General features: G+C 55.0%; 110 protein-coding genes and 3 pseudogenes (2 of these 113 cut by a window edge). 70 read left to right on the forward strand and 43 right to left on the reverse strand.

The features are described 5' to 3' along the window. Nucleotides 1-98: the 5' portion of a hypothetical protein gene (locus OXR04_RS13220; RefSeq protein ID WP_009092851.1), read on the reverse strand. Its footprint begins 127 nt before the window's first position; the window shows 98 of its 225 coding nt (coding positions 1-98); the start codon lies at nucleotides 96-98; the stop codon falls past the left edge of the window. A gap of 214 nt (nucleotides 99-312) precedes the next feature. Between OXR04_RS13220 and OXR04_RS13225 the strand changes: the two genes are divergently transcribed. Beyond that, nucleotides 313-618: a hypothetical protein gene (locus OXR04_RS13225; protein WP_009092853.1), complete on the forward strand. Its 306-nt coding sequence runs from the start codon at nucleotides 313-315 to the stop codon at nucleotides 616-618. 174 nt (nucleotides 619-792) lie between these two features. Beyond that, nucleotides 793-1,884, forward strand: a complete 1,092-nt coding sequence (locus OXR04_RS13230) for a sensor domain-containing diguanylate cyclase (protein ID WP_267370752.1) — start codon at nucleotides 793-795, stop codon at nucleotides 1,882-1,884. Between the two features lie 37 nt (nucleotides 1,885-1,921). On the opposite strand, the gene map is transcribed toward OXR04_RS13230, so the two are convergent. The 3 genes from map to OXR04_RS13245 form a co-directional block, all read right to left on the reverse strand. Then, nucleotides 1,922-2,707, reverse strand: a complete 786-nt coding sequence (map, locus tag OXR04_RS13235) for a type I methionyl aminopeptidase (protein WP_009092855.1) — start codon at nucleotides 2,705-2,707, stop codon at nucleotides 1,922-1,924. Further along, entirely contained in the window at nucleotides 2,704-2,949 is a 246-nt protein-coding gene (locus OXR04_RS13240; RefSeq protein ID WP_009092856.1) for a ParD-like family protein, read from the reverse strand. Before OXR04_RS13240 ends, map begins: the two co-directional genes overlap by 4 nt. 119 nt (nucleotides 2,950-3,068) lie before the next feature. Continuing rightward, nucleotides 3,069-3,383, reverse strand: a complete 315-nt coding sequence (locus OXR04_RS13245) for a tyrosine-type recombinase/integrase (protein ID WP_346274706.1) — start codon at nucleotides 3,381-3,383, stop codon at nucleotides 3,069-3,071. On the opposite strand from OXR04_RS13245, the gene OXR04_RS13250 reads away from it, so the two are divergent. Continuing rightward, a complete protein-coding gene (locus OXR04_RS13250) occupies nucleotides 3,382-3,807 on the forward strand; it encodes a tail fiber assembly protein (RefSeq protein WP_267370754.1) in 426 nt (141 codons plus the stop codon). The two genes, OXR04_RS13245 and OXR04_RS13250, sit on opposite strands and share 2 nt — an antisense overlap. Before the next feature lie 35 nt (nucleotides 3,808-3,842). Here the strand turns inward: OXR04_RS13250 and OXR04_RS13255 are convergent, their stop codons facing one another. After that, the gene (locus tag OXR04_RS13255; RefSeq protein WP_150029129.1) at nucleotides 3,843-4,490 is read right to left on the reverse strand and encodes an Ail/Lom family outer membrane beta-barrel protein; all 648 of its coding nucleotides are present in this window, start codon (nucleotides 4,488-4,490) and stop codon (nucleotides 3,843-3,845) included. Nucleotides 4,491-4,555: 65 nt separating this feature from the next. Between OXR04_RS13255 and OXR04_RS13260 the strand changes: the two are divergent. After that, nucleotides 4,556-4,707: pseudogene (locus tag OXR04_RS13260) on the forward strand (ASCH domain-containing protein); the annotation flags it as partial. Between the two features lie 343 nt (nucleotides 4,708-5,050). Here the strand turns inward: OXR04_RS13260 and OXR04_RS13265 are convergent. Then, nucleotides 5,051-6,229, reverse strand: coding sequence for an aminotransferase class I/II-fold pyridoxal phosphate-dependent enzyme (locus OXR04_RS13265; protein ID WP_267370760.1), 1,179 nt, complete (start codon nucleotides 6,227-6,229; stop codon nucleotides 5,051-5,053). 240 nt (nucleotides 6,230-6,469) lie between these two features. Between OXR04_RS13265 and OXR04_RS13270 the strand changes: the two genes are divergently transcribed. From OXR04_RS13270 to OXR04_RS13305, 8 genes are all read left to right on the forward strand, one after another. Beyond that, nucleotides 6,470-7,282, forward strand: coding sequence for a MetQ/NlpA family ABC transporter substrate-binding protein (locus OXR04_RS13270; protein WP_140923686.1), 813 nt, complete (start codon nucleotides 6,470-6,472; stop codon nucleotides 7,280-7,282). Beyond that, a complete protein-coding gene (locus tag OXR04_RS13275) occupies nucleotides 7,279-8,304 on the forward strand; it encodes an ATP-binding cassette domain-containing protein (protein WP_267370763.1) in 1,026 nt (341 codons plus the stop codon). The genes OXR04_RS13270 and OXR04_RS13275 overlap by 4 nt, the downstream gene beginning before the upstream one ends. After that, a complete protein-coding gene (locus OXR04_RS13280; protein ID WP_267370765.1) occupies nucleotides 8,297-8,965 on the forward strand; it encodes a methionine ABC transporter permease in 669 nt (222 codons plus the stop codon). Before OXR04_RS13275 ends, OXR04_RS13280 begins: the two co-directional genes overlap by 8 nt. Before the next feature lie 17 nt (nucleotides 8,966-8,982). Continuing rightward, nucleotides 8,983-9,447 (forward strand): S-ribosylhomocysteine lyase, encoded by a 465-nt coding sequence (locus tag OXR04_RS13285; protein ID WP_267370768.1) that lies wholly within the window; start codon nucleotides 8,983-8,985, stop codon nucleotides 9,445-9,447. Then, nucleotides 9,447-9,725 carry an SDR family NAD(P)-dependent oxidoreductase gene (locus OXR04_RS13290; RefSeq protein WP_267370770.1) on the forward strand — a complete coding sequence of 93 codons (279 nt, stop codon included), beginning with the start codon at nucleotides 9,447-9,449 and terminating at the stop codon, nucleotides 9,723-9,725. The genes OXR04_RS13285 and OXR04_RS13290 overlap by 1 nt, the downstream gene beginning before the upstream one ends. A gap of 71 nt (nucleotides 9,726-9,796) precedes the next feature. After that, nucleotides 9,797-9,895 carry an SDR family oxidoreductase gene (locus OXR04_RS13295; protein WP_267370773.1) on the forward strand — a complete coding sequence of 33 codons (99 nt, stop codon included), beginning with the start codon at nucleotides 9,797-9,799 and terminating at the stop codon, nucleotides 9,893-9,895. Nucleotides 9,896-9,939: 44 nt separating this feature from the next. Further along, nucleotides 9,940-12,285: a molybdopterin-dependent oxidoreductase gene (locus OXR04_RS13300; protein WP_267370775.1), complete on the forward strand. Its 2,346-nt coding sequence runs from the start codon at nucleotides 9,940-9,942 to the stop codon at nucleotides 12,283-12,285. A gap of 42 nt (nucleotides 12,286-12,327) precedes the next feature. Then, nucleotides 12,328-13,437, forward strand: a complete 1,110-nt coding sequence (locus OXR04_RS13305) for an iron-containing alcohol dehydrogenase family protein (protein WP_267370777.1) — start codon at nucleotides 12,328-12,330, stop codon at nucleotides 13,435-13,437. Nucleotides 13,438-14,273: 836 nt separating this feature from the next. Here OXR04_RS13305 and OXR04_RS13310 read toward each other — a convergent pair. Together OXR04_RS13310 and OXR04_RS13315 are read right to left on the reverse strand one after the other, a co-directional pair. Then, complete coding sequence (locus tag OXR04_RS13310) at nucleotides 14,274-16,202, reverse strand: methyl-accepting chemotaxis protein (protein WP_267370780.1); 1,929 nt, start codon at nucleotides 16,200-16,202, stop codon at nucleotides 14,274-14,276. Between the two features lie 407 nt (nucleotides 16,203-16,609). Then, a pseudogene (locus tag OXR04_RS13315) lies at nucleotides 16,610-16,792 on the reverse strand (DDE-type integrase/transposase/recombinase); the annotation flags it as partial. Nucleotides 16,793-18,129: 1,337 nt separating this feature from the next. Between OXR04_RS13315 and OXR04_RS13320 the strand changes: the two are divergent. The 6 genes from OXR04_RS13320 to OXR04_RS13345 all read left to right on the forward strand — a co-directional run bounded on the left by OXR04_RS13320 (nucleotide 18,130) and on the right by OXR04_RS13345 (nucleotide 24,536). Further along, a complete protein-coding gene (locus tag OXR04_RS13320; protein WP_009092864.1) occupies nucleotides 18,130-18,507 on the forward strand; it encodes a peptidase in 378 nt (125 codons plus the stop codon). 2 nt (nucleotides 18,508-18,509) lie between these two features. Beyond that, nucleotides 18,510-19,772, forward strand: a complete 1,263-nt coding sequence (umuC, locus tag OXR04_RS13325; RefSeq protein WP_154928858.1) for a translesion error-prone DNA polymerase V subunit UmuC — start codon at nucleotides 18,510-18,512, stop codon at nucleotides 19,770-19,772. Nucleotides 19,773-19,890: 118 nt separating this feature from the next. Further along, complete coding sequence (locus OXR04_RS13330; RefSeq protein WP_267370784.1) at nucleotides 19,891-20,610, forward strand: alpha/beta hydrolase; 720 nt, start codon at nucleotides 19,891-19,893, stop codon at nucleotides 20,608-20,610. Nucleotides 20,611-20,876: 266 nt separating this feature from the next. Further along, the gene (locus tag OXR04_RS13335) at nucleotides 20,877-21,161 is read left to right on the forward strand and encodes a hypothetical protein (protein ID WP_267370787.1); all 285 of its coding nucleotides are present in this window, start codon (nucleotides 20,877-20,879) and stop codon (nucleotides 21,159-21,161) included. A gap of 902 nt (nucleotides 21,162-22,063) precedes the next feature. Continuing rightward, complete coding sequence (locus OXR04_RS13340; protein ID WP_046102734.1) at nucleotides 22,064-22,429, forward strand: hypothetical protein; 366 nt, start codon at nucleotides 22,064-22,066, stop codon at nucleotides 22,427-22,429. Between the two features lie 10 nt (nucleotides 22,430-22,439). After that, on the forward strand, nucleotides 22,440-24,536 hold the full coding sequence (locus tag OXR04_RS13345) for a pyrroloquinoline quinone-dependent dehydrogenase (protein WP_267370792.1): 2,097 nt from the start codon (nucleotides 22,440-22,442) through the stop codon (nucleotides 24,534-24,536). A 209-nt stretch (nucleotides 24,537-24,745) separates the two neighbouring features. On the opposite strand, the gene OXR04_RS13350 is transcribed toward OXR04_RS13345, so the two are convergent. From OXR04_RS13350 to OXR04_RS13370, 5 genes are all read right to left on the reverse strand, one after another. Next, entirely contained in the window at nucleotides 24,746-25,642 is an 897-nt protein-coding gene (locus tag OXR04_RS13350) for a hypothetical protein (RefSeq protein WP_267370795.1), read from the reverse strand. Between the two features lie 359 nt (nucleotides 25,643-26,001). Further along, nucleotides 26,002-26,229, reverse strand: a complete 228-nt coding sequence (locus OXR04_RS13355) for a hypothetical protein (protein WP_267370797.1) — start codon at nucleotides 26,227-26,229, stop codon at nucleotides 26,002-26,004. A 136-nt stretch (nucleotides 26,230-26,365) separates the two neighbouring features. Continuing rightward, nucleotides 26,366-26,698: a hypothetical protein gene (locus tag OXR04_RS13360; protein WP_058957104.1), complete on the reverse strand. Its 333-nt coding sequence runs from the start codon at nucleotides 26,696-26,698 to the stop codon at nucleotides 26,366-26,368. A 132-nt stretch (nucleotides 26,699-26,830) separates the two neighbouring features. After that, the gene (locus OXR04_RS13365; protein WP_267370801.1) at nucleotides 26,831-27,133 is read right to left on the reverse strand and encodes a hypothetical protein; all 303 of its coding nucleotides are present in this window, start codon (nucleotides 27,131-27,133) and stop codon (nucleotides 26,831-26,833) included. Nucleotides 27,134-27,197: 64 nt separating this feature from the next. Beyond that, nucleotides 27,198-27,566, reverse strand: a complete 369-nt coding sequence (locus OXR04_RS13370; protein ID WP_267370804.1) for a hypothetical protein — start codon at nucleotides 27,564-27,566, stop codon at nucleotides 27,198-27,200. Nucleotides 27,567-28,694: 1,128 nt separating this feature from the next. Here OXR04_RS13370 and OXR04_RS13375 point away from each other — a divergent pair. Next, on the forward strand, nucleotides 28,695-28,874 hold the full coding sequence (locus tag OXR04_RS13375) for a general stress protein (RefSeq protein ID WP_009092874.1): 180 nt from the start codon (nucleotides 28,695-28,697) through the stop codon (nucleotides 28,872-28,874). 174 nt (nucleotides 28,875-29,048) lie between these two features. On the opposite strand, the gene OXR04_RS13380 is transcribed toward OXR04_RS13375, so the two are convergent. Beyond that, nucleotides 29,049-30,329 (reverse strand): DUF2254 domain-containing protein, encoded by a 1,281-nt coding sequence (locus OXR04_RS13380; RefSeq protein WP_267370807.1) that lies wholly within the window; start codon nucleotides 30,327-30,329, stop codon nucleotides 29,049-29,051. Nucleotides 30,330-30,852: 523 nt separating this feature from the next. Between OXR04_RS13380 and OXR04_RS13385 the strand changes: the two genes are divergently transcribed. Further along, nucleotides 30,853-32,331, forward strand: a complete 1,479-nt coding sequence (locus OXR04_RS13385) for a SulP family inorganic anion transporter (protein ID WP_267370808.1) — start codon at nucleotides 30,853-30,855, stop codon at nucleotides 32,329-32,331. Between the two features lie 74 nt (nucleotides 32,332-32,405). On the opposite strand, the gene OXR04_RS13390 is transcribed toward OXR04_RS13385, so the two are convergent. Continuing rightward, nucleotides 32,406-33,203, reverse strand: coding sequence for an aspartate/glutamate racemase family protein (locus tag OXR04_RS13390; RefSeq protein WP_267370810.1), 798 nt, complete (start codon nucleotides 33,201-33,203; stop codon nucleotides 32,406-32,408). Nucleotides 33,204-33,371: 168 nt separating this feature from the next. Between OXR04_RS13390 and OXR04_RS13395 the strand changes: the two genes are divergently transcribed. The 8 genes from OXR04_RS13395 to OXR04_RS13430 all read left to right on the forward strand — a co-directional run bounded on the left by OXR04_RS13395 (nucleotide 33,372) and on the right by OXR04_RS13430 (nucleotide 40,238). Then, nucleotides 33,372-34,331: a LysR family transcriptional regulator gene (locus OXR04_RS13395; RefSeq protein ID WP_046102728.1), complete on the forward strand. Its 960-nt coding sequence runs from the start codon at nucleotides 33,372-33,374 to the stop codon at nucleotides 34,329-34,331. A 346-nt stretch (nucleotides 34,332-34,677) separates the two neighbouring features. Then, a complete protein-coding gene (locus tag OXR04_RS13400) occupies nucleotides 34,678-36,132 on the forward strand; it encodes an NAD(P)/FAD-dependent oxidoreductase (RefSeq protein ID WP_267370812.1) in 1,455 nt (484 codons plus the stop codon). After that, nucleotides 36,129-36,611, forward strand: coding sequence for a hypothetical protein (locus tag OXR04_RS13405; protein WP_267370815.1), 483 nt, complete (start codon nucleotides 36,129-36,131; stop codon nucleotides 36,609-36,611). The genes OXR04_RS13400 and OXR04_RS13405 overlap by 4 nt, the downstream gene beginning before the upstream one ends. Further along, the gene (locus tag OXR04_RS13410) at nucleotides 36,608-37,174 is read left to right on the forward strand and encodes a peroxidase-related enzyme (protein ID WP_140029120.1); all 567 of its coding nucleotides are present in this window, start codon (nucleotides 36,608-36,610) and stop codon (nucleotides 37,172-37,174) included. The genes OXR04_RS13405 and OXR04_RS13410 overlap by 4 nt, the downstream gene beginning before the upstream one ends. Before the next feature lie 12 nt (nucleotides 37,175-37,186). Continuing rightward, entirely contained in the window at nucleotides 37,187-37,924 is a 738-nt protein-coding gene (locus OXR04_RS13415) for an amino acid ABC transporter ATP-binding protein (protein WP_009092882.1), read from the forward strand. Nucleotides 37,925-37,944: 20 nt separating this feature from the next. Continuing rightward, nucleotides 37,945-38,760: a transporter substrate-binding domain-containing protein gene (locus OXR04_RS13420; protein WP_046102723.1), complete on the forward strand. Its 816-nt coding sequence runs from the start codon at nucleotides 37,945-37,947 to the stop codon at nucleotides 38,758-38,760. A gap of 79 nt (nucleotides 38,761-38,839) precedes the next feature. Then, nucleotides 38,840-39,529 (forward strand): amino acid ABC transporter permease, encoded by a 690-nt coding sequence (locus OXR04_RS13425; protein WP_009092884.1) that lies wholly within the window; start codon nucleotides 38,840-38,842, stop codon nucleotides 39,527-39,529. Between the two features lie 16 nt (nucleotides 39,530-39,545). Then, nucleotides 39,546-40,238, forward strand: coding sequence for an amino acid ABC transporter permease (locus tag OXR04_RS13430; RefSeq protein WP_267370822.1), 693 nt, complete (start codon nucleotides 39,546-39,548; stop codon nucleotides 40,236-40,238). Nucleotides 40,239-40,337: 99 nt separating this feature from the next. On the opposite strand, the gene OXR04_RS13435 is transcribed toward OXR04_RS13430, so the two are convergent. Then, nucleotides 40,338-40,541 (reverse strand): hypothetical protein, encoded by a 204-nt coding sequence (locus OXR04_RS13435; protein WP_009092886.1) that lies wholly within the window; start codon nucleotides 40,539-40,541, stop codon nucleotides 40,338-40,340. Nucleotides 40,542-40,676: 135 nt separating this feature from the next. Here OXR04_RS13435 and OXR04_RS13440 point away from each other — a divergent pair, with 135 nt between their 5' ends. From OXR04_RS13440 to OXR04_RS13475, 8 genes are all read left to right on the forward strand, one after another. Continuing rightward, the gene (locus tag OXR04_RS13440; RefSeq protein ID WP_111208779.1) at nucleotides 40,677-41,369 is read left to right on the forward strand and encodes an SOS response-associated peptidase family protein; all 693 of its coding nucleotides are present in this window, start codon (nucleotides 40,677-40,679) and stop codon (nucleotides 41,367-41,369) included. Nucleotides 41,370-41,962: 593 nt separating this feature from the next. After that, entirely contained in the window at nucleotides 41,963-42,154 is a 192-nt protein-coding gene (locus OXR04_RS13445) for a general stress protein (RefSeq protein WP_071987831.1), read from the forward strand. A 93-nt stretch (nucleotides 42,155-42,247) separates the two neighbouring features. Beyond that, entirely contained in the window at nucleotides 42,248-42,817 is a 570-nt protein-coding gene (locus OXR04_RS13450; RefSeq protein ID WP_267370826.1) for a DUF4142 domain-containing protein, read from the forward strand. 313 nt (nucleotides 42,818-43,130) lie between these two features. Next, entirely contained in the window at nucleotides 43,131-44,174 is a 1,044-nt protein-coding gene (locus OXR04_RS13455; protein WP_267370829.1) for a catalase family peroxidase, read from the forward strand. Next, nucleotides 44,174-44,755 carry a cytochrome b gene (locus OXR04_RS13460; RefSeq protein WP_267370833.1) on the forward strand — a complete coding sequence of 194 codons (582 nt, stop codon included), beginning with the start codon at nucleotides 44,174-44,176 and terminating at the stop codon, nucleotides 44,753-44,755. Before OXR04_RS13455 ends, OXR04_RS13460 begins: the two co-directional genes overlap by 1 nt. A gap of 54 nt (nucleotides 44,756-44,809) precedes the next feature. Further along, nucleotides 44,810-45,400 carry a TetR/AcrR family transcriptional regulator gene (locus OXR04_RS13465; protein ID WP_150029102.1) on the forward strand — a complete coding sequence of 197 codons (591 nt, stop codon included), beginning with the start codon at nucleotides 44,810-44,812 and terminating at the stop codon, nucleotides 45,398-45,400. Nucleotides 45,401-45,607: 207 nt separating this feature from the next. Beyond that, the gene (locus OXR04_RS13470; RefSeq protein ID WP_267370837.1) at nucleotides 45,608-46,183 is read left to right on the forward strand and encodes a hypothetical protein; all 576 of its coding nucleotides are present in this window, start codon (nucleotides 45,608-45,610) and stop codon (nucleotides 46,181-46,183) included. Between the two features lie 29 nt (nucleotides 46,184-46,212). Then, complete coding sequence (locus tag OXR04_RS13475) at nucleotides 46,213-46,830, forward strand: DUF308 domain-containing protein (protein WP_267370839.1); 618 nt, start codon at nucleotides 46,213-46,215, stop codon at nucleotides 46,828-46,830. 23 nt (nucleotides 46,831-46,853) lie between these two features. On the opposite strand, the gene OXR04_RS13480 is transcribed toward OXR04_RS13475, so the two are convergent. Beyond that, nucleotides 46,854-47,714, reverse strand: a complete 861-nt coding sequence (locus OXR04_RS13480; RefSeq protein WP_111208772.1) for a LysR family transcriptional regulator — start codon at nucleotides 47,712-47,714, stop codon at nucleotides 46,854-46,856. A gap of 124 nt (nucleotides 47,715-47,838) precedes the next feature. Here OXR04_RS13480 and OXR04_RS13485 point away from each other — a divergent pair, with 124 nt between their 5' ends. Then, nucleotides 47,839-48,585, forward strand: coding sequence for a glucose 1-dehydrogenase (locus OXR04_RS13485; protein WP_267370842.1), 747 nt, complete (start codon nucleotides 47,839-47,841; stop codon nucleotides 48,583-48,585). A gap of 97 nt (nucleotides 48,586-48,682) precedes the next feature. Further along, nucleotides 48,683-50,161 (forward strand): MFS transporter, encoded by a 1,479-nt coding sequence (locus OXR04_RS13490; protein ID WP_267370845.1) that lies wholly within the window; start codon nucleotides 48,683-48,685, stop codon nucleotides 50,159-50,161. Here the strand turns inward: OXR04_RS13490 and OXR04_RS13495 are convergent. Beyond that, a complete protein-coding gene (locus OXR04_RS13495) occupies nucleotides 50,158-50,991 on the reverse strand; it encodes an oxidoreductase (protein WP_267370847.1) in 834 nt (277 codons plus the stop codon). The two genes, OXR04_RS13490 and OXR04_RS13495, sit on opposite strands and share 4 nt — an antisense overlap. Nucleotides 50,992-51,096: 105 nt before the next feature. On the opposite strand from OXR04_RS13495, the gene OXR04_RS13500 reads away from it, so the two are divergent. Then, the gene (locus tag OXR04_RS13500) at nucleotides 51,097-52,017 is read left to right on the forward strand and encodes an AraC family transcriptional regulator (RefSeq protein WP_267370851.1); all 921 of its coding nucleotides are present in this window, start codon (nucleotides 51,097-51,099) and stop codon (nucleotides 52,015-52,017) included. A gap of 13 nt (nucleotides 52,018-52,030) precedes the next feature. Here OXR04_RS13500 and OXR04_RS13505 read toward each other — a convergent pair whose 3' ends face one another. Then, nucleotides 52,031-52,414 carry a Rid family hydrolase gene (locus tag OXR04_RS13505; protein ID WP_267370854.1) on the reverse strand — a complete coding sequence of 128 codons (384 nt, stop codon included), beginning with the start codon at nucleotides 52,412-52,414 and terminating at the stop codon, nucleotides 52,031-52,033. Between the two features lie 160 nt (nucleotides 52,415-52,574). Between OXR04_RS13505 and OXR04_RS13510 the strand changes: the two genes are divergently transcribed. The 4 genes from OXR04_RS13510 (at nucleotide 52,575) to OXR04_RS13525 (ending at nucleotide 54,864) form a co-directional block, all read left to right on the forward strand. Further along, nucleotides 52,575-52,925: a DUF305 domain-containing protein gene (locus OXR04_RS13510; protein ID WP_111208766.1), complete on the forward strand. Its 351-nt coding sequence runs from the start codon at nucleotides 52,575-52,577 to the stop codon at nucleotides 52,923-52,925. 132 nt (nucleotides 52,926-53,057) lie between these two features. Beyond that, a complete protein-coding gene (locus tag OXR04_RS13515) occupies nucleotides 53,058-53,408 on the forward strand; it encodes a DUF3147 family protein (protein WP_009092904.1) in 351 nt (116 codons plus the stop codon). 287 nt (nucleotides 53,409-53,695) lie between these two features. After that, on the forward strand, nucleotides 53,696-54,214 hold the full coding sequence (locus OXR04_RS13520) for an anti-virulence regulator CigR family protein (RefSeq protein WP_267370859.1): 519 nt from the start codon (nucleotides 53,696-53,698) through the stop codon (nucleotides 54,212-54,214). Between the two features lie 161 nt (nucleotides 54,215-54,375). Then, nucleotides 54,376-54,864 (forward strand): DinB family protein, encoded by a 489-nt coding sequence (locus tag OXR04_RS13525; protein WP_140029137.1) that lies wholly within the window; start codon nucleotides 54,376-54,378, stop codon nucleotides 54,862-54,864. 54 nt (nucleotides 54,865-54,918) lie between these two features. Here OXR04_RS13525 and OXR04_RS13530 read toward each other — a convergent pair whose 3' ends face one another. Further along, nucleotides 54,919-55,539, reverse strand: a complete 621-nt coding sequence (locus tag OXR04_RS13530; protein WP_009092907.1) for a protein phosphatase CheZ — start codon at nucleotides 55,537-55,539, stop codon at nucleotides 54,919-54,921. A gap of 438 nt (nucleotides 55,540-55,977) precedes the next feature. Continuing rightward, nucleotides 55,978-56,898 carry a LysR family transcriptional regulator gene (locus OXR04_RS13535; protein ID WP_267370863.1) on the reverse strand — a complete coding sequence of 307 codons (921 nt, stop codon included), beginning with the start codon at nucleotides 56,896-56,898 and terminating at the stop codon, nucleotides 55,978-55,980. A gap of 105 nt (nucleotides 56,899-57,003) precedes the next feature. Between OXR04_RS13535 and OXR04_RS13540 the strand changes: the two genes are divergently transcribed. Continuing rightward, the gene (locus OXR04_RS13540; RefSeq protein WP_267370865.1) at nucleotides 57,004-58,029 is read left to right on the forward strand and encodes an NAD(P)-dependent alcohol dehydrogenase; all 1,026 of its coding nucleotides are present in this window, start codon (nucleotides 57,004-57,006) and stop codon (nucleotides 58,027-58,029) included. Here the strand turns inward: OXR04_RS13540 and OXR04_RS13545 are convergent. Together OXR04_RS13545 and OXR04_RS13550 are read right to left on the reverse strand one after the other, a co-directional pair. Beyond that, nucleotides 58,016-58,717 (reverse strand): O-methyltransferase, encoded by a 702-nt coding sequence (locus OXR04_RS13545; protein ID WP_267370867.1) that lies wholly within the window; start codon nucleotides 58,715-58,717, stop codon nucleotides 58,016-58,018. The genes OXR04_RS13540 and OXR04_RS13545 overlap by 14 nt on opposite strands. 3 nt (nucleotides 58,718-58,720) lie before the next feature. Beyond that, the gene (locus OXR04_RS13550) at nucleotides 58,721-60,253 is read right to left on the reverse strand and encodes an MFS transporter (protein WP_267370869.1); all 1,533 of its coding nucleotides are present in this window, start codon (nucleotides 60,251-60,253) and stop codon (nucleotides 58,721-58,723) included. A 116-nt stretch (nucleotides 60,254-60,369) separates the two neighbouring features. On the opposite strand from OXR04_RS13550, the gene OXR04_RS13555 reads away from it, so the two are divergent. Then, nucleotides 60,370-61,260, forward strand: a complete 891-nt coding sequence (locus OXR04_RS13555; protein ID WP_267370872.1) for a LysR substrate-binding domain-containing protein — start codon at nucleotides 60,370-60,372, stop codon at nucleotides 61,258-61,260. A 7-nt stretch (nucleotides 61,261-61,267) separates the two neighbouring features. Here the strand turns inward: OXR04_RS13555 and OXR04_RS13560 are convergent, their stop codons facing one another. From OXR04_RS13560 to OXR04_RS13570, 3 genes are all read right to left on the reverse strand, one after another. Next, on the reverse strand, nucleotides 61,268-62,050 hold the full coding sequence (locus tag OXR04_RS13560) for a Brp/Blh family beta-carotene 15,15'-dioxygenase (RefSeq protein WP_267370875.1): 783 nt from the start codon (nucleotides 62,048-62,050) through the stop codon (nucleotides 61,268-61,270). A 23-nt stretch (nucleotides 62,051-62,073) separates the two neighbouring features. Further along, nucleotides 62,074-62,784, reverse strand: coding sequence for a bacteriorhodopsin (locus OXR04_RS13565; protein ID WP_267370877.1), 711 nt, complete (start codon nucleotides 62,782-62,784; stop codon nucleotides 62,074-62,076). A 711-nt stretch (nucleotides 62,785-63,495) separates the two neighbouring features. Then, complete coding sequence (locus OXR04_RS13570) at nucleotides 63,496-64,620, reverse strand: MFS transporter (RefSeq protein ID WP_267371299.1); 1,125 nt, start codon at nucleotides 64,618-64,620, stop codon at nucleotides 63,496-63,498. A 240-nt stretch (nucleotides 64,621-64,860) separates the two neighbouring features. On the opposite strand from OXR04_RS13570, the gene OXR04_RS13575 reads away from it, so the two are divergent. Beyond that, nucleotides 64,861-65,478 (forward strand): TetR/AcrR family transcriptional regulator, encoded by a 618-nt coding sequence (locus OXR04_RS13575; RefSeq protein WP_267370880.1) that lies wholly within the window; start codon nucleotides 64,861-64,863, stop codon nucleotides 65,476-65,478. 54 nt (nucleotides 65,479-65,532) lie between these two features. Here the strand turns inward: OXR04_RS13575 and OXR04_RS13580 are convergent, their stop codons facing one another. Continuing rightward, nucleotides 65,533-65,889 (reverse strand): hypothetical protein, encoded by a 357-nt coding sequence (locus OXR04_RS13580; protein ID WP_009092918.1) that lies wholly within the window; start codon nucleotides 65,887-65,889, stop codon nucleotides 65,533-65,535. Nucleotides 65,890-66,267: 378 nt separating this feature from the next. Then, on the reverse strand, nucleotides 66,268-66,489 hold the full coding sequence (locus OXR04_RS13585; protein WP_009092919.1) for a hypothetical protein: 222 nt from the start codon (nucleotides 66,487-66,489) through the stop codon (nucleotides 66,268-66,270). 571 nt (nucleotides 66,490-67,060) lie between these two features. Here OXR04_RS13585 and OXR04_RS13590 point away from each other — a divergent pair. Continuing rightward, nucleotides 67,061-68,170 carry an SDR family oxidoreductase gene (locus tag OXR04_RS13590; protein WP_267370884.1) on the forward strand — a complete coding sequence of 370 codons (1,110 nt, stop codon included), beginning with the start codon at nucleotides 67,061-67,063 and terminating at the stop codon, nucleotides 68,168-68,170. 87 nt (nucleotides 68,171-68,257) lie between these two features. Here the strand turns inward: OXR04_RS13590 and OXR04_RS13595 are convergent, their stop codons facing one another. Beyond that, a complete protein-coding gene (locus OXR04_RS13595) occupies nucleotides 68,258-70,432 on the reverse strand; it encodes a TonB-dependent siderophore receptor (protein ID WP_267371303.1) in 2,175 nt (724 codons plus the stop codon). Nucleotides 70,433-70,803: 371 nt separating this feature from the next. Between OXR04_RS13595 and OXR04_RS13600 the strand changes: the two genes are divergently transcribed. After that, a complete protein-coding gene (locus tag OXR04_RS13600; protein WP_046102962.1) occupies nucleotides 70,804-71,853 on the forward strand; it encodes a site-specific integrase in 1,050 nt (349 codons plus the stop codon). An 8-nt stretch (nucleotides 71,854-71,861) separates the two neighbouring features. Here the strand turns inward: OXR04_RS13600 and pagP are convergent, their stop codons facing one another. Further along, a complete protein-coding gene (pagP, locus tag OXR04_RS13605; protein ID WP_276047261.1) occupies nucleotides 71,862-72,440 on the reverse strand; it encodes a lipid IV(A) palmitoyltransferase PagP in 579 nt (192 codons plus the stop codon). A gap of 434 nt (nucleotides 72,441-72,874) precedes the next feature. Here pagP and fhuE point away from each other — a divergent pair, with 434 nt between their 5' ends. After that, on the forward strand, nucleotides 72,875-75,097 hold the full coding sequence (fhuE, locus tag OXR04_RS13610; RefSeq protein ID WP_154928809.1) for a ferric-rhodotorulic acid/ferric-coprogen receptor FhuE: 2,223 nt from the start codon (nucleotides 72,875-72,877) through the stop codon (nucleotides 75,095-75,097). 55 nt (nucleotides 75,098-75,152) lie between these two features. Here the strand turns inward: fhuE and OXR04_RS13615 are convergent, their stop codons facing one another. Further along, complete coding sequence (locus OXR04_RS13615) at nucleotides 75,153-75,998, reverse strand: VOC family protein (protein WP_267371309.1); 846 nt, start codon at nucleotides 75,996-75,998, stop codon at nucleotides 75,153-75,155. Between the two features lie 20 nt (nucleotides 75,999-76,018). After that, nucleotides 76,019-77,158: an amidohydrolase gene (locus OXR04_RS13620; protein WP_267370889.1), complete on the reverse strand. Its 1,140-nt coding sequence runs from the start codon at nucleotides 77,156-77,158 to the stop codon at nucleotides 76,019-76,021. Nucleotides 77,159-77,516: 358 nt separating this feature from the next. On the opposite strand from OXR04_RS13620, the gene OXR04_RS13625 reads away from it, so the two are divergent. After that, complete coding sequence (locus OXR04_RS13625; protein ID WP_267370891.1) at nucleotides 77,517-78,947, forward strand: FAD/NAD(P)-binding domain-containing protein; 1,431 nt, start codon at nucleotides 77,517-77,519, stop codon at nucleotides 78,945-78,947. A 71-nt stretch (nucleotides 78,948-79,018) separates the two neighbouring features. Here OXR04_RS13625 and OXR04_RS13630 read toward each other — a convergent pair whose 3' ends face one another. The 7 genes from OXR04_RS13630 to OXR04_RS13660 all read right to left on the reverse strand — a co-directional run bounded on the left by OXR04_RS13630 (nucleotide 79,019) and on the right by OXR04_RS13660 (nucleotide 88,240). Beyond that, nucleotides 79,019-80,254, reverse strand: a complete 1,236-nt coding sequence (locus tag OXR04_RS13630) for an MFS transporter (RefSeq protein ID WP_267370894.1) — start codon at nucleotides 80,252-80,254, stop codon at nucleotides 79,019-79,021. 79 nt (nucleotides 80,255-80,333) lie between these two features. Then, the gene (locus OXR04_RS13635; RefSeq protein WP_267370896.1) at nucleotides 80,334-82,688 is read right to left on the reverse strand and encodes a GNAT family N-acetyltransferase; all 2,355 of its coding nucleotides are present in this window, start codon (nucleotides 82,686-82,688) and stop codon (nucleotides 80,334-80,336) included. A gap of 1 nt (nucleotide 82,689) precedes the next feature. Beyond that, a complete protein-coding gene (locus tag OXR04_RS13640; protein WP_046102688.1) occupies nucleotides 82,690-83,982 on the reverse strand; it encodes a lysine N(6)-hydroxylase/L-ornithine N(5)-oxygenase family protein in 1,293 nt (430 codons plus the stop codon). Nucleotides 83,983-83,985: 3 nt separating this feature from the next. Continuing rightward, nucleotides 83,986-85,548 (reverse strand): aspartate aminotransferase family protein, encoded by a 1,563-nt coding sequence (locus OXR04_RS13645; RefSeq protein WP_267370901.1) that lies wholly within the window; start codon nucleotides 85,546-85,548, stop codon nucleotides 83,986-83,988. Between the two features lie 509 nt (nucleotides 85,549-86,057). Next, complete coding sequence (locus tag OXR04_RS13650; RefSeq protein ID WP_009092932.1) at nucleotides 86,058-87,431, reverse strand: PTS ascorbate transporter subunit IIC; 1,374 nt, start codon at nucleotides 87,429-87,431, stop codon at nucleotides 86,058-86,060. Between the two features lie 29 nt (nucleotides 87,432-87,460). Continuing rightward, a complete protein-coding gene (locus tag OXR04_RS13655; RefSeq protein WP_009092933.1) occupies nucleotides 87,461-87,742 on the reverse strand; it encodes a PTS sugar transporter subunit IIB in 282 nt (93 codons plus the stop codon). A 48-nt stretch (nucleotides 87,743-87,790) separates the two neighbouring features. Then, the gene (locus OXR04_RS13660; protein WP_046102686.1) at nucleotides 87,791-88,240 is read right to left on the reverse strand and encodes a PTS sugar transporter subunit IIA; all 450 of its coding nucleotides are present in this window, start codon (nucleotides 88,238-88,240) and stop codon (nucleotides 87,791-87,793) included. A 418-nt stretch (nucleotides 88,241-88,658) separates the two neighbouring features. On the opposite strand from OXR04_RS13660, the gene OXR04_RS13665 reads away from it, so the two are divergent. From OXR04_RS13665 to OXR04_RS13720, 12 genes are all read left to right on the forward strand, one after another. After that, nucleotides 88,659-89,393 (forward strand): GntR family transcriptional regulator, encoded by a 735-nt coding sequence (locus OXR04_RS13665; RefSeq protein WP_009092935.1) that lies wholly within the window; start codon nucleotides 88,659-88,661, stop codon nucleotides 89,391-89,393. Between the two features lie 260 nt (nucleotides 89,394-89,653). Further along, on the forward strand, nucleotides 89,654-90,652 hold the full coding sequence (locus tag OXR04_RS13670) for an MsnO8 family LLM class oxidoreductase (protein ID WP_267370907.1): 999 nt from the start codon (nucleotides 89,654-89,656) through the stop codon (nucleotides 90,650-90,652). Between the two features lie 23 nt (nucleotides 90,653-90,675). Then, nucleotides 90,676-91,827: an amidohydrolase gene (locus OXR04_RS13675; protein ID WP_058958195.1), complete on the forward strand. Its 1,152-nt coding sequence runs from the start codon at nucleotides 90,676-90,678 to the stop codon at nucleotides 91,825-91,827. An 84-nt stretch (nucleotides 91,828-91,911) separates the two neighbouring features. Next, a complete protein-coding gene (locus OXR04_RS13680) occupies nucleotides 91,912-93,225 on the forward strand; it encodes an LLM class flavin-dependent oxidoreductase (protein ID WP_111208743.1) in 1,314 nt (437 codons plus the stop codon). An 11-nt stretch (nucleotides 93,226-93,236) separates the two neighbouring features. Then, the gene (locus OXR04_RS13685) at nucleotides 93,237-94,178 is read left to right on the forward strand and encodes an ABC transporter substrate-binding protein (RefSeq protein WP_046102682.1); all 942 of its coding nucleotides are present in this window, start codon (nucleotides 93,237-93,239) and stop codon (nucleotides 94,176-94,178) included. Nucleotides 94,179-94,187: 9 nt separating this feature from the next. Continuing rightward, nucleotides 94,188-94,700 (forward strand): GNAT family N-acetyltransferase, encoded by a 513-nt coding sequence (locus OXR04_RS13690; protein WP_009092941.1) that lies wholly within the window; start codon nucleotides 94,188-94,190, stop codon nucleotides 94,698-94,700. 9 nt (nucleotides 94,701-94,709) lie between these two features. Further along, nucleotides 94,710-95,642 carry an amino acid ABC transporter permease gene (locus tag OXR04_RS13695; RefSeq protein WP_267370911.1) on the forward strand — a complete coding sequence of 311 codons (933 nt, stop codon included), beginning with the start codon at nucleotides 94,710-94,712 and terminating at the stop codon, nucleotides 95,640-95,642. Then, the gene (locus OXR04_RS13700; protein WP_009092943.1) at nucleotides 95,626-96,420 is read left to right on the forward strand and encodes an amino acid ABC transporter ATP-binding protein; all 795 of its coding nucleotides are present in this window, start codon (nucleotides 95,626-95,628) and stop codon (nucleotides 96,418-96,420) included. The genes OXR04_RS13695 and OXR04_RS13700 overlap by 17 nt, the downstream gene beginning before the upstream one ends. Then, on the forward strand, nucleotides 96,417-97,325 hold the full coding sequence (locus tag OXR04_RS13705) for an ABC transporter substrate-binding protein (RefSeq protein WP_267370914.1): 909 nt from the start codon (nucleotides 96,417-96,419) through the stop codon (nucleotides 97,323-97,325). The genes OXR04_RS13700 and OXR04_RS13705 overlap by 4 nt, the downstream gene beginning before the upstream one ends. Nucleotides 97,326-97,481: 156 nt before the next feature. Next, a complete protein-coding gene (locus tag OXR04_RS13710) occupies nucleotides 97,482-98,042 on the forward strand; it encodes a non-canonical purine NTP pyrophosphatase (RefSeq protein ID WP_009092945.1) in 561 nt (186 codons plus the stop codon). Beyond that, entirely contained in the window at nucleotides 98,039-98,833 is a 795-nt protein-coding gene (locus OXR04_RS13715; protein ID WP_009092947.1) for an SIR2 family protein, read from the forward strand. Before OXR04_RS13710 ends, OXR04_RS13715 begins: the two co-directional genes overlap by 4 nt. A 57-nt stretch (nucleotides 98,834-98,890) precedes the next feature. After that, nucleotides 98,891-99,274 carry a hypothetical protein gene (locus OXR04_RS13720; protein ID WP_267370919.1) on the forward strand — a complete coding sequence of 128 codons (384 nt, stop codon included), beginning with the start codon at nucleotides 98,891-98,893 and terminating at the stop codon, nucleotides 99,272-99,274. Nucleotides 99,275-99,376: 102 nt separating this feature from the next. On the opposite strand, the gene OXR04_RS13725 is transcribed toward OXR04_RS13720, so the two are convergent. Then, nucleotides 99,377-100,339, reverse strand: coding sequence for a benzoate transporter (locus OXR04_RS13725; RefSeq protein WP_111208740.1), 963 nt, complete (start codon nucleotides 100,337-100,339; stop codon nucleotides 99,377-99,379). Between the two features lie 232 nt (nucleotides 100,340-100,571). Between OXR04_RS13725 and OXR04_RS13730 the strand changes: the two genes are divergently transcribed. The 3 genes from OXR04_RS13730 (at nucleotide 100,572) to OXR04_RS13740 (ending at nucleotide 103,817) form a co-directional block, all read left to right on the forward strand. Then, nucleotides 100,572-100,898, forward strand: a complete 327-nt coding sequence (locus OXR04_RS13730) for a YebG family protein (protein WP_046102677.1) — start codon at nucleotides 100,572-100,574, stop codon at nucleotides 100,896-100,898. A gap of 1,004 nt (nucleotides 100,899-101,902) precedes the next feature. After that, complete coding sequence (locus tag OXR04_RS13735) at nucleotides 101,903-102,163, forward strand: phage holin family protein (RefSeq protein WP_267370923.1); 261 nt, start codon at nucleotides 101,903-101,905, stop codon at nucleotides 102,161-102,163. 28 nt (nucleotides 102,164-102,191) lie between these two features. Further along, nucleotides 102,192-103,817 carry a cholesterol oxidase substrate-binding domain-containing protein gene (locus OXR04_RS13740; protein ID WP_267370925.1) on the forward strand — a complete coding sequence of 542 codons (1,626 nt, stop codon included), beginning with the start codon at nucleotides 102,192-102,194 and terminating at the stop codon, nucleotides 103,815-103,817. Nucleotides 103,818-103,881: 64 nt separating this feature from the next. Here OXR04_RS13740 and OXR04_RS13745 read toward each other — a convergent pair whose 3' ends face one another. Next, a complete protein-coding gene (locus OXR04_RS13745) occupies nucleotides 103,882-104,157 on the reverse strand; it encodes a hypothetical protein (RefSeq protein WP_267370928.1) in 276 nt (91 codons plus the stop codon). 413 nt (nucleotides 104,158-104,570) lie between these two features. On the opposite strand from OXR04_RS13745, the pseudogene OXR04_RS13750 reads away from it, so the two are divergent. The 4 genes and pseudogenes from OXR04_RS13750 to OXR04_RS13765 form a co-directional block, all read left to right on the forward strand. Then, a pseudogene (locus OXR04_RS13750) lies at nucleotides 104,571-104,687 on the forward strand (hypothetical protein); the annotation flags it as partial. 162 nt (nucleotides 104,688-104,849) lie between these two features. Continuing rightward, nucleotides 104,850-105,683 carry a transcriptional antiterminator BglG gene (gene bglG / locus OXR04_RS13755; protein ID WP_009092953.1) on the forward strand — a complete coding sequence of 278 codons (834 nt, stop codon included), beginning with the start codon at nucleotides 104,850-104,852 and terminating at the stop codon, nucleotides 105,681-105,683. Nucleotides 105,684-105,819: 136 nt separating this feature from the next. Further along, nucleotides 105,820-107,682 carry a PTS beta-glucoside transporter subunit IIABC gene (gene bglF / locus OXR04_RS13760; protein WP_058958068.1) on the forward strand — a complete coding sequence of 621 codons (1,863 nt, stop codon included), beginning with the start codon at nucleotides 105,820-105,822 and terminating at the stop codon, nucleotides 107,680-107,682. Nucleotides 107,683-107,694: 12 nt separating this feature from the next. After that, the gene (locus OXR04_RS13765; protein WP_267370932.1) at nucleotides 107,695-109,089 is read left to right on the forward strand and encodes a family 1 glycosylhydrolase; all 1,395 of its coding nucleotides are present in this window, start codon (nucleotides 107,695-107,697) and stop codon (nucleotides 109,087-109,089) included. Between the two features lie 65 nt (nucleotides 109,090-109,154). Here the strand turns inward: OXR04_RS13765 and OXR04_RS13770 are convergent, their stop codons facing one another. Next, a complete protein-coding gene (locus tag OXR04_RS13770; protein ID WP_267370935.1) occupies nucleotides 109,155-110,282 on the reverse strand; it encodes a Fic family protein in 1,128 nt (375 codons plus the stop codon). 520 nt (nucleotides 110,283-110,802) lie between these two features. Here OXR04_RS13770 and OXR04_RS13775 point away from each other — a divergent pair. Beyond that, complete coding sequence (locus OXR04_RS13775) at nucleotides 110,803-112,743, forward strand: methyl-accepting chemotaxis protein (RefSeq protein ID WP_267370938.1); 1,941 nt, start codon at nucleotides 110,803-110,805, stop codon at nucleotides 112,741-112,743. A 121-nt stretch (nucleotides 112,744-112,864) separates the two neighbouring features. On the opposite strand, the gene ugpC is transcribed toward OXR04_RS13775, so the two are convergent. Further along, nucleotides 112,865-113,849: the 3' portion of a sn-glycerol-3-phosphate ABC transporter ATP-binding protein UgpC gene (gene ugpC / locus OXR04_RS13780; RefSeq protein ID WP_267370941.1), read on the reverse strand. 98 nt of this gene lie beyond the right edge of the window; only the last 985 of its 1,083 coding nucleotides appear in the window; its start codon lies off the right edge, out of view — the gene reads right to left on this strand; its stop codon occupies nucleotides 112,865-112,867.

A 113,849-nucleotide genomic window follows, 5' to 3' on the forward strand; every position in this document is an offset into this window, starting at 1 on the left:
AGCAGATCGCGTCCCCGAAAGTGGATGCGTTTCTGTCTGACGCCAATGCCATGCCGCCGTAACAGGGCCTGTGACAGGCGATCGGTCTCTTTAGTCATTCCGTTAGCCTCCCGGCAGTACGTGGTCACTGCCAGTAAACCTGATAAACATTAGTTTTATATTAAGAGACAACCCTGTTTTTCGCATGGCCATCCGATGAAGCGGGACGAATGCGCTGCAAAGTGAAGAAGATGCGGGACAGAGGCGGTTTCTGACTTAATAAACCGTAAATGCGGTACACTCATCTCACCCTTCGCCACGAGACAGACTGCTATGAACGACAAGAAGATGATTTCCATTGATCAGTTCAACGCTGATGAACGACTGGCCGTCGAACAGACCGTTAAAGGGCTGATGGAAAAGTATCGTCAGCGCACCGGTAAAGAGCCGGATAGTAAAAAGGAAAAAGAATTCAGCAGTGAAGCGCGTCGGATCGTTATGACGGCAAAGCAGGAAAAAGAGAAAGCGCAGGCGCTGAAGGCGAAAAAACCCCTCCGCAAAAAGAAACCCTCCTCACTGACAGCCAGTGAAGTCAGCGACTTCAGCTGGTCCGCCTCGGTTGCTAAGGGCCGCAGATAAAAACTTCCCCATCGCGCTGACAGGCGACAGCAGTCATCTGTCAGCCGAACAATACCGGCTTTTAATGCGTAGTCGATCATTCTTAATCCGGCAATAAGAATATTCTGCAAACATATTACTTTTATTCACCAGTTTGGATAAACTGACGTAACCTTTCGCTGCTTCAGTCTGCATATGAACTATTACACACCTGACGATGCTCAACTGAGGCGGCGCGCCAGCCGATTCGTGCGCCGTATGTTTATGATGCGTCAGCTCGGTACGCTGCTCTGCTTTTTGCCCATCCTGTCAGTGCTGATGGAGCGGGGGAAATGCGCGGAACTCTGCCTGCTGCTGTTCGTCAACGCGTTTGTCTGGCCCTATGCTGCCTACAGGCTGGCTTTACGATCGCGCGACCCCACAGGATTTGAACGCAAGAGTCTGACGCTGGATGCGGCTTTTGGCGGCGTCTGGGTGGGGATGATGGCGCTGAGTCCTTTCCCCTCACTGGTTATCATGGCCGTACTGATTTCTGACCGCTATTCTGCGGGCGGCTGGGTACAGCTGAAATCTGCGCTGCAGGCCTTTTTGCTCACCTTTGTGCTGGTATGGTCCGTCGCGGGTGCACCGATCATGCTGAACTTCTCTACCCGTACCGCCTGGCTGACTCTGCCTCTGGCCAGCGTTTATCTGCTGGCGCTCAGTGTGGTTTCGCACAATCTGACGCTGAGCCTGCGTAAAAAGAATCGCGAGCTGGAGCGCATCGCGCTGATGGATCCCGGCCTGAAAATCCCGAACCGTCGTCTGTTTGAGCAGCGACTGGAAAGCGAATTTCTGCGCACTCAGCGAGGCGAGGGCAACGCCTGGCTCATGCTGCTGGATGTGGATCACTTCAAACAGGTTAATGACACGTTTGGCCATGAGGCGGGCGACTTTCTGCTGACAGAGATTTCGGCACTGTTACGCAACAGCGTCGGTCTGAAAGATATTCCCGCCCGATTTGGCGGGGATGAGCTGTGCGTCATTGTGCGTGAGGCCGATGAAGCCAGCATTCTGCGACTGGCTAAGAAGATCCAGGAAGGCATTACCTTGCTGCGGTTGCCTGCTTCGTCCACTTTTCAGAGTTCGGTGAGTATCGGGATTGCTTCAGCGCGCGAAGCGGCTTCGATTCATGAATGGCTGCGACGCGCTGATGAGGCGCTTTATCAGGTGAAGCGCGCCGGACGCAATGGTGTGCATGTCTGGCGGGCTTCCTCCCTCAACACACTCAGTGAAGTGCGCGACTGAAAAAGTCCAGAGCCTGAGACACTCTCAGGCCACTGGATTAAATTGCCGGGTAGTCACCGGTGCCTTCCGGCCAGGGCGTCAGCAGATCGAAGCCGCTTTCCGTCACGGCGACCGTGTGCTCCCACTGCGCCGAGAGTGAACGATCTTTCGTCACCACCGTCCAGCCATCAGACAGCACGCTGGTGCCCGCTTTACCGGCATTGATCATCGGTTCGATGGTGAAGATCATGCCCGCCTTGAGTGGCATTCCCTGGCCCGGTGTGCCGTAGTGCAGCACCTGCGGTTCGGTGTGGTAAATCTCACCCACCCCGTGACCGCAATATTCACGCACCACGGAGAAACCGGCCGCTTCTGCCACACGCTGTATTGCGGCGCCGATATCGCCCAGCGTTGCGCCCGGACGGACCGTTTTGATCCCGGCCACCAGCGACTGATAGGTGATCTCAACCAGCCGTTTCGCCCGGACTGATGGCGTGCCGACGAAGTACATGCGGCTGGTGTCGCCGTACCAGCCATCCTTGATGACCGCTACATCGATATTAACGATATCGCCATCCTTGAGCTTTTTCCCGGCCGGGATACCGTGGCAGACCACATGATTGACCGAGGTGCAGGTAGTGCGGGTATAGCCTTGATAGCCGATGTTGGCTGGCGTCACCTTCAGTTCGTTCACAATAAAGTCGTGACAGATATCATCCAGCTCTTCGGTGGTGATGCCAGGCCGGACGTGTGGCGTGATCATGGCCAGCACCTGCGCGGCAGCCTGTCCCGCTGCCCGGGCCATCTCGATTTCTGCTGCGGTATGAATTTTAACGCTGTTCATGACACATCTCCTTGTGTGGCGAGGATCTCTTCAGGAAGCATATTCCGGATATCGGTGCGGCCTTCCACCTCCAGCCGGATCAGCATCTGCGCCAGTTGGTGTTGGGTCTGCTGGGGATAGAGTTCCGCCAGCATGCCGATTTTAAGCCAGTGTTCAGCCTGTGCATTGATGGAGCGGCTCATCGCCTGACTGGCGATGCGCAGATTCTCATGCATCAAATCCGAGATTTTAACGATACCCATGCTAATCCTATATAAAACGTATATGTTTCGTATATAGCATATCCTTAACCTCATGAGTTGAAAAGGCAAATTTCAGCCCGACCGAAAATGTCCGAAATTTGTCCGAAATTACAGATACATCATACCAGTACGTACGCATCGCCACGGGAATCCAGGTACTTCTGAGTCATGGTCAGATTCCTGTGGCCCAGCAGCCGCTGTGTAAATGCCTGACCGTAATGTGCCTCATATAATCTTCCGGACAGGCTGCGGATCTCGTGAAAGGTTGGCGGGTTTGGTAATGTGTCCAGACCGCAGCGGGCCCGCGTGCGCGTAAATGCCTGCGTCAGGTTTTCCGGACGAACCGGGCCGGGTCTGCGTCCATGCCGTCGTGCAGCAGAATAGATAAAAGGGTGAACCATCATTTTACTGGCTGGCAATGGGATATTAATCATGCGGTTTGGTTACAGTGCAAAAGTGAATGCATTTTTTTTGCTGGATGATGAAGAGGCTTACAGGGCAGGTGGCACCTGGCAGGATGATATTATTCCCGTTACGGAAGACCTCTGGCGTCGGTTTGTCAGTCAGCCACCGGAAGGCAAAACACGAGGTGCAGGAAAAAACGGCATGCCTGAATGGGTTGATATTTCTGATCGGGAAAAAAGGGAGGCAGACCGGCGATTTGCATTAAAGAGTGACCTGCTGGAAAAGGCGGTCGAAGAAATACGCATGCTGACAATTGTTCAGGACGTTTATGGACTGAGTAATGAGGAAAAAGGAAAACTCGCTGACTGGAAAAAATATTTAGCGGATGTCTACAGGATGGAAATAAACAGTAAGGATAAGGTTGACTGGCCCCGTGCGCCGGGCAAGGCATAAAATGGCCCACATCCTGTGGACCATAAAACAAAAACTCAGAAGCGATAACCAACATCCATAAAACCGCTTTTGACCGGGTGTTTTTTATCATCAAAACTGGCGCGCGAGCCTTCATAGCCTGCAGTCAGCGCCAGATTATCAGCAGGATTAAGCGTAATACCGGTGCTGTATGCATACTGACTGGATGACTGACCGTGCGTGTTGTCAGAAGCAGAAACAGGCTTGACGCTTCGGGCAGGGAATTCGACTCTCGAATGAGAAATACCCCCAAGAGCAAATACGCTTAAATTCTCAGATAGCCGGTAGGTTGGCCCTGCCATTACGGAGTAATATTCAGCCTTGCTATCAAGGTTATGTTTTTTTCGGTAACTCTCTCTGCAGGTTTTATCAGCCTGTCTGCATGAGGAGAGTTCATCCTGCCAGCTATTCTTCATCGCGGTCAGCGACCCCATCACACCCCAGGGTTTCGCATTCTCATACTGAAACCTGAAGTTCCCGCCTCTGACATCTCCAAAATCTCTGATATGCCCCTGTTCATAACCTAAAGACATGGTCGGCCTTTCCTGTGACCCGTACGCCATCGTGGCGGAGCACGTAATCACAGCGATCGCGAGACCTGATAATGATTTTCTGAACAACATCTGAACTCCTTTTAAACATGGGATGCTGATTTCGGCATGCATACCCGTTGAGGGAGACCCATTTATATCCAGTGTGAAGTTCAGAAAAGTGAAAACAGACAGTTTTAATGAAACTGGTCCGTTTTTGTGATGTTACTGAGGGGTTTGCCCGCAAAGAAGGCGAGGGCGATATAAGTCTCGAATACTGGCAGAAAGAGCATAAGTGGTTTTTCTCAGTGCAGAACATTTTTCTGGCAATATGGAAATTATCGCAAAATAATTTGAGGTGATTGAGTCGTTGTAAGATTGAACGGGTATTCTGGCATTTCATACCTTATGATTTATTACAATGTCCGCTTCTGGCACAAGGCGGACAGACGGCTCTCAAGGCCCGCTATGAGCGAAAAGCTGACATAACCATCGGGTGCGCTGGGCCATTTAGGAGCATCAAAAACCAGGCCTGAGAGACCCGGTCTCTGTGAGTTCCCTCGAAGTGATCTACTATTCCGCGCAGCTATTAAGCCGGTGAGTTTTATGCTGAAGCGATGATGCAGACTACTACACGTCAGGCTGCTGCTTGCAGGTTGTAGGCTCCTGTGCGCACCTGCTAAAAAGTGTCGGGTTCAACTGAAGAGTTTCAGTGCCGCAATCCGCTTCAGCGACTCATCCAGTGCCTCGTCGCTGGCGGTCAGGCTCAGGCGTATAAACCCTTCGCCGCCAGCGCCAAAACCGTGCCCTGGAGCAACCAGAACCTGCGCCTCGTGCAGCAGGTGCTCGGTGAACAGCTGCGAGCTGTATCCCGCTGGAACCGGTAGCCAGAGGAAGAAGGTGCCCTGGCGGGCATCCACCGGCCAGCGCATCGCTTCCAGCGCGCGGATAACCCGCTCGCGACGATGGTGGTAAAGTGAGGCAAACTCCGCAACCGCGCTCTCCGGCAGACCCAGCGCGGTAATTGCCGCATCCTGCACCGCCCCAAACACTGTGCTGTAGCTGTGGGTGTGCAGCTTTTTAAATGCGCTAATCACCGAGGCATTGCCGACGGCGAAGCCGAAGCGCCAGCCTGCCATCAGGAAGGTTTTCGACATCGTATAGATCTCAACGCTCCACTCTTTAGCCTCCGGCTGCGACAGCAGGCTCGGCGGCGCGTCCTGCGGATGGCGGCCAATCGCCGAGTAGGCGAAATCGTGCAGAAGCGGAATGTTCAGCCGCTGCACGAACGCCAGCGCATCGTCAAACAACTGCGGGGTGGCCACCGCCCCGGTGGGATTGTGAGGATAGTTCAGCATCAGCAGCCCGGCATGCTGAGTGACAGCTTTCGGCACCTCGGTAAAGTCCGGCAGAAACTGGTTTGATGCGTGCAGCGGAATACCGTAGAACTTTGCCTGCGCCTGCGCGGCGGCCGAACGGTAAATGGGGTAGCACGGATCGGTCGAAATCATATACTGACCGGGCGCGAGCAGCGCACGCGGCAGGCCGGTCACGCCGATATGCGAGCCGTGGAAAACGGCAATTTCGCTATCCGGGTCCAGCTCTGTGCCGTACTGACGTTGATAAAAACGCGCTATCGCCTGGCGCAGCGCGGGCTTGCCCCAGAACGATGGATAATCGTGGTTTTCTGGCTGCGCAGCGGCGGATTGCAGCGTGGCGACCACTGCTGCCGGCGTAGGCTGGCGCGGACTGCCGGAAGACAGGTCAATCAGCGGGCGCTGTGAGGTATCGATCTGTGCCGCCATCTTTTCCAGCGCACTAAACAGATTCTCTTCTAACTGATCAAGCAGGGGTGAAGCAGAAAATACCGGCATAACACATCCCGATAAAAAAATAATAGCTGGACTATGGCATAGCCCGTCATTTCATAAAATGAAATTATCCGACAAGAAAAATATTAAAATTAATAAGGATATTAATAAATCGCAATAACAAAAAACGGTTAAGGTTAGCACAATAAAGATATTGAGCGGAATTCACTTTTGCTGCAAAATCCTGAGTATATTGGAATCAATTATTTTTGTATTCAACACGTTACCGGAGAGAATGTTTCTATGCGCAGGTCATTGATTAGCGGAATTGTTGTTGCCTTATTGTCTTCTGCTGCAGTTATTTCGACAGCGCATGCCGATGATAAATTAATTCGTTTGGGTTTTAATCCCGGCCCTTATAAAGAACAGTTTCAGAAAGGCGTTGCGCCCTTTTTGATCAAGAAGGGATATAAAGTCGAGTATAAAGATTTCAGCGACGGTATTCAGGTTAATGATGCGGTGGCGCGGGGTAATATTGAAGCCAATATTATGCAGCACCCGGTTTACTTAAAATCCGTCAACGAACGTCTGGGGATCGATAACGTCGGCATTGTGCAGGTGCCAACCCCACCAATGGGCCTCTATGCCGGCAAGCTCAACACGCTGAACACCCCAAAGCCGGGCACGGTGATTTCAGTCCCGAACCAGGCACCTAACGAATACCGCGCCCTGCTGGTGCTGCAAAGCCTCGGCTGGGTTAAGCTCAAGGCCGATATCGACCCGGCGACCTTCTCACAGAAAGCGATCATCGAAAATCCCTACAAAATCGTGCTGAAAGAAATGGATAACGCCCAGCAGGTTCGCGCATTGCCGGACGTTGATTTCGGCCTTATTCAGGGGAACTTTGCTGTCTCCAGCGGAATGAAATTAAGCTCGGCGCTGAAACTGGAAACGCCAACCAGCCAGTTTATCAATGTGGTCACGGTAGCCGGGAAAAATGAAGACGCGCAGTTCGCTAAAGATATCGTAGCAGGCTACCACTCCGCCGAGTTTAAAACCTATATCACCAGCCATTCGCAGTACGACGGCTACCTGCAGCCCAGCTATTTCAAATGAGCCAGCCGGTTATCCGCTTTAACGCGGTCAGCAAAACGTTTACCCGCAAGGGAGAAAGCTTCCTTGCGCTGGATAACGTCAATCTGACGATTAATCAGGGTGATATCTTTGGCGTAATCGGTACCAGCGGCGCGGGAAAAAGTACGCTGCTGCGCTTAATAAACCATCTGGAAGCGCCTACTCAGGGCGATGTGCTGATTAACAATCTGTCGCTGCAGGGCATCAGTAAGAAACAGCTGAACCCATTAAAGAAAGATATTGGAATGATCTTTCAGCACTTTAACCTGCTGAACTCGCGCACGGTATTTCACAACGTGGCGATACCGCTGATCTTACAGGGGCGCGATAAAGCCTTTATTCGTGAGCGGGTGAACGAGCTCCTGGCTTTCGTGAACCTCAGTGATAAAGCAGAAAGTTATCCCGATGAGCTTTCCGGTGGGCAAAAACAGCGCGTGGGGATTGCACGCGCGCTGGCCACCAATCCGTCAATTCTGCTGTGTGATGAAGCGACTTCGGCCCTGGACCCGCACACCACCGTGCAGATCCTGCTGCTGCTGCAGGAAATCAACCGCCGCTACGGCATCACCATTGTGCTAATTACCCACGAAATGTCCGTGGTACAGAAAATCTGCCACAAGGTCGCGGTGATGGCACAGGGGCGGGTAGTTGAACAGGGCAGCGTACTGGATCTGTTTGGCCAGCCTAAGGAGGAGGTCACCGCCAGCTTTGTACAGTCGGTGATCCATGATCGCCTGCCGGAACAGACCGTGGCGCGCATCAGGCAGCAAAGCCAGAGCCGGGCACTGCGGCTGGAATTCGTCGGTCAGACCGCGCAGCAGCCGATCGTTAACCGGCTGATCCGCGAGTATCCGGTGGAGGTCAATATCCTGTTTGCCAGCATGTCAGAAATTCAGAACACCATTCTCGGTTTTATGATCGTGCAGATCGGCGGGGAAACGGCGGACATTGATGCGGCAATCCGCTACCTCCATGACGCAGGAGTGAAAATCAGCGATGTTTGAATTTATTGATACCGCCGCGACCGGCGATCAGTTTCTGCTGGCGCTGTACGACACGCTGATTATGGTCAGCGTCTCGCTGGGATTCGGTGCGCTCCTTGGTATCCCACTTGGCATTGTGCTGGTACTGTGCCGCCCCGGTGGCATTTTGCCCAACGCGGCGCTGCACCAGCTCCTCAATCCCGTGGTCAATATCCTGCGTTCCCTGCCGTTTATCATCCTGCTAATCAGCATTCTTCCGGTCACCCGCTGGCTGGTTGGCACTACCATCGGCACCGCCGGCGCGATTGTGCCGCTGGTAGTGTTTATCGCTCCCTATATTGCCCGGCTGGTGGAAAGTTCTCTGCTGGAGGTAGATGACGGCATTCTTGAATCCGCCAACGCCATGGGGGCCAGTACCATCCAAACCATCTGGTACTTTATGCTGCCGGAAGCCGCATCATCGCTGATCCTGGCACTCACCACCGCCACGATCGGCCTACTGGGTGCCACCGCGATGGCCGGTACCGTCGGTGGCGGCGGCATCGGCGATCTGGCCATTACCTACGGATATCAGCGCTTTGATGCCTTCGCCACGCTCACCACCGCGCTGGTGCTGATCGTAATCGTGCAGCTTTTACAGACCTTCGGCACGCGTCTGGCGCGACGGATACGTCGCGAATAATGGTAAGGAGAAACAGTATGCCAGTAGTAGAGAGCTTTACGCTCGACCATAACAAAGTCATCGCCCCGTATGTGCGGGTGGCCGGCAATGAAAAACACGTGCTGGGAAGCGTGGTGGAAAAATACGACCTGCGCCTGCTGCAGCCGAACGTGGATGCTATCCCGACAGCTGCAATGCATACGCTGGAGCACCTGCTGGCCTTCGGCCTGCGTGAAGAGCTGGAGGGCGTGATCGATATTTCCCCGATGGGTTGCCGCACCGGCTTCTATTTAATCCTGTGGGATAATCGCGACCCAAAAACCATCGCTACCGCGCTGACCCGCGTGCTGGAGCGTGTCGTTGATGCCACCGACGTCCCGGCGGTTACGCCACTGGAGTGCGGTAACTATCGCGACCACTCGCTGTTCTCGGCGAAAGAGTATGCGCGCCAGATATTGGCGGCCGGGATCAGCACCGACGCCTTTTCCCGCCAGGTGGTTTAATGGTTTCTATCGATCTTCGGGGGCAGACGGCGGTGGTCACCGGCGGACTGCAGGGGATCGGACGGTCGATCGCCGAACTGCTGCATCAGGCTGGCGCCTGCGTGGTGGTAGGCGACATCGCCATCACCGCGAGTGAAACCGGCGATCGCTGGCTGTGGCTGCCCTTTGATATCTCCCGGCCTGAACAGGCAGGCGAGTTGATTGCAGTGATGAAGCCCCGGCGCTATGGACGTATTATCAATATCGCCTCGCAGGCGGGGAAAATAGCTATCGCCTGATTGGGCAGTATTTCGCCTCAAGGCATGCGGTACTCGTTTAACTAACTACCTATGCTGAAGACTGCTCGCAGGTGCCGCTGGGGCGCACCGCACAGCCTGAAGACGTTGCCAGCGTGGTGCTGTTTCTCGCCAGTCCGCTGTCCTCTTATATGGCCGGCCAGGTCGATTAACGTCACTGGCGGTATGACCATGCATTAACATCCCGGAGCGCACCATGAGCCAGCAGGCCGAAGCCGATAAACGACTGACCGTGACCCACTGGGGCACCTATCGGGTGACCACTGATAACGGAGTACTGACTGCCGTCGAGCCCGTTGAGTGGGACCGCAATCCGTCGAAGATTGGCTTCTCGATGCCGGGTGCGGTGCAGGGCAACAGCCGCGTACGGCGGCCGGCGGTGAGGCTCGGCTACCTGCAGGGCAAGCCTGCCAACCGTGAGGGACGTGGTAAAGAACCCTTTGTGGAAGTGAGTTGGGAGCAGGCGCTGTCGCTGGTGGCCGGTGAGTTGCGGCGGGTAAAAGATACCCACAGTAATCAGGCGATCTATGGCGGTTCCTACGGCTGGTCGAGCGCCGGGCGCTTCCATCATGCGCAAAGCCAGCTGCATCGCTTCCTCAATCTGTTTGGCGGCTATACCGCCAGTACCAATACCTACAGTATCGCCGCCGGAGAACGCGTTTTGCCGCATATTCTCGGCGATCTCGACGATCTTCAGCGTCAGCACACCCACTGGCCGGTATTGGCTGCACACTGTGAACTGTTCGTTGCCATCGGCGGCCTGCCGCTGCGTAATGCCCAGGTTAATGGTGGCGGAGCCAACGATCATGCCCTGGACTACTGGCTGCAAACCCTGCGTGCCAACGGCTGCCGTTTTATTAACGTTAGCCCGGTGCGCAACGATCTGGCCGCTGTCCACGATGCAGAATGGCTGGCGATCCAGCCCGGTAGTGATACCGCGCTGCTGCTGGCGGTGTGTCAGGTGCTGATTGCCGAGCTGCTTATTAATCATGATTTTATCTCCCGCTGTACGGTTGGCTATGATCGCTTTGCTGCTTACCTGCAGGGCGAGGATGACGGCGAGGCAAAAACGCCTGAGTGGGCGGCGACCATCACCGGGCTGCCGGCGGATACCATCCGCCAGCTGGCGCGACAGATGGCGCAGAAGAAAACGATGATCAATATGGCGTGGTCGGTTCAGCGTGCACGTCAGGGTGAGCAGGCCTACTGGGCGCTGGTGGCGGTCACCGCGCTGCTAGGACAAATTGGCACCCCCGGCGGCGGCATCGGTTTTGGCTATGCCTCGACGAATCTGGCTGGTGCCGAACGGCGGCGCTTCTCCGGTCCGCGTATGCCAGCAGGCCGCAACGCGGTCAGTACGCGTATACCGGTGGCGCGTATCACCGATATGTTGCTGCATCCCGGAGAAAGCTACGAATTCGATGGCCAGACCCTAACCTATCCCGATATCCGCCTCGTTTACTGGGCGGGCGGCAACAGCTTCCACCATCATCAGGATCTCAACCGGCTGATCGATGGTTGGCGGCGGCCGGAAACGGTAATCGTCCATGAACAGTACTGGACCGCGCAGGCCAAATTCGCTGATATCGTGCTGCCCGCTACGACGTCACTGGAGCGAGAAGATATCGGAAGCGCCAGCAACGACGGCTTTATGATCGCCATGCGCCAGCATCTGCCGCCGCAGGGGGAAGCGCGGGATGATTATGCCATCTTCAGCGCGCTGGCCGAAAAGCTGGATTTTGCCGAGCAGTTTACCGAAGGGTACAGCGCGCGCGGCTGGCTGGAAAAGATTTATCAGGATTCCCGTCCGCGGGCCGCAGAGGACGGCATTCAGTTGCCAGACTTCGAGGACTTCTGGGGGCAGGGCAAGCTGGAATACGCTGTACCAGACGTGCCGCAGATCCTTCTGAAGGCCTTCCGGGACGATCCCGAGGCCGCGCCGCTGTCTACGCCGTCGGGTAAAATCGAGCTCTTTTCTGCGGCGGTGGCAGCCTTTGGCTACCGCGAAGCGCCGGGCTACGCCTACTGGTACACAGATGAGCAAAATGCCCAACAGGCACTGCGCCAGCGCTGGCCGCTGCATCTGTTGTCTAGCCAGCCGCGCACGCGGCTGCACAGCCAGTACGACCACGGTTCGGTCAGCCAGCAGACCAAAATTAACGGTCGCGAGCCGCTGTGGATGCATCCGGAGGACGCTGCCGCGCGCGGCATCGGCGAGCGCGATATCGTGAAAGTGTTTAACGATCGCGGCGCGCTGCTGGCTGGGGTACATCTCACCGAGGATATCCGGCCCGGTGTGGTGCAGATCTCCACCGGTGCCTGGTACGATCCGCTGAATGCACAGGAAAACCGCTCACTGGATAAACACGGCAACCCGAACGTGTTAACCACCGACATAGGCAGTTCACGGCTCGGCCAGGGCAGTACGGCACAAACCTGCTTCGTGGAAATTGTCCTCTTTAACGAACCGCTGCCGGAGGTGACGGCCTGGCTGCCGCCGACGTTTGTGGTCTGGACCAGCGAGACAATACAGGAACCGTAGTCACGTAGCCCGTCACAGATTTTGTTGTCATCGGAGGATGCCATGAGTACAGTTCAACCGCTATCACCGTCCGCGCAGTTCGCAATCAAGTCACCGGGCAACTACATCCAGCAGGCGGGACTTGTCCACCAGGTCGGTGAACGCATCCGTCCGCTGGTCGATCATCTGCGCATTCTCACGTCGCCACAGGCCTGGCAGGCGGTGAACCCGGCGCTGGAGGAGAGCCTGAACCGGGAAGGTGTGTGCTGGCAGGTGGAGTATTTAACCGGCGAATGTACCGATGCGACCATCGCCCGATTTCGCCATAACCTGCTGAAGCAGGGCGCGGAAGGCATTCTGGCCATCGGTGGCGGGCGCGTGCTGGATACCGCGAAAGCCGTTAACGATGCGCTGGGCGATCGCCAGCTTATTGTGCTACCGACGCTGGCGGCAACCTGCGCCGCCTGGTCGCCGCTGGCGATTATCTACAATGAAGAAGGCGGCCATCTCGACAGCCTGGCATTGAACGCCATGCCTGCACTGATTCTGGTCGACAGTGAAATCATCACCCGCGCCGACGTGCGCTATTTGCGCTCCGGCATCGTCGATGCGCTGGCGAAATGGGTGGAATTTGATCCCTGGCAGCGGCATAACCCGCACCATCTGGCGCTGGAGGTAAAAGTGTCGGCGGCCAGGCAGGCCTACGATACACTCCTGCACTGGGGCGAAAAGGCGATCGTGGCAAATGAGAAGCAGCAGGTGACGCCGGCACTGGAAAGGGTGATTGAGGCCAATATCGTGCTGGCCGGATTAGCCAACAGCGTGCGCGGTGAACTGGATACGCCGGGGCTGGCGCACGTGATCCACGATACGTTGACTCATCAGCCGGAGCTGCAGGACTGGCTGCACGGCGAAAAAGTCGGATTCAGCCTGTTACTTCAATCTCTGGTGGAGTACGGTCAGCCGAATGCGCAGCTGCTCAACCTACTAAAAATCTACCGCAGCCCGCTTCGGCTGCCCGCGCTAGAGGGGGACAGAGAGGCGCGCATTGCTCAGATTGCCGCCGATATCCGCTTCCCTCAGAAAAGCCTGAACGGCCTGCCGTTTGCCGTCACCGTTGGAACGCTGCATCGGGCGCTGCTGGCAACTGAGGCAAAGGACTTCGCAGAATAGACTTAAGTGAGGCATCTGCCATTTCCTGCACAGTCTTCGAAGGCGTGATGATGTACGGGTAGGCTTATCTGCTGAAATGAACCACAAGCGCAGTCGAAAAGCTACCAGATGCTCAAGCAAAAATAATGTAGGGCGGCTTGCCCAGTTCAGGCAGCAGCAGCCCCATGCAAACTCAGATGCTTTGATGGCGGCACTGAAAGCATTAATCGCTCAGGGAAAGGCAAGGTCTGGTTTGCGGGGCAGTGAGCGAGCGACAGCTCATGGCGGATGAAGCGCGAAAAATTGTCTCCACGCTATAAACGAGTCTGAAAGATATTCCGGGAATAAAAGGATTTAACCTGATGATACAAGGCAGATCGCGAGAGTCGGTGAGGAGTAAAGAGGCTTCAGGCAAAAACATTTTAATCCGAAACCTGTCCGAACAGAGTCGGGAAAAATGCTAACTCTCTGATTATAAAGGGATGCATTGGTAAGCATTGCTATCAACAATGAGCGGGCAATGTACGCGTATCTCGTTGAAATAGCTTAACTAATCGTTGGCTTTAGGACAAATATGTTTCGTATATAGCATATCTGTTATGGCATGGGTTGCAAGGGTAAATTTATGCGCGCAGGAAAATGTCCGTAATTACAGAGACATCATACCAGTAGTTATGTATCGCCACGTGAAGCGAGGTGCTTCTGAGGGAGTGTGAGATCGCTGCGTGCAACCGGAACACATTGCTTTCAGCGGCAGCCATGCTTGCAGGTTAGTGAATCGCCCGGTGCCAGATAGCTGGCCCGGGCAGTAATGCTGGATCAGTTTACGGGCTCATCGCTGCCAATCCTGATTTGCACTATCCGTTAACCACTTTGAATACGGATATTTCCTGTGCGAGCTGTGCTGCCTCGTCACGCAGAACCTGAGTGTTTTCTGCAGTCTGGTTGATCAGTGACAGGTTTTGCTGAATACCGCGCTCCATCTGTGTAACCGCCAGCGTCATTTCAGAAATGCCTTTGCTCTGCTCATCACCGGCGACCCGCATCTCCCCAACAACCTGTCTGACGCGATGTACGTCGTTAACCAGTTGTTTCAGTTGCTCACCAGCACCTTTCACCAGCTTGCTGCCAGCAATGACCGTGCTGTCGGAATCGGATATGAGGAGTTTGATTTCCTGTGCTGCGTTTGCGCTACGCTGCGCCAGCGCACGGACTTCTGCTGCGACAACGGCAAACCCTTTCCCCTGCTCACCGGCGCGCGCCGCTTCTACTGCCGCATTCAGCGCCAGTATATTGGTCTGGAAGGCAATGCTGTCAATCAGTCCCAGGATTTCAGCGACGCGTTGTGAGGAGTTCTGAATGGCTGCCATAGTGTGCACCATTTCCTCCATTGTTCCTGAACTGGTCTGTGCAATCTGCGAAGTTTTTTCCGCGACCGTATCTGCCAGCCGGGTGTTTTCAGCGTTCTGCTGTACTGTTGCGTTAAGTTGTTCCATCGCAGCAGCACTCTGCTCAAGCGCAGCGGCCTGCTCCGCAATCTTGTCTGAAAATGACTGATTGCTCTGAGCCAGCCCCGATGCATTGAGCGCTACCGTTTCGCTGCTGCCTTGAACACGCGTGATTACACCCGCAATCTTATCGACGAAAATGTTGAAGGCTCCGGCAATGTCGGCAAGTTCGTCGTGACCATTACGCTCAAGACGGCGCGTCAGATCGCCATCTCCTGTCGCAATCTCGTTCAGAGCATCATAGGTATGACGCAGGCGCTGACCAATACGTTGTGTAAACCACCAGGTGAGAATAAGCAGAATAATCATGGCAGGCACAAGGAATATGAAAATATCCCACATGATCGTGCGGGCCATGCCACTGACCACTTTCTCCGGCGTAACCAGACCTATGATCCAGCCAGTTCCCGGCATGCGGAACAGGGTAACCTGTGCGGATTGATTCAGTTGTGCATCATTAATACGATCGACTCTGGCCAGGGTTGCATCAGGCCCAAGGCTTTTTAATTTTGACACAACGGGCTGCAGCCAGCTCTCTTTCTGAGCAACAGTGGATAAGGTATTCAGCACTTTGGTATCCATGCCAGGATAGTAGAGCAGCGTACCGGTCTTGTCTGCCGCAAGGGCATAACCGCCCGTCACATTACCCTGAGTTTTCACAAACTGTGCCAGGTTATCCAGCATCACATCCAGTGTAGCGACACCCGCGAAACGGTCACCGGCATAGTAGGGTACGCTGCAGGTCACCATTTTGACGCCTGAAACCTGATCCTGATAAACATCCGACCAGGTACAGCGATCGCGTGGTGCATTGCGTGCCTGTGTATACCAGCTTTCCTTGTGATAATCGCCGGTAGCAGGCTGATTATATCCGTCAGAGTAAGCGAGTTTGCCACTCTCTTCACGCGCCCAGAAGAAGCTGCGCAGTGCAGTGCCTGCAACAAACGCATCCGGCTCAGGCCAGATGCCTCCACCGGCGATAGTATGATTACCATTACTGTCGATGATTTGCGGAAAACTGTTCTGCCACAGCGAAACATCGTGGGGCAGCACCTCTGCCAGACGCGCCATGCTGACTGCCTCTCCCTGAATGCCCGCCAGCTGCTGGTCCAGCCTGCTGACCAGGTTTCCACCGGCTTGCTCAATTAATTTATTGCTGGCTTCAATAATGCGTGGCTGACCACGTAACAACAGTACAAGACAGACAATTGCAGTCGTCACGCCTAACAGCAGGACGCCACCCAATGTCATTTTTGTAGCAATACGTGCAGGAAACATATTTATCCTTATTTATCAGGAAATTATTTTCTTTATGTGACGAGCTTTCTCTGGAAAGCAACCTGGTGATATACCCCTTATTGATTATCGGCAGGCGCCTGCGGATGTTCAGAAAATGTCCAGCTTATTTAGCTGGTCAGAGGAGAGCCGCCCGTTCTCCGGTATTAGCCCTGTCTGCTTGTGTGACGAAAAAGCGCTGAGTGTGAGGACATCGATAACTTCCGGAGATCCAGTGGTGCCTCAGAAATGACACTCCCTGATGCAAATTAACGGGCAGGCAGGGTGTTATCAGACGCAGTCGGGCAATGAGGACAGAACGTACAGCAGTCGTTCGCAGGACAGCGTTTTACCGTTCTGGCCGTCACCGAGTGAGTTCATTGAGTGGTGCAGGGCGGGGGTATTATGGCGCCCTCCAGTCCATGTGATCTCAGGAACGACTGCCACTCATGACATGTGTACTGACTGCCCTGATCAGAGAACCCGCGCCTGTTTTTGGGGGGTATGCCGCCTTACAGCCATCAGCAATGCGTTCAGGACACTCTGCTTTGCCATCCGCGGTTGCATTGACCAGCCAGCAATCCACCTTCTGTCATCTGGTTCGGGATTGCGACGTCATAGAGCCGAGAAAACTTTCTCTCTGACAGGTCTGCGCGAAATATTAGCCACCGATCATCCTCACGCTGAGCACCAAAATGCCGCTCAAAAACGTTATGGATCAACATATGCAACCTCCGGGCATACTTATGAGTTCCTGAATGGATAATATACGTCTGGGCGGGTCAACCTAACAATCGTCACGATATTAACGAACCGCATCCGTTTCTCGTGCTTAACAGACCCCGGCCTGCGTATCAGTGCGCTTTGTGTCAGAAGCGGACGTCACTAACAACGGTATACAAGTATTAATGAGGAGCAAATCAGCCACACTAAGGATATTTATTATTGAGTATTGAACAGAAATTGTTTGTGCTGGATTTATAGTCTTTTGCGGGTGGGGTATAAGAATTGAGTTTTTTACTGATGCTTGAAATTTTCACAGCACAAGCAGCAACCCAACACCATACTATAAAAGCCATAAAAAAGACAAACAGAGATAGTAAAGCCTTTACGCTATAACTGTGTAAATAACCCCTATATATCTCAGTAACGCTAATCGATAGTAACCATACAAATACTAAAGATACTAACCACTTGTGGAATTTATGAGGGTATATGTTTCCATCAGCAATTGTGTACATCCCTTGGTAACGTAAGACTGCCCTCAGGGAGGGCATCAATGACTGCGTATGTTCTGAGTAAAAACATATGATTTTGTAAGATAAATCCCGGTCTCTGTGTAGTCCGAACGACTGTAGACGGAACTGCTGTTCCGCCTTAGCTAACGGATCGGACATTGGTACAGATGAGTTCCTAAGCCACTCGACTGCATTTATCTGCTCGGAAGATGAGCGTGAAAAAAAATCTCTGCGATGAAATTGAATATACTTTTTTGTAACAGCTCCGATGATGCTAAGAACTACTGCGGAAACCACCGGATTACTTAAAAGATCCTTTATTAGAGCTATCATAGATTTTCTCCTGCTTATCTATCTTCTGGAAGGGTATTATCTCATTTGTTACAAGCCAATTAGAACCTGTCTCCTCAAGAAAGTAAATTCTATAGCGACCGCGATCCCTATCAAAAGAACTCGGCCTTAAGAATGTCTATATCTTCGAGAGCAAATCAATTACCTGGGGTTTAACACACCTTAATTTATTTATGTAGTAATACCATGCCCAAACTTCAGCTTTTCCGCCTGTAGCAGACATCGGCGTACACACATGCGCATTGCCGGCTGTAACGACTTATACTCATCACAGGAGTCATAAATGTGTATGCCTGTTGGATGCAGACAGGCAGCAATGCTGGTCAGAATGGAGCATTTTAATGGCCTTTCAGAATCCCGCTCAGAACTACACCGAAACGCGCCTTAACCTGGGCGATCTCGTTCATCTTTCCCCTTACTCAACCTATTTGATGCGCAGCGAAAGCGACTGCCCCGATGCCGGTATTGTGAAAGGATCCGTGCTGGCTATCGATCGTGCACTAACGCCTGTACACCGCCAGCTAATCGTTGCTGAGGTTGACGGGGAGCTGACGCTGAGACGACTGCTGCTCAATCCGGTTCCCGCGCTGCAGGCGCTGGACGAGGACGAAACGGTAACAGTGCTGGATGTGAACCAGACGCTGCCCGTCTGGGGTGTGGTTGCCTATGCGCTCACTGATGTGGCCGGGGTGGGATTCAACGGGCCGGCAGGAGAGTAGGGATGTTTGCGCTGGCCGATGCCAATAATTTTTACGCCTCCTGTGAAACGGTATTCCGACCCGACCTGCGCGGAAAACCCATTGTGGTCGTGTCGAATAACGATGGCTGCGTTATTGCCCGCTCGGCTGAAGCAAAGCGAATGGGCATAAAGATGGCGGCCCCGCTGTTTAAGAATGAGCGTTTCTTCAGGGAGAACGGGGTTTACGTATTCAGCTCCAACTACGAGCTGTATGGCGACATGTCGGCACGCATGATGGCGATACTGGGGGAGATGGCTGCGGGGCAGGAAGTTTACTCAATTGACGAGTGTTTTCTGGACGTTACAGGGATTAACAGCCTTATCCCGCTTGAGACCTTCGGACAGCAGATGCGCGAGCGTATCCGCAGGGAAACGGGACTCATTATCGGCGTGGGGTTTGCGCCGACGAAAACGCTGGCGAAACTGGCCAACCATGCGGCAAAGAAATGGACACAGACTAACGGCGTCGTGGACCTGTCCGACAGACACCGGCAGCGAAAGCTCCTGCATCTGACCGACGTCAGCGATATCTGGGGTATTGGTCAGCGCATCAGCAAACGCATGAATCAGCTGGGAATAACAACGGCTCTGCAGCTGGCAGACAGCAACATCAGCATGATACGGAAAAATTTTGACGTCATCGTTGAGCGTATCACCCGTGAGCTGAATGGTGAGTCCTGCATCGCGCTTGAGGATGCACCGCCACCGAAAGAGCACATACTGAACTCGCGGTCGTTTGGTGAAAGAGTCACAAAACTGGAAGAGATGCAGCAGGCAATCGTGCTTTATGCCACGCGTGCGGCAGAAAAGCTCAGGGAGCAGAATTCACGCTGCAGGCATATCAGTGTCTCAGTTGCCACCGGCAGACATGGCGATGAGCCGCGATATTCCAACACGGCATCCTGCATGTGCGATTATCCGACCAGTGATACGCGGGACATTATAGAATCAGCGCTTCGCGGTCTTGGAACTATCTGGCGGGAGGGCTTCCGCTATGCCAAAGCTGGGGTGATGTTGGGAGATTTTTACCCGTCCGGCATGACGCAGTTTGACCTGTTCAGTGAGCAGCAGCCCCGTGCAAACGCAGATGCTTTAATGGCGGCACTGGACGGCATTAATCGTTCAGGGAAAGGCAAGGTCTGGTTTGCGGGGCAGGGAGCGCGCGACAGCTCATGGCAGATGAAGCGTGAAAGGTTGTCGCCACGCTATACAACGAGGTTAAAAGATATTCCTGCCATAAAGTAGCTAAAAGTATCGGGTGAGCCTGTTAGCTGAAAGTCCGCCCTGTGCCAGAAGCAGACCAAAAGGCAATCTTTCAATGATGAAAAAAGTATATTTTACGCTCCTTTAAGAGGGGGATTTAATGGATACAGGCGTCAGTCAGGAAACTGTAAAAGCTGACATTGGGGGAAAAAGCCTTGATGTGACACTCTTCAGAGTAAGGGATGCTACAACGTGTATTCTCTTTGTTCCCGGCCTGGGCGGCAACCCGCTAAGACACATAGGGCTTATCCGAACATTTGCTCGCCACGGAGTAGCCGTTGTAGCGCCACATTTCGAACTTTTGAATTCGCGTTTTCCGACTCAAGCTGAATTGACAGAGCGCGTCCAGCGACTTAACCTGGCGGCTGAAAAATTCTGCACAGGATATGCCTCAATATCAGGTGTTGGCCATTCACTCGGAGCAGTAATTTTACTCATACGTGCTGGAGCTACCGCCTGGACCAGTGCCAGAGAACCTGTCAGGTTTGAAGGCCATAATATCCTTAATCGACTGGTCCTTTTGACGCCCCCCTCCGACTTTTTTCCAGCACATCTGTCATTGGTCCCCATAAAGATACCGCTTCAGATTTGGGCGGGTGAAAAGGACGTAATTACGCCACCTGCACAGGCACTATTCCTTCATCAGTCCTTACGTTTACACACTTATTCTGAACTACACATTGCTGAGAATGCAGGTCACTTTACCTTCATGAATGAGCTACCTCCGCAGGTCATAGATCCTCATCCATCGCGAAACGATTTCCTTCTGAAACTGGGAGAAACAATAACTCAGTTCATCAAATCCCCAGAAGTCACATAAGGTGTGGTTATTGCATATTATCGCATCCGCACTTTATCATAGTGGACACTTCGATGGTAAATGTCCGCTATTTACCCGTATAGGCTGTTAACAAAAATGGATGTAATCAAAGGGCTCAGGTCAATGTGGATGCATAACGCTGTTCAAAGTTGGTGATTTTGAGCAGATAAGACAAGCCCTGCTGCGCACAAGTAAAATGACAGTGGCAGGCTCACGCAGTGGGTTAATGGCTTATGGCTACGTGGATGTGATGGGCAAAGCTGATTATGCAAGATGCATTGACTAGAAAGATCGCCGTGAGTGTTGTTTCGCTGGTTTTAGCTGTGCTTCTCATAAAGTACATCACACCACTCAACAATCTTATTTTCACCTTTGGTTCATGGCTTTTCTTCAAGCTTGGCCCAGGAGGACAAGGGTGGATTGGAAGTGACTATCAATGGGGAGAAGACCCCGTTACTTTTTTCGTGGCTCTTTTAGCGGTGTTATTTCTCGGATGGTTGATATCGAGGATTATAAAAAGCATTTTTCCGACCACTAAAAAGTCCTCTTAAGCTAAATTTCACACCCCGATCATTTAAAAACCGGGGCCAGGCGAGTTCTGATATGAGTGTACTGGTTAAATGAAACCCAATAACCAGATCAATTTCGCTAAGCCCAGCTGACGCTGGGTTTTTTATGCGCATAGAACGAGGTTTCCATTGATGTTCAGGCCTAGCAGTTAGCCGTCCGTCTGGCGCTGGATGAGCAGACGCGCCAAATGCTGCAGGTCAGCCCTGATGCAATCGAGCTCAACAAGACGTTTCTCGTTATTACTAAAAAACATTAAAGCACTGACCAGCGCGGCCTGTAAGGCGACATCCGCGCTGCGGACTCTTAACCGCATATTTAATCATCAGTTTTCCGGCGGGTCCCATGGCGCGTGCATATGCCAGTCCTGGCGGGACGCTCGCTCAGCCTCCGCCTTCAGAACAGGGTCAAAAGCCGGGTATCTACTAACATTCATGCGTCAAATGCACGAAGCGAGGCTTTGCTATACAAAAAAGCATTGATACCTGTAACGTTCTGTATTCACCCCGAAGGCGCAAAAATTTTCCCACTCAATGGGGTTGAACCAGGTGATCACCAGTTTAAGTCAGAGTTCAGTATCCCGAACCCCCTTATAAATAAGGGGAAAAAATGAGCAATCTGCACACTTCATAAAATCGCCTCTTCTATTCAAAAATACTTTTTACCCGCAGCACATCCCGGCTTGCGGAATTCCGTTTTCCTTCCATGCCAGAGGTGCGCAGTTTCCCTGAGGAAGTTCACGCCTTGTCCTGTGATCTGAATACGTTGGGTATCCATTCTGCTACAGATGGCAGGTTTTTTTATCATTTTCCGGTGAAAAACAGCCGCATAAACCTGCCAGTGCGCCATATTTAATGATTAATCAAACACCATGGGACTTCCTGTTATGTTGCAACCTCAATCTTCACGTCTGGGCGGCTTACTACTGCTGATCGCGGCAGCGATCGGTTTCGCGGTGGCTTTGTATGCGTGGCTGACGCCACTGACTGGTGTGACCGGTACAATCGGCGCGTTAGGTGTGGCTATCGCCAGCGTCATTCTGGCGATACTGACATTTATTCTGCGTAGTGCATCCGGTCGCGGTGCACGTGCGACAGTAATTGTTCTGACCCTGTTCGTGTTATTCGGTACTGCTTTTGCCGCCGCTTTGCTGCATCAATACATCATTACGGCAGCGATGGTTGCAGGTCTTATTGGTCTGATTACGCTCTGCAGAAACCCCGCTCGTCCTGACCATCGCGTTAAAGCCTGAGGAAACCTTCGTGAAGAACAATAAAACGACTCCGGTAATGAAAGTCGGCATGACGGCGCTGGCGCTGCTGCTTACCCCACTGGCACTCCATGCACAGGATAACGCTGCAGAGGCCTCTATGGGCGCGCGGGAGAAGGTCAGTCCGGATGCGGCTGATCACCAATCTCCCGGTACCACTAACACCACAGACGATGCCTCAACCGGCAAGCGTGATGGAGATAAGGTCGCAACGGCAGACAATCCCCCGACTTCGCTGGTGCCATCGGGTGCGACCTGGGACAGCTTTCATGGTCAGCTTAACGCGCAGAAATACAGCCCGCTGAAGCAGATTAATACCGACAACGTCAGCCAGTTAAAGAAGATCTGGGAATTTCATACCGGTGATGTCTCGGACGGCAAGGGTGACACGCCCGCGACCGTCTGGTCAGCCACCCCTATTTTTGCCAATCAGACCCTGTATATCGGTACGCCTTTCGATCGCCTGATTGCCCTCCATCCCGGTACGGGCAAAGAGAAATGGCACTACGACACCAAATCCCCGCGTAAAGCCCTGACCCAGCCCGTTCTGAAAAACCGGGGCGTCTCTTACTGGCAGGCAAAAACCCCCGTCGCCGGACAGGCGTGTCAGAAAATTGTCTATATGGGTACGGTTGATGGCAAGCTCTTTGCGCTGGATGCCGATTCCGGAAAGCCATGCAGCGACTTTGCTGATAATGGCGTTCTCGATCTGAATCAGTGGAACACGATTAATGCCAAATATCCGCTTTCAGTTCTGCAGCCGCCAACGGTCGTGGGTAACCGCCTGCTGATTGGCTGGGCGGGCAAGGACTGGGCCTATGCTGAAGCGCCTCCGGGCACAGTTTTCGCTGTGAATGCGCAGACCGGCAAACGCGAATGGACGTTTGACGCTATTCCGGAAGCGGTCCGCAAACGTACCGGTACGGCTAACGTCTGGACACATATGTCAGCTGATGAGGCGCATGGACTGGTGTATCTGCCGGTCTCATCGCCGTCTCCTAACTACTGGGGAGGTAACCGCACTGCACCTATCCCACTGGCTACCTCAACTACCGCACTGGATGTGAACACCGGTAAAGTGGTCTGGTCCCGTCAGTGGGTGCACCACGATGTGTGGGATTACGACATCAACTCGGCGCCGACACTGATGGATATCACGGTCAATGGCAAACCGATCCCGGCACTGATTCAGGCAACCAAGCAGGGCTTTTTGTTTGTGGTGAATCGGCTGACCGGTGAGGATGTCTGGCCGATTGAAGAGCGACCTGTGCCGCAGGGTGATGGCTCGGTTCAGGGTGAAGTTCTTTCACCCACGCAGCCATTCCCGACGAAACCTGCACCGCTGCTTGACCAGTCGAAAAAGCCAGCGATCTGGAAACTGGCGGATATGGTGGGGGCAGGTCAGTGTTCAAGGTTATGGGATAAGCTGACCTACGAAGGCATGTACACGCCGCCTGTCACCAAAGGCGAAGGCACACTGACGTATCCGGACAGTGCGGGTGGCGTGCAGTGGGGCGGCGTCGCGTTCGATCCTCAAAAGCAGATCGCGATCGTTAATACCTCCCATATCGTGCAGTACGTGAAGCTCTACAGCCGCGAAGATTATGAAAAAGCGGATAATGGCGCGGGCAATGAGAGTGGTTTTGCACCACAGGAAGGCGCGCCATACGGCATGCGTCTTATGGTTGCCAATAACTGGCTGGGCATGCCGTGCTGGCAGCCACCCTTTGGTGAAATCGTGGCGATTGATATGCACACCGGTGACGTCAAATGGCGTCGTCCTGTTGGCGCATCTCAGCAGTATGGCTTCTTTATGCCAGAAAGCTGGGGCTCACCGACCATTGGCGGCCCGGCAGTCACCGCGGGCGGCGTGATATTTATTGGTGCGTCAATGGATGCTAAGGTTCGTGCCTATTCCGTGGAGAGTGGCGAGGAGCTGTGGTCCGATCAGGCAGAAGCCCCTGCGGTAGCCAATCCCTCGGTCTATGAGTATAAAGGCCGCCAGTACGTGGCGTTTGTCGCCGGCGGTAATACCATCCTCAAGGATCAGGTGGGCGACCAGGTGGTGGTTTACGCTTTACCTGAATAGCGGTTGCTGAAGATTCCGTGGAGAATGTATGGGGCCTCTGGGGTCCCATTTTCTTTGTGATTCTGAGCAAATGATCATTCTTCTAAAAGCAATCTCATGCCCAGTCTGAGAGCCGTCGACTGCAGATAGAACTGAAAGGCGTTATTGATAAAAGTTACTGACTAAGCAGATCAAACAGTTCTGGCTTCTGAATTTTCAGGATTAATATCTTATGTATTCTTCAGGTTCAGGAAGTAGTCCATTAACGTTTTGTCCCTGCGCTTTCCATACTGAGTGTCATTTATGCCTGTGTTTTTATCCTGTATGACATCATTGCCTTCTAATCTGAATCCATGCTTCTTGCCGGCTTCGGTGACAGTAAATACACCATCTTTGCTGATGACACCAGGTTCTTCAATTTTCAGTGTGGCTTCGCTGGCCGTATTTATTATGTAGTTATTCTGTCCCTGACTTACATAAGTTGCGAACGGAGATGCCATGAATTGGCTTTTCGATGTCGCATCAGAACCGGTAGTTTTCATGATGGATTCCAGATAGTCAAAACTCGCGGTATGACTGAAAGAATACCCAGGGTCGAGTTCATATCTGATAAAAGCAGGGTCGAGGCCAGAGTTTGCAAAGTTATCACCGCTCAGAATACGGGATGCTGTTGCAGCATCTTTATCTGTAAATGATACCGTCTGAACCCGACCAGTCGTATCGTGACTATTCCCTGTATTATAACTACCTGACACGCTTCCGAACTTACGGTAATTACCTAAATCGCGTGCTATATCATCAATATATCGTAAGTCAGCTCCCTGTGTCTGTGCCTGATCATAGAGATGTGAAAGTGCGCCCAAATCGCTCTTCGTCAGAAAAACAGAGGCATCCATTCCCTGGTTATTTTTGGTAAGCTGAGTCTGCATTTCAGGTAAGGTGCTTACCTTACCAAAAAGACGAGACATCATCAGTCCTCGTCCACTTATCGTAGACTGGCCTGACGAGACAGGCTGCACGACTGTAGCGTTGCTCTCGCTGGCAGGGTAGAGGCTGGAGCTTTCAGGGGTTTTAACTGATACAGATGGATTCTGCCTGTAAATATTGTTTAACGTATTGATGTTCATTGCCAATGCCTCTCCATCCTGAACAACACTCAGTCCGTGATAAATATCGATGGTTTTTTTAAGTAACGACAGAGCGACATAAAACTTTAGATGAAATGATTCATTTAAGGTCTCCAGTCAAAAAACAAACGCTCTGTTCTTTACAGATTTAAGCAAAGAGGCCGCTTCTGGTACAAAGCGGACCTTGTGAAAAGTCAGACGTTCAGCCAGAGCGATATCAGGTTTTAATACCTTAATTACATCAACCTGACTGAAAGAGATTCATTACGAAAAGTCTGTCTACTTAGACGCTCTGGTACCGCTCATCCCCGGAGAACCATCGTGACCTCCATTGGTACCACCCTGACCACCCTGACCACCTAACCCCCCGGGGCCCGCATCACCTCCATTTCCACCGTTACCTGAACCATCACCATTACCGCCATTTCCACCGTTACCTCCATCTTCGCCACCACTTCCCCCATTACCTCCGTTTCCATCAGACCCGGCTCCGGCATTTCCGCCGTTACCGCCGTCACCATTGCCGGAGCCATCACCTCCATCACCTCCATCACCATCGTCTGCGGTAGCATTAAAGCTAATGGCAAAAGTTAATGCCGGTAACAGAATAGAAGGTGTGCAAAAAATTAATACCCGAAGTGTTATGAGAGTTATTATGACTGATGACTTTAAAAAGACGTGCAAACTAAAATATTGCATTCAGACTCTCCTTAAATGAACTTGTTACATTATCTGATTAAGTGTTCCCCCCATCCCCGCCATCTCCACCGTCACCGCCATTTCCGCCAGGTGAATTATTACTGCCCCCATCACCTCCATCTCCACCATCAGCGCCATTTCCCCCGGCCGCGCCTTCACCTCCGTGCCCGTTGTTACCACTGTTGCCCCCATCACCACCGTCACCTCCGTTCCCGCCGGGTGAATCAGCACTATTACCATTTCCACCATTCCCGCCGTTGCCCCCATTGCCACCATCAGGCCCACTCCCGCCATTTCCACCATTCCCGCCATTGCCCCCGGCTGAGCCACTTCCGCCATCACCACCATTGCCGCCATCAGCTGTCAGATGAAACAAATGAGAAGCCGGTATTACAATTTTTTTCTCCTTGTTTGCCCAGGCATTGGTCATTGAGTTGAGAATTACTACGCTAAACAGGCTTAACGAGAAAAATGTATTTATTTTGTTATTCATCCATTAGCTCCATTAGCTCCGGGCGCACCGTTTCCGCCATTTGCGTTTCCATCAGGCGTGTTACCGCCATTACCGCCATTGCCGCCATTGCCGCCATTGATACATGGGGTTCCCGACACACCTTGCCTGCCATTCTCACCATTAGCGTCACCGCTTTTCGTCGTGCCGCCATCTTTCCCATTCAGATATGAGCAGTCATTATGTTTATGATGATGCCTGTTTGAGGCCTGAGCATTCAAAGCACTGACTAAAATAGTTGAAAGGATAACTATATTGATGGTTAATGAGCGAGCTTTCATTTTATATCTCCATAAATTAAACGCGGAGAAATCATTCGCCGCGTATTAAAATTAAAGCAGCCTGTTATGAACCACCATCACCACCATTATCTCCTCCGCTATCTCCGCCGCCATTATCGCTTCCGTCACCATTACCGGTACCGTTATTATCTCCACTGTCATTACCATTGCTGCTGCCATTCCCACTATCGGCATTACCACCATTACCGCCATTGCCGCCATCCCCGCCTGGCGCTCCCGGTGAATTATCATTCCCACCATTCCCCCCATTACCTCCTGCAGCACCTGCAGCGCCATTCGCATCGCCGACTAACACATAGGGCTTCGCAGAGTCGGATTTAATAGCCTCACTGTCCAACAGCGCTGCGACTGATAGCCGGGATGACATAATTAGCAAAACTCCTAACGCAAAAGTGATTTTATTGAGTCTCATAGTCCATCCTTAAAGTAAGAAATAGATGAGTAAAAAACACGTTGCTGATAACCCCGCCGTGGGGTTGCCTGAAGTAAATTAAAAAAAGCATGAAAAGAGAAGGGATGCAGATGTAATAAGAAGTGTCTGGTGATTAACTGTTGTGTGTAAAGTAGCAGGTAGGTTTGTTAGATCTTTAATGTATCTTTCTGGCGGGTGCTGTTTTGTCAGGCCAGCTCTGAAAGTGATATACAGTTCACGGTAACAGCTTTTACAGGCTGAAACGTATTACATTTTTATTAAGCATTAATTTTATGTTTATCTAAAAAATTGGATAGGTAATGAAAAAATTGCATTTCAGAAGGTTGTAACCTCTTTAATTCTGATTATTTAATGATTAATGCAGAAACTGTTTAAGAGCAGATCTGTTGCATTCAGGACAAACTGGCACGGCGAGGCTGGAGGGCTCTTCAACAGGCGCGCTGAAGATACACTACGAATCCAGAGGAGCTGGGTTAAGCGGATCGCACATCAGAAAGGAGTCAAAACGCCTGCTGATTCTGACTAAAGCAGACTGTTTGCCAGCGTAAATATTGTGAGATAGCCACTGAAAGGGCTGAATCCTTAAGGTGTGTTTCCGGCGGATGGCCAGGCGCCCCAAGCCGCGCTGCAGATCCATCTGGCTGCTAACAAACTGCACCTGGTATTTTTCTGAACCTGGAACTGAGTAAAATCATACGGGCTTTTACAGACCCGGTTACGCTTATCTGCCACTCTTTCTGCAGCATGAGTGAGTCAGAACCCACCTGAACTCTTTTCGATTGAACAAGCATGCTTCAGCACAGCGTCACAGTGCTCTGTTTTTATAAATTTTAACAAAGGTAATATTTTATTAACGGGGTGCGGAAAATATAACTTTCAACTCAGTGTCATAAGAATTTGTTTTAATTTTAAAATTTTCATCCCTGTCGTCTGGCTTATTTCGCCTGGCGTGCGTCTCGCTTATGCTTTTTCCCCGCAGAGTTTAAACGGGTCCGCTTGCAAACATCCTTGCCCCCTCTAGAATAAACAGTGCAACACGAATACGGCTGGCGATATTTATCATGCCGGTTACCATCTATTTTTAGAAAAGTTATCCAGGAGGATAATATGGCCGAACATCGTGGTGGTTCAGGTAATTTTGCAGAAAACCCTGAGAAAGCATCTGAAGCGGGTAAAAAAGGCGGGCAAAACAGTGGCGGTAACTTCGCCAATGACCGTGAGAAAGCTTCAGAAGCGGGCAAGAAAGGTGGCCAGAATAGCCACGGGGGCGGACGTAAGTCTGAATAATCAGAGATGTTAATGCTGATTTAGCCTCAGGCCCCGGCATTCCTGCCGGGGCTTTCATTTTTAATACATTGACAGATGAGGGTTAATTTAAGAAACATATTGTCAATAAATAAGCGATGCCGTAGTGTTATTGACAACTTTTATTAAATCCTTTCTCCGCCATCTGATATTGCCTCATATCAGGATCTCTTCTTCACTTATTCCCGTCCCGTTTAAATAGTGCCAGCCATAAGCACGTTTAACTGCCTCTTTGTCTGCCTCGCAATGCATCGCGTGATTAGCACGCGTCAGCGCAAGCAGGGCATGGCGCTGCGCCTCTGCGGCATAACGTTGAGGTGAAATCACCGCCAGCGAGTGCAGCGCTTTCTGCAGGCGCAACTGAACTTCGACCAGTGCGGCACCATCGCGCGCAATCCCGGTGAAAATATCGTCAAACATGTCGCAGATTTGCGCGGGCTGCATAAAGAGCCGCGGGTAGTGCGTGGTGGCAGAGTCTGCAGAGGCGGGCAGGGTGAACAACCTGACCGCCCGGCCGATAATATCGATCGCAGTGCCCGGATCGTTAACCGCCGGAGATAGCGCGCGTGAGGCGATTTCGGACAGGACACACAGCCCAAAGCGGGGGTCCTGTTCAAAGGAACGCTGCTCACCCAGGGTAAAGGCATGGCACACTCTCTGCATCTCATCCTCCTCCAGTGGCCGATCGCACCAGAGCAGCGGGGCGCCATGATGAATAAAAGAGCCCGGCTGAGCGGCAAGATAAAGATGACAGTCGTTCTCCAGAGCGAAGTCGGAAAGATGTTGCAGGTCTACATGTTGCAGGTAGCCGGTCTGCGGATGAAAGATGCTCTGCGGGGCGCTATTCTCTGGCAGAACACCGTTCCAGGCAGAGCAGCCCATACAGGGTTGCCGGAGGCGATCGTGGAGGGCTGCCGTGGTGGCTTCTTCGACGCGATGGGATGTGTCAGACATGCAGCCAAACTGGGCCAGATGCTGTATCCAGCGCAGCAGCGTCACGACAATCGTGGCAATGACCACCAGGGTGACAAAAAAGAGAATCACCCGCCCCTGGGTGCCATAGGCGCCCATGCCGAGAGCGATGATGCCCACCAGGCTGTAAAGAAAGGAGCCAATAAAGGTCGCCAGCACATTCTGCGTTGTGCCATCTTCAAGCAACAGCACCGTAGCGCGTGGCGTCACGCTGCTGCTGGCAGAGTTATAAGCCGTAACCACGATATTGAGCGAGAAAGTGGTGACGGCCAGCATACTTGAGGCGAGTATCGTCAGGATCTTATCGACTGCGTCACTGCCCACAATCCCTGATACCGAAACTGGTATAAAGGGTTTAAGGGCGATAGCGACAAGGGCAGTGATAATCGCCAGCAGCGCGAATAATGAACTGCGAAACCAGAGCTGTCGGGTCAGCCGGAGAAGAAGCCACCGCGTTTTAGACATCATGTCACCTTTTTAATCAGTTTATCGTCGCGGTTTCGCATCAGGCCTTCGTCCGCTGTCCTCATAAAACCACTCTGTCGCCTCTCTTTTCTGACCAATGGACCGGGCAGACGCCTCGCTTACAGAGCTCGCTGGTTGCAAGGTAAGAATAGCCACGGATTGGCGCATTGACACCCGCGCGCCCTGCGCGGAAAGGGGCTGACCTGTGGCAAGCGGGGTTGATCGGTCATGGCATTCGTTTATAGTAACGGGTCTGTCTGGTCAGCTTTTCGCTCTGATCAGATATCACGGCCCGCGTTCAGAACAGCATTGCGCGGGATGACTTCCGTCCTGAAGGCACGCTGCTGCCGTAAAGGAGAACCCAAAATCATGCGTCTTACGCCACCCTGAGTCTTACCCCTCCTCTGTCGCACTGAGCCCGCTCAGCTGCGCGCCCTGAACATCCCGTCTGCGGATGGAACTTTTCGTATCTGAAAATTATTGCCCCTGCGGGCTGACTTTATTCAAAATCTGAGAAATTATTATGCTGCTGTCCTCGACGCGTAAGGACTGGCTGGGTAACGTCCGTGGTGACGTCCTTGCCGGTATTGTTGTCGCGCTCGCGCTTATTCCGGAAGCGATCGCTTTTTCCATCATTGCTGGTGTCGATCCCCAGGTCGGCCTCTATTCCGCCTTCTGTATTCCCATCGTCATGGCCTTCTTTGGTGGCCGCCCGGCGATGATCTCTTCCTCAACCGGTGCGATGGCACTGCTGATGGTCACGCTGGTTAAAGACCACGGACTGCAATATCTGCTTGCGGCCTCTGTGCTGACCGGCGTGTTCCAGCTGATAGCCGGATACCTCAAGCTCGGCAGCCTGATGCGCTACGTGTCGCGCTCCGTGGTGACCGGCTTCGTGAATGCACTGGCGATACTGATATTTATGGCGCAGTTACCGGAGCTGACGCATGTCACCTGGCACGTCTATGCGCTCACGGCTGCCGGGCTCGGCATTATTTATCTCTTCCCGTACCTGAATAAAACGATTCCTTCCCCCCTGGTCTGCATCATCGTGCTGACCGCTATCTCTGTCTGGCTGCACCTGGACGTTCGCACGGTGGGCGATATGGGTAAACTGCCTGACAGCCTGCCGGTGTTTCTCATTCCGGATATCCCGCTTAACCTTGATACCCTGCTGATCATTCTGCCGTACTCGGCGGGGCTGGCCGTGGTAGGGCTGCTGGAATCTATGATGACCGCCACAATTGTGGATGATATGACCGACACAGCGAGTGACAAGAACCGCGAGTGCAAAGCACAGGGTATTGCCAATATCTGCACTTCGTTTATTGGCGGGATGGCGGGCTGTGCCATGATTGGCCAGTCGGTAATCAATGTTAAATCGGGTGGGCGGGGACGGCTTTCGACGCTTACGGCGGGCGTGGTGCTGCTGTTGATGGTGGTATTTCTGCGCAACTGGGTGTCGCAGATACCCATGGCGGCGCTGGTTGCGGTGATGATTATGGTTTCTATCGGCACCTTTTCATGGCAATCCCTTGCGAACCTGCGCACCCACCCGCTTTCAAGCAGCATTGTGATGCTGGCGACCGTGGCCGTGGTGGTCGCCACCCATAATCTGGCCTTTGGCGTGCTGACCGGGGTACTGATTGCATCACTGAACTTTGCCACTAAGGTGGCCCACTTTATGGCCGTTTCCTCTGCCGTAGAGGGCAATACCCGCACCTATACCGTGAGCGGACAACTCTTCTTTGCCTCAGCTGACCGGTTTACCCGCTATTTCGATTTTCGCGAGAAGCTGGATCGTGTGGTGATCGACGTGACGCACGCCCACTTCTGGGATATCACCGCAGTCAATGCGCTGGACCGCATTGTGATTAAGTTTCGCCGAGAGGGCACCGACGTCAACATCAGGGGAATGAACGACGCGACCCAGACTCTCGTTGACCGGTTCGGCGTGCATGACAAACCTGAAGAGGTAAAAAAGCTGATGAGCGGCCACTAATTCATTGATGATTTATGGTGATACAGGATCGGCTTCCAGCCGTATCATCACATAAAAGCAGAATGCCGTGGCGATTACCACGGCATTGGATTGTAACCACTTAGCAGCCTGAAGGTCTGGATGGTTGCCCTGGATAGCGTTGCTGCAGTATCGGCAATGGTAAAGCGGTAAGAGTGATCCTTTATCAGGGGGCTGAGATCGGTACAGGCAATCAGAAGCGCCTCTGCCTCAAGCCTTTCCACTTCAGCGACTAACGCCTTCCATCCTGCCTGCACCTCAGCATCGTGGAAGCCTTTTGCTTTCACTTGCCCGATTAAAGCTGTGGTCATTTCATGAGGCCGCTGTGAATCAATCATCTCGCGGCCAGACGCTTTTATGCGTGCCTGATAGAAACCGGCTTCGAGGGTAGGTTCTGTCGCCAGTAGTGCGATTCTGCTGGCTTCTGCGGGTAGCGACGCCAGGGCACTCTCTGCAATATGAAGAAGGGGAATATCTCCACAGGCCTTTTTCATTTCGGCGAAATAGCGGTGTGCAAGATTACAGGGAACGGCTATCAGGCTGACTCTGGCCTTAACGAGGTCGGCAATGCCCTCCTGCAGGGCGGTAACCATAGCGTGATCGTCAATGTCTCTGCCGGGCCAGAACGGGGTCGGCAAAGAGATGATATGCATTTTAGGAAAATCCAGATCATATTTTGCACCATAGCCCAGCTGGCACTCTGTCACCAGCATATCAATGAACGGGGCCGTAGAACGGGGTCCCATACCTGCAAGTACACCTATAGAAACCGTCACGCCAGCGTCTCCTTTCCTTAATTCTCTTTCCGGATACCCGGACCTTCCTGAGTAATCAGCATCATTGAAGGGTGACATTTCCGTTATCTCTTTACCAGAGTTCACACGCAGCAGGGTGATGGCGGATCAAAGACTGCGCTGCCCCGCAGATTGCTCGTGGTGGCTAATTCTGCACACTCTCTCTATGATGACTTTTTTCCGACTCTCTGTCGGGAACGATCAACGACTCAGGGAAGTATCTTCGCGATGACCATGTTAAATGACCTCGATCTGCGTCAGCTGGAGGCCTTCTCGGCGGTAATTTCTGCGGGCAGCGTCACGGCGGCAGCTAAAGCACTGAACCGCTCGCAGCCCGCTGTTTCCCGTCTGATTCAGGAGCTGGAGCAGTCGCTGGGCTACCCCCTGTTTATCCGCAACGGCCCACGCATTCATCCCTCTGAAGAGGCGTTACAGCTGCATCAGTATGTGCAAAAAGCACTGCTCTCTTTGCAGCAGATCCGCTTACGCGCCCAGGAGATTGCGCATCAGCAGCATCGCCCGCTCAGTATTGCCGCGACCCCTGCGCTGGCGGCCGGGTTACTGCCGCAGGCGCTGGCGGCACTGAACCTGCAGAACAAAGTCCAGATCATCAGTGAATCTGCCGTCCAGACGGCGCACGCGGTGATCACCGCAGAGGCTGACATCGGTTTATGCAGTCTGCCTCTGGAACATCACGCGGTTGAGCTGCACTGGATTGGACAGTCGCAGTGCGTCGTGGCCCTGCCGGAAGAGGATGAGCTGGCGGCGAACCGGGAGCTTTCGCTGAGCCAGCTGGCAGGCCGCCGGCTGATCGCTCCTTTCAGCCCGCAGCGCTTACGCGGACGCTATGAAAAAGCGCTGAAAAAGGTCAGGGCCCCGCTGCTGGAAACCATTGAAACCAACTCCTCGGCCAATATCCTGGGCTGCGTGCGGGCTGGATTAGGTGTGGCGATCCTCGAACCGGTAACGGGCTGGGGCATGCCGCTGGCCGGTGTGGCAATCCGCCCGATTCAAGAAGATATTCCTTACTTCTTTGGCGTCATCACCCCGCAGGGCCGCCAGATTTCCAGTGCGGCCCAGGCGCTGGTGGAGGCCCTGGCCGATGCTGCCGCACACCTGTTGCCGGGATTTGAACGTCTGACAGCCAGTGAACATCCCCGCATCATGCGTATTATCAACCAGAATTAACACCGCCTCTCACGGTCACCCGGCAGGGTGACCTCTCGTCCTGCCAAAATCAACAGATACCCGTCAGGGTTAACCAGACGCAGGCTTCTGAATAATTCCTGTAATTTCAATGCTTATAACTTATGCGGCATAAGATATAAGAAATCCATTGGTCAATGGGTGAGCGTGCTTCTTGACTCCGATTTGGGGCAAGAGGAATATGCGAAAACTGAGTTCTTACTATGCGTTATGATGATTCTTATCCGCTTACTATGTGTTTTTAAGATAATAAAAAGCAGGGTCATCGGCGCGTTTTAATCGTTTTCGCCCGCTATCCGGCGATCGCTGACACCAGGGAAATCTCTATATGACGTATGCCGCCAAAGGCCTTGCCGCGCTTGAAGCTCAGCTGCAGCAGGATCTGGAATGTCTGGAACTGCCCGCCAAATCCTGGGTGCCGGAGCGCACCTGGCAGGGGGCGCCGGTTCGCGATGTCGTGGTCATCGGTGCCGGTATGTGCGGTCTGGCTGCGCTCGCTAAATTACAGCTCACCGGCATCAGCAATGTGGTGGCGTATGACGCCGCACCGGCAGGGCGGGAAGGCCCCTGGGTGACCTTTGCACGCATGGAAACCCTGCGCTCGCCGAAAACGCTGCAGGGCCCGGCACTGGGTCTTGCACCGCTGACCTTCCGCGCATGGTTTACGGCGCAGTGGGGCAAGGAAGCCTGGCAGGCGCTGGATAAAATCCCTAAAGCGCAGTGGATGGATTATCTGATCTGGTATCGCAGGGTGCTGAATCTGCCGGTGCAGAACAACGTGCGGGTCTGCACTATCGCCCAGGCCGGAGATGTCATTGCGCTGGATCTGGACGGCGCCGAAACCGGCCGTGTTTACACACGCCGTCTGGTGCTGGCTACCGGACGTTCAGGACTGGGCGGGTTTGCCGTTCCGGATTTCCTGCAGGGTATTGATCGCCGGTTCTGGGCACACTCCGCCGATGAGATCGATTTTGCGGCGTTACAGGGCAAACGCGTGGCGGTGATTGGTGCAGGCGCGTCGTCAATGGATAACGCCGCCACCGCACTGGAGCAGGGTGCCGCAGCGGTCGATCTGCTGATCCGGCGCAAGGCGATGCCGCGTATCAACAAGATGACCGGCATCGGCAGCCAGGGGGTAATACACGGCATGCACTCTCTGCCGGATGCGTGGAAATGGAAGTTTGTCGACTACACCGCCGCGACACAAACGCCGCCGCCGCGCGCGTCAACCCTGCGCGTTTCCCGTCATGACAATGCACGTTTCTTTCTCGACTGTGCCATTAACGCCGTCAGGCAGGAAGCAGAGGGCCTGGTGATTGAAACCACCCAGGGCGCACTGCGCTACGACTTCCTGATTGCCGCCACCGGTTTCACCAACGATTTCCACGGGCGGCCGGAGTTTGCTGCCATCGCGCCGCATATCCGCAGCTGGGCCGACGGCCGCTATCAGCCAGAGATGGGGCCAGCACGTCAGAACCTGCTGGACGCGCCGGATCTGGGGCCTTTCTTTGAGTTTCGCGAAGTGACGCCGGGGGCCTGCCCGATGCTGGCACACATCCACTGCTTTAACGATGCCGCGATGCTGACGCACGGCAAAGTCTCCGGCGATATTCCGGCCGTGAGTGCGGGGGCCGATCGTCTGGTGCGCGGCATAACGGCCTCGCTGTTTGCCGAGGATGTCGAACAGCACTTCGCCAGTTTACAGGCTTATGACACCCCTGAATTGCAGGGCGATGAATGGGTGGATTCAACCCCACAACTCAAACAGGAGAACGCGTTGTGATCGACGTTATTGATCAGGCAGCGGGATTAACACCCGATGAGGCGTTGTATCAGACGCGCCGCCTGCGCCCCGAATTTGTTGAGGGTGCAGAAGCGTGCCGTCTGTCCGTGCTGGCGCCCGAAGATGAACAGGGTTTACCGGCGGATCTGCGTCTGGCGCTGGCCCAGCGCATGGCACACCATAACGACGATGCCGCGCTGCAACGGGATTACCAGGCTCAGCTGGCGGCGTTAAATCCGTCTGACGTGCTGCTGACCCTGGCCGCGGGCGGTGGGGTGAGTGAAGAGCCGCTGGCAACGATTGTGCGCCATGCCGATCTGGTGACGCAGCAACCCATTCAGGCGACCGAACAGCATATCCGGCTGCTTGAGCAGGCCGGGTTAAGTAATCCGCAAATCGTCGCGCTCTCGGAACTGATCGCCTTTGTTAACTTCCAGACGCGCGTCGCGGCTGGCTTACGCCTGATGAGGTCCGCATGATTCCGTCAGTTAACCTCAAACCACTGCACTGGCATCCCTATATCACGCCGGTCGAGGTTGAACAGGCGACACCGGCGCAGCTTGATGCGATGAAGGTGACGCCCTCCAACAAGAAAATCTCAGAGTACGTGCGCACGCTGGTACACGATCCCGAAAGCTACACCGCCCGCACCGGCCTGTTCAACGCCATTATGTATGTTGAAGGGGGACTGGACCGCGCGGATCGAGAGCTGGGCGCGCTCGGTGCATCCATCGTCAACGGTTGTCGTTACTGTGCGGTGGTGCATGCGCGCCGTCATGCCCAGCTGGCCGGGAATGACGCGGTGGTCAGTGCGGTCTACTTCGACAGGGCCGATGTATTAGGTGAACGCGACGCGGCGATCTATCACTTTGCCCGTCGTTTATCGGTCACGCCCTCTGAGGCGACGCCGGACGATGTGGCCGCTCTGCGCGCTGTCGGCATGAACGATCAGGAGATCCTCGATCTCATCCACGCCATCGCCATCTTTGGCTGGGCCAACCGTCTGATGCATGTGCTCGGCCATGCTGACCTGAACAAATAAGGGCTGCACCGGATGTTAGAACTCAACAATATTACGCTCGCTTACGGCAGCAACCCGATTCTTAAAGGCGTCGACCTGTCGGTCAAACGTGGCGATGTGGTGTCGATCATCGGGCCAAGCGGCACCGGGAAAACCACGCTGCTGCGCTGCATCAACTATCTGGCGAAACCCTCCGCGGGGACGATTCAGCTCGATCAGATCCGCATGGATTATCAGTCTCCCGACAAAGCGGCGATTCAGGCGATCCGTCTGCGTACCGCCATGGTGTTTCAGCAGTTTAACGTCTTCAAGAACATGACGGTGCTGGAGAACGTGATGGACCCGCTGATCGTCATCCAGCGTAAAACCCGGCAGCAGGCGCGCGACATCGCCGTGCAGGAGCTGGAGCGCGTAGGCCTGGGGGCGAAGCACCATCACTATCCGTCACAGCTGTCTGGCGGGCAGTTACAGCGTACCGGTATCGCCCGGGCGCTGGCAGTTCGTCCCGACGTGATGCTGTTTGATGAACCGACCTCATCGCTCGATCCTGAGCTGGTGGGGGAAGTGCTTAAAGTGATCAAAGATGTGGCGTCATCCGGCATTACCTCGCTGCTGGTGACGCACGAAATGCAGTTTGCGAAGAGCATTTCGAACCGCATCGTGTTTATGGATCAGGGTGTGGTGGCTGCGCAGGGGACGCCAGCAGAGATGTTTGATAACCCCACGCTGCCGCGCCTTGCCCAGTTCCTCAACTCAGAAAAAGTATTCTAATAAACACAGGAGTCAGAGACATGCCTGCAATCAAAACCACATTACGTCGCCTGGCCGCGCCTGGCATCATCGCACTGGCCCTGATCAGCGGTAACAGCTTTGCGGATGCCGTTCGCACCATTAAGATCGCCACCGCAGCAGAGTCCAAACCCCTGTCATGGGGCGCAATCGGCCATGAGCCACAGGGCTACGAGCCGGACGTGCTGAGAGCGATCAACGCGAAACTGCCGCAGTATAAATTTGTGATGGAAGGCGCGGCGGATATCGCCCAGGAAACCGGTCTGGTGACCGGCAAATATGACATGGCGACGGGCGGATATTATAAAGCGCCTGCCCGCAGTAAACAGTTCCTGATCCCCGATGCACCGATCGGTGCCAGCCTGATGAAGATTTACAGTCGCAGCGACAGCAACATCAACAGCATGAAAGATCTGGTCGGTAAGAATATCGTGCCGGTGACCGCAGGCGGTGGTGTCTATAAGTTTGTCACCCAGTGGCAGCAGGAAAATCCGAACGACAAAATCACCATCAAAGCGTCCAGCGCGGGTGTGCCTTACCCGGATCGCCTGAAAGAGGTGCAGAACGGGAAATATGACGCGCTGATCCTGCCGTCAAATCTGGGTGAGCAGACGGTCATCGACAACCAGAAGCTGGCGATCAAAGCCAGTGAGCCGGTGGTGATTAACAACACCTATGTGCTGATCCACCGCTCCGCTGAGAATCAGGCGCTGAGTGATGACATCGCTCAATCGTTAAAGGCGCTGAAAGCGGATGGCACGCTGGATAAGCTGGCGCAGAAGTGGTTTGGCGAAGACGTGACGAAGTACATGAAGTAACAGATTCACTGCGCCCGGTGTCAGATCGGGCGCAGGCTGTCCTTTTTAGCAGGAGTGTTTCACCGTGAATCTATCCTCCATGATCCCAGAACTGCTGTCGGCGCTGCCTCTGACGCTCGGCATCATGTTTGTGGCGATGATTATCGGGTTCTTTCTGGCGCTTATCGCCACGTTTTTCCGCGTGCGCCGTCTTCCCGTGATCAGCCAGCTGGCCGATCTCTATGTCTCCTACGCGCGCAGCGTGCCCGTGGTGCTGCAGCTGTTTGTCGCCTTCTACGGCATGCCACTGATTACCGATAACTTCGGTTTTCGCGACTTTTTTACCGCCAACGTGGCGGCGATGATCGGCCTGAGCCTCTATCACGGGGGTTACCTGTCGGAAGTGATGCGCCCGGCCTATCTTGCGGTTGAGCGTGGTCAGCACGATGCCACCGACAGCCTGGGCTACAGCTTCCGCCAGAAAATGCTGCGTGTCATCGGCCCACAGGCGGTGCACTTTGCGCTGCCGGGCTACGGCAATGCCATTATCTATCTGATTCATAATGTGGCGCTGGTGATGTACATCGGTGCAGCTGATGTGATGGCAACCGCGCACCTGATTATGGAACGCGATTACAACCAGTATCAGTTCGGCACCTATCTGGTGCTGGCCGTGCTCTATTCACTGCTGTGCGGTGTGGCGTGGCTGGTTATCCGCTTCTTCGAACAACGTCATGCGAAGTACAGCGCTAAGTCTGCACCGCGCGTGAAGTTCACCACCAGCGTCTGAGCAGGGGAGAAAAACTATGTTTGATGCTGAGGTGTTACTGCCGGACTTCTGGAGCATTCTGGATGCGGTGCCGGTAACGCTGCTGATGGCAGTGACGGTATTCATCTGTTCGACGCTGCTGGGCGGACTGTTTGCCTTTATTGAGCATCAGCGCATCCCGGTGCTGCGGCAGCTGGTCATCGCCTATAAAATTGCCTTCAAAGGTGTGCCGATGGTGGTGGTGATTTTTCTCGCCTACTACGGTCTGCCCCTGGCGCTCCACTTTGTCGCCACGCTGTCCGGAATAGCGGTTAATGTTCACTCGCTGCCGAACTGGGTCATCATCATTGTGGCGCTCAGTGCCTGCGTAGCGGCGTTCCAGGCTGAAGTGTGGAAAGGCGCGCTGAATTCGTTCGACAGCGGTCAGTCGGATGCCGCCTTATCGCTCGGCTACAGCGGCGGACAGCTGTTCCGTCGGGTGATGTTTCCACAGATCATCGTGGCGGCAATCCCCGACCTGGCGAATGCGTTTATGGTGATCATGAAAGCCCTGTCGCTGGCGTTTGCCATCGAGGTGGTGGATATTTTTGCTCAGGCCCAGTTAACGGCAGCCCTGAACTTCTACTATCTCGAAGCCTTCCTGATTGCGGCAGCGTTCTACATGGTGATTGCCTATGTGGTCACGAAAATTGCCGACAGGATCGAGGCCGCACTCCGCGTGCGCACCTGATGATTATTGCGTTGTCATGAAAGGGCCGCCCGGTATATGCCACACCGGGCGGCCTGCATCGGTTAAACGCGGGATCGCCGATTTTAATCAAATGGGGCACTACGCAGGCCGGACTCTGGCTTTAGTGGGATGTCCGTCGCGGCCATCATCATGCGTGTGATCAGGATCGGGCTCAATCAGCACGATAAAATCCTCTCCTTTTCCGTCGCGCGGCAACGTAATTAAATCGCCTGCGCGGGGTTTCGCGTCAAAGTCATGCTCTTCTTCCACGCCTGTATCTTCAAAAACCACCGTAATTTTCATTTTCGCGTCCTCTTTCTGATGAGCTGCGTCGTGACCTCAGTATTCGCTGACGCTGACCAGAATAAGAGTAGCGCATCCTGAAAATAGCCTGAGCGGCCTGCCCGTAACACACTATCCTTTGCAGAGGAGGTGACTATGTGTGGACGGTTTGCGCAGTACAGCAGCAGAGATGAATACTTTGACGCACTGGGGCTGACGCCCGATGAGGTCATTTACGATCCGGAACCGATAGGGCGCTACAACGTTGCGCCTGGAACAAACGTCCTGCTGCTCAATGAGCGGGAGGAGGAGATCCACTTTGACCCGGTCAACTGGGGTTATGGTCCGGAGTGGTGGCACAAGCAGCCACTCATCAATGCGCGGGGTGAGACGGCTGCCACAGGGCGTATGTTTAAACCTCTCTGGGAGCATGGACGCGCCATTGTTCCGGCAGATGGCTGGTTTGAGTGGAAGCGGGACGGCAAAGCAAAACAGCCCTATTTTATCTGCCACAAAAAGCAGGAGCCGCTGTTCTTTGCTGCGATTGGCAGGGCGCCTTACGGCAGGGATCACGGGCGCGAGGGGTTTGTCATCGTAACGGCCGCGAGCAATCAAGGCATGGTCGATATTCATGACCGTCGCCCGCTGGTTTTGCGTGCCGATGCAGTACGCGAATGGCTGAGTGCAGAAACCACGCCAGAACGTGCGCAGGAGATCGCACGTGACGCAGCCTTACCTGAGACGGCCTTTACCTGGCATCCTGTTACCCGCAAAGTCGGCAACATTCATAATCAGGGTAAATCCCTGATTGAGGCGATTGAACCTGACTCAGTCGGAAACGCAGATTGAATTCATTTCCGGATTGCGTCCCGCGCCGCTGGCACAAATTCAGTAAAATGTAATTTCATCGATTCGGGATTGCTCCTGGCCCTCTGACAGATTGCCGCATTTTAAGGGAAGCGGTACTTTGCTGGCACAGTTCATTTATCTGCGATTCATAACAACTGCTGGCCCGGATTCAGGAAACGTCTAATGAAAATTCCAGCCTGACGTTTTTATCTCGGTCATGATTTTTATTTTTTGCCGCTTACGCTTTATTTCTGAAAAGCAGCCTGTGATTTTCTTCTTTTAGCGCCACTCTTGCTGATTTTATGCGTAGCATCATGCTCGTAAGATTATTTAACATGCTGATCAGGCAGCAGGTTATCTGAGTTATTGACGGGACTAAGAATCGTCTTAAAAGCTCATGGAAGAAACTATACAGTGAATTTTGGCCCGGTACAGATATCAGGGTGAAGCTATTGCTTATAAAGACTATATATTTATTTTTAATCGAAACGGGAATAATCAGCGCGATTATTCCCTGAAGAAATTAATAATAAAAAGTTGTGTTTAAACACCATTCAAACCACGCTTGTTGAGTCCTTAACATTTAAAGTGAGATGAATATGGAAAAGCACAGAGGCGGATCGGGTAATTTCGCAGAAAATCCCCAGCGGGCTTCAGAAGCAGGGCGGATTGGCGGAAAAGCCAGTAGTGGAAATTTTAAAAATAACCCTGAACGGGCCGTTGAAGCGGGACGTAAAGGGGGTTCAGTGAGCCGTCGCGGTAAAACGCAGGAAACCCGTGCCTGACTCCGCTATTGCTGCACGGTATTCAGATCTATTTTGTCCGGAACTTTGTGCCGTGCAGAGTTCATTTTCTCCCGCCCTGTTCAGGAGCACACAATGCAATATACAAAAACGGTGAAAGGGCTGCTGGCTGTCTCAGCAGTGGTGACCCTGTTCTCTACTGCCAGCGTGCAGGCTCAGACGCAGACAAGCACACCGCAAAGCGGTAATCCCGCCTCCTCCGCATCGAACGGAAAACTCAGCGCCGGCGACCAGAAAGCGGTTAAAGAGATGGCGCAGGCCAATATCAATGAAATTGCCGCCGCAAAAATCGCGCTCAGTAAGTCGCAAAGCGCTGACGTTAAGGCCTTCGCTCAGAAGATGGTTGCCGATCACGGCGCTGCCCTGACCAAAGTGCAGACGGTCGCTCAGCAAAAAGGGGTCGCGCTACCCACTGAGCCGGATGCCACCCATAAGGCGATGGCCCTGGAACTGGAAAAGCAGAGCGGCGGGGCATTTGACAAAATGTATATGGAAAATGCCGGCCTGAAAGACCATAAAATGGTGCTGTCAACGCTGGAAAGTGATGCTAAGACGATAAAAGATCCGGATGTAAAAGCGCTGGCCGACGCGCATACCCCGGTTGTTGAGCAGCATCTGAAATCTGCCCAACAGATGTCGCAGTAACCGGCTCAGGTTATTGAGTAAACAGCGTGCCGGGTGGGCAGGGCGTCCGGAAGAGTGGACGCCATTTGTCGCGATGTACCGGCCGGAAAAGACGCTGTCTGTAACTCCTGCTACGCCCCTCATCCAGCTTCCTCTCTGAAGCACAGATGATTAAAAGAAAGACGCAAAGTCGTTTGACACCTCAGCCTACCTACTAGTAGATTCATTGCAGGCCCGGCGCGATTTATGGGTTCATCGTTCTGTCAGAGGCAAAACGTGAAGGATGACGCGCGGATGAGCGTTGACGTTAATTTCTGCAATGTTGAGTGTGTTAATGAATAAATTTTCTCTTTCTGACCGTCAGAAATTAGCGCGTCTGGCGATAATCGCTGTCATACCGTTACTGCTGATTGCGCTCTTACTGTGGGCGGGTGGCTGGCTGGACAGGTCGCGGCTGACATCGGATAAGCTGGTCACGGCTTTAGAAAAGTCGGGCGGCAGGCATCCAGGCTTTCGCCGCAATCATGCTAAAGGCGTCTGTATTCTGGGCGACTTTTCGGCAAACGGTAACGCCAGTGCCCTGTCGCGCGCCGCGCTGTTCGCGCCAGGGGTGACGCCTGTGGTGGGTCGTCTGGCAATTGCAGGCGGCAATCCCCATGCGCCTGACTATACGGTGCCGGTGCGCAGCATGGCGCTGGCCTTTTATCAGAAAAATGGTGAACAGTGGCGAACCGGCATGAGTGCAATGCCGTTCTTTCCGGTCCAGAGCGTGGAGGGTTTTTACGATCTGCAGGCCGCGACGCTGCCGGATGCCCGAACGGGTAAACCCGATCCCGCTAAAGTTCAGGCTTTTGTGCAGCAGCACCCGGAGATCAAACGCTTTTTTGGCTGGGCAAAGCAGGCAGTGCCTTCTTCCAGCTGGATAAGCGATCGCTTTAACAGCCTGAACGCCTTTAATTTTATCGATGCCGCAGGCCATTCCCATCTGGTGCGCTGGAGTATGGTGCCGCACGCTGACTATCAGCCGATAGCGGTAAAAGAGAAGGGGGACGCTGACTTCTTACGGAACGATTTGCAGCAGCGACTGGCACAGGGGCCGCAGCAGTGGGACCTGATCATCACCGAAGCGGATGCAGGGGATAAAGGCAATGATGCGTCAGTAGCGTGGCCAGAAGACCGCAGGAAGATCACTGCCGGAACCCTCACCATCCATACGATGACGGCTCAGCAGGATGGCGCGTGTAACGACATCAATTACGATCCGCTGATTTTACCGGATGGCATTGCAGCCTCGGATGACCCGCTTCTGAATGCGCGTTCATCTGCGTATGCCAAATCTTATAATGCTCGCACCCACGAACAGGCCGGGGCTCACTGATGAAACAGAAAAACACTTTTCACCCGGCACTGCGCATCATCCACTGGCTGATGGCCGCGGCCATCATGGCAATGCTGTTTATGGGTGTCGCTATGGTCTCCACGGTGTCGTCATGGCACAGCCTGCTGGTGGCCATACATAAACCGCTGGGTCTGATGATTCTGTTGCTGGTTATTGTGCGGCTCTGGCTGCGCTTCACTACCGCTAAACCTGCGCTGCCGGCCACGCTACCGGGCTGGCAGAAGGGGGTAGCGCATCTGTCCCACTGGGCGCTGTATGCCATGATGCTGGCTCAGCCTCTCATCGGCTGGGCGATGCAGTCGGCCGCTGGTTATCCCATTACCCTGGGTAACCGGGTGCTGCCGGCCATTTTTCCTGTCAGCAACGACGCCTATGCTCTGCTGCGGCCGCTTCACAGCTGGGTTGCTTTGGCCCTTTTCATGACGGTGATGTTGCATCTTGCCGCTGCCCTGTTCCATGGGTTGATACGCCGTGATGGGGTGTTCAGCAGTATGGCTGGCCTGAGTAAGCGTAAAGGAGGCGCGCCAGGCTCGCTTGACAACCCGCATGGCGGTCAGTAGGTTCAGGGCCGTTTACCGATTTGCCGTTAATTGATCCCAACTGCCGGAGCATGCATGAGTACCGAACGTTCACAGAAAGCCGAAGAAATAATGCACCATACCCGAATGCTGCTCACCTCCGGCGGATATAACAGCTTCAGCTATGCCGATCTGGCTGAGCGGGTAAAAATCCGCAAATCCAGTATTCATCACCATTTCCCCGCCAAAGCGGATCTGGTGCAGGCGGTGGTGAGTGATTATCGTCAGCAGGCACAGACAGGCATGGCGGCAATCAGTCAGCACTTCGCCGGAGATGCCCTGGGGGAGATTAACAGCTATGTGAACTTCTGGGCCACCTGCATAAAAGAGAACAACTCGCCTTTCTGTATCTGTGTGATGCTGGCTGTGGAGTTACCGGTTTTACCTGAAGAGGTCGCTCAGGAAGTGACCGGACATTTTAGCGATCTCACGGAATGGCTGACCGCCGTGCTCGACAGGGGAAATAAGAGCCACGTTTTTAACCTGCAGGAAAGTGCAGCAGCAGAAGCGAAATCGGTTATGGCGACGGTACATGGTGCGATTATTGCTGCACGCGCTTTTAATAATCCCGACATATTTTTGCAAATTGTCGAACCGGTAATAAAACGATTACTGAAAAGTCACTAATCGCGTCCGGGTAAATAGCCGCTTTTGCGGCACCTGTTACTATTTTCCAGCTTTCATTTAAATTCAGCGCGCTGCTGCTGAATTTTATTGCGGGCTATCCATAAGAACGGTTAATTATCCCCGGTAATTACATTATCCGGAATCTCTGCCATGCATCCGCTGGCGGACCAGATCGCTTTTGTCTCAGCAAACACGAGGAAGTTATTTATGACGACAGTTCGTGCTCTGCCATCATTACCTGTTCTCTCTTCATTCTGTTTTAGAATGAGTAACCAGCCTGACGCCATTGCAGCCGGTTTTCAGACGCAGTTGCAGAATCAGGTCCGGCTTTCACTGGCTCAAAAGGTCCCACTGCCCGCCGGGCAAAAAATAGCAATCGCTGCCACTCCCCAGCGTACGCACATTGATGCCCTTCTTGCGCAACTGCTGGCGGACAGAAAGCGAGTCACAGAGGCCGTCTGCCATGCGAATGAGCATCGTGAATCTGCTTCATTGCCGTGCCAGCTGATGAATAAAAATGAACTCGCGTTGAGATGTGACGCTGACGTTTATTCACTGATCCCGGACGAGCCGTTTGTCTGCCCGCCACCTTACCCGCCAGGAAGTGTGAGCCCGTTAACGCCGATTGTTATCTGGACTGCGCCTGAGATCGTCCGGTTCCCTGCTTTGAGCCCCAGAGGAGGGCCATTGCGAATACGCAGTGTTCGTCTGATAAACAAAGCCGGTTATCGCCGGAGAGAAATTAGCGAAAACGACCTGAATGATATTGCCCCGTCTCACTGAAACGCCTGGCTCTGAGTCAGTCAGCGCCTGTGAAAGTATTTACCTTCATATCAAACCGGAGAGTTATTATGCAGACCCCTCAACCATCTATTACGCACGCCCAGAACCAATGGCTTCAGTCTTATTACTATATCCGTGCGACCGCATCTGTTATCTGGATTTTACTCGCGGTGTTGATTGGTAAAGATCATCCCGGCATCGGAGCCGTTCTCTTTATTCTCTATCCGGCCTGGGATGCCCTGGCAAATTATTTAGATGCCAGTAAGTCAGGCGGATTAGCGGTAAATCCACCGCAGAAATTTAACCTGATTGTGAGCCTGATTGTCGCGGCGGCCATTATCTGGTCACTCTCCGTCAGCATAAATGCGACCATCAAAGTCTTTGGTATCTGGGCAATATTTTCGGGCCTGCTTCAGCTTTCGGCGTCCCTCCGCCGCTGGAACTCTTCCAATGGGCAGTGGGCGATGATTTTAAGTGGTGCGCAATCTGCGCTGGCGGGCATTTTTATGTTCAGGCAGGCGAGCAGTGATATGCATCTGGATGTCACCACGGTTGCCCCCTACGCGGCGTTTGGCGTCTTCTATTTCCTGATTTCCGCCATCACGCTGACTCTTAAAAATGGTCGCAGGCGTAAAGTGACGGTGTAGCTACCTGACGCCGTCATGCACTGTCAGTCGGGTTCCGGGGCCAGCATCGTTTCTGCAAGATCAAGCAGGGCACGCAGCCGGTCCATATGACGGAGGTCCTGATGATAGCCTGCCCAGATATCCCTTGAAGGCGGCATATCTGGCGTGGCAATGCGCTGCAGGCCCGGCGTGGCGTCGCCCAGTGGCTGAGGCAGCACGGCGACGCCCATCCCGCGCAGGCACATCTGCGCCTGAACAGCCCGGCTGGTGCTTTTGAATGCCGGGGCCGACTGCGGAAACCGTTCCAGAAGCCAGGAAACGTCAGGAAAGTGTGACTGTGCGCTGTTCATCAGGATTAGCCCCACCGACGAGGGGGCGCTTAACAGCGCCTCCGCCTTCTCTGGCGTCCCGTAAAGGGCATAAGGCACGCTCATCAGACGTCGCTGAACGATGTCGGGATCGGTAAAAGGCACAATTCGAAATGCGACGTCGGCATCGCGGCGCGACAGATCGAGCAGGCGAAAGCTGGCGATCACCTCCGGCACGATCGCCGGATGACGGCGCGTCAGTTCGCTCAGAACCGGTGCCAGCACGTAGTTAGTAAACCACTCTGCCGCTGAGATACGTAAAATCCCTTCAAGGCGTTCATGATTTCCGGCCAGGCGTCGCTCCATCGCCAGCGCCGAATTTTCCATCGCTTCGGCCAGTTTCATCACGCCGTCACCGGCATCGGTCAGCACCAGGCCATCCTGTGTCCGGCGAAACAGTGCCTGCTGCGCCTCATCCTCCAAGGCCTTTATGCGGCGTCCTACCGTCGGATGACTCACGCCCAGACTCAGGGCCGCTTTCCCGTAAGAGCCGTTACGCATGACGGCTAGAAATACCTGAACATCACTCCACTCCACAGCCGCGCCCCTCCGTACAAAAATGAACATCGAATATACAAAAGTGTCAGTTCTCAAACAACTTTGAAGGTATCAACATAGCTTTTATCGGGTCGCCGCAGGCGTCTTTATCAGGAAGCTAACTATGAAGAGATTAAAAGACAAAGTCGCTCTTGTTACCGGTGGTTCAAAAGGTATCGGAGCCGCAATAGCCCGTCAGCTGGCCGCCGAGGGGGCGAAAGTGGTTGTCAGTTACCTCTCAGACAGAGAGGGGGCTGAGCAGGTGGTCGCCGCTATCGACGCGGCCGCGGGTGAGGCGCTGGCTGTGGCGGCCGATGTCACCAGCCAGGCCGGCGTTGAAGCTCTGGTCAGCACCACGCTCGCGCATTACGGACAGCTGGATATTGTGGTGAACAACGCCGGTGTTTATCAGTTCGCTGCCATTGAGGAGAGCACCGAAGCGCTCTATCGCCGCCAGTTCGACATCAATGTTCTGGGGCCGTTGTTAGTCACCGCGGCGGCCGTCCCTTACATGGGCAGGGGAGGCAGCATCATCAACATCAGTTCGTTTGTCACCCGCGTCTTCATCGCCGAAAGCGCCATCTACAGCGGGGCTAAAGGCGCGATAGATGCCATCACAGGGGTTCTTTCAAAAGAGCTCGGCCCGCGCGGCATCCGGGTAAATGCGGTCAATCCCGGTCTGATCGAAACAGAAGGAAGTCACAGCGCTGGCGCAATGAATTCAGTGTTTCAGACGTGGAATGAAGCGCAGACGCCGCTCGGCCGTATCGGTCAGGTGGACGATGTTGCACCGATCGTCTCTTTTCTCGCTTCAGAGGAAGCGGGCTGGATAAACGGTGAAGTGATACTGGCCTCCGGCGGTATGCGCTGATTGTCGCGCCGCTGGGCTGACAGAGGCGACACGCCCCTTCCGATCCCTTGCTTCATGTCCCTGACGGGGGACGTTTCCATTTTCTAAGGAGTGATTAATGTCCATACATCACATCCCGCAGGCCGAGCCACGTCGCTGGGCCATGTTTATCATTTTACTTGTCGGCGCTTTCCTGCCGCCGCTCGATTTCTTTATCGTCAACGTGGCACTGCCCGCGATTCAGCATGAACTGTGTACGTCATCCTCGGCGGAGCAGCTGGTGATCTCCTCCTATGCCGCGGTGTATGCGGTGACGCTGATTACCGGAGGACGTCTGGGTGATATTTATGGTCGTGGAAAGATGTTCTTTCTGGGGCTGATCGGTTTTGCCGCTGCCTCTGTGCTGTGTGGTTTTGCCTGGTCACCCTGGGTTCTGATTGCCGGACGCCTACTGCAGGGGGTGACAGCCGCCATTATGGCCCCGCAGGCGCTGGCTTCCGTTCAGGCTATTTTTCCTGAAGCGGAGAGACCGCTGGCGCTGAGTATTTATGGTGCCGTGTTTGGGCTGGCTTCTGTTATCGGGCAGGTGCTCGGGGGCATTCTGATTCAGGCCGATCTGTTTCATCTCGGATGGCGGGCAATTTTTCTGGTTAACCTGCCGGTAGCGCTGCTGGTTGTTGTTTTTGGCCTGCCGCTGCTGAAGGAAACGCGTGCATCCTCCGCTCAGCGACTCGATCCTGTTGGCACACTGCTGGCAACGCTGACGCTGAGCGCGCTGATTGTTCCGCTGATTGAAGGCCGGGAGGCAGGGTGGCCCTGGTGGACGTGGCTGCTCTTTGTGACGGTCCCGCTGCTGGCCTCGGCATTATGGCGTTATGAGCATCGCCTCAGCCTGAAGGGCGGAACGCCACTGCTGAATCCGACTGTGTTGCGCGCGCCGGGCCTGGGGCAGGGACTGGTCATCGTTCTGCTGTTCTATTCGATTGGGACCTTCTTTCTGTTGTTTTCAGTTTATCTGCAGGGCGCGCTGCATCTGAACGCGCTGACAGCAGGCACGCTTTTTCTGCCCTTTGGTCTGGGATTTCTGATCGGGCCATTGCTCACCCCTTACCTGAGACGCTTTGTCGGCAATCTGCTCAGCGCCATCGGGATGGGATGCGAGACCGCGGGACTGGCGGGGCTGGCCTGGCTGATCGCCACGACGCAGACAGGCCACTCTCCCGCCATGCTGCCGCTCGCGGCGCTCCTTTTCCTGACGGGGCTGGGTCAGGGGCTGGCCATGCCAACGCTGGTGCGGATGGTGACAGGCCAGGTTGCGGCGCCGTTTTCAGGGATGATTGCGGGCGTCACCAGCGCCGCGTTACAAATCAGCACGGCGCTCAGCGTGGCCGTCATCGGCGGACTTTTCTACAGCCTGCTCGGCAGTGATAAAAGTGCAGCCGGGATTTCGCAGGCGTTTATCGTTGCGCTTTTGACGATGGCTGGCTGCCTGGCGGTGGGAGCAGGGCTGAGTATCCGCTTAATCCGGCGCACCTCCGGGCGCACGGACGTCTCAGCCAGCGTTTCCCTTCCATCCCGCCGTCGCGGAACCGGTTAGTCATCCGTCGAGCGCGTAACCGTTTCCCAGCGATCGATCTCCGCACTGAGTGCCGTCAGCTTCTGGCGCACTAAGTCCAGGGCATCACTGCCCAGCAACAGATGAGCGGGGGGATTGTGGCTTTCAATCAGCGCCAGTATGGCCCGGGCAGCCTTTGCGGGGTTGCCGCGTTGCTTTCCGCTCTTTTCTTCACGGGCCTGACGGATGGGGTCGAATAATGCGTCATAGTCCGGGATCGTGCGCGCGCTTCTTACCATCGAACGCCCCGCCCAGTCTGTGCGGAATGAGCCGGGGGCCACAGCGGTAACCGCGATATTAAAGGGTGCCAGCTCTTTGCCTAAGGTTTCTGAAATGCCCTCTAATGCAAACTTGCTGCCGCAGTAGTAGCTGATGCCGGGCAGGGTGATAAAACCGCCCATCGAGGTGATGTTAATGATATGGCCGCGACGGCGCTGACGCATGCCCGGCAGCAGAGCCTTGATCATCGCGACCGCGCCAAAGACATTAACGTCAAACTGGTGGCGCATCTCTTCCAGAGAAGACTCCTCCATGATGCCTTCGTGGCCGTAACCGGCGTTGTTTACCAGCACATCAACTTCACCGAAGGTAGACTCAATCTCCCTGACCACCTCATCAATACGCTCAGCCTCTGTCACATCCAGCAGACGGCCTGCCGCACGCGCAGGATCCAGCGCCTCAAATGCCTCCAGCGCGGCACGGTTACGCACCGTGCCGATGACCCGATGCCCGGCCCTGAGTGCCTCCTGTGCCAGAGCAAGACCAAACCCGCTGCTGACGCCTGTGATCAGGATTGTTTTTGCCGTTGTCATAACCAGAACCTCCATGAATTGTCGGAATTGCATGGTATTCTCTGTGGAGCCGGATTTTCAGGCCCTTTCTTCTCATTTTCTTGCCTGATCTTATGAGGTGCAGCGATGTCCGACATGATCACCCTGATAAAAGCCCTTGCCCCGCAGGAGGGCTACAACCTGACTGCGTTATCGGGTGTGCGCATTTTGCGTTCCGATCGCCCGCTGGCCAGAACGCCGGTGCTGTATGACCCCGGGATTGTGATTGTCTGTCAGGGCAGCAAACGCGGTTATTTTGGCCAGCAGACCTACATCTATGATGAACAGCACTATCTGGCGGTGTCCGTGCCGGTTCCGTTTACGATGGAAACCGACGCGTCAGCAGCGCATCCCCTGCTGGCCATTTATCTGCATCTGGATTTTCAGCTGGCCGCTGAGCTTATGTTGCAGATCGATCATCATGAGGCGCTGCACCCAGCAACCGCGCCACAGAGCATGATCTCCAGCCCGATGGATGAGCCGGTGAGGTCAGCTGTGGAGGGGTTGCTTAAGGTCCTGAACAATCCGCTTGAAGCTGAGATTCTTGGCCAGGCGCGATTGCGGGAGCTCTATTTCCGCGTACTGACCGGTGCGCAGGGTAATGCCATGCGAGCCGCGCTGGCGTTACAGGGGCAGTTCAGCAGGATAGGAAAAGTATTGCAGCGCATCCATGCCACCTATGCAGAATCCGTGACGCTGACTGAGCTGGCTCATGAAGCGGGCATGAGCGTGCCGACCTTTCATCTTCATTTTAAAGCGATCACCCGCTTGCCACCGATGCAGTATGTGAAATCGGTACGCCTCCACCAGGCGCGAATGCTGATGGTTCGTCAGCAGATGACCGCGGCCTCGGCCAGTTTCGCCGTGGGCTATGAGAGCCCTTCGCAGTTCAATCGTGAATTTAAACGCTTGTTTGGTCTGCCTCCGGCAGAGGAGATCAAACGCATGCAGAAACACTTTGCTGTTCCGCCTGCGCAGGACGCCTCAGTTTTCGTTTCTTCACACTGACGCCGGGCTGACACTATTTTCTGGCCACAATCCGCATTTCCACCAGCGCATTCTCCGGAATGAATTCCGACACGCCGATCGCAGACCATGCCGGATAGGGGGCCTTGATATAGGCATCTTTCACGCTGGAAAACAGGGCGATATGTTTTTTCAGGTCGATATGAAAAGTGGTCATCTCCACAATGTTGTCATAGGTTAAACCGGCAGCGTTCAGGTAGATGCCCAGCTTATAAAACGCATCATGAAATTGCTCGCCAGGATCTTTGCTTATCGGTTTGTCCTTACGCGCAGCGGTAACCCCTGAGAGATAGAATGTGCCATCGGATTCGATAACCGGAGAGAAGTGCCAGTCATGGTAATAGTGTTTAAAGTCTTCAGGGACGATGGGTTTTTTCATGATCTCTCACGCTGATGAGCTTAATGGTTCAGGTCTGTTCTGCATCCCGATCTCTGCTCAGAGGTCAAATCGGACCAGACCGGCTTAATCACCAGGTTAGCGCAAATGCAGGTTGCCGTCAGCTACACTCAGCATTCTTAACCCGCAAAAGGAAGAGAACATGAAAAAGTCACAGATGGCCCTGCTATCACTGCTGGTGGTTATGCCGTTGACGGCCATGGCGCAGAAAGCAGAGATGAACATGACGCACGACATGCCGGATTCTCCCGCATCAAAAGAGTACATGGCGGGCATGCAGAAGATGCATCACAACATGATGGCGGCAATGAAGGAGCAGGATCCTGACAGGGCCTTTGCCAGCGGCATGGCCGAGCATCACAAAGGAGCGATTGCTATGGCTGAAACGGAGCTGAAATATGGTAAAGATCCTGAAATGAGAAAGATGGCGCAGGAGATTATCAAAGCGCAGAAGGGTGAAATCGAACAGCTGGAAAAATGGCTGCAGAAATAATGGCTGAGATGGCGTGAAGCGCATTCACGTGATGATCTTCACAACGTTACCGCCAGAGAGTCTTGCTGCCGTTGCTGGTGCTTTGTTAAACCCGCAGGGCTGACTTGTGGGTTTAAGATTCAGGAGAGTGTGATGATCTGGCTCGTGACAAAATATGCGATAACGGCCTTTATGGTGGTACTGATCTCAGAAGTGGCAAAGCGCAGCGACCGGCTCGGCGGCCTGCTCGCGGCACTGCCGCTGGTGACCCTGCTGGTGCTTATCTGGATGAAGCTGGAAGGGCAGGCACAGGAAAAAATTGCCGCTCACGCCTGGTATACCTTCTGGTACGTGGTGCCGACACTGCCGATGTTTATCCTGTTCCCCTTTATTTACCCGCGTGCTGGCTTCTGGCTGACACTGCTCATCGCCTGCGCGATAACCGTCGTGCTGTTTGCCCTCTGGGCAATATTACTGAAGCGATTTGGAATCATTCTTCTCTGAATAAGTCTGCATGCGTTAATAAGCGCTGAAAAAGGCCATTCGACTTGCTGCCTTAATACCGGCATCTGTCACCATGAAGTGGCGGTAATTAAATCCTCAGACAGAATCAGAATGACTATTTTATGCGGCCAGTTTGCGTTAAAAAACCATTTCTTCATTGTCTGTCCGAACGTTAAAATAATCTTTTTCTTAAAGCAGGAAACGCTGCTTTGAGAGATCGTGAGATTGTTAACTTTGCCGCGTTAGCTAATATTTCAGAGACGCAATCGAAATTAAGGAATTCCATCATGCTTAAGCAACGTACTCTTAAAGCAGCCGTTGCGCTGGTTATAGGTTTGGCCGTCTGTGCTGCACCGGTTTATGCAAATCCTGGCAATGGCAATGGCAATGGCAATGGCAATGGCAACGGTCACGGCGGTGGTCAGGGTAACGGGAATCACGGGAACAATGGCGCGCACGGCAATAAAGGGCCGGGTAACGCAAAATCAAAAAACGAACATGGACATCGTAAAAATGCCGGGAAACCCGATCGCGTAGACGCCGACATCAACTTCTCTCGTGCACGGAGCCTTGCCGTCAACTATGGCCTGGTCGGCTATCAGTCCCTGCCACCGGGCATCGCGAAGAAAGTGGCACGCGGTAAACCGTTGCCGCCCGGCATTGCGAAAAAAGCGTTGCCCGCTTCCATGCTAAACGATCTGCCTTACTACCCGGGCTACGAGTGGCGAGCCGTGGGCGACGATTTAGTGCTGATTGCCCTGAGTACGGCAATCGTGACCGCCGTCATCAACGGTGTGTTTGATTAACCCCGTAACAGAGACTCCGCTCAACGCTGGCGGAGTCTTATCAGCCAGATTCATCGTCAGGTTGCAAAACGGGTGAGGGCAGGTAATACCTGAGAGATTAAACGCTGCGATAAGTTGTGTATTATTGTCAGGCTATCAGAACAGGCTAATCAGGAAAAAGCATGGACAGGGACACACTGGTTACACTTTTGAAATTCAAACGCTGGATTGATGCCGAAACCCTCAAAACGATTAAAGGCCTCAGCGACAATGCTGATGCACATAAACGTCATCTGATGTTAAGGCTGATGAACCACATCTATGTGACAGACATGATTTTCAGCGCCAATATTTCGGGCAAGCCGCACGGCTATACGGCCCTGAACACGCCTGAAACACCTACAGCAGAAGAGCTTGAAGTTAAAATGGCCGCCTGTACCAACGGCTATATTGAATATGTCAGCGCACTCTCTCCCGCCGATTTAGACGAAACAATTACATTCCGTTTTGTCGATGGAGGCGAGGGCAGAATGAGGGCCGTTGATATGCTGAATCACATGCTTTTGCATGGAAGCTACCACCGCGGCGCAACAGGCTGGTTAATCTCGGAGTGCGGCGGTGTTCCGCCCAAAGATGTGCTGACCGTTTTTCTGCGGGATCACAATCACTGACAGGAAGGACCTTTGGCGGCGTTGATGGCCGCCATACGTCTTCATGCAGCCGGTCTAAATCCCCAGACTGGCCAGCAGATCATCGACATCATCCTGACTGGCGGCAGGTTCTGCTGAGAACGCAGGTGCCGGCGGCGTAGCGCGCGCGGCGCTGGCTGGCGAAGCTGATTTATCGCGGATCACCTGGATTAACTGCTGCTCTGCCTGATTCAGCACCGCCATCATCGCCTGCACGATCTGTCCGGTAATATCCTGGAATCCCTGCGCCATCATAATGGCGTGCAGATGCTGACGTGTCAGATTCGTGGCATGAGGGACATCGTCCAGCAGGGCTACGGTATCTGCCGCTAGCAGATGTGTTTGCTCTTTCGTCAGGGGCTCTGCTGACGTGGCATTCCAGCGCTGCAGTAATCGATCCGCCTTTTCTGTCAGCTGAGTCTGCACCGGCTGAGTGATTTCAACGCTGTTAATAACCTCATCTGCGGCTTCACGGGTCAGGGTGACCACGTAGCCCAGCCTTTCACGCGCGTTGGGGATGCTTCCCGCAACCTCGGCAATGGTTTTATCCAGTCCCAGCTGTTGCAGACTGTCCCGAAGCGTCCGCAGGATAGCGCCCGCACGCGCCGTGATCTCGGTGATTTCCTGTTGCTCACTATGGGTATCGGGTAATGACATGGGTGCTTTCTCCTGCGTAGGCAATGTCGCTATCTGCTGTTATCGGCAGTTCCCGGCGGAATTTGATTTTTTCCTCCTGACGGCGGGGGAGGGGGATGGGAAGGCGGCTGAAACCGCATGAAGAAACGTCAGCGTCGTGTCTGAGAAAAGCGGTTATGCGGCTATGTGAATAGCAAGCTATAAATAAATCAGCGATTTTATCGCTTGCTATTTACTTTGGCATTTTTTGTGGTAGATTGGCTTTAACGATGGGTAGATGACCCTCGAGAGATTTTTTATTCAGCCCTGGCAATCCTGTCAGGGCTTTTTTTTTGGCTGGATCTCTTCAGTCTGCTCAGCTCAATGACTCGCCAGGACATAAAGCCCCTAACCTACAGCACTACAGCCCCGGCGCTGTCATTACGCATCAGGTTTGTGTCTGATGTTTATGGCACGCCATCAGACCTGTGCTTCGGCGGCGTCCATCATCGCTGGCAGGGCGCTGAACAGCGCCTGAATAGCCAGCCTGACTTTCAGCGACTGATGCGGCGTGCGCAGCCAGACGACAGAAACCGGCCAGCTTCCGGAGGTATGTTCTTTCAGTATCTGTTTCAGGCTGCCGCTGATGAGGTCGTCCCGCACCAGCCAGTAGGGTAACCAGGCGATACCCGCCCCCGTCAGCGTCATATCTTTTACCGCCTGCATATCATCCAGGGTGAATCGGGCAGGCGGCGAAATCTCCACCGCGTCACCCCGTTCATTTTTAACCTGCCACTTCAGCACCTGTCCGCCACGGATGTAGGCCACTGCCTCATGGTGCCGGAGTTCATCCGGGGAAGCCGGTTCGCCAGCCTGGCTGAGATAGTCCGGTGACGCGCAGAAGACCATCCTGTGATAAGCCAGCCGCCGGGCTATCAGGCTGCTACTGTCAGCCAGCGCGCCAATCCTGACTGCCAGATCGAAACCCTCCCCGGACAAATCGACCTGACGATCGCTGAAAGATATCTCCAGTTCCAGCTTCGGGTGCGCTTTCGCCAGCGCGGAGAAGACAGGCGAGACACAGAGGTGCCCCAGCAGCACCGGCACCGATACGCGAAGTTTACCGCTGGCCTGCAGCTTGCCGCTCTCCAGCAGATCCTCGGCAGCCTTGAGTTCGTTCATCGCCCGGCGGCAATATTCATAATAGAGCGCGCCTTCATCGGTAAGACTCTGTTTGCGGGTGGTGCGGTTAAACAGCGTGACGCCAAGTCTCTCTTCGATACGGGCGATGGTTTTTGCGACGGCAGAGCGCGTAACGTGCAGCCGCTCAGCTGCCTGAGAGAAACTCATGGATTCAGCCACGGCCACAAATACCGGAATGGTGTTCATTTCGCTTTTCATATTGTCGCCTCAGCGGAATCAATGACGAGAAATAGTATCGCCATCGTATCTTAAAAGGCAATGCTACGATTCTGATCTCTGCTCTTAACCCCTACAGGAATCGCGATGAATCACACCATGAAACGCTGGACACTGAATGAGATTGGCCGTCAGCATCTGACACTCACCGAGACAGCCATCCCGCAGCCGGGGCCGGGCGAAGTGCTGGTCCGGGTAAGTGCCGTTGCCCTTAACTTCCGGGATAAGGTCATCATTGAAGGTGGGATGGGAAAAGGAATGCCGATGCCCTTTACGCCGGGTTCCGATATGGCCGGCGTGGTTGAGGCTGTCGGTCCGGGCACGTCTCGTTTTAAACAGGGTGATCGCGTCATCTCCTCGTTCAACGCAGACTGGATCGAGGGAAAGGCGGTTAACAACGCCAGAAATCCGCATTACAACACCCTCGGCTACGCCTTGCAGGGCGTGCTGGCAGAATATGTGGTGATGAACGAAGCGTGGCTGGTCAACGCGCCGCAAACGCTGAACGATGCGGAAGCCAGCACCCTGGTCTGTGCGGGGCTGACCGCCTGGTTTGCACTGATTGAACGCGGCGGCCTTAAAGCGGGCGAAAGCGTTCTGGTGCAGGGAACCGGCGGGGTGGCCCTGTTTGCACTTCAGATCGCCCGCGCGATGGGTGCAGAGGTCTTTATCACCTCCTCCAGTGATGAGAAGCTGGCGGCAGCAACCGCGCTGGGGGCAACCCATGGCATTAACCGTCAAAAGGAAGAGTGGGTAGAAGCCGTTTACCGCCTGACGCACGATCGGGGTATTGACCATGTGATAGACACCGTCGGCGGGCGTAACTTCGCCGATTCTGTCCGCGCTGTCGCCTCACATGGCCGCATCTCTCTGATCGGGATGATGGACACACACGATACGTCAGCCTCTGGCGGACTGCTGCTGCTCAAATCTCCGACGGTTCAGGGCATCGGCGTGGGGCACCGGCGGGCGCTGGAAGAGCTGGTCCGGGCGGTGGATGTCATAAACCTGAAGCCGGTCATCGATAAAGCCTACCGGTTCGATGAACTGCCTGCGGCACTGGCGCATCTTGACCGGGGCGCATTCGGGAAGATTGTTATCAGCCTGGACTGACAGCGCGCCCGGCCTTAACCAGGGCCAGCACAAAACCATCCCATCCCTTCTCACCCACCGTCTGAATGGCGGTGGCGTCAAGCCGCTCATCCTCAGCAATCATCCGGACAAACTCCCGCAGGCCCCGGACATTAGGATCGTGACTCTCCGCATCAAGCACCTGTCCGCCACGCACCGTGTTATCACCGACGATAACCGTGCCCGGGCGAGAGAGTCTGATGGCCCATTCCAGATAACGTGGATTGTTCACCTTGTCGGCATCAATAAAAATCAGATCAAAGGGCGCCTCCAGGTCAGGCAGGATATCAAGCGCTGCGCCAGTGTGCAGCGTAACGCAGTGCGTCAGCCCGGCTTGATGGATATTCTGGCGGGCGACCTCTGCATGATGCGCACTGTATTCGATGGTGGTCACGCTTCCATGCTGAGGAAGCGCTCTGGCCATCCAGATCGTGCTGTATCCACCAAGCGTGCCGATTTCAAGAACCCGGGCGGCCTGAGACATCCGGACGAACAGTGACAACATTTTTCCCTGCAAAGCAGACACATCATGAGCAGGTAAGCCCTGCTTTGCGTTGTTAGAGAGCGCGAAATTTAATTCAGTATCTTCGGGCGCAAGCTTTTCAGAAAACCAAGCATCCACCTGTGCCCACTTATCTGAATCTGTCGAGGGATAGTCAGGGATTCGCATAGGTTATTCACTCTCCTCAGAAAAGGTGTTTTCCCGGCGCGGCTGGCCCGACAGGGCCAGCACAGCCAGCGCGCAACACAGTGTGATGGCTGCCAGCACCCTGAAAAGGCACAGATAGGCGCTGTCATAACTATTCTGGACCACTGTGCGGGAAACGCCGGGTAAAAGTGTTATTGCCTGCTGAAGATTGCCGCCTCCCAGCCAGGCTGCCGCCTGGTGAATCTCCGCTGATGTCAGCCCCTGAACGCTTTTGCTGAGGTTCATAGCGTTCATTCTGGTAAGAAAGGCGGAAACCATCGCCAGCGCGATGCCTTCTCCTGCTACACGAACGGTGTTGAACAGGCCGGCCGCCATCCCGGCTTTTTCAACCGGAACCGCAGAAAGGGCAAGTCCATCCATCAGCCCCCACGGCAGCGCCGCGCCTGCCCCGGTTATCAGCAATGCGACGATAAGCAGCAGGGCGCTGTGACCCTGTAACGCCTGCCCGAGGAAAAGTAACCCGGCTGCCGCGATCATCAGCCCGGATGCTGACACCACGGACGGTGAAAACCAGCGCGTCAGCACGGCGGCGCAGGCGGGAAGAACCAGCATCGGTGCAGTCAGGGCCATAAGGAAAAGCGCACTTCGCGACTCACTGAATCCATTTCCCCCCATAAAGTGCAGCGGAACGATGATCAACAGCACAACGTAGCAGTAGCAGGTTGCCACCGGCAGCAGCAGAATCCCGGCGAAGCGCGGGCTGCGCAGCAGGGAAATATCGAGCACAGGATGGGCAGTACGCTGGCAACGCACAATAAATGCACCCAGAAGCAGCATGGAGCAGAGGAACAGCACCAGCGGCAGAGGGGATAAAAACCCGAACGTGGATAACAGCATCATCGCAGTGGTAAACAGAATCAGCGCCGCGGTAAACAGCGTCAGCCCGGCATTATCTGCCGGATGAGAGGCGTTCAGCGCCGATAGCGGCAGGTATGCTCTGCCAGCGAGCAGCACGCCCCCTGAAAGCAGCGCAAACAGGATATAGACCCAGCGCCAGCCGAGGGTATCGGTAATAAAGCCCACCGCCAGCGGTCCAAACGCTAAGCCAGCGCCGAAGAGGGTACCGAGCAGGCTGAACATCCGCGTCCGGTCTGTGCCCTCATAGATCCCGGCCAGCAGCGCGCTGCCGCTGGCTAAGAGCATGGCCGCGGCCAGCCCCTGCAGGGACCTGAGCAGGCCCTGCATTATCAGGTTGTTCATCACGCCGATGATGAGACTGCAGAGACAGAACAGCGCTGCGCCAGCGATAAAAACAGGCTTTCTGCCGAGGGCGTCTGCTGCAATGCCTGCTGTCAGCAGAAAACTGCCAAACGTCAGCATAAATCCATTCGTCAGCCATGACAGCTCGCCAGGGGAACCGCCCAGCATGTGCTGGATGGCAGGCGTGGTAACCACACCGCCGGTGAAACTCAACGGCAAAAGCAGCGCCGCCATAAAAACGGTAAGGGCGGCTGGGGTTCTGGTGTGGCGAAAAAGCGCGCGGGCTCTGTATGACATAACAAGACCTTTTATCCTGACAGCGAATGAGTGAAACTGCTGCGATGTTATTGCGGACATCTGAGCGGATAAATAGACTGGATGGACGGTCTCAATGGACATAAAGTTGATAATCGATGGATAGCCTGACTTCTCTTACCTCTTTTGTACGGACAGCCGAGACGCTGAGCTTTGTTCAGGCTGCGCGACTGCTGGGGATTTCAGCGTCAGCAGTCGGTAAAAACGTCGCCAGACTGGAGCAAAAACTGGGCGTGCGGCTTTTTAACCGCAGCACAAGAAATGTGAGCCTGACGACGGAAGGGGCGGCACTACTCACCCGATGCAAAGTGATCCTGGAACAGCTTCAGGAAGCCGAGTCAGCACTGACGAGCAGTGCCGCAGAACCCGCAGGCAGACTCCGGGTCTCACTCCCCGCCGCGGGCTACAGATTACTGCTTCCTGCGCTCCCCGCGTTTACCCGCCGTTATCCTCAGATCGAACTGGATCTGGATTTCAGCGATCGGCTCGTGAATATCATCGACGAAGGGTTTGACGTGGCGATCCGCAGTGGTGAGTTAGCTGATTCCAGGCTGACGGCAAAGAGGCTGGGTCATTTCCGCTTCCTCCTCTGCGCCAGTCCCGCTTATCTGAACAATTCCGGGGTTCCGGCGTCAGCGGATGATCTGGCTGAGCACAGGTGCATTTTTTTCCGCCTGCCCGCCACCGGCTTGCTACAGACGTGGGAGCTTCAGGGGCTGCGGCCCGGCGCTGAACCCAGAGCGGCATCGGTGTTGACGGTAAATAACATTGAAGCGGCGATTGGCCTGAGCTTATCGGGAATGGGTATCAGCTATCTGCCCGACTTCGCCGTTCGCGACGCGCTGGCTGAGGGACAACTGAAAGAAGTGATGCAGGGTTGCTGTACACAGCAGGGGCACTTCTCCGCCGTGTGGCCCTCCGGCCGCTACCTCTCCGCCCGGGTCCGCTGCTTTATCGATTTTATTGCTGAATCGGGACTGGCCCTTTAAGACCGCCTCACGCCTGCTGCGGCGGTTCAAACCAGGGTGTCACCAGCATATGCGGCAGTGCGAGCGCGGCAAGGGCGGCAAACAGCGACCGGATGCCCGCAGCGTCACCGGGTAACATCATATAAATGATCAGCGAGGCCAGCAGTATGGCCGCGGTGAATATCGGCCAGGTCAGATGGAGATAGCCCGCGTACGTGGTAAAGCCCAGCTGGTCACGGCGCAGTCGGGTTTGTGGCAGCGCGTGCAGAATCAAAAATCCCATCGAAAAGCCGACGAAAGGCGGCAGCAGCAGCAGCGCCAGAATGCCCGCGATAAGATGTCCATCCCGCCGAAGAAGCCCGGTGAGGGTCAGCCCCAGCGCACCGATGCCACCGAGGATCGCAAGGGCCGCCGTCACAGACCCCGGCATCACGGAAGCCAGCCCGGCCTGATGCAGGATAGACCTGAACGCGGGCAGATGAAGGGTGGCCGGGGCCGCTATCATCGTGATCCCCCGCGCCAGACGTTCTGTCAGTCCGCCGTGCGGTGCATCCTCAAGGGCAAAATGGACAGCTGAGGCGATCAGAAAGCCGGGCAACGCCAGCCCTGGTGCGCGGTGCCACCAGAGCAGACAGAGCGCAATCACTGCGCCATACAGGGCCAGAAACGGCAGCCGGCGGCGACGCTGAACCACGTCCAGATCGCTGGCGCCGTGCGCCATGCCGATAATCCCGATAGCGATTACCGCAAACAGCACCTGTACGGACAGTGGGCAGAAGGAGGTCGCCAGGGCTGCCCCCCACAGAGCCATCCATCCGGCCCCTGATCGTGTTATCACTTCACGGTACCCGTGCGGCGGGTATGATCGAGCGCTTTTTCCAGGTTAGCCGCCGCGTAAAAGGCATAGAAGACCTTCGCGATGATATCCAGTACTAAAAATGCCCAGACCGATGAGGGGTCGGTAATGATTTTCAGGCCTTCCGGACCGACGAGGAACACAATCGGATAGATGAACCAGACGACGGTCAGCAGCGCGACATTTTTATTGTAGGCACCCGCCAGTGCACTGCCGCGATTGGCCGCCATGGTGCGAAGCGGTCCCCACAGCAGGTAAACCACACCCAGAAACGCGGCACAGGACCAGAGGTACCAGACCCATTTCGCCGCCGCCGTTTCAGCCAGTGACGAAACCAGACCGGTGATAATCATCATGACATCCAGCACGATGATGGCAGTGAGAAAACCGCCCATTTCACCGGGTTTACCGTGTTCATGGAAGGCGAGCATGATCAGTCCTGCCAGTAAAATCGGCGTCGTAATCGACCAGTCAGCGTAACGCGCCAGATAGACGGTGCTGCCGCTGTCCAGCGTCAGATTACCGAACCCGAATGCCATGGCCAGATAGGCGGTGGCGGCGATAAAAGGGACGGATGCATGCATGAGGGTATGATGACGGGAAGGAAATGTTTTGCCGCCGGTGGCGTAAATAACCAGTGACGCAATTGCCATGACCGAAAACCCGATCAAAAATGCGGTTTGATCCATGTTAATCTCTCCTGAGCAGTAGCGCGGAAATGCCGCCTGCTGCGTTGCCATAAATTGAATGCGTTTATATTCCGAAAAGAATATGCATTCAGTATATGGCGATTTCAGCAGCCTGCTCATTGTCAGGACGATTTCCGCCTGCGGGTTAAAATAAAGAGGGTGAAAAGCCCCCGTTATCTGATTTAAAAAAGAACGGTGATGTTACGTTCTGTTTCTTAGCGTTTCGTTTTCCGATCGGCTGTCGGGTTGCCGTCAGGCTTACTGGTTATTTTATGCTTAAAATTCAATTGCCTGAATGTATTGAGAAACAGAGCTTCTGTTTCACACAAAAAAGAGAAAGTACAAGAAAAATATTTTTATCTGGAAAAATGAACACGCTGTACTAAGTCAATCCCGTGACGACATCAGGATTCAGGTCAGCGATGAGTGAAATAACAGAAGTCAGCACCTCTTATTGCCCGCCAGGATAATCAGAAAACCCGAAACGGCGTGCTGAATAGTGACCCGACAGAAAAGGGAAATATCCTGTAAACGATCGTCGCGGGCTGAGGCGAGGGCGCTAATAAGTGCGGGAAGAAGACGGAAATAGTCAGGCCCGCATCGTCATTCGTTTATCTGCTTTACTCTTTCTGTTCACCGCTGCGTATTGCGCAGACCGCATCCGTTTTGTTCTCTGCGCCATGATTATGCCTGCGTGAACGCTGCAACCGGTCAGTGATGTCTGGCACCAGGGCGGAAAGCCTGCTGTTTAGCCAGCAAGGCGATTACAAACGCCACTGCCATCAGCGCCATCAGCGCCCACGGAAATGAAGCGGCACCGGCACGATTGAGCAACAGTCCGCCGAGAATGCCGCCACTGGCGATCGCCAGATTCCACGCGGTCGTCACCATCGCCTGAACCACATCCACATGGTTGCCAGCCGAATCAGCGGCGGCCGTCTGCATCTGGGTTGATGCCCCACCGAATGACCATCCCCAGACGATAACCGCCAGGAAGATAACAACCTGTTCCCGCATGCCCATAGCCAGCACCACAGAGACCGCAGCCAGTGCCGCCAGGCTAAGCAGCACCAGCCTGCGCAGGTGGCGATCGACCCAGATGCCGGTTATCCCGATCCCGGTTAATGCGGCCAGTCCGAACACCAGCAGGATAAGACCGACAGCGTGGCTCATGCCCGACAGCGCCAGAAAGGGCCCGATAAAGGTATAAAGAATATTATGGGCGGTCATCCAGAGAAAGATGACCGCCAGCACCGGGCGAACACCCGGCATCCTGAAAACCTGCCAGACGGGCAGACGGCGGTCTGCCTTCTGTCCCGGCAGATCAGGAACGGCAACCCATGCCCAGATAAACAGCACAATCGCCAGGGCAGCCATCACGCCAAAGGCGACCCGCCATCCCAGCATGTTTCCCAGCCAGGAACCTGCGGGTGTGCCCAGGGATAACGCAACCGGAATGCCGACCATCGCAATGGCCAGGGCGCGACCCTGTAAATCGGGCGAAACGAGACGCCGCGCATAGCCCGCCAGCATTCCCCATGCCAGCCCGGCCGCCACACCGGACATAAAACGGGCCGCCAGCGTGAGCCAGTAGCTGGCAGAAAAGGTGGTGATGGTGTTGAAAATCACAAAGATCCCGATAGCGAGCAGCAGGACTTTTTTGCGGCGCCAGCCGCTGGTCAGCACGGTCAGCGGGATCGCCGCCAGCAGTGACCCCAGAGCATAGAGACTCACTAACTGTCCTGCCATCACCTGAGAGACGCCGAGTCCCTGACTGATGTCCGGCAGCAGACCGGCCGGCAGGGTTTCGGTCAGAATGGCGATAAAGCCGGTCATGGCAAAGGCCAGCAGGGAGGCGAGCGGCAGACCCGCCTGAGCGGTGACTTCACGGGGTTCGATATGGGCGGACACGTTAACCTCTTTTAATCTCACTGAAGGAAGGAAGCCGCTGACAGCGGACTTCGTGACATCTGTATCGATTGGTATATTTATCGAAACTAGAGAACGGGTCGTCACTTGTCAAGCACATATGTATCGATTAGTATTTAAGTCTCACAGGCATGAACAGGAGGGGCTATGGCTCAGATGGGACGTCCACGTTCGTTTGACCGGGACGAGGCGATTCGTCAGGCAATGTTTCTTTTCTGGCAGCATGGCTTCGAGTCCACCTCGCTTGCTCTGCTCAAGGCCAGTCTCGGCAACGGCATTACCGCACCGAGTTTCTACGCCGCATTTGGCTCAAAAGAGGCGCTGTTTGAAGAGGTTGTCGACTGTTATCTCTCCTCATACGGTCAGGTTAACGACTGTCTCTGGGACGACGAGCTCAGGCCGTTTAATGCCATAGAACAGGCATTGCGCGCTTCCGCAAAGATGCAGACCGATCCGGGGCATCCCAGCGGCTGTCTGATCGCCTTGTCCGTAAATACCTGTTCCCCTTCAAACGAGCACATCCGCACCTTACTGGCAACGCAACGCCAGCGCACCCGGTCGGGGTTTTTGCGCTGTGTCGTCAGAGCCAAAGAGGCGGGCGAGCTGGCTGCCGACACCGATGCGCGCGCGCTGGCACAGACCTTTCACAGTTTTGAGACAGGACTTTCGACGGAAGCGCGTGATGGGGCAACGGGAGAGGAACTGGATGCAGCCGTGACGGCTGCGCTGAAAGTCTGGGAGAGGTTTACAACGAAGACGGCATAGCCTGAAGCCATAGACGTTTCATCATAAAGCCCGCACCGGGCGGGCTGAATACGCCTACAGGCCGACCAGCGTAATGCGTTTCCGGGCGGTCAGCGTTTCATACAGCGCTTTAGCCAGACGGTCAGGTTCCACCACGCCACATTCCGACTGCTCGCCGTCGGGATCAGCCCAGAACGATTTAATACGCAGTGTGGTGTTGATCCTGGCGACGCGCTCCATCTCCAGCACGGCAAGTACCTGATGCCGCATCTCTCCCCCTTTAACGCTCGATTTAGCCTCTATCACGGCTGCGCGGGTGGCTTTTCCGTCATAGATGACATGGCAGCGTGCGCCGTTAAGGTTGAAAGTATGAAGCACCTCATAAAGGCCCTGAACTGTCTTTGCACTGTAGGATAACGGCATATCAAACATAACAGATCCCTCTGACGCGGAACGGTGTGAGCCCCCAGCATAGGTGAACTGTAACCAGAGGAGAAGTTACTGTTTTTTAATGAGAAATATAGATATCTAAGGATACTGTAACGTCCGTGATTTTTATTCCAGTTCTGGCTGGCACTACCAGAAAGCGAAGCGCGAAAAGAGGAGGCCTGACGGGGGCGGATTTGGGTTAATAAAAAGCCTGCGCGAGGCAGGCTAATCGTTCCAGCAGAATGTATGCACACAATCTGATATTTGTCTGCTTCCGCCATCGTACAGGAGAAATATTAGGATAAGATTAAGAATAATCGCTATCTCAACGCATTAACTTTTGTTGTGCGCGACGTCCTGATTACGCGGCGTGCGGTCAGTTTATTTTTGTGCCTGGGTGTTTTGCTCAGCCTCTTTCTGTTTTTTCTTCGCCATATGATGACCGACTGCGCAACCGGCTGCGGCGCCAGCCACACCATGATGGGCAAGATGACCTGCCACGCCGCCTGCTACGGCACCCTTCAGACATCCGGCGGCGTTAGCCTGCAGGTTGACGGACAAAAACAGACCGGTAGCCATAACGATAACTGATAATTTTTTCATCTCTTCCTGTCCTGGTGATCGTGGTTGTATGTTCATGCCGACAGAGCATAGCCACTTTTTTTCACTTCAGGCTGACCCGGTCAGAGTTATCGCGAAGTTAGTTACCGGTCGTTACGCTTTTGTCGTTCCTGACCGCAATGCGTGATTTATTTCAACGGGTGTCATACTGGATCATAATTAAACGCCAGATAAACGAAAGCAGAATGCGATCATCTCTTTTCTCTCTGTTTAACCCGTGGTGAGAATATTGAAGAGTGTAATGAAGCAAAAAAAATAAATAGGCGGTTTTTATCTTCATTCCTGAAAATGTTTATTAGTTCAGCGAAAAAAAATTAAAAAATGAGTTGATCCCATATGGCAAAGATTGTTGAAATCAGGCGGCAGGTTCAGCCGGCGGCTATTTAATTATTGTTTAGCTTTCTCAGCTGAAAGATAAACAAAATCTAAATAGATGAGTACGGTGAAATTATTTAACGCCATGCAGGGGAGTTCACTGAACTGAATTTCACTCCTGTTCTGGAAAACATTCTTTAATGCTTTCCTGTGATTAACCAGAACGAATGACACTATCATGAAAAATATACTCATTACCGGGTCAACAGGTTTTTTAGGCGGCGCTGTCGTCGCCCGTTTATTGCAGAACAGTCCCAGGGACAGACTGCTGCTCCTTGTCAGAGGCGAAAATGTTGAGGAGGGGGCAAACCGCGTTAAAACAAACCTGAAAAACTTTGGGTTAGATGAGTCATTAATCAGCATGATAGAGAGTGACAATATTCTTCTGGGCGACCTCGCCTTCACGGAAAACTTTATCCACGACACGCGCCTTGACGACGTGACGCACGTGATTAACTGCGCCGCCGTCGCATCCTTTGGCAACAACCCCTTTATCTGGAAAGTGAATGTTGAGGGCACGTTTCAGTTTGCCGAGCGCATGAGCCGCGTTGCGGGGCTGAAGAAGTTTATCCACGTGGGTACGGCCATGTCCTGCGCCCCGGAACCGGGATCGCTGGTGACCGAGAGCGAGCTGGACTCCAGCCGCGATCAGCACGTTGTCGAGTACACCTGGAGTAAGGCCTCAATTGAAAAACTGATGACGGAAAAGCTGCCCGGGCTGCCGCTGGTTATCGCGCGTCCTTCGATTGTCGTGGGCCATTCCGATCAGGGTTGTCTGCCCTCAGCCAGCATTTTCTGGGTGTTCCGGATGGTGCTGGCGCTGGGTAAATTCACCTGCGAACTTGGCGATCGGATTGATGTGGTGCCGGTTGATTACTGCGCAGAGGCACTGGTACTGCTGCTTGATGCGGAAGCGGTGATCAACGAGGTCATTCACATTTCTGCCGGGGCGCAGAGCAGTGTCACCTTCGCGGAAATTGACGAAGCGATGGCCAGAGCATCCGGTGAAAAAGCCCTGGGACCGGATTATCAGAAGGTCTCCTATAAACACCTGGCGGAGAGCAGAAGAACCTTTAAAGATCTGTTCGGGCCCTGTAACGAACGCATCATGCTGCGTGCCATGAATTTATATGGTCATTTTTCCAATCTGAATGTGGTCTTTGATAATTCAAAATTACTGCAGCTGGGAATGAGCAGGCCTTCACGCTTCACCGATTATCTGGATCGCTGTGTGGTGACGACGCGCAATTCAACGATTGCAGAACTGATGCAGGTGGACTTTAAATAGCAGAGTCCGGGCGTGGATGGCTGGGGTATTGAGCTCAGGAGTTGATGTGAAAATGAAAAAGCGCTTCCGGAGGGAAGCGCGTTATTTTCAGAAGGTGAACGTCAGACCGGCATAATAGGCACGACCCGGTTCATTATACGTTGAAGCCCCGTCAGCTTCGCGATACAGCTGTTTATCCAGCAGATTATTAATCCCGGCATTGGCGCGCAGGTTTTTAGTAATATCATAATTGAAGTTAATGCCAAAGACGGAATACGCGCCCACTTCACGATCAGACATCGATCCGTTTTCCGTCCGCGACTCGGCATGGCGGCGCGGTTTCTGACGCCCATACATGGTCCAGTTCAGGTCAGTCGAGAAATCCTGCGTAACCTGCCAGTCGAGCAGGGTATTAATGGTATATTTCGGGATGATCGACAGCGGGTTTCCGGTCTCCTTATCCTTAGACTCGATCATATAGGTAGCATTAGTGCGCCACTCCAGTGTGTCCCGGACCAGCGGGATCGTGACGTTACCCTCCAGCCCCTCAACCACCGCTTTGCCGCCGTTACTCCATTGCAGAATATTATTGCCATTGGAGGCGTAGCCCAGCACCTCGGTACCGGAGACGATTTTGTTTTTATAGTCATTGCGGAACCAGGTGATCCCCGCAATATATCCCTGCTCGCTGTACTCAATACCCAGTTCTTTATTAACGCTGACTTCGGGATCAAGATTTTCATTACCCAGCAGATAGCAGCTGCCGCGCGCAACATTGACCGGACAGCCGTTGCCCCGGGTCGCCAGTAAATACCCTTCACTGGACTGATAGAGGTTGGGGGCTTTGAATGCACGGGCAATACCCGCCTTCAGCGTAAAACTGTCGCCCAGTCCCTGCGAGATATTCAGCGACGGACTCCAGTTAGCGCCGAACGTATCGTGATAATCAAAGCGCAATCCGGGGATCACTTCAGTGCTGTCCGTCAGGGCGATGTTATCTTCAACGTAGAGGGAGCTGAGCGTGGCGCTGTTTTTACTGTTGCGACTGCCGGGGTCACCACTGACTCCATTGATCGAAACGCCTGGCGCACGGGTGCCGTTCATGGAGTTGGGATCGTTCAGCTCATCCCGGTTCCACTCTGCGCCCAGCGTCACGGTCTGCTCACGCAGCAGCTCCAGCGGGAAGCTGATCTCTCCGCCAGCACGATAACTGTCGAAACGGCTGGTCGAAAAGGTTCTGCTGTTGATCCGGCCTTCACCTGAACCGGCTGTGCCTTCGTTCAGGCGGGTATTGTTGGTTTTTTCATAGTTGAAGGTGAGTTTCGACTGCCCCCAGTCCCAGATCCCATTGTGGGCAAGCCCCCAGGTCTGACGATAGAGCCGGTTGGTCTCCGCGCCATCGAGCGATTCGATCAGCGCATTACCGGCCCCGTTGCTGTACTGCGTATCACCGGCATAGATATTGCCCTGGCGGCTATAGCCGTAACTGAAATCCAGCACCTGAAGCGGCGTGATCTTCCAGGAGAGCACGCTGTTAATGTCTTTGTTACGCACACCTTCACGACCGGCGGCAGCCGAGCCGTTCTGCGACTGGTTAATATCGAAGGCATCACTGTCGGTTTTGTTGATGTTGCCATAGAGACGCATGGTCAGCGCATCTCCTGCCAGCGGCCCGCTCAGATTGAAGTTGGCGCGGCGCGTTGCGCCTTCTTTATTATCTTCCGGCTGGTTGGTGTAGAGCGACAGCGAACCGCTCCAGTGATCGGTGGGACGTTTGGTAATGATGTTCACCACACCGCCGGCCGCGCCAGAACCATAGCGGGCTGCCGCCGGTCCGCGAATGACTTCAATTCGCTCGACCATTTCAGGTGGCACCCAGTTAGAGTCACCGCGGGAGTCACGCTCGCCGCGCCAGCTGTATCGAACCGAATTGCGCGACGTGGTGGGAACGCCATCGATCAGAATCAGGGTGTTTTCCGGCCCCATGCCGCGAATGTCGATCTGACGATTGTTGCCGCGCACGCCGTTAGCACTGTTGCCGGTAAGATTAACACCCGGCATTTTGCGGATAATATCGGAGAGGTCATTGACCGGCGGATTCTTTCTGATGTCCTGTGCGGTGATCACCGATACCCCCGGCTGCTGCTTTAACTCCTCTTCGGCGGTGACCAGCATGGTCTGATCGTCGGCCAGCTTCTCCGTCTCTTCCTGACTCGCCCCATTGGCAGAAGTACTTAATACGCCAGCCAGCAGCAGCGCAGCAGGGCGCTTATGGACACGCATGGTTACATTCACTTAGAAGTTCTCCCTGAATCGTTAATATATGTAAGCAAATGCGTATGATAATGATAGTAGTTCGCATTGTACATTGCGGCAGGGGATCTTTACATTCCCGCATTCGCGATCGTGCTGTCGCCTCAGAGAGCGGCAAATTCGTCCGAAAAACGTACAGTCGGGAGGCATCGGGTTCTGTATCATGGCCCGTTTTAGTTCTCAGATTTCATCAGAATGCGTTTCTGTGACTCCAGACTTAATAGGTCTGGAGTCACAGTGCCTGAGTCAGTAGAATGGCCCGCCTGTAGAGTGAAAGGGAGAGTCATGTGATCGATCGGACATCCAGCCCGGTGCGTTCCGCGCATGTCGGCCAGCACGTCATGATCTGGCTGGAGCAGGTTAAAGCCGCCTCGTTAGGTGAGCTGGATAACTTCGGGGATGAAGGAACCGTAGAGCAGGTCATGAAGGTCTGGGTCAAACTGTCGCTGCTGATCAGCCGCCGCCGCCCGGAGATCGCCGTTTCTTCCCTGCTGAAACATGTTCTGCCCGGTATCGGTTCTCAGCCGCTGAAAAATCTGACGCGTCTGCGTCTCAACCGGCTCTATAACATCCTGATTGCGGAAGGGAAAAAGGAGGAGGCGCGGCGGGTCTTTGCACTGACGAAACAGTTTCTGGCCTGGGCCGAGATGCAGGGCTATCTCGATCACTCCCCGATTGCTTCAATGAAAAAGCGCGATGTGGCGGGCCGGGCATCACCGCCGCGCAGTCGCCAGCTGAGCGATGCGGAGATCTGGGTTTTCTGGCACGGGCTGGATAACTGGGCACTGTCGGAACAGGCGCGCTGGGCGCTGCGGTTGTGTCTGGTCAGCGCCCGGCGACCGGATGAGATTGTGCAGGCGCAGAAAGCGGAGTTTGATCTGCAGCTGGAACTCTGGAAGCAGGGCACGCGTAATAAATCGCAGCGGGAACATGTGCTGCCAATCTCACCGCTGATGCGTCAGTGCATCGAGGCTCTGCTACAGGCCGCCGATCCGGACTCCCCCTGGCTGGTGCCCGCACCCCGTGATCCGCAGCAGCCGCTCTCTAAAGGTGCGCTCAATCAGGCGCTGCGCCGGATGATCCGCGCCCCGCGCGGGCTGGGACTGGAAGCCTTCACGCCGCGCGACCTGCGCCGCACCGCGCGATCCAAACTCTCTGCGCTCGATACGCCCAACGACGTTGCCCGCAAAATCATGAACCATGCGCTGGAAGGGATCGATCGGGTTTATGACACGCATGACTACCTGAGCCAGATGCGTATCGCCATGAACCGTTTTTCTGCTGCCGTTGAACAGATCATCGCCTGCGAAAGTTATCATCAGCTGCAACACCGCTATGAGGGTGAAACCCTGTTACTCGACGAGCGCGCCATCATGGCGATGGCGCGCTGACCGGACCGTCAGAAGTGGTAACGCAGCCAGGCAAAGTAGACGTTGCCGTTATTGTGCGTGCCGGGGATGTAGGTCATCTGGAAATCGAGATCGCCATAGCCGATGGCGGCAAGCGGCAGTATCGCCGGCACCGGGATGTAATCCCAGTTGTGACGTGCCGTCACACCGGCGGTATAACCCGCACCCCAGTGGAAATTCTGATCGGCCAGCGGACGCCACGTCGCCACCCAGCCGTAGCCGCCAAAGGGCTCCCACTTATTAAAGGAGTCCTTGAACGCCATTAAGTAGATACCGTTCCAGTTGCCTTTCTCGTCGTAGCGGGAGATCCCGCCACCGGCGCCCCAGGGCCTTTCATTATATTTATCAATATGTTCCCGGTCGTAGGTCGCACGGTTGTGCCACGTGATAGCGGGCAGGTAAAAATCGATACCCTGTGGCTGCTGCCAGGTCGTGGCAACGTTATTGCTGAAGGTGTTCCAGCCAGCACTGACATTCTGCACCAGCGTGGCAGACCAGGCAGAAGGGGCTGAAAACAGACTCAAAACGGTCGTCGTCATCAGCGCATTGAAAAGGGATGTTTTGCGCATGTGCGAATTCCTGCAATCTCTGGTGTTTAATAAGGTAATAAAAGGGTTAAGGCGGGTATTGTGGCATGAAGAGTGACAACTTCAGGTCAATGAACGGCCCTTACGGGATATTATAGTGACGGTAAGCGAAACGGCACCCGAATTTTTCTGATAAAACCGCCGGGATTTATCGGGGCAGCTTCTCCTATCTCCCTCTTCCCGGCCTCTCCGGCACCGATCATTTCCTGAAAAAACCGGCATCATCTGTTAACAAAATCTTGCAATGAAAATCGCAATGCGTATATTTCTCATTTGCTTTAAAGGTTTATCACACCCGCCTCAGGCGCACAGGGAAAACGTTTCTGGTTCCTCAAACCAAAAGCAGGGCAGCGATGTCCGCAGGATGCACGGTCGTGACAGTGGCAGATAAAATCATAAAGATAATTGAGGAATAAATGAACGCATTTGAATTTCAGCGTGCCGGGGAAACGGGCGCGACGGCTTCGCACCGCCTGTTCCGCCTCTCCCTGCTGGCTGCCCTGGTCGCCACCTCACTGGGACAGAATGTGGCCCGCGCCGCAGAAAGCGCGGCGCCCGCCGTCAGCGATGAGCAGACCCTCACCGTCAGCGCCTCTGCCGATGACGGCGTGACAACGTCACCTGCCACCGATTACAGCGTACCGGTTACCCGTGCAGGGACAAAAATGCTCGGTACCGTGCGGGATGTGCCACAGTCTGTCAGCATCGTCAGTTCGCAACGGATGGCTGACCAGCAACTGCAGTCGCTGGATGACGTTCTGGCTAACACCACCGGTATCCGCGGCGTCAGTGTCGATATGGATCGCACCAGCTACTACTCCCGCGGCTTTTTGATCGACAACTATATGGTCGATGGTATTCCGACCGCGTTTGCCGAGCGCTGGAATCTGGGTGACGCGCAGACCGACATGGCGCTCTATGAGCGTGTTGAAGTGGTGCGCGGGGCAACCGGTCTGCTGACCGGTCCGGGCAATCCCTCGGCCGCCATTAACATGGTGCGCAAACATGCAGACAGCAAAACGTTCGGCGGCACCGTCTCCGCCAGCTACGGCAGCTGGAACAAACAGCGTTATGTGGCCGATCTCTCGGCACCGCTCAGTGACAGCGGCAATGTCCGTGGCCGGCTGATCGCGGGCTGGCAGGATAACAACAGTTTCATTGAGCGCTACGGCGCTAAAAAACAGTTTATCTATGGCGTGGTTGATGCCGACCTGACCGACTCTGCCACGCTCTCGGTCGGGTATGAGTTCAGCCAGGTTAACACCGATTCCACGATGTGGGGGGGCGCGCCGCGCTGGTATACCGACGGAACGCAGATCCACGCCCGTCGCGGCTATAACACCGCGCCTGACTGGGCCTACAACGACAAAGAGAACCGCAAGCTCTTCGTCAACCTGAAACAGGACTTTGCTAACGGCTGGAACCTGACGCTGAACGGCACGCACAATGAGATGCGTCTGGACAGTAAGCAGATCTATCTCGATGGCTTCTTCGATCGCAACAGCGGCGCGGGTGTCTCCTCCTATGCGAACTACCCGGTGGTGGGCGGGACCGGCTACAACACCGGCAAACGCAAGGTGGATGCGGTCGATGCCTTTGCCAGCGGCCCGTATGAGCTGCTGGGACGTCAGCATGAGCTGATGGTGGGCGTCAGTTACAGCCGTCAGGATAATAAATATTTCAGTACGTTTGAGAACATCTCGCCTGAATCGCTGGGCAACTTCAACGATTTTAACGGCCAGTATCCGGAATCGGCCTGGACACCGCGCCTGCCAGCCAGCGATACCCAGCTGGTGCACCAGAAGTCGACCTATATGGCAACCCGTCTGTCGCTGGCCGATCCGCTGCATCTGATCCTCGGCGCCCGTTACACCAACTGGAATCGCGAAACACCCGGCGGTGAGATGGAGAAAAACAACACCACGCCGTATGGCGGTCTGATTTATGACTTTGCTGAAAACTGGTCTGCCTACGCCAGCTACACCTCGGTATTCCAGCCGCAGGATTATCGCGATGTCAGCGGGGCGTACCTGTCGCCGGTGATCGGCAAAAACTATGAGGCCGGTCTGAAATCAGACTGGATGAACAGCCGCTTCACCACCTCACTTTCCGTGTTCCGCACCGAACTGGATAATGTCGGTGAAGCCACCACGCAGATCGTTCAGGGTTCCGGCGATGTGGCCTATATTGGCCGCAAAGGGGTGGTGAGCCGCGGCGTGGAGTTTGAGGTCAACGGCGCCTTAACCGATGACTGGCAGATGACCTTTGGCGGCACGCGCTACATCGCAGAAAACCGCGATGGCACGACGTTCAATCCGCAACTGCCACAGACCAGCTTCAACCTCTTCACCAGCTATCGTCTGCCTGCTCTGCAGGCGCTGACGCTGGGCGGCGGCGTCAACTGGCAGACCCACATCTGGAACGATGTCGGTGCACCGGAAGGCAATGGCACCTGGCGGGCACGTCAGGGCAGCTACGCGCTGGTTGATCTCTTTGCCCGCTATCAGGTGAATAAAAATCTGTCGCTGCAGGGTAACCTGAATAACCTGTTCGACAAGGCGTATGACACCAGCGTCGCCAGTTCGGTGGTCTACGGCGAGCCGCGTAATTTCTCGGTCACCGCCAGCTACACCTTCTGATCGCACTCCATGAAAACGCCTCAGACGGGGCGTTTTTTTTCGGATCATGCCGTCTTCAGGCAAAACGCAGCGCCAGATTAAAGCCCTCTCCGGACGCCACGACAATCGCGTCAGCCTGCTCGTGAAACAGGATATTCCCTGCCAGCAACGCGTTTTTCACCAGGGCGAGATCCGTTGTGGCAAACCCCAGCGCCACCATCCGGGCGCTGCCATCATAATCCTCCGGCAATGGGCCGAAGCGCTGTTGCGCATAGTCGGCGGAGGCAAAGCGCACCGTGGCAGCCCCGGCACGCAGCACGAAAGCGCCTTCCGGACAGGCGAGAACCTTTGCGGCACCAAAAAGGCGGCTGTAGACCTGCGCCGCGTGCGCCGGGTCCTGCGCGACGATGACAAACTCACTGATATTCTGCACCCCATTGGGATGGCGTTGCCAGGCGGGCTGCCACACCGTGTCCGGCGTCAGATGCTGGCAGAAAAAGGATCGTCCATTGGGGATCAGCGAGGCACGCAGCCGCACGGTCCGGAAGTGCGCTTCACTGACCGAGCCATCCGGCAGGGTCACCGGCCGCCAGAAGGCAGCAGGCGGGTCGCCATCCAGATCCTGTCTTTCCAGGTGCAGAAACTCACTCTCTGCATCGCTGCTTTTCCACACCAGTCCGCTTAGTCCCAGCGGTGAATTCCACAGGTCGGCACGCTGGTTGCCTTTGCCGGGCTCATAGCCGAGCAGCTCCAGATAATTTTCGCCAAAAATAGCCAGATGATTGCTCGATCCCAGCGAGTGGTGGCCCCGCTCGGTGAGCTGAAAGCCGAGCCGCCGGAAGCGGGCGCTGGCGTTATCCAGCTGATCGGCCACATTAATGACCGCGTGGTCGAGAACCGGTTGCGGCACCGGAACAGCGATCGTCGTACGCTTTTTTTTCGTCATTGCGCTACCACTCTCTGCAGCGCGCGCGTCACCAGCCTGGTAAAGTACGCCACGGCCGGGCCTATCAGCGCCTCATCCGGATCGAAAGCGGCGTGATGCAAACCATACTCGCTGGCACTGCCGATGCTGACAAAGGCGCCCGGCACCTGTTGCAGGTAGAAAGCAAAATCTTCGCCACCCATCTGTGGCGTCTCCGCCTGTTCAGCGAGATAGCCGCTCTCGCGGGCGACGTCCAGCGCGACCTCCACCCACGCCGGGGTATTGATCAGCGCAGGCGGGCCAGCCGTCCATGCCAGTTCCGCGGTCGCGCCAAATCCGCCAGCAATACCCTGAATCAGCGCCCGGATGCGATGCGGGATCTGCTCGCGGATCGCGCTGTTGTGAGTGCGCACGGTTCCCTCCAGTTCGACGGTCTGGGGCAGCACATTCCAGGTATTCCCGGCGGTAAAGCGCGTGACGCTCAGCACGACGGTTTCCAGCGAGCTGAACACCCGACTCGGCAGGGTCTGCAGGGCCGTCACAATATGGCTGGCCACCACAATAGAATCGATGCCCTCCTGGGGGCGGGCAGCATGCGCGCCTTTGCCCGCAACGCGGATCACAAAGCGATCCACATTGGCATAAAACGCGCCCGGCCTGCTGCGCAGGGTGCCCAGCGGCAATTCGGGGGCATTATGCAGGCCAAATATCGCCTTCACGCCCTCCAGCGCACCCGCTGCGATCAGCTGCTGCGCGCCATCGAAGGTCTCCTCAGCAGGCTGAAACAGAATCCGCACCCGGCCTGGCAGCGTGCTTTCCTGCTGCTTCAGCTGCAGGGCAACGCCCAGCATGACGGCGCTGTGAACGTCATGACCGCAGGCGTGCATCACACCCGGCTGACGGGATCGCCACGGGCGGTCGGTGATCTCCTCAATCGGTAGCGCATCTATGTCAGCACGCAGGGCGATGAGCGCTTCACCGTGACCCATTTCTGCCACCACGCCCGTTTTCAGCCCCAGCGGCAACAGCCGTATCCCGGCCTCGGTGAGCCAGCGGCTCAGGCGTTCCGTGGTGGCAAATTCATGATTGGAGAGTTCAGGATGCTGGTGCAGTTCACGCCGCCACTGCACCAGCTGTTCGGTTAAAGGCAATGTCATGGTTATCCCTGTTTTTCCGGCAGAAAAGGCTCGCCCGGCGTCAGCATCAGGCGGCTGGCCCAGGCAATAAAGGTTGGGCATGAATCAGAGCGGGCAGGGAGAGCATGGCGCAGGGTGAAATAACGTCTTCATGATAAATTCCTTTGTTATTAATTGCCTCAGCAGGCGGAATCATCATCGAATGACGCAGGGCGCAGATAAAGAAACGAATTGGTCAAAGCTTATCTGAAAAAAATAAATGCGGATTGCTGTCAGCTTCTCATACCAGTCGAATCATCCGCCACTCTCTATGGTAGCGGTTATAATTGTGCATATTTTGTTCGTAGTTAACAGATAACCCTATTCCGATGGAGTTTCTATGAATAATCTGCATGTTGCTATCATTGGTGCTGGCGCAACCGGCGTGGCCGCGTTTATTGCCCTTGTCCGACAGGGGGCCTGCAAATGCATTACACTGCTGGATGCGTCGGGGCCTGCAATCGGGCAGGTTTATGCCAGTCAGCATCCGGAACTCCTCTGTAATACCTCTGTTGAATTAATGTCTCTGTTACCGCCGCACTATCACGATTTACTTCATTACCTGCATGAGCATACAAATAACGAGATTACGCTGGCAGATTTTGTTTCCCGTAAAATCATCGGAGATTATATTCAGGACCGATATACCCGTTATCTCTCCCTGGCTTATCAGCAGGGCATAAGCGTCTCCTTTATCAGGGATGCGGGGAAACAGGTTATGCGTCAGCCGGGCGGTGATTATCTGATCGAAACCCGGCAGAGCGGCACCATTGCTGCCGATGCGGTAATCGTGTGCACCGGTTACACGCATCCCGCGATTCCTGAGGCCCTGGCATCCTATCAGGGCGATCCTCTGTTTTTTGCTTCACCCTATCCGGAAAAACTGATGCTGGAAAAGATCCGCCCGGATAGTCATGTCCTCATCGTGGGAACACGGCTCTCCGCGATAGATGCGGCATTAGTTCTTTGCCGACAGGGGTGCCGGGTCAGCCTGGTTTCTCCCTCCGGCGACCTGCCGGCGGTGCGCTCTGCCGTCATGCTCAGACCCATTCAGGCTTCGCGACTCGCCTGGCTTACAGACAGCGCGGTAATCAGTGAACAGGTCAGGCCGGACATCAGAAAATGGGTGATCCGGCTGCTGGCTCACGCCTCGGCGACCTCCCTCAGAGAGCAGTTTGTCGCAGAGGCGGAGAGTATCCAGCGACTGCGGGAAGAGAGTGAACTGGCGCGTCAGGACAAAACGGAATGGCAGTACAGGATTGTCGGAATGATTAACGCGATCAATCAGCATTCGCACACACTCCCCGAGGCGGTTAAGCACTCCCTGAGCGCCTTTCTGCGGGCAACAGGTCGCTATATCAGCGCGATGCCCTTAAAGAATGCCGAAAAATTGCTTGGTTATGTTGATAGCGGGTTATTAAGCGTTGAAAAGCTGAGGGCTGACTCTCTGCAGAAATCAGATTCGGGCTGGACCCTCAGCAACCCGCAGGGCGAAATCACACACTTTGACGCCCTTGTCTGTGCCACCGGCTACGCACCGCCCAGACATTCGATGACCCATAATGGGCTGATTCTCGCGGATGCGCGTGACGCTTCAGCCGCACCGCCCCGGCTGAATAACCATTTGCAGCTGCATCTGACCCACAGGGTGTCGCCTGAATCTGTCTGGCTGGCAGGCATATCAACGCATCTGTCCGTCCCGGTGGTGAATGCGCTGTTTGTCGCGGTCGAACAGGTGAACAGAATTGCACAACAAATCAAAAGATTATAAGGATTGAGTGATTGCGTTGTGATGAGGTCAGAGCAAGAGGCCTGCGTCCGGCCCCTTACCCTGACGAGACGCTACTCAGTACAGAGTGCCTGCTGGCGACACTGACTTTCGCGCAGAAACGCGCTGACCAGAACGAGCCACAGCAGACCGCAGGTCAGATTCACCAGGCTAAAGCCGCCGGTGCCGAAGCTGAAATAAGCCATTTTCGCGGCTTCAATGCCCAGCGCAATAATCAGGATGCTCACCATGCCCAGCAGTGCCGCGACGCTGCCTTTTCCGGCGCTGCTGGAAAAGAGCGTCATACGGTAAAGTCCGGCGTTAACCAGCCCGGTGCCGAAGCCGTAGAGACTCATTCCGGCCGTGAGCCACAGATAGCTTTGCGGATTCAGCAGGGTGGCAACCACCGCAACGGTCAGTCCGCAGACCACTGGCCAGGCACCCAGCTTTACCGGCTGTTCAATCGGCAGACGGCTGGATAAACGGCCCAGCGTCAGGTTGCCCGCAATCATCGCGGCAAAGACCGGCAGCTGAAGCAGGGCATAGTCGATGCGGCTCAGTTGCGCGCCGTGGATCAGGATGACGGGTGAAAGCGCCACCCAGGCAATGCAGGGGACGCTGACCAGTCCGATAGCCAGTGAACCGCGCATCACCTGACGATCCTTCAGCAACCCCGCGTAACCGCTGATAATCGATCGCAGCGACAGCGCTTTTTGACGATCGCCCGCCGTTTCAGGCATGGCATACCAGAGCCCGGCCAGCGCCAGCGCCGCAACTGCGCCAATCAGCCAGAACAGCGTGCGCCATTCTCCCACGGTCAGAAACGCCGCGCCCGCCAGCGGCCCGGCCAGCGGAGCCAGCAGGGCGACGTTGGCCATCAGCGCCATCATTTTGATGCTGAGCGACTCGGTGAACGCCTCCTGAATCGCCGCATAACCCACTGCACCGATGAAACAGAGGCTGATCCCCTGCAGGAAGCGCAGCAGAACGAACTGCTCAATGCTTTGTACCCAGTGCGTTGCGATGCAGGAGAGCATAAAAAAGGTCACGCCACCGATCAGCACCGGACGCCGTCCGATGCGGTCCGAGAGCGGGCCAAGCAGCCACTGCAGCAGGATGCCACCGGCCAGGTAAGCAGTCAGGGAGGTGGAGACCCACTCCGGCCCCACCTTAAACTCCTGAGTCACCAGCAGCATCCCGGGCTGGATCATGTCATGGGCGATATAGGTCGCAAACTCAAACAGCACCAGCGACAGGGGAAAGATCAGATGCCGCCGGGTCAGCTTTACGACCGGAATAAAAGAGGACATTACAGATTCCTGCGATAACTCATTAAAAAAAAGGCGGCCACCCAGGTGACCGCCTGACCATTACGTGACAGGGTAACGCTTAGCGCCAGCGCGCGATCGGGTTGATCAGGGTGCCGGCAAATTTCAGGTTTTCCGCCGGGTCGGTGAGGTTGATCATCTGCTGGTTATTGGCCAGCTGCAGACGGTTGAGGCAGGAGCGGGTGAACTCTGGCGCAAACATGTCATAACGCGCAAACTTCGTCGCCAGCTGCGGATGCGCCTGCTGATAATCCTTCACGCATTCCGCTACCGACTGCCAGAACTGCTCCTCAGGCAGTGTGCCTGACTGGTCGAGAATCGCGCTGATAAAGCGGAAAATGCAGTCAAAGACGTCGGTGAAGATCGACAGCAGTTTAAGCTCCTCCGGTACATCAACCGCCAGTCGCTGCACACCTTCCGGCAGCACGGCATCCGGGTTCATCACCGCGATCTCCTCGCCGATATCCTTCATATAGGCGCTGACCGGTACGTTGTTCTCCAGCAGCATAATCAGGTTTTCGCCGTGCGGCATAAACACCAGGTCATGCTGATAGAAGCAGTGCAGCAGCGGACTGAGGTAGCAGGTCAGATAGCGGTCAATCCACTGCTTCGCGGGTAAACCGGAATCGGCAATCAGCGCGGGCAGCAACGCCTGCTGATGATGATCGACGTGCAGGAACGAGGCCATGGTCATCAGACGCTGACCGGGTTGCAGGCTGGCCGCCGGATTGTCGCGCCACAGGGCGGCAAACATCTTCTTGTAAGCGGAGTCGCCTTTAATCGCCTGCTCGTAATAGCGGTTGTGATAGCCGACCGAAGCAACTTCGCGCAGGATGCGGAAATCGCACTTCTTCAGCCAGGCATCGCCTGTCACCAGCTGCTCCAGCCAGCCGTTGATGGCTGGTGTGGTCGCCATGTAGTAGGGCGACAGACCGCGCATAAAGCCCATGTTCAGTACCGAAAGCGCGGTTTTCACGTAGCGCTTTTCCGGCTGACTGCGGTTAAAGAAGGTGCGGATGGACTGCTGCGCCTGATAGGCGTCGTCGCCCGTGCCGAGCCAGACAATATCGTGATTCGCGATGTCCGCGGCGAAAACCGTCAGCAGTTTGTTCTGCCACTGCCACGGGTGCACCGGCATCAGGATATACTCCTCAACCGCCAGCCCTTTTTGCTCCAGCTGCGCATTAAACTGCTCAACGGTGTTCTGGCCCAGCTCATCACGCAGCAGCTGCTCGTAACTCAGCTCGCTCAGGCTGGCGAAATGCGCATTGCGGCGGTGGACCGCGACCCAGATAAGGTGAACCGGCGCGGCGGCTTCGGGTGCATAGGCCAGGTAGTCCTGCGCATCAAAACCGATGCGGCCGTTGTTCGCGACAAAGCAGGGATGCCCTTCGGTCATGGCCGCTTCAACGGTCTGGAAATCCGCGGAGACCAGCGCCTGACTGTCCGGATTGTGCTTCTGCAGCTTATAGACAGCGCTGCAGAGGGTGCTGCTGATCTCTTCCATGTAGGTAGCCAGCAGCGCCTGGGGAATGCCGATCTCTCCGTTGAACTCCACGATAAACTTCAGCGCATCCAGCGGCAGATCATGGCCATTCTCCTGCTTACGCAGTGAACCCGCGTCAATCTCCCAGTGATCCAGCGCCAGCCGTGCCGCGCGGAAATGGTAGCTCGCCTCGCCACCCGGCACCGCCAGCTGATAGCTGCCGTTGCCGGATTCCTGCGGCGCGATGATTTTTTCATGCGCAAACTCGGCAATCGCTTTGCGGATCAGCATGCGGTTTGCCTGCGCCCAGTTGTCGCCTGTCAGATGCGTGCCGTTCATCAGTGAAGAGGGGGTGGTCATAGTCTGCGACTCCTGCAGTAACGCGTGTTGATAATCTTCCCGCTGGCAGAAGGCCAGCCAGGCGGTTTTATGGCCCAGGTCGAGGGTATGCTGATAGCGGAAACCGGCACGCCTGTTCAGAACGTGGATCTTCTCGTTGCGCACGTCCGGCTCGACCACCACGCGGTTCACTTCGGGACGGCTGAACATATAGTCCATCACCAGCGAAAAGACCTGCCAGCTGAAGGCGCGGATCGGCTTGCTGGCCGGGGCAATCAGGATGTGCATGCCGTAGTCATCGGGCGCAGCCGGGTAAAATTTTCCAATCTCATCATCACAGGCGCGATAGCACTCAATCAGACAGATCGGCTCATCGTTGCAGCAGCCAATCAGTGCCGCTTTGGGGTCCTGTGCCGTCAGTGTCTGATAGAACGCCGCAACCTGCTCCAGGCTCTGCTGCTGCATGCCCCAGAAGCGCGCATAGTCGCGGGTGACCCAGCTGTGGATGAGCGGCGCATCGCTGGCCTGCATCGGACGGAGGGTGAACAGACCCGCGGGACGGCGGGCGCTGAACAGGATAGATGAACTCATTTCAGCGCTCCGTTTTAGCCGGGAAAGTCTGGAAGGCGATCTGACGCTCGATCGGGTAAACCTCGCGTCCGGTCAGTTCGCGCAGCAGCACCGAGTTGCGGTAGCAGGCCATCCCCAGATCCGGGGTGACAAACCCGTGGGTGTGTAGCTCGGCGTTTTGGACAAAGACCTGATTGTGATGGTCGATGCTGTAGTTGCGCTGCACGTCGTAGCGACCTTTCTCATCCCAGCGCAGACGCGCGGTGATCCCCTCCAGAAACATCGGTGGCCGATAGTGATAGCCGGTTGCCATCACCAGCCCTTCGGTGCGGCGGGTAAAGGTACAGTCCTGCTCCTCCTGATGCAGCGTCAGCTCAAATTCCCCCTCCGGCAGCCAGCGCATCGCGGTCAGGGCCGAGTGGGTGAAGAGATTGACGTTCAGATCGCCATCGAGCTGTTTAACGTACATCAGATCGTAAATGTCATTAATCAGGCTGCTGTTGATCCCCTTGTAGAGGTTCTTATGACGGGCATTGAGTTCGTCGCGGGTGCTGGCAGGCAGGGCGTGGAAGTAGTCCACCCACTCCGGCGAGGTCATCTCCAGCGTCAGCTTGGTGTACTCCAGCGGGTAAAAGCGCGGCGCACGGGTGATCCAGTTGAGCTGATAGCCAAAGCGATCGATATCGGTCAGCAGGTCATAGTAGATCTCCGCTGCACTCTGACCGCTGCCCAGCACGGTAATCGACCGCTTCTGCTGCAACGCGGCTTTGTTCGCCAGATAGTGACTGGAGTGGGTCAGGCGCTGACGATGCGGCTGGCTGCACTCCGGCATCCAGGCCACCGGGCCGGTGCCGAGAATCAGATGACGCGCCTGATAACGCTGTTTCTCGCCGCTGCGGGTCTCCCTGACCTCCAGCTGATAGAGGCCGGAGGCCTCATCGTAGCTGACATACTCGACGTGGCTGTTCCAGCGCAGATTCGACAGCTTTGAGCTGGCCCACTGGCAATACTGGTTGTACTCCTTGCGCATCAGGAAGAAGTCTTCCCGGATATAGAACGAGTAGAGTTTCCCCTTCTCCTTCATGTAATTAAGCAGGCTGTACGGGCTGGTCGGATCGGCCAGCGTCACCAGGTCAGCCATGAACGGGGTCTGCAGATGGGCACTTTCCAGCATCATGCCGGTGTGCCAGTCAAATCCCGGATTCTCATCCAGGAAAAGACCGTTCAGACCCTCAACCGGCTCACTCAGGCAGGCGAGACTCAGGTTGAAAGGGCCGATGCCGATGCCAATAAAATCGTAAACAGGACTCTTCATTTTTCACATCTCTCCCTGGTTCGCCGCGCGCAGCGCAGACGCCCGGACCTGCTCGCGGCCATAGTGCGCAATCAGGCTCAGCACATCTTTGAGGTCGGCAGGGGTCGTGGTCGGATTTAGCAGGGTAAATTTCAGGTACTGACGGCCGTCGACTTTGGTGCCGGCAATCACGGCATTTCCGGAGCGGAACAGCGCTTTGCGGATCGCGGCGTTGATTTCGTCGATCTGCGCATCACTGGCGTGTTTGCCCGGTACGTAACGGAAAATCTGGGTGGTCAGCTCCGGGGCGTGCAGCACTTCGATAGACGGGTGATCGCTCAGCAGCTGATGCGCCGTCTGCGTCAGCGCGATCAGGGTATCAAAGGCCTCACCCAGCGCCGCCGGCCCCATGACGCGCAGCGTCAGCCACATTTTCAGGGCATCAAAACGGCGGGTGGTCTGAATGCTCTTGTTGACCAGATTCGGCGTTCCTTCCTGCTGGGCGCTGAGCGGATTCAGGTAGTCGGCATGGTGGGTGACATGCTTCAGGTTCTGGCTATCCCGGACGAAGAAGGCCCCGCAGCTGACGGTCTGGAAGAAGGATTTGTGATAATCGACGGTGACGGAATCCGCCAGTTCAATGCCGTTCAGACGTGAGCGATGCTGCTCAGAGACCAGCAGCCCGCAGCCATAGGCGGCGTCAACGTGCATCCATAAACCGTAATCGTCACAGAGACGGGCGATTTCCGGCAGCGGATCGATGCTGCCAAAATCGGTGGTGCCGCTGGTGGCGACAACCGCAATCGGGATCAGCCCTTCGCTGCGGCAGCGCTCAATCTCCTGCGCCAGCAGAGCCGGGTCCATACGGAACTGCTCGTCGTGATCGATAGCGATCACCGCATCGTAACCCAGCCCCAGGATCGCCATCGATTTCTGGATGCTGAAGTGGCTGAGCTTCGACGTAAAGACGCGCCACTTCGGAGCGGTCTCCGGCAGGCCGCGCTGCTTGATCAGGTGACCGGGATGATGCGCCGCGCACCAGCTGTCACGCGCCAGCAGCATCGCCATCAGATTCGACTGGGTGCCGCCACTGGTGAAGATCCCGTCTGATCCGGCGGGCAGGCCGATGCGGCCCAGCGTCCAGTCGATCACCTTCTGCTCAATAAGGGTGCCGCCTGCGCTCTGATCCCAGGTGTCCACCGAGCTGTTCACCGCCGCCATGATCTGTTCAGCCATCAGCGAAGGCAGCACAACAGGGCAGTTGAGGTGTGCCAGATATTTCGGGTGATGGAACCAGACGGCGTCACGCAGATAGAGCTGACTCAGCTCCGCCAGAGCGTCATCGTTGTTACCCAGAGGACGGTCAAGATCGACATCGCTGAATTCCGCCGCCAGTTCATGAGGCAGGATGCCGCTGAACGGCTTCTCAACACCGGTGACGGTGCGGGTCATCAGCGCCAGCACCTCCTGCGTCTGCTGCGACCAGGCAGCCAGTTGCCGATCGTTGAAAATCGCCGTTTCGGCCGTGCAGGCAGTGGAGGCCGGTTCGAAGTCCTGTGCCGATTGAATAGATGAGCGTAAAAGCATGTTCAGTTCCTGTGCGTTAAAACCATAACCCTGCCGACCTGAATCAGCAGCGTGGGATATCCGCTCAAAACTCCAGTAAACATAAAAATGACTAACCAGATAAAAGCCCTGACAATCCTGGGGACCAGGGTTTTCATCCTGAAACAGGTAAATACCGCATATTTTTTGTGGATTAGGCCGCGTTTATCGCGTTGTTATATGCGGATGAGAGTGTAAATGTTAATCATTATCATTCAAATGTTTTGTTGTTAAATTTTATTTATTAGCGCATCTAATGTTGAAAGTGTGACTCAGATCACTTTTCTGAATCGGAATAGTCCTTTTTTTGCGGCTTTCAGGGCCAGCAAAATGCAGTGAAACAGGCAAAATAGCGCCTTGAGGCGGAGCAGAAGTTAACGGAGAGGGGATGAAAAAGAGCGTCTGACGGGTCTGAGAAGGGCGGCACTCACCTGAAAAGAAACAACCAGAAAGTCACGCCTGCCCTTTCTGGTTGGGATCAAAAATGGAAACTAACCTGCATCGGTTTCGGCAGGCATTTTCTTTCTGGCGGTGAAGTTATAGAGCACTAACAGAGCGAAAATACCGGTAACGATCAGGGTAATGGTGCCCTTATCCATAAAGTGAGCCATGTTGCCCAGCAGAATGCCTGTGACGCCGAAGTCGGTGTCCGAGAAGGTGGTGTTGGTCAGCCCAATCTGTCCCAGCACGGGCAGCAGCGCCACCGGCAGGAAGGTGATTAACAGGCCATGTGCAAAGGCACCGCAAATCGCCCCGCGTTTGCCGCCGGTCGCATTACCAAACACCCCCGCGGTGGCACCGCAGAAGAAGTGAGGAACCACACCCGGCAGAATCAAAACCCAGTGCAGCTGGCCGAGGACAAACAGCCCCACCAGACCGCCGGCAAAGCTGGAGATGAAGCCAACCAGAACCGCGTTCGGGGCATAGGGGAAGACAATCGGGCAATCCAGCGCCGGGCGGGCTTCCGGCACCAGTTTTTCTGAAAAGCCGGTAAAGGCCGGAACAATTTCAGCCAGGATTAAGCGAACCCCCTGCAGAATGATAAAGACGCCTGCGGCAAAGGTAATGGCCTGAATAAACGAGTAAACGAGGTAGTTCTGACCATTGCTGAAGGTGGATTCCACATAGGCTTTACCGGCCGAGATCGACAGGATTAAGTAGATAATCATCATCGTCAGCGAGATGGAGATGGTACTGTCGCGCAAAAAACTCAGGTTTTTTGGCATGTTCATCTCTTCGGTCGAGCGCGAGCCTTTGCCTACCAGAGAGCCGATCCAGCCCGACAGGACATAACCGATGGTGCCGGTATGCGCCAGCGCCACCTGGTCACCGCCAATGATCTTCCGCATATAGGGCTGAGCGATCGCCGGAAACGTGGCCATCAGCATCCCCAGTGCCAGCGAACCGGTATAGATGAGCTGAATGCCTTCAAAACCCGCGACCGACAATATGATCGCGATCATGCAGGCCATATAAAAGGTCACATGCCCTGACAGGTAAATATATTTAAGCCGGGTGAACCTGGCGACGAGGATATTGGCGACCATACCAAAGGCCATAATCATCGTGGTCGGCGCACCATATTTTGCCAGTGCGATAGAGACCATCGCCTCATTATTCGGGATAATGCCCTGAACATTGAACGCATGTTTAAAAATGTCGCCAAGCGGCGTCAGGGAACCGACCAGAACGGTCGCGCCACCGGCCAGCACCAGGAAGCCCAGAATCGTTTTTACCGTGCCCTTAATCACATCCGGGAAGGGTTTCTTCTGCGCAACCAGGCCGAAAAATGCCACCAGTCCGACTAATATAGAGGGCACTTTCAGCACGTCGACGACGAACTGCAAAAGATTTTGAGTAAACATATTAACCTCAAGGGTAAGTGTTTATCGGCTTATAACTGTCCGTTTTTCTCAAAATAGTCTCGTATTTTTTGCTCAATCTCTTTCAGGTCAATAATGTTATTGATGATGATGATTTTCTCTTCCGGAAGATTGGCGCTGTAGGCAATATCTTTTGCCATCACAAAAATATCCGCCACGTCGGGCGTTACCGAGCCGAGATCGGAATGTTCAACCTCAGCCTCCACCCCTAATGTCTTCAGCACTTTTTTGATGTTCATTTCCATCATGAAACTGCTGCCCAGACCTGAACCACACACTGCCATCATCTTCATATCCGACCTCATTCTCTGGTGATCAAAATTAACGTGTTAACGGGTAAATCAGACGCCTGACAAAATTGCCAGCAGCGCTTCATGGCTGTCTGCATTAAAAACCTGCGCCATGATGTTCTCATCGGAGAGGACTTCCGCCAGCTGGGAAATCATTTCGATATGGCTGTTACTGTCCGGTGCGGCAAACATAAAAAGGACTTTCACCGGATCGTTCTCTTCAGAATCAAATTTCACCGCCGTTCCCAGCAGCAGCACCGACAGCCCCAGTCCGAGCGCGCCCTGTTCAGGACGAGCGTGAGGCATGGCAATCTGCGGAGCGATAACAAAAAAGGGGCCGATCGCCTTCTTTTGCTGGATGATGGCATCAATGTAAGCCTGTGAGATCACGCCTTCGCTGAGCAGAGGACGCCCCGCCAGCACAATCGCTTCCTGCCAGTCAGCCACGCGCTCCACGTACTGAATTCGCTCGCTATTCAACCAATCCGCCAGATGTGACATCGCTGTAATCCTGTCTCTCGTTGCGCGTTCAAAGTTAACGCCACGCAGATGCCGTTTGCGCGTCGCCGCGCTCTTCGGCATGGCTGCGTTTGTTAACTCTCCCTGAACCTGTACAGACACTTTCCGGAGATTCGCCCTGATGACTTCCCGCAGTGAGGGGGCCAGCCGGTGGATGAGTGACCCGGCAACACATCTGTACAGGTTAAAGATGTCTAGTCATCCTGATGATGTCCTTCGACGTGTAGGGACACAACCGCTAAAATTAAAATATGGCTACACAGGCTTAACATCTGTGCCAATTTGATAGGTTGGTCACATATTCACCTGACCGGAGTAGTACTTCTCCGGCAATGTCAGGCAGAAAGGGAGTGGCACGGATACAGGGAGTCTCTCCTTCACGCAAATGGGAAGAACGTCGATGGCTGATGGCATGACTGAAAAGCAGAAAGAGGTGGTCGATTACATCCTCACGCGGATTAAAGATGACGGCCTTCAACCCGGTGAAAAGCTGGATACGGAAATAGCCATCGCAAAGTGCCTCGGTATTACCCGCACAACGGTGCGTGAAGCGACCCGAATTCTGGTGGAGCAGCAGCGTATTTATCGGGTGAAGGGATCGGGGATATTTGTGGGTGCGACGGAGATCAGTAGCCAGGCTCACCGATATCACGTGCTTTCCCCGTTTGATTATCAGGCGCAGAGAAACGGGCACAAAGGCGTCCGTAAAATTATCTCTGCCAGCATTATCCGGGTGCCATCGGCAGAGATGGCGCAGGCGCTGCGAATTAAAACCAGCGATCCGATCTATAAAATATTACGACTGATGTGCTTCGATGAGACGCCGGTGGCGCTGGAACATATCCATCTGCCGGTGAATATGTTTAACAGCATGGAGTTCAGCAAACTGGAAGTGTCGAAATATGCCTATATCGAGGAAGTGACCGGAAAAAAAGTGCAGCTGCGCGACCAGCATTTAACGGCCATTAACCTGACGCAGGCTGAGACGCTGGCATTACTGAAATTAGGGGCAGGGGATGCGGTTATCCAGATTAATGAGACGGTTTTTCTCGATGATGGCGTTCCCTGCGAGGTTAATGTGGCGATTATCAATACCCGCTTTTTTCCACTGAAGCAGAACTCTCAGCGCCCCTGAATAAAACCGGCAATTCAGCGCTTCACATAAGACGATTTTGTGCAATCCTTTGCCACTCTGCACGTTTTATTCATTCTGAACCCGCCCTGATGAGGCGATAACAGGCCCGGCCTCGGGGCTTTCGTCGCTTATTTGCCTTTTATTTCGCCGCGCCCCGCCAATATGACGAATTCAATAAAGCATAAAACAATATGATGTTTTACCAATAATCGCCTGCGCAGCACACTGGTCAGCAACCGGAATCAATAAGGACCAGGTGAATGGCATATCAATTAAGTCTGTTAGACAAAGCGCCCATTCTGCAGGGCGAGACGCCTGCGGCGGCGCTTCAGCGCACGCTGCAACTGGCGCAGCGGGCAGAGGCGTGGGGCTATCACCGCTTCTGGCTGGCGGAACATCACAACACTGCACAGCTTGCCAGCCCTTCACCGGAGCTTCTGATCGCCTGGATCATTGCGCAGACCCGCCATATCCGGGTCGGGTCGGGCGGCGTGATGTTGCAGCACTACAGCCCCTATAAAGTGGCCGAAAACTTCAACCTGCTCGCCTCGCTGGCGCCGGGGCGCATCGATCTCGGCGTCGGGAAAGCGCCAGGCGGATTACCGCTCTCCACCCAGGCGCTGCAGCGGGGTGTTGATGCCGCCAGCAAAGGCAGCTTTGCCGAACAGCTTCAGCTGCTGGATAGCTGGCTGAAACCGGATCAGCAGAAACCGGATGAAGAGGGGCTGGCGGCGACGCCTCTGCCTGCGCGTCCGGCTAGCCGTTTTCTGCTGGGGGCCAGCGAAGAGAGCGCGCGGCTGGCTGCCTCGCTGGGCTGGCAGTTTGTCTTTGCAGCGCATCTGAATGGTGACCGCGCGTTGCTTGAGCATGCGCTGAGTACCTACACCCGCCTGAGTCACGGTCAGCGCGCGCTGGTTGCGGTTCAGGTGGTGGTGGCTGACTCGCCCGCTGAAGCTGACCTGCTGGTTGCCTCTCTGCGCCACTATCATGTGGCGGTAAAAGGGGGCCCGGGTGTCAACGTCGCCAGCCTGGAGCAGGCGGAGCGCTTCGTGCGTCAGGGAGGCTATCGCGACTATAAGATTGAACCTCGCACCCCGTCACTGCTGAAAGGCACGGCGGCGCAGGTGCATGCTCAGCTGGACGCCCTGCATCATCACTTTGCTATCGACGAGTTCGTCATCGATACGCCCGTTACCGATCCGGTTGCCCGCCAGCGCTCGCTGGAACTGCTGGCCACCCACCATCTGATTGCGGCCTGATCCCCAGCCAGCGGAGAGTCATCATGTACCCTGAATCACAACTGATTGAATGGCGACGCGAACTGCATACCTGGCCGGAGCTGTCCGGACAGGAGTTTGCGACGACCGCACGGCTGCGCGGCTGGCTGCAGGCCGCAGGCATCCGGCTGCGCGATTACCCGCTGGAAACCGGTGTGGTTGCTGAAATCGGCCAGGGTGAAACGGTGATTGCTCTGCGCGCCGACATTGACGCGCTGCCGATCCATGAGGCGAGCGGGGTGCGTTTTCACTCCCGTCATCCCGGCGTGATGCACGCCTGCGGTCACGACCTGCACAGCGCGGTGATGCTGGGCGCGGCCCTGCAGCTTCAGGCTCAGGCCGACACCCTGCCCGGACGGGTGCGCATCCTGTTTCAGCCCGCCGAGGAGATTGCGCGTGGTGCCCGGCAGTTCATCGGGGCGGGCGTGCTGGATGAGGTGCAGGCTATCTTTGGGATGCACAACGAACCTTCGCTACCGCTTGGTACGTTTGCCACCCGCAGCGGCGCGTTCTACGCCAATGCCGACAAATTCATCATCCGCGTGACCGGCAAAGGTGCCCATGCCGCCTACCCGGAGCAGGGCGTCGACAGCATCGTGACGGCCAGCCAGATTATTCAGGCACTGCAGGGGCTCACCAGCCGCAGTTTTAACGCCTTCGACAGCCTGGTGCTCAGCATCACCCGCATCGACGGCGGCAAAAGCTGGAATGTGTTGCCGGGCGGGGTGGAATTTGGCGGCACGGCGCGTACGCACGATCTGCAGGTGCGCGCCGACCTGGAGCAGCGGGTGCGTACCCTGGTTGAGCAGTTTGCCGCGGCCAATGGCGCGCAGGCGACCCTGACCTGGCAGCCTGGCCCGCCGGTGCTGATCAACGATCCCCACTGGGCAGGATTCTGCAGCGATGTGGCCCGCCAGGCGGGTTACCGGGTGCAGACCGCCGAACTGCATCTGCTGGGTGAAGACTTTGCTTTTTATCTGCAGCAGGTGCCCGGCGCCTTTGTCAGCATCGGCAGCGCCAGCGAGTTTGGCCTGCATCACGCCAGCTTTACCCCCGACGAGGCGCTGATTGCGCCCGCCGCTGACTACTTCGCTCAACTGGCCCGCCAGGCGCTGCAACATCTCAGTGCGCGATGTCAGGCATCCCTTCCACTCTGAATAGCATTTATCTGCTGCCGTAACCGCACGACGGTGCTGAACAGCGTCGTCAGGCACCGCGACGACTAAAAAAGAGAGAACATCATGACCACAAGACAACTTCGGCTGGGCACCATTCTGCATGGCGCCTCTGGCAACATGTCCGCCTGGCGCCATCCGGCGGCCCAGGCCGATGCCAGCATCAGCCTGGATTACGCCAAAAAAATCGCCCGTAAGGCGGAGCAGGGCAAACTCGATTTTCTGTTTGTCGCCGACGGGTTGTTTATCAACGAGAAATCGATTCCCCACTTTCTCAACCGCTTTGAGCCGCTGACGCTGCTCTCGGCGCTGGCCGGTGTCACGGAGCACCTGGGGCTGGTCGGCACTGTCTCCACCTCCTACAGCGAGCCGTTCACCGTGGCGCGTCAGTTCGCCAGCCTCGACCATCTCAGCGGCGGGCGCGCAGGCTGGAACGTGGTGACGTCACCGCTGGAAGGATCGGCAAAAAACTTCTCCCGCCAGCAGCATCCGGAACATGCGCTGCGCTACCGCATTGCCGATGAGTATCTGCAGGTGGTGAAAGGGCTGTGGGATTCGTGGGAGCAGGATGCGTTTGTGCGGGACAAGGCGAGCGGGCAGTTTTTCGATCCGGCGAAGCTGCACACCCTGGATCATCACGGTGACTTCTTCCAGGTGCAGGGGCCGCTGAATATCGGCCGTACGCCGCAGGGGCGTCCGATTATCTTCCAGGCGGGCGCATCCGCAGACGGCAAAAAGCTGGCGGCGCGCCATGCCGACGCCATCTTCACCCATCAGCCGACGCGCGAAGAGGCGCAGGCCTTCTATCAGGATGTGAAGCAGCAACTGGTGGCCAATGGCCGTCAGCCGGAAGATCTGCACATCTTTCAGGGTGTCAGCGTGATTGTGGGCGATAACGCCGATGACGTCGAACAGCAGTACCAGACCACTGCGGCACTGGTTTCGGTGACTGATGCGCTGAACTACCTCGGCCGCTTCTTTGACCATCACGACTTTTCGCAGTACCCGCTGGATCAGCCGTTCCCCGATATCGGCGACATCGGACAGAACAGCTTCCGCAGCACCACCGACGAGATCAAACGCAAAGCGAAAGAGCAGGGTCACACTCTGCGTCAGGCGGCACTGGAAGCGGCCACCCCGCGCCCCCTGTTTCACGGCACGCCTGAAGAGGTGGCGGATGGCCTGCAGCTCTGGTTTGAAACCCACGCCACTGACGGCTTCATCATCAATGGCGGCACGCCTGACACCTTTGAACGCTTTGTCGATCGGGTGGTGCCGATTCTGCAGGCTCGCGGCCTGACGCGCCGTGACTATCCGGGCACCACCCTGCGCGACAGCTTCGCCCTGAAATCCCCCGTTAATCAGTTCACCTCACAATAAGAGTCCGGATCATGCAAAAACCCTTACGTCTCATTGCTCTGCTTATGCTGGCCGCCAGCAGCCACGCTCTGGCAGAGGGCACCAGCGTCTCCTACAACGGCCAGCGTGTCAGCGTGGAAGCCAATAAAGCGCCGATCAACACCGCGAAAAATGCGGAGGCCATCGCGCAGCTGCCCACCGGTCACCATTTTGTGGTGCCGGGCGCGTTTACCGTGGCGGTGGCCGCGCTTAACTCTCCGCCGCTTACGGTCTTTTCTGACGACAACAAAACCCTGCTCGGCAGCGAGGTGGATATCGCCCGGCTGGTCGCCGACAGCCTGGGACTGAAGCTGAATGTTGTCCCGACCTCCTGGGAGGACTGGCCGCTCGGCGTCGCCTCGGGCAAGTATGACGCGGCGATCTCGAACATCACCGTGACGAAGCCACGTAAAGAGAAGTTCGACTTCGCGACCTATCGCAAAGACTCGCTGGGCTTTTATGTCCGGACCGGCAGCCCGATTCAGTCGCTGACCAAAGCGGAGGAGATTGCCGGGCTGCGGATCATCGTGGGTTCCGGTACCAATCAGGAGGCGATCCTGCTGGCGTGGGATAAAGAGAATCAGGCCAAGGGCCTGAAACCCTTTACGCCGATCTATGCCAAAGATGATGCCGCGCAGACGCTGGCGCTCCAGTCGGGTCGGGCAGACGCCTATTTCGGGCCGAATGTGATCGGGGCCTGGAAGGCGGCTCTGACCGGGAAAACCCGGCTGGTGGGGAGTGTGGATGGGGGCTGGCCAAAAGCGGCTCACATTGCGGTGACGGTGAAAAAAGGCAGCGGTCTGGCCGAACCGATCAGCACGGCGCTGAATGGCGTGATCGGCAATGGCGACTATCAGAAGGTGCTTAACCGCTGGGGCGAAGGCGTTGAACAGATTGGTCATTCTGAAGTTAATCCCGCCGGACTGGGCGATTAAGGAGCTGAAATGAGTGAATTAACGTTTCGCGAGGTGTCGCCCGAGGCGCCAGAGCTGCAACCGATCCTGGGCGGCCTGTTCGGTGAATATGCCGCTCGCTATGGCGACTATTTTGCCCGGCTTAAGGAGCAGGAGCTGACAGAGTGGTATCTGCCGCCGCAGGGGCTGTTTATTGTCTTGGAGCGCGACGGCGAGATCATCGCGATGGGCGCCTACAAACCTTATGACCTGCAGACCGCCGAGCTGAAGCGCATCTGGACCCGCAGCGATCTGCGCCGTCAGGGTCTGGCGCTGGTGGTCCTGCAGGAGCTGGAGCGTCGGGCCCTGCAGGCGGGCTATCAGCGGCTGTTTCTCACCACCGGCTTCCGTCAGCCCGAGGCCGTCCGGCTCTACACCGGTCACGGTTATCAGCCTCAGTTCGATCTCAGCGGCGATCTGGAGCGGTACGGTCAGCCGCCCCACGACGGGCGACTGCGTTTTATTAAAGTGATTGGCGTGTATAACGTCGCGGAAGCGAGTTAAGGATCGACGATGAATAAACCTCAGCATCAACAGTTACAGGTGGTGCCGGCCCGTTATCCGGCACGCACCGCTGGCGCGATCGTTGCGCTGTTTATTTTGGCAGGCGTCGTGCAGTCGGTGGCCTTTAATCCGCGCTGGGAGTGGGGGGTGTTTGCACGCTGGTTCTTTGATCCGGTGATCCTGCACGGTCTGGGACAGACGCTGCTGCTCACCCTGCTGGGGACGATCTTCAGCCTGCTGGCTGGCGGTCTGCTGGCTCTGGCGCGCCTCTCCTCCTCCTGGCTGCTGAGCACGCTGGCATGGGGCTACATCTGGCTGTTTCGTTCACTGCCGCTGATCGTCGTGCTGATTATTCTTTATAACTTCTCCTATCTCTATGAAACGCTCTCGATAGGGATTCCGTTTACCGGCCTGTCGTGGGGCGCGTTTCAGACCATCAATGTGCTGGGACAGTTTCCGGCCGCGGTCATCGGCCTGACACTGGTGCAGGCGGCCTACAGCGCGGAGATCATTCGCGGCGGCATTCTCGGTGTCGATCAGGGGCAGGTGGAGGCGGCTTCTGCGCTCGGCCTCTCTGCCACGCGCCGCACCTTCCGCATCATTCTGCCGCAGGCGCTGCGCACCATTATTCCGACCACGTTCAACGAAATCATCAGCCTGGCGAAAGGCACGGCGATGGTTTATGTGCTGGCCATGCCGGAGCTCTTTTACACCATTCAGATGATCTATAACCGCAATCAGGAGGTCATCCCGCTGCTGATGGTGGGTGCCGCGTGGTATCTGATTATCACCACCGTGCTCTCCGTCATTCAGTACAACGCAGAACGCTGGATGGCCCGCAGCGTAACGCGTGAACCGCAACCCTCTCGCTGGCGTCAATGGCGCAACCGCGTCTCGCCACTTCAACCGACCGAGGAGATCAGCCATGTCCGAAGCCATTGATTATCGCCTTTCTCACACCAGCGGGGCCATCAGCATCACCGGCGTCAGTAAACGTTTTGGCAAACATAAAGCGCTGGATAATGTCTCGCTCTCCCTGCCGCCTGGCTCGGTCACGGTGATCCTCGGCCCCTCCGGCTCCGGTAAATCCACCCTGCTGCGCACCATCAATCATCTGGAGCGGGTCGATGAAGGCTTTATCCAGATTGATGGCGACTATATCGGCTATCAGCAGCGCGGCAACAAGCTCTATGAGCTGAAGGAGCAGGCGATTCTGCGGCAGCGCATAAACGTCGGCTACGTCTTCCAGAACTTTAACCTGTTCCCGCACCTGAGCGTGCTGGATAACCTGATTGAAGCACCGATTGCGCATCGCCAGCTCTCCCGGCAGGCGGCGATTCAGCGGGCCGGTGAACTGCTGGACATTGTCGGCCTGCGCCACAAAGCCGATGCGTGGCCGCGCCACCTGTCAGGCGGGCAGCAGCAGCGCATCGCTATCGCGCGGGCGCTGATGCTCAATCCCAGGGTGATGCTGTTCGATGAACCCACCTCGGCGCTGGACCCGGAACTGGTCGGCGAAGTGCTCGATGTGATCAAGAAGCTGGCGCGCTCCGGCACCACGCTGGTCATTGTGACGCACGAGATCGGGTTTGCCCGCGAAGTGGCTGACCATGTGGTCTTTATGGTGGATGGCCGGATTGTGGAGCAGGGCACGACCCAGCAGGTGCTCAGCAATCCGCGTCACGAGCGCACCCGTCGCTTCCTGGCGCGCGTCTTATGAGGCGCCTGACGCCTCTGGCGCTGGCATTCGCGGGGCTGATCCCGGCGCTCTCCATGGCCGCCCCGGAAAAGCCCGACATCCGCCGCAACGAAACGCCCATCCATGCTCCGGCTAATCCGCTGGCGATCGCTAAAATTCCGGCGAACTATCACTTTATCGAGCCGGGCACCCTGACCGTGGCGACCTCAGCCACAAACTCGCCGCCGCTGGCGCTGCTGGCCTCTGACAACGTGACCCGCATCGGCAGCGATCCCGACATCGCCAGGCTGCTGGCTGACAGTCTGGGGTTAAAGCTGAAGCTGGTGCCGGCCTCATGGGAGGACTGGCCGCTGGGGATCAGCGCCGGGCGCTATGATGTGGCGATGTTTAATATCGCCGTCACCGAAGAGCGTAAGAAGAAGTTCGACTTTGCCACCTATCGTGCCGACAACCACGCTTTCGCGGTGAAAAAGGAGAGTCCGATCAGACAGATCGGTGCCCCTGCTGACATTGCCGGGAAGCGCATTATCGTGTCGTCGGGCACCAATCAGGAGCGGATCCTGCTGAGCTGGGATGCACAGAACCGGGCGAAAGGCCTGCCTGCCGTGACGCCAATCTATCTGACCGATGATGCCTCTGCGACGCTGACGCTGCTGTCGGGACGGGCCGACGCCCTGTTTGGCCCGCACTCCATGGCCGCCTGGAAAGCCGCCTCGCGCGGCCAGACCCGACTGGTGGGCAACGGGCCGTTTCGTGCCTGGGTCGCCGTCACCACCAAAAAGGGCAATGGCCTGGCCCCGGCACTCCAGACTGCGCTGGATGGCACCATCGCGGGCGGCCAGTATCAGCAGGTACTGGCCCGCTGGGGTGAACAGGATGAGGCCGTCGACCACTCCCTGATAAACCCGCCAGGTATCGTTTACTGACATCGCCAGACCGGTTGCACTGCGCTAACCGGTCTGGTGCACGGCATGCTGATAACCCGATAATTGCACTACACTCTCCGGCGTGACTGTTTTATCCTGCCCCCTCAAACTCATAAAAAATTCTGTTGTGTGGCGGAGTTTCAGCCCTGGAAGCCCATGAAAATCAGATTCCTTTCTGCCAATGAGCAAAAGCTGGCGGAGGTGCGCAAGATACTCGAACCTGTCGGGGTCGAAGTACTGCCTATCGCCCGTCGCATCGAAGAAATACAGACAGAAAACGAGCTTGACCTGGTGCGTGACAAGCTGACCAAAGCTTTCGCGCTGATCGGGCGGCCGCTGTTTGTTGAGCATACCGGCCTCTATCTGGATGGCCTGAATGGGTTACCCGCGGGTCTGACCCGCATCTTCTGGAATCGCCTCGACGCTGAGCGCTTTACGGCGCTGGTGCAGGGACTCGACAGCCAGGCCGTCACGGCCAAAACGGTGCTGGGTTACTGTGACGGCCGCAAGATGTATCAGTTTTCAGGCGAGCTACGCGGCACCATCGCGGCAAAACCCGCCGGCACGCGCGGCTTTCAGTGGGACTGCGTCTTTATTCCCGAAGGCTATGAGCAGACCTTTGCCGAAATGGGTGAACTCAAGAATGAGATCTCCATGCGGCGTATCGCGCTGGATCGCTTCGCCACCTTTTTGAAAACCGCCCGGGGAGTGGCATGAAACCTGAACTCAAACGCGCCTATGATTCCGGCAAACTGATCCTGTTTGCCGGTGCCGGTATCTCACGCAATTTCGGCCTGCCGGAGTGGCATGAGCTGATTGCGCACCTCGCGCATGAACTGGGCTACGATCCAAAAATCTTTAATACTTACGGCACGCACCTGTCGCTGGCGGAGTATTACAAACAGAAAAAAGGCTCGCTGGGTCCGCTGCGCAGCTGGATGGATCGCGAATGGCACCGGCCCGATATTGATGTCCGCTCTTCTGAAATTCACACCATGATTACGCAGGGTAATTTCTCGCGTATCTACACCACTAACTACGATCGCTGGCTGGAGGCGGCGCACGACGCGCATGGGGTTCCCTATTATAAAGTGGCCAACGCCGCCGATCTGGTGTCGCTGACCGAAGAGAAGCGACACATCATCAAACTTCACGGCGATTTCGACGACGATACCTCTATTGTGCTGGATGAAAGCAGCTATTTTGAGCGTCTCTATTTCGACTCGCCGCTCGACATCAAACTCACCCACGACGTGATGGGCAATTCGGTCCTGTTTGTCGGTTACAGCATCAGTGACTTCAACATTCGCCTGCTCTTTTACCGCCTGACGAAAATGTGGGGCCGCACCGGGCTGGCAACGGCCCGGCCAAAATCGTACCTGTTTACCAACCGCAACAACCCGGTGGCAAAAGAGGTGCTGGGGCAGTGGGGGATCGAAGTGATCGTCTCGGAAGAGGATGATCCGCGTAAAGCGCTGGCACAGTTCCTGGAAGAGTTGCTGGTGTAATGCCCGTATCGCCTGCTCAGAGAGTGGCTGCTTAAAAATGAATCAATGCGTGGCGTTATGATCAGAAGTGTTGTGAAGGGTACAGTGATCGGTTTTATGGGGCTTGTTCTGCTTGCCCTGACAGGGACAGGAGCGCTGATCTATCTGAAAACGGGTGACCAGCACTACAGTGAGGAAAATCTTGCTGCGTGCAAACATTACACGATTGAGCAGGCAAAACAGATCGTGCTGAGCGCCTGGCTGAGACAACCCAACGACTGGCAAAACTGGCATGAAGCAGCCGAAGTCGCCCGCCAGAAGGGCATACGGTTCATTGACGCAGAGATAAGCGGCCCGGCTGAGCAATGGCTGGTTCCTTTTTATGCAGAACGCATTACGGGCAGAAAGCAGTACGGCATGCTGGATTGCGGCAAACTCAGCGTTGAGTTCGCGTCAGAGTAGTGTACTGAGCATCGCGACGATTCAGGCCATTGGAAACGGCCACCTTTGGCTGGTTGTTGCGATAAAACAGCCCGCTCAGAGCGGGCTGTCAGGTTAAAGGTCTTATCGTTTTATAAACTCTTCGAATTTTTCCTGATTATCTACCAGCCAGGCCGGCATATATTCATAATCAATAGGCCGGATGACCATCTTCCTTGGCCGGTTCCAGATATCTATATTTTTATCAACACAGCGCCGGATGTGATCCGGATTATTGAACTCTGGAAGATTATTTTCTGTATGGGAAATTGTCTCCATCTTCTCGCTGATGCGTGCATCGGTCATTACCCAGGAAAAATGCCAGCCCGCGTTCATGACAATCCGGGTGCGCATCTTAAGAAGTCTCCAGCGCCACCAACTATCCCGTATTGGGGTGCCTTTACGCTTCACGTTGCGTAACAACTCTGGCTGTCCCTGAAAAAAGCCCTTAAGGTTTTTCATCGTCGTCATTTTCGGCAGGCGACATAAGCGCGCCGAGCCATCATCGTTGAGTACCTGAACATTAAATTTATAGTTAAAAAAGTTCTGATACAGCGTCGTGCACAGATGACGGCGACTGAACTGCGTGAGGGCAGCAGGGTGAGGAATTTCATCAACGTCGGAAATGATGATGATATCGTCGTCCTGAGCATGGCGCAGACCATGCATAATGCTGTTACGCGCAATGGTTTCATTTTCCCACGGATCGGATTCCCCGGCTTTCACCACAGAACTGCCGGACAGGAATTCATGTTGATAAATCGTGGGAACGGAATCATTTATCACATAGATGATCTTTTCGCGAAACGCGGCGAACCGGTCAATATTGAAATTAAGTTTTTCTCGTCGCTTGCCCGTGAAAGTATAGAGAGATTCAACGATGACAAAGCGGTCAACATGCTCATAAAGTGTATTTAAACGCAGCTCAAGAAGCATATCTTCATCGTAGTACAGGAAACAATCGTAAATCATTGGCGAACTAATCCTTTTGCCATCATCATCAATTTTATTTTTTGCGGATTGTACCTGCTGTTTTACGCTTTCCATACACTTTCCAGCGTTTTTACTGCCACCCTCCTGACAGAATCTTTCTGCCCCCCGCCTGAAGCTGCGTCAGACAGGGGAATCTGACCCCATCGCCGGATTAACGTCCTGATCGGAGAAAAGCCTGCGCGATGATAAGGTTCAATTGCACGTCTCCGTTAAACTCCATTCTCTGCTGGCAAAGCAAATTGAGCATGATATACTGTATGTATACACAGTACCTGAGGGCGAAAAGATGGCTGTTGAAACAAAATTTGTAGTAGTCAGAAAGGGTGAAGAGAAGATGACGTTTGCCAATAAGAAAGAGGCCGATGCCTACGACAAAATGCTCGATATGGCCGAAGCCTTCACCGACTGGCTGTTACAGCATCAGCCCGCGATGGACGAAGCACAGGCGGAAACGCTGGGCCTGCTGATTGCTGAGCAGAAAGAGTCGGTACAGCATATCCTTCGCACCAGCAAACTGCCGGAGGCGACGACCCACGCTTCCCGCTCAGACGATGCTGACAACCAGGCTGATGAGCCTGCGGCTAAGAAAGTGCGCGCAGTAAAAGCGGCCTGATCTTCACTTCAACGCCGGAAGCGAACCTTCCGGCGTTGCTGTTTCTGACTTAAGATTCTCTTCCCGTCTCATCCGTATTAGCTCATTAAACGAGCCCCATCGTTCATCGTTATTCCTGAGCGCTCTGATTCTGACAGAACAGGCGGGGGGTAATGCACATTAAAATTCTTTTCTGAAAAATATAAGCTCATCAAAATTCTTTGCCCGCACTCTCCCTCTGCCATTCTGTGCGACCCATCAGTGATGACAGTAGTGCTCAGACAGGGTCAGCATGCCTGTTCCGCCTCTATCAATCTCTCCTGGCAGTAAATAAGGCATCCTGAAACAGGGTAAATCCTGCTTAAGTCCGGAAAGAAAATGTGAAAACCCTTTCCCAGTCATTGACCAGGAAGATGCTACTGAATTTTTTAATTCTTTTATGAACCTGTACGTTAAAAACGCGCTTTCCAAAAAAATTATCATATTGGACTTTTTTTTAATTAACATCTACCGCCTGTTATGTATAGAAATCATAAAAACGGAGAGGAGGTTCGATTTTGATTATACTTGTGAATAAAAAAACCAGAAGCCTGTTTTGTAAAGGAAAGGTAATTTCCCTGAGCAGGAACGAATTCACACTTTTTATTTTTATGATCAAAAGCAGGAAGGCAAGAGAGATTGATGTTGCCGATTTAATTTTACAGGTATGGGAAGCAAGATATAAATCCATCTCTGCCAATAATATCTCTCAACTTTTCTATCTGTTGAGAAAAAAAGTTCAGATAATAGACCCACTTTTGAATCTGACTTACTCAAAAAGCAAAGGCGTTCAGTTTTTTATACCCAAAAGCCTCGTTTTTATCACCTGTAATGAAAAGCTCTACTTCTTTTTACAAAAGAAAATGACCTGGTTCAGAAAATTTACACGTCGCACTCTGTTTTTTATTTGAGCATTGCGCTGATCTTCATTATCACTATATCCACTCCAGGTACGACAGGAGGCGTTAACATGTCAGGGGAGATATATGAGAAATGAACCTGAAACAATCTGGCTGGTGATCTTCTTGCTGATATCCTTTTTCGGGGGCGTAACAAGATATCTGTTAAGTGCTTACGCAGGAAAAGCAGCGCCAACGATACAAACACTTTTATCTGCGCTGACCATCTCAATTTTCTGGGGACTTCTTGGAGGTATTATATGTGTTAATTATGGATTAAATCTGTATGAAGCCATTGTCATAAGTGGGTCTGTCTCATTTTTCTGTGGTGGATGTGTTTACCGTTAAATCTGAAGAGTATAAATAAGGACATTCTATGAGCAACCAGATTGCAACTGCATTCCCGTTAAAAACGTTCCGCACTGATTTTTTAAACTGGTCAAAAGAGACATCCGGGAAAAATATTCTCTCATGTTCACCTAAGACCAGTGCTGAATTACTCGATGTCATTAACTGGGCTGTTGATAATAAATTCAAAGTTCGCCCGGTAGGTATTCAGCATAACTGGTCAAGATTGACTATTGATAATAATGCTGACAACAGTGATGTTGTCCTGGTTGACATGATGAAACATCTTAATGCTGCAACGATAGTTAAACATGGTGATTACGGCTATATCACGGCTCAGACCGGCATTCAGATGGAAGCTCTTGTTACTCTGCTTGAGAAAAAGAAACTAGGCTTTTACAGCATGCCTGCACCAGGCGATCTGACGCTTGGCGGTGTCCTCGCAATAGGAGGACATGGGACCGGCATCGCCTCTGTCAATGAAGAACGCTCCGCAGGGGGGAGTTGGGGAACCGTCAGCAATAACATTGTCGAACTCAAAGCCATTGTGTGGGATGACAAGCTTAAGCAGTACGTGTTGAAAACGTTCGAAAGAACCAACCCGGAGATATCAGCCTTTATGGTGCATGTCGGGAGAGCATTTATTTATGAAGTTAAACTTCAGGTGCCGCGCAACAAGCGTTTACGCTGCCAAAGTTTTGTCAATGTTCCCGCCGTCGAATTATTTGGTCAGGAGGGTGAAGGTATCAGAACCTATACCTCCTATCTGGATAAATGCGGGCGTGCTGAGATCATCTGGTTTCCGTTTACTACCACACCATGGTTAAAAATCTGGACAGAGTCTCCAGCCTACAACAGGATATCTAAACCCGTCCATTCTCCCTTTAACTATCCTTTTTCGGATAATATTCCTGTTCAGGTTTCCGATTTGGTCAGGAAGATTAACAATGGCTTTCCGGAACTCACACCTTCATTAGGAAACCTGATGTTCAATCTGGTCAATATCGGACTTGGTGCGACAATCAGTAGCGACCTGTGGGGGTGGAGCAAAGATGTCTTGATGTATATCAAGCCAGACACGCTTCGGGTGACGGCTAACGGCTATGTCATCATCACCCGCAGAGAGAACATTCAAAAGGTACTCAGTGAATTTAAGGCGAAATATGAGAGCATGGTGGATATCTACAAAAAATCTAACGCTTATCCCATGAATGGTCCGATTGAAATTCGTGTGACCGGTTTAGATAATCCAGCTGATACCGATATTGCTGGTGCTGTTCCTCCTGCACTCTCCGCAGCCCGGCCTGTTGATGCTCACCCTGAATGGGATGTTGCAATCTGGCTGGATAATCTGACAATGCCTGGTACTCCTGACTCACTGAAGTTTTTCAGAGAGTTGGAAGAGTGGGTGTTCAATCACTATTCTGGCGATTATGCAACGGTACGCGTTGAGTGGAGCAAAGGCTGGGGATATTCAGAAAAAGATGCCTGGGATAATGAGACGGTTATCGACACCCTTATTCCTGATAACTTAACTCAGGGTATCACCGATGGGTATGACTGGCGTTTTGCAAAAGCGACGCTCGATAAGTATGACCCTCACTACCTCTACTCTTCACCTTTAACCATGAGGCTTTTTAAAGCGACCCTGTAGTCATCATTCGGTCGCTATGAATGAAGCCACCTAAACGGTGGCTTCATATCCGGATAGCTTATTTTTAATCACCCCATTCCTCATTGAAATGGTAGTTAATCTGACTGGCATCGCCACCCAGCGCACTGCCTAATGAAGCAATCGTTGTAAATATAGCAAAGCCAATCGAGTCAAGGGCGTGATGAATGCTTCCTAAGCCGATGGCATCCAAAAGTCTCCCTGGAAAAGAGAGCAGGGGGGTATTGAATAAGTCGTTAATCAGCTTTACACCACCAACAATAATTTCACCAACGTTGCCACCTGAGACTGAGTTTACTTCGGTTAGAGTAAGTTCACGCATTGAAATTTCCTTATAACAATAATAAATGGCAAATCTATTACAAAATAATTCTGCCTTCAATTGATGGTTGCATAAGCCAGACAGGCTGTCAATAATCCGGAAGCCAACCTCTTTTCATGAGAAAATAATGAATCTTCTCCAGCCTGATATCCGGAAGGAGTCGTTTAAATTATTTGTCATTATTCAGGATGTCTATTTCCGGTTTTTTATTGTGCCGTCGCGATCTCAGTATCGGTGGCATGTTAATTCGCTCACACTTTTTCTGAAACAGAAACTCCCCGGCTTTTCACTGCCCGCGTTCGATATCAGTGTGGCCCCATCATCTGCAAAGGGTTATTACTGGTTAACAGGAAAAACCTGAGCGTCTCACGGTTTTTACCACTGTGAGGCGCTCAGGTTTTTTTTGCCTTGCTCGTCCCTTCAGCTGGCTGGAACTGCAGCCCGGCATTCAGTACTGGCATCACCCGGCGGGTATCGCCCGCACTCAGGATGCCTGGGTGACGGAACCTAAAACCGTGGTGACATTTTAAATTTCCCTGTGGAGCAGGATCGCCGTCACGCTTTTCACCGAGGCAGATTGAGGTCCGCCTTAAAAATGGTAGAGTGCGCCTGGTGGATTGTTACTGCTCAGGCAGGCAAAACCTGATTTCTGGCATCAGCCGGAGGTCAGGTTTTTTGTTTTTGGGGTCTGGATGAAAATCGCCAAAGTGCTTAATAACAATGTGGTGGTGGTTCAGGACGAACAGGGACGTGAGCAGGTCGTGATGGGCCGCGGACTGGCTTTTCAGAAGCGTGTCGGGGACAGTCTTGATACCGCGCAGATTGAGAAGGTATTCGCGCTGCAAAGCGATCTTCTGGTGCGCCGTCTTGAGGAGTTACTGAACCAGATCCCTGCTGAGGTCATGACGACCTGCGACCGGATTATCAACCTGGCAGCACAGCGATTAGGGAAACTGCAGGAGAGTCTCTACATCACATTAACGGATCACTGTTTCTTTGCCATCGAGCGGCAGAAGAAGGGGCTGGCGATAAAAAACGTGCTGCTCTGGGATATCAGGCGACTCTATCCCCGGGAGTTTGAGCTGGGTCAGGAAGCCCGCGCCATCATCGCCCGTCGTCTGAATGTGGAACTGCCTGAAGATGAAGCCGGATTTATCGCGCTTCATCTGGTAACGGCTCAGCTCAACAACGAAATGCCGGAAGTGATGGATGTGACGCGGGTGATGCAGGACGTCCTGCAACTGGTGAAGTATCAGCTGCAGCTGGACTACGACGAGTCATCGCTGAGTTACCAGCGGTTCGTCACCCATCTGAAGTTTTTTGCCCAGCGGATGCTGACACGAACCGTCGTTGATGACGATGATGTGTCACTCCATACCGCGGTCAAAGAGAACTATCCCAAAGCGTGGAAATGCGCGGTGAAGATCGCGCAGCATCTGCAGCAAAGCTATCAGCGCGATCTGACAGCGGAAGAGATGATGTTCCTCGCCATTCATATCGAACGGGTGAGAAAAGAGGGGCGTTAACCCCCTGAACCTGGATTGTTACTGCGTCGTGCAGGCAAAACCTGAGCGCGGCCTCTGAAAAGAGGTCGTTCTCAGGTTTTTTTATTTTTGGCTCCCTCAACGGATGTCTGCGGACATCGCTTGTAAGGAAAGAGAGATGGAATATCAGAAACTGGCGCAGGAGATCCTCAGCCATGTGGGTGGTAAAGCGAACATCGTCAGCCTGGAGCATTGCGCCACCCGGCTTCGTTTCAGACTGAAAGAGAGTCAGAAGGCGGATGCGGAGGCACTGAAGAAAAACCCGGGTGTGATTATGGTGGTTGAAAGCGGCGGGCAGTTCCAGGTCGTCATCGGCAACCATGTGCATGCGGTCTGGCAGGCGGTTCGCGCTGAAGCGGGACTGCGCGATGACGCTCCTGTCGCAACGGATGAAAACGACAGTGGCGGGAATCTCTTCAGCCGGCTTATCGACATTATTTCAGGTATTTTCACCCCTTTTATCGGCATTCTGGCCGCTTCGGGCATTCTTAAAGGCCTGCTGGCCCTGGCTGTGGTCTGCGGCTGGCTTTCCGTTGAGAGCGGCACCTATAAAATCTGGTTTGCTGCCAGTGATGCGCTGTTCTTCTTTTTCCCGCTGGTGCTGGGTTACACCGCCGGTAAGAAGTTTGGTGGCAATCCCTTCATCACCATGGTGATCGGCGGGGCACTCACCCATCCGACCATGATCGCCGCCTTTAATGCCAGCCAGCAGACCGGCGCAATGGCGGACGCGTTTCTGGGTATCCCTGTCACCTGGTTCAACTACAGTGCGTCGGTCATTCCGGTGATTCTTGCCGCGTGGGTGAGCTGCTGGCTGGAAAAACAGAGCAACAGGCGGCTTCCTGCCTCAATGAAGAACTTTTTTACGCCCCTGATCTGCCTGGGCGTTACCGTGCCGCTCACTTTTCTGGTGATTGGCCCCGTGGCCACCTGGCTGAGCATGATGCTGGCCAACGGCTACCAGTGGATTTATGCGCTGGCCCCCTGGCTGGCTGGCGCCGCCATGGGTGCGCTGTGGCAGGTCTGTGTGATCTTTGGTCTGCACTGGGGGCTGGTGCCTCTCATGATCAACAACCTGGCGGTGCTGGGGCACGACTCAATGCTGCCGATGCTGTTGCCCGCCGTCATGGGTCAGGTTGGTGCCGCGCTGGGGATTTTCCTGCGCAGCCGTGATGCCCGGCAGAAGGTGCTGGCTGGCTCGTCCGTGACGGCAGGGATTTTTGGAATTACCGAACCGGCTGTGTATGGCGTCAATCTGCCGCTGCGTCGTCCCTTTATTTTTGGCTGCGTGGCGGGTGCTATCGGCGGGGCGATTGTCGGCTTCAGCCACACACACGTTTACTCCTTTGGCTTTGCCAACGTCTTCACGATTGCTCAGATGATCCCGCCCGGCGGGGTCGATGCCACCTTATGGGGCGGGATTGCCGGAACAGTGCTGGCGCTGGTTCTGAGCTGTGGCATGACCCTGCTTGCCGGTATGCCCAAAGCCGCCGCCCCTGTGGCGGCGACACCCCTCTCCTCAGACGAAAACGCGATCCTTTCCCCGCTGTCTGGCACCGTGCTGGCGCTCGATCAGGTGCCGGACGCCACGTTCGCCAGTGGCCTGCTGGGACGCGGTGTCGCCATCATTCCGCTTGATAACAAAGTCATCGCGCCGTTTGCCGGTGAGGTCGCCTCGCTGTTTCAGACCCGGCACGCCATCGGCCTGCTAAGTGATAGCGGCGTCGAGCTGTTGATCCACGTCGGCATCGATACGGTGAAGCTCGACGGCAAGCCGTTTATCGCACACGTCAGCGCAGGCGACAAAATTCAACCGGGCGATCTGCTGCTGGAATTTGATCGTCAGGCGATCCTTGCTGCCGGCTATGACCTGACCACTCCCATCATTATCAGTAACAGCGATGACTACGCTGATGTCATCACGGCTGCAGCCAGCACCGTGACGGCCGGACAACCGTTACTCAGCCTCAGCCATCAATAACAGGAGAACAGCATGAAAACTTTCCCGGATTCATTTTTATGGGGCGGCGCCGTTGCCGCAAATCAGGTGGAAGGGGCCTGGCGTGAGGCGGGTAAAGGCCTTTCGACCTCCGACCTTCAGCCGCAGGGGATTTTTGGTCCGGTTTGCGAGCGGGGCCCAGGCAGTCACAGCCTTAAGGATGTGGCGATTGATTTTTACCACCGCTATCCGGAGGATATCCGCCTGTTTGCCGAGATGGGCTTCAGCTGCCTGCGGGTCTCAATTGCGTGGACACGCATCTTTCCGCAGGGTGATGAGCAGCAGCCTGAAGAGGCGGGTCTGGCTTATTATGACCGGCTATTTGACGAGCTGGCCGCGCACAACATCACGCCACTTGTGACACTGTCACACTATGAGATGCCCTGGGGACTGGTGACGCAGTATGGGGGCTGGGGCAATCGGCGGGTAATTGATTTCTTCAGTCACTACGCCCGCACGGTATTTACCCGTTACCGGCATAAGGTCAGACTCTGGCTGACCTTTAATGAGATTAACATGTCGCTGCATGCCCCTCTGACCGGGGTGGGTCTGCCGGAAACCGCCAGCAAAGGTGAGGTGTATCAGGCGATTCACCATCAGCTGGTCGCCAGCGCGCTGGCGGTAAAAGCCTGCAATGAAATTATCCCTGACGCCCAAATCGGCAACATGCTGCTGGGTGGGCTGGTCTATCCATTGAGCTGCAAACCTGAAGATGTTCTGGAAGCGCTGCAGGAGAACCGGACATGGCAATTCTTTGGCGACGTTCAGTGCCGTGGCGCTTATCCGGGCTACATGTTGCGCTTCTTCCGCGACAACCATATTGCCCTTGAGATCACCGACGCCGACCGTGAAGCGCTAAAATCGACCGTCGATTTCATCTCTTTCAGCTACTACATGACCGGCTGCGTCACCGCCGATGACGCGCTGAATCAGCAGCTGCGGGGCAATATCCTGAGTATGGTGCCGAACCCCCATCTGCCCGCATCTGAATGGGGCTGGCAGATTGATCCGATCGGCTTGCGCACGCTGCTCAATCTGCTGTGGGATCGCTATCAGAAGCCGCTGTTTATCGTTGAGAATGGGCTTGGCGCGAAAGATAAACCCGATGCCGCCGGGGTCGTGCAGGATGACTACCGCATCAGCTACCTCAACGATCATCTGGTGCAGGTCCGTGAGGCGATTGAAGATGGCGTGGAGGTCATGGGCTATACCAGCTGGGGCCCGATCGATCTGGTCAGCGCATCGAAAGCCGAACTCTCTAAACGCTACGGATTTATCTACGTCGATCGCGACGACAACGGTGAGGGTTCACTGGCGCGCAGCCGCAAGAAAAGCTTCTACTGGTATAAAGAGGTCATCGCCACCCGTGGAGGATCGCTAAAAGGGTGATCGCCGCGGGAAAGCGGCATCGCGCTGCCTGCGGTCTCTTTTTCCTCCGTGCAAAACCGGCTGAGTCAGGGTGTCTCGCCGGTATTTACCTGATAGCGGGTGCTCCTGCCGCCGCCTTCCAGCCGGTAAAGGCACCCTTTTTCGACCAGATCCGCCAGATGTCGGGTTGCAGTCGCTTTACTGACTTTTGCCACCTTCTGATACTGACTGGCGCTGATCCCCTGTGCAAATCCCTGTTCGCCGCCATCCAGCAGCCGGTTCAGCACTTTAACCTGCTCCTGACTCAGTCCCGTTCCCTGATAGCGCAGCCAGAATCGCGCCTTGATCTGCGTGCGGTCAATCACGCTCATCGCCTGTTGCAGGCTCTCATCAAGGATATCCAGAAACCACACCAGCCAGCGGGTGATGTCGGTGTCGCCTTTTTGCGTCTGTTCCAGAATGCGGTAATAGTCCGCACGGTGCGCCAGAATGGCGGGAGACATGGCGTAGAGACGGATACTCTGACTGTCGGCCTGCGCCAGTGCCAGGTCGGTAAGTGCCCGCGTGATGCGGCCGTTGCCGTCATCAAAGGGATGCAGGGTCACAAACCAGAGGTGACAGATCGCGGCCCGCAGCAACGGGTCGAGCATGACGTCCTGCTGGCTCTGGTTAAACCACGCAATAAACTGCGCCAGCTGCGGCTCCAGTCCGTCACGCGGCGGGGCTTCAAAATGGACGGTAGGCCGGTCGATACGCCCTAAGACCACCTGCATCGGCTCGCTGCCACGCAACATCCCGACGCTCAGACGCTGCACCGTCCATTCATCTGCCGGAAACAGCCAGTGATGCCACTGATACAGTCGCTCCATCGTCAGCGGCTGGCTGCGGTTGTTAATCGCGTCCAGCATCATCGCCGCCAGGCCTTCTGAGCGGTCAGAGACCGGCCAGGGCTGCTCTTCCGTGACGCCCAGCCGTCGCGCCAGCGACGAGCGGACCGACTGCACGTTAACCCGCTCCTCTTCAATGGCCGATGAGGAGAGGATATTACTGAGCAGGGTATCCAGCGTCTGACTTTCGCTGTCGGGGTTCAGACTGGCGCGGCCCAGCAGCAGGCCGCGCTGCTGCTGCAGATGGCGCAGGCGCGGTAACAGCACAGCATCCTGCCAGTGAAAGTGGGGCCAGTCGGCCTGTTGCCAGATCCAGTGGGTGTTCATCGTCAGCTCAGGGTCAGGAAATGAGCCGAATCACGCACCTTATTCGGCTCACAGAATGAGGCGATAATAACAAACAATCGGCTCACAGAATACGCTGGCGAACCTGAAGACAGAAAAAAGGGCCCGAAGGCCCTGTCTGTTTAGCGGGAGAACTGAATAAAGGTGTCTGAGTAGTAATGTACAATCCAGGCAACATAAGCCAGCCAGATAATTAACCCACCTGTTAAACCGAATTTACCAATCATTGATTTCTCTCCACAGTGATAAGGGTCTGCAGCAATGTTTTACATAAACTGACAGTTGTGGAGAGCGGCTGTATTGTCGCAGATCAAAAAAATCCCGTTCATCATTCACGACATAATCCCTTAGCGATCAATTTCCCCGAAATAATCAGGCGGCGTTCTGCGTGCCGCAGGCAGAGCGCAGGGTAAAGTTCAAAAAAACGCCGCCGATAGATGATCTCAGGAGCACTATAACCACAAGGAGGTAAAGAGCAGGATCATTTCCAGGGGAAAAAATTATGTCCAGTTCGTTACTAAAAAAGAGAAAAATGAGTACCCGTGCGCAGATGCTGCTCATGGGCGGTTTAACCATCACGCTGGGCTTTACCGTCACCATCGGTGTCCTCAGCTGGCAGTCCGGTAAAGAGCAGAAAGCGCTGGCAGAGAAGTATCTGCAGCAGATTGCCCAGAGCCGGGGTCTGCAGGTGCAGCAGGAGCTGACACATGCGCGCGATGTGGCCAGTCATCTTGGACAAAGTCTGATCGCTTTACCGCATGCAGGCATTACCGATCGCAAGGCAGCGGACAAAGTGATGGAATATGCGCTGCGCGCCAATCCTGAGTATCTGTCGATGTCAGTGATATTCGAACAGAATGCGTTCGATGGCCGCGATGCGGAGTTCGCCACCCAGCAGGGTCAGGCGCCACAGGGCCGCTATGCCTGGTTTGTTGACCGCGATGCCTCAGGCCATTACGCCATGCATCCTCTGCTTTCTTACCTCACGCCGGGACAGGGCGACTACTATCTCATCCCGCAAAAGTCTCAAAAAGATACGCTTACCGAACCCTATAGCTACGCCTATAACGGCGTGCCGACATTACTCACTTCGGTGGCTGCGGTGATTATGGATCAGGGCACGCTGAAGGCGGTCGTCACGTCAGATATTTCGCTGTCCTCGCTGCAAGCGAAAGTGAACCAGATTAAACCCTGGCAGGGCACCGGCTATGCGCTGCTGCTCTCCAATGGCGGCAATGTGGTCTCATCGCCGGTTAAAGAGGAGGCCGGAAAACCCTGGAAAGGCCAAACCGATAACTTTACCTCGAAGGTGGTGCAGCATTTTGATGGGGTACTGGGTGAAGAGGCGCTGGTCACCTGGCAGCCGGTCGTGATCGGCAACAGCGATAAGCCCTGGTATCTGGGCGTGGTCGCGCCGGTCAGCCAGGTGATGGCCGCCGCCAACCGCCAGCTGATGTGGGCGGTGATCCTGATGGTGGTGAGCATTCTGCTGGTCGGTACGGTGCTGGGTATGCTGTTCAGCCGTAAGGTGCTGCGTCCGATTGGCGGCGAGCCGGTTGAAGCGGCTCAGATCGCGCTGGCGGTAGCCGATGGCAAACTGGATAACGCGATTGCCGTGCAGAAGGGCGATCGCAGCAGCCTGTTCTTTGCCCTTGAGACCATGCAGACCCAGCTGCGACAGATTGTCGGACAGATTAAAGATGCCAGTGAGTCGGTGCGTCAGGGGGCGGGGGAGATTGCCAGCGGCAACCTCAACCTGGCGTCGCGCACCGAGGAGCAGGCTGCTGCGCTGGAGCAGACCGCCGCCAGCATGGAGCAGATTAGCGCCACGATTCGTCTGAACGCCGACAACGCGCAGCAGGCGACCAGCCTGACCGAAAACGCGACGCACATCGCCAGCCGCGGTGCCACGCTGGTCGGTGAGGTCGTGCAGACCATGGCGCAGATCGATGACAGCTCGAAAAAAATTGGCGATATCACCACGATGATCAACAGCATCGCTTTCCAGACCAATATTCTGGCGCTAAATGCGGCAGTAGAAGCGGCGCGTGCTGGTGAACAGGGACGCGGGTTCGCCGTGGTCGCCAGTGAGGTGCGTAATCTGGCCCAGCGCAGTGCCAACGCTGTGAAAGAGATTGGCGCGCTGATCGAAGAGTCAAGCGTGCGGGTCGAAAGCGGCGTCCGGCTGGTGAACGATGCCGGTAAGACCATGCAGGAGATGATGCAGGCGGTGAACTCGGTGCAGGGGATTATCGGTGAGATTGTCACTGCCTCTGACGAACAGGCGCGTGGCATCAGTCAGGTCACGATTGCCGTCAACGAGATGGATGGCACCACCCAGCAGAACGCCGCGCTGGTGCAGCAGATGTCCGCCGCCGCCAGTTCACTGGAGGATCAGGCGCAGCAGCTGGCGCAGACGGTGGAGCAGTTTCACCTGGCATAAAACGCACTGACAACGCCGTCGCTGCCGGACAGGGCGATGGCGCAGACCTCTTCCGCAAAGTCGCAACACCCGCCACCCCTGGCGGGTTAGCCCTCTGTGTGGGCTGTCTGATGCAGATTCATTACGCCTCTGTCAGGCGCTCACCGCTGACGGCATCAAACAGGTGCATCTTGTCCGGATTAACTGTTACCGGCAGCGTGCCACCCGGCACGGCATCACTGCGGCCGCTCAGCTGCATATGCAGCAAAAATCCCTGCCACGTCAGATGTAACAGCGTCGACTCTCCCGTAATCTCAACGATATTCACCGTCGCCGGTTGCCCGCTGACATCGGTGATCAGATCGTGAGGGCGCACGCCCAGCGTGACTGGCTGACCCGCCTGCTGCTGTGCGGCACGGTGCCAGCGGGAAGGGAGCCGCAGCCACTGCTCACCACAGCAGACGCCTGGCACGGCGTCCCGTACTTCAAAGCGGGCATCCAGCAGATTCATCGGCGGTGAGCCGATAAACCGCGCCACGAATGTGTTAACAGGGCGATCATAAATCGCCAGCGGCGCACCCTGCTGCACGATAACGCCATCCTTCATCACCACGATCTGATCGGCCAGCGTCATCGCTTCGACCTGATCGTGGGTGACATAAACCATGGTGGTTTTAAAACGCTGATGAAGCGATTTGATTTCGGCGCGCAGCTCCATCCGCAACTGCGCATCCAGGTTTGAGAGCGGCTCATCGAACAAAAATACCTGCGGGTTGCGCACCATCGCCCGGCCCATCGCCACGCGCTGCCGCTGTCCGCCCGATAAAGCCCGGGGATAGCGCTGCAACAGCTGATCGATGCCGAGAATGCCCGCAATGCGGGCGATTTTGCTCTTCTGCTCCTCGCGCTTCACCTTTTTCACCTGCATATGAAACGCCAGGTTCTCAGCGACGGTCAGGTGCGGATAGAGCGCGTAGCTCTGAAACACCATCGCGATATCCCGGTCGGCGGGGTCGAGATCGTTGATGCGCTTTTTGTCGAGCAGGATGTCGCCGTCAGAGACGCTATCCAGACCGGCAAGCAGCCGCAGCAGGGTGGATTTACCGCAGCCGGAGGGACCGACCAGC

Origin of the sequence: Pantoea sp. GM_Pan_3, from assembly GCF_026541045.1 — a bacterium.
Classification (GTDB): Bacteria; Pseudomonadota; Gammaproteobacteria; order Enterobacterales; family Enterobacteriaceae; genus Pantoea; species Pantoea anthophila.

Coding starts and splice junctions, on each gene's coding strand:
- OXR04_RS13460 (WP_267370833.1), top strand. CDS start 44,174: ATGAAACAGAAAAACACTTTTCACCCGGCACTGCGCATCATCCACTGG.
- OXR04_RS13430 (WP_267370822.1), top strand. CDS start 39,546: ATGTTTGATGCTGAGGTGTTACTGCCGGACTTCTGGAGCATTCTGGAT.
- OXR04_RS13225 (WP_009092853.1), top strand. CDS start 313: ATGAACGACAAGAAGATGATTTCCATTGATCAGTTCAACGCTGATGAA.
- OXR04_RS13530 (WP_009092907.1), bottom strand. CDS start 55,539: ATGTCATTACCCGATACCCATAGTGAGCAACAGGAAATCACCGAGATC.
- OXR04_RS13645 (WP_267370901.1), bottom strand. CDS start 85,548: ATGCTTTTACGCTCATCTATTCAATCGGCACAGGACTTCGAACCGGCC.
- OXR04_RS13765 (WP_267370932.1), top strand. CDS start 107,695: ATGAAAACTTTCCCGGATTCATTTTTATGGGGCGGCGCCGTTGCCGCA.
- OXR04_RS13550 (WP_267370869.1), bottom strand. CDS start 60,253: ATGTCATACAGAGCCCGCGCGCTTTTTCGCCACACCAGAACCCCAGCC.
- OXR04_RS13625 (WP_267370891.1), top strand. CDS start 77,517: ATGAATAATCTGCATGTTGCTATCATTGGTGCTGGCGCAACCGGCGTG.
- OXR04_RS13700 (WP_009092943.1), top strand. CDS start 95,626: ATGTCCGAAGCCATTGATTATCGCCTTTCTCACACCAGCGGGGCCATC.
- OXR04_RS13420 (WP_046102723.1), top strand. CDS start 37,945: ATGCCTGCAATCAAAACCACATTACGTCGCCTGGCCGCGCCTGGCATC.
- OXR04_RS13380 (WP_267370807.1), bottom strand. CDS start 30,329: ATGTCTAAAACGCGGTGGCTTCTTCTCCGGCTGACCCGACAGCTCTGG.
- OXR04_RS13490 (WP_267370845.1), top strand. CDS start 48,683: ATGTCCATACATCACATCCCGCAGGCCGAGCCACGTCGCTGGGCCATG.
- OXR04_RS13525 (WP_140029137.1), top strand. CDS start 54,376: ATGGACAGGGACACACTGGTTACACTTTTGAAATTCAAACGCTGGATT.
- OXR04_RS13240 (WP_009092856.1), bottom strand. CDS start 2,949: ATGGGTATCGTTAAAATCTCGGATTTGATGCATGAGAATCTGCGCATC.
- OXR04_RS13455 (WP_267370829.1), top strand. CDS start 43,131: ATGAATAAATTTTCTCTTTCTGACCGTCAGAAATTAGCGCGTCTGGCG.
- OXR04_RS13450 (WP_267370826.1), top strand. CDS start 42,248: ATGCAATATACAAAAACGGTGAAAGGGCTGCTGGCTGTCTCAGCAGTG.
- OXR04_RS13340 (WP_046102734.1), top strand. CDS start 22,064: ATGTTGCAACCTCAATCTTCACGTCTGGGCGGCTTACTACTGCTGATC.
- OXR04_RS13690 (WP_009092941.1), top strand. CDS start 94,188: ATGAGTGAATTAACGTTTCGCGAGGTGTCGCCCGAGGCGCCAGAGCTG.
- OXR04_RS13570 (WP_267371299.1), bottom strand. CDS start 64,620: ATGACCGGCTTTATCGCCATTCTGACCGAAACCCTGCCGGCCGGTCTG.
- OXR04_RS13425 (WP_009092884.1), top strand. CDS start 38,840: ATGATCCCAGAACTGCTGTCGGCGCTGCCTCTGACGCTCGGCATCATG.
- OXR04_RS13330 (WP_267370784.1), top strand. CDS start 19,891: ATGGATACAGGCGTCAGTCAGGAAACTGTAAAAGCTGACATTGGGGGA.
- OXR04_RS13275 (WP_267370763.1), top strand. CDS start 7,279: ATGAGCCAGCCGGTTATCCGCTTTAACGCGGTCAGCAAAACGTTTACC.
- OXR04_RS13745 (WP_267370928.1), bottom strand. CDS start 104,157: ATGCGTGAACTTACTCTAACCGAAGTAAACTCAGTCTCAGGTGGCAAC.
- OXR04_RS13370 (WP_267370804.1), bottom strand. CDS start 27,566: ATGAGACTCAATAAAATCACTTTTGCGTTAGGAGTTTTGCTAATTATG.
- OXR04_RS13560 (WP_267370875.1), bottom strand. CDS start 62,050: ATGGCTCTGTGGGGGGCAGCCCTGGCGACCTCCTTCTGCCCACTGTCC.
- OXR04_RS13335 (WP_267370787.1), top strand. CDS start 20,877: ATGCAAGATGCATTGACTAGAAAGATCGCCGTGAGTGTTGTTTCGCTG.
- OXR04_RS13435 (WP_009092886.1), bottom strand. CDS start 40,541: ATGAAAATTACGGTGGTTTTTGAAGATACAGGCGTGGAAGAAGAGCAT.
- OXR04_RS13680 (WP_111208743.1), top strand. CDS start 91,912: ATGACCACAAGACAACTTCGGCTGGGCACCATTCTGCATGGCGCCTCT.
- OXR04_RS13580 (WP_009092918.1), bottom strand. CDS start 65,889: ATGTTTGATATGCCGTTATCCTACAGTGCAAAGACAGTTCAGGGCCTT.
- OXR04_RS13520 (WP_267370859.1), top strand. CDS start 53,696: ATGCTTAAGCAACGTACTCTTAAAGCAGCCGTTGCGCTGGTTATAGGT.
- OXR04_RS13350 (WP_267370795.1), bottom strand. CDS start 25,642: ATGAACATCAATACGTTAAACAATATTTACAGGCAGAATCCATCTGTA.
- OXR04_RS13360 (WP_058957104.1), bottom strand. CDS start 26,698: ATGGCGGCAATGGTGGTGATGGCGGAAGTGGCTCAGCCGGGGGCAATG.
- OXR04_RS13715 (WP_009092947.1), top strand. CDS start 98,039: ATGAAACCTGAACTCAAACGCGCCTATGATTCCGGCAAACTGATCCTG.
- OXR04_RS13390 (WP_267370810.1), bottom strand. CDS start 33,203: ATGTCACCCTTCAATGATGCTGATTACTCAGGAAGGTCCGGGTATCCG.
- pagP (WP_276047261.1), bottom strand. CDS start 72,440: ATGCGCAAAACATCCCTTTTCAATGCGCTGATGACGACGACCGTTTTG.
- OXR04_RS13440 (WP_111208779.1), top strand. CDS start 40,677: ATGTGTGGACGGTTTGCGCAGTACAGCAGCAGAGATGAATACTTTGAC.
- map (WP_009092855.1), bottom strand. CDS start 2,707: ATGAACAGCGTTAAAATTCATACCGCAGCAGAAATCGAGATGGCCCGG.
- OXR04_RS13695 (WP_267370911.1), top strand. CDS start 94,710: ATGAATAAACCTCAGCATCAACAGTTACAGGTGGTGCCGGCCCGTTAT.
- OXR04_RS13400 (WP_267370812.1), top strand. CDS start 34,678: ATGACGTATGCCGCCAAAGGCCTTGCCGCGCTTGAAGCTCAGCTGCAG.
- OXR04_RS13770 (WP_267370935.1), bottom strand. CDS start 110,282: ATGAACACCCACTGGATCTGGCAACAGGCCGACTGGCCCCACTTTCAC.
- OXR04_RS13660 (WP_046102686.1), bottom strand. CDS start 88,240: ATGTCACATCTGGCGGATTGGTTGAATAGCGAGCGAATTCAGTACGTG.
- OXR04_RS13740 (WP_267370925.1), top strand. CDS start 102,192: ATGAGCAACCAGATTGCAACTGCATTCCCGTTAAAAACGTTCCGCACT.
- OXR04_RS13730 (WP_046102677.1), top strand. CDS start 100,572: ATGGCTGTTGAAACAAAATTTGTAGTAGTCAGAAAGGGTGAAGAGAAG.
- OXR04_RS13485 (WP_267370842.1), top strand. CDS start 47,839: ATGAAGAGATTAAAAGACAAAGTCGCTCTTGTTACCGGTGGTTCAAAA.
- OXR04_RS13280 (WP_267370765.1), top strand. CDS start 8,297: ATGTTTGAATTTATTGATACCGCCGCGACCGGCGATCAGTTTCTGCTG.
- OXR04_RS13505 (WP_267370854.1), bottom strand. CDS start 52,414: ATGAAAAAACCCATCGTCCCTGAAGACTTTAAACACTATTACCATGAC.
- OXR04_RS13720 (WP_267370919.1), top strand. CDS start 98,891: ATGATCAGAAGTGTTGTGAAGGGTACAGTGATCGGTTTTATGGGGCTT.
- OXR04_RS13535 (WP_267370863.1), bottom strand. CDS start 56,898: ATGAAAAGCGAAATGAACACCATTCCGGTATTTGTGGCCGTGGCTGAA.
- OXR04_RS13600 (WP_046102962.1), top strand. CDS start 70,804: ATGATCTGGCTGGAGCAGGTTAAAGCCGCCTCGTTAGGTGAGCTGGAT.
- OXR04_RS13365 (WP_267370801.1), bottom strand. CDS start 27,133: ATGAAAGCTCGCTCATTAACCATCAATATAGTTATCCTTTCAACTATT.
- OXR04_RS13670 (WP_267370907.1), top strand. CDS start 89,654: ATGGCATATCAATTAAGTCTGTTAGACAAAGCGCCCATTCTGCAGGGC.
- OXR04_RS13705 (WP_267370914.1), top strand. CDS start 96,417: ATGAGGCGCCTGACGCCTCTGGCGCTGGCATTCGCGGGGCTGATCCCG.
- bglG (WP_009092953.1), top strand. CDS start 104,850: ATGAAAATCGCCAAAGTGCTTAATAACAATGTGGTGGTGGTTCAGGAC.
- OXR04_RS13555 (WP_267370872.1), top strand. CDS start 60,370: ATGGATAGCCTGACTTCTCTTACCTCTTTTGTACGGACAGCCGAGACG.
- OXR04_RS13270 (WP_140923686.1), top strand. CDS start 6,470: ATGCGCAGGTCATTGATTAGCGGAATTGTTGTTGCCTTATTGTCTTCT.
- OXR04_RS13470 (WP_267370837.1), top strand. CDS start 45,608: ATGACGACAGTTCGTGCTCTGCCATCATTACCTGTTCTCTCTTCATTC.
- OXR04_RS13310 (WP_267370780.1), bottom strand. CDS start 16,202: ATGTTTCCTGCACGTATTGCTACAAAAATGACATTGGGTGGCGTCCTG.
- OXR04_RS13320 (WP_009092864.1), top strand. CDS start 18,130: ATGGCCTTTCAGAATCCCGCTCAGAACTACACCGAAACGCGCCTTAAC.
- OXR04_RS13510 (WP_111208766.1), top strand. CDS start 52,575: ATGAAAAAGTCACAGATGGCCCTGCTATCACTGCTGGTGGTTATGCCG.
- OXR04_RS13375 (WP_009092874.1), top strand. CDS start 28,695: ATGGCCGAACATCGTGGTGGTTCAGGTAATTTTGCAGAAAACCCTGAG.
- OXR04_RS13775 (WP_267370938.1), top strand. CDS start 110,803: ATGTCCAGTTCGTTACTAAAAAAGAGAAAAATGAGTACCCGTGCGCAG.
- OXR04_RS13265 (WP_267370760.1), bottom strand. CDS start 6,229: ATGCCGGTATTTTCTGCTTCACCCCTGCTTGATCAGTTAGAAGAGAAT.
- OXR04_RS13585 (WP_009092919.1), bottom strand. CDS start 66,489: ATGAAAAAATTATCAGTTATCGTTATGGCTACCGGTCTGTTTTTGTCC.
- OXR04_RS13650 (WP_009092932.1), bottom strand. CDS start 87,431: ATGTTTACTCAAAATCTTTTGCAGTTCGTCGTCGACGTGCTGAAAGTG.
- OXR04_RS13255 (WP_150029129.1), bottom strand. CDS start 4,490: ATGCATGCCGAAATCAGCATCCCATGTTTAAAAGGAGTTCAGATGTTG.
- OXR04_RS13395 (WP_046102728.1), top strand. CDS start 33,372: ATGACCATGTTAAATGACCTCGATCTGCGTCAGCTGGAGGCCTTCTCG.
- OXR04_RS13385 (WP_267370808.1), top strand. CDS start 30,853: ATGCTGCTGTCCTCGACGCGTAAGGACTGGCTGGGTAACGTCCGTGGT.
- OXR04_RS13230 (WP_267370752.1), top strand. CDS start 793: ATGAACTATTACACACCTGACGATGCTCAACTGAGGCGGCGCGCCAGC.
- OXR04_RS13655 (WP_009092933.1), bottom strand. CDS start 87,742: ATGAAGATGATGGCAGTGTGTGGTTCAGGTCTGGGCAGCAGTTTCATG.
- umuC (WP_154928858.1), top strand. CDS start 18,510: ATGTTTGCGCTGGCCGATGCCAATAATTTTTACGCCTCCTGTGAAACG.
- OXR04_RS13445 (WP_071987831.1), top strand. CDS start 41,963: ATGAATATGGAAAAGCACAGAGGCGGATCGGGTAATTTCGCAGAAAAT.
- OXR04_RS13465 (WP_150029102.1), top strand. CDS start 44,810: ATGAGTACCGAACGTTCACAGAAAGCCGAAGAAATAATGCACCATACC.
- OXR04_RS13285 (WP_267370768.1), top strand. CDS start 8,983: ATGCCAGTAGTAGAGAGCTTTACGCTCGACCATAACAAAGTCATCGCC.
- OXR04_RS13245 (WP_346274706.1), bottom strand. CDS start 3,383: ATGATTAATATCCCATTGCCAGCCAGTAAAATGATGGTTCACCCTTTT.
- OXR04_RS13415 (WP_009092882.1), top strand. CDS start 37,187: ATGTTAGAACTCAACAATATTACGCTCGCTTACGGCAGCAACCCGATT.
- OXR04_RS13290 (WP_267370770.1), top strand. CDS start 9,447: ATGGTTTCTATCGATCTTCGGGGGCAGACGGCGGTGGTCACCGGCGGA.
- OXR04_RS13620 (WP_267370889.1), bottom strand. CDS start 77,158: ATGACATTGCCTTTAACCGAACAGCTGGTGCAGTGGCGGCGTGAACTG.
- OXR04_RS13540 (WP_267370865.1), top strand. CDS start 57,004: ATGAATCACACCATGAAACGCTGGACACTGAATGAGATTGGCCGTCAG.
- OXR04_RS13635 (WP_267370896.1), bottom strand. CDS start 82,688: ATGAGTTCATCTATCCTGTTCAGCGCCCGCCGTCCCGCGGGTCTGTTC.
- OXR04_RS13250 (WP_267370754.1), top strand. CDS start 3,382: ATGCGGTTTGGTTACAGTGCAAAAGTGAATGCATTTTTTTTGCTGGAT.
- OXR04_RS13575 (WP_267370880.1), top strand. CDS start 64,861: ATGGCTCAGATGGGACGTCCACGTTCGTTTGACCGGGACGAGGCGATT.
- OXR04_RS13300 (WP_267370775.1), top strand. CDS start 9,940: ATGAGCCAGCAGGCCGAAGCCGATAAACGACTGACCGTGACCCACTGG.
- OXR04_RS13665 (WP_009092935.1), top strand. CDS start 88,659: ATGGCTGATGGCATGACTGAAAAGCAGAAAGAGGTGGTCGATTACATC.
- OXR04_RS13305 (WP_267370777.1), top strand. CDS start 12,328: ATGAGTACAGTTCAACCGCTATCACCGTCCGCGCAGTTCGCAATCAAG.
- OXR04_RS13495 (WP_267370847.1), bottom strand. CDS start 50,991: ATGACAACGGCAAAAACAATCCTGATCACAGGCGTCAGCAGCGGGTTT.
- OXR04_RS13590 (WP_267370884.1), top strand. CDS start 67,061: ATGAAAAATATACTCATTACCGGGTCAACAGGTTTTTTAGGCGGCGCT.
- OXR04_RS13630 (WP_267370894.1), bottom strand. CDS start 80,254: ATGTCCTCTTTTATTCCGGTCGTAAAGCTGACCCGGCGGCATCTGATC.
- OXR04_RS13565 (WP_267370877.1), bottom strand. CDS start 62,784: ATGGATCAAACCGCATTTTTGATCGGGTTTTCGGTCATGGCAATTGCG.
- OXR04_RS13640 (WP_046102688.1), bottom strand. CDS start 83,982: ATGAAGAGTCCTGTTTACGATTTTATTGGCATCGGCATCGGCCCTTTC.
- OXR04_RS13545 (WP_267370867.1), bottom strand. CDS start 58,717: ATGCGAATCCCTGACTATCCCTCGACAGATTCAGATAAGTGGGCACAG.
- OXR04_RS13675 (WP_058958195.1), top strand. CDS start 90,676: ATGTACCCTGAATCACAACTGATTGAATGGCGACGCGAACTGCATACC.
- OXR04_RS13725 (WP_111208740.1), bottom strand. CDS start 100,339: ATGGAAAGCGTAAAACAGCAGGTACAATCCGCAAAAAATAAAATTGAT.
- bglF (WP_058958068.1), top strand. CDS start 105,820: ATGGAATATCAGAAACTGGCGCAGGAGATCCTCAGCCATGTGGGTGGT.
- OXR04_RS13710 (WP_009092945.1), top strand. CDS start 97,482: ATGAAAATCAGATTCCTTTCTGCCAATGAGCAAAAGCTGGCGGAGGTG.
- OXR04_RS13410 (WP_140029120.1), top strand. CDS start 36,608: ATGATTCCGTCAGTTAACCTCAAACCACTGCACTGGCATCCCTATATC.
- OXR04_RS13735 (WP_267370923.1), top strand. CDS start 101,903: ATGAGAAATGAACCTGAAACAATCTGGCTGGTGATCTTCTTGCTGATA.
- fhuE (WP_154928809.1), top strand. CDS start 72,875: ATGAACGCATTTGAATTTCAGCGTGCCGGGGAAACGGGCGCGACGGCT.
- OXR04_RS13500 (WP_267370851.1), top strand. CDS start 51,097: ATGTCCGACATGATCACCCTGATAAAAGCCCTTGCCCCGCAGGAGGGC.
- OXR04_RS13595 (WP_267371303.1), bottom strand. CDS start 70,432: ATGCGTGTCCATAAGCGCCCTGCTGCGCTGCTGCTGGCTGGCGTATTA.
- OXR04_RS13685 (WP_046102682.1), top strand. CDS start 93,237: ATGCAAAAACCCTTACGTCTCATTGCTCTGCTTATGCTGGCCGCCAGC.
- OXR04_RS13515 (WP_009092904.1), top strand. CDS start 53,058: ATGATCTGGCTCGTGACAAAATATGCGATAACGGCCTTTATGGTGGTA.